This window comes from Streptomyces sp. NPDC052036, from assembly GCF_040680495.1.
In the GTDB taxonomy this organism is placed as follows: Bacteria; Actinomycetota; Actinomycetes; order Streptomycetales; family Streptomycetaceae; genus Streptomyces.
Map to the genome: position 1 here is coordinate 1 of NZ_JBFAWW010000022.1, position 115,343 is coordinate 115,343.

At 71.8% G+C, this 115,343-nt stretch carries 95 protein-coding genes, 2 pseudogenes and 1 riboswitch (1 of these 98 running past the window's edge); of the genes and pseudogenes, 72 read left to right on the plus strand and 25 right to left on the minus strand.

Translation table 11 applies throughout. The features are described 5' to 3' along the window. Positions 1–94: 94 nt before the first annotated feature. Complete coding sequence (bldD, locus tag AB0L95_RS26940; RefSeq protein ID WP_311696017.1) at positions 95–598, minus strand: transcriptional regulator BldD; 504 nt, start codon at positions 596–598, stop codon at positions 95–97. Between the two features lie 241 nt (positions 599–839). Here bldD and pyrR point away from each other — a divergent pair, with 241 nt between their 5' ends. The 14 genes from pyrR to AB0L95_RS27010 all read left to right on the plus strand — a co-directional run bounded on the left by pyrR (position 840) and on the right by AB0L95_RS27010 (position 17,545). Next, positions 840–1,412 (plus strand): bifunctional pyr operon transcriptional regulator/uracil phosphoribosyltransferase PyrR, encoded by a 573-nt coding sequence (gene pyrR, locus AB0L95_RS26945; RefSeq protein WP_365165484.1) that lies wholly within the window; start codon positions 840–842, stop codon positions 1,410–1,412. Positions 1,413–1,515: 103 nt separating this feature from the next. Further along, positions 1,516–2,511, plus strand: coding sequence for an aspartate carbamoyltransferase catalytic subunit (locus AB0L95_RS26950; protein ID WP_365165486.1), 996 nt, complete (start codon positions 1,516–1,518; stop codon positions 2,509–2,511). 5 nt (positions 2,512–2,516) lie between these two features. After that, on the plus strand, positions 2,517–3,803 hold the full coding sequence (locus tag AB0L95_RS26955; protein WP_365165488.1) for a dihydroorotase: 1,287 nt from the start codon (positions 2,517–2,519) through the stop codon (positions 3,801–3,803). Continuing rightward, entirely contained in the window at positions 3,800–4,417 is a 618-nt protein-coding gene (locus AB0L95_RS26960; RefSeq protein WP_365165490.1) for a hypothetical protein, read from the plus strand. The genes AB0L95_RS26955 and AB0L95_RS26960 overlap by 4 nt, the downstream gene beginning before the upstream one ends. Then, positions 4,414–5,556: a glutamine-hydrolyzing carbamoyl-phosphate synthase small subunit gene (gene carA, locus AB0L95_RS26965; RefSeq protein WP_365165492.1), complete on the plus strand. Its 1,143-nt coding sequence runs from the start codon at positions 4,414–4,416 to the stop codon at positions 5,554–5,556. Before AB0L95_RS26960 ends, carA begins: the two co-directional genes overlap by 4 nt. Then, entirely contained in the window at positions 5,549–8,857 is a 3,309-nt protein-coding gene (carB, locus tag AB0L95_RS26970; protein WP_365165494.1) for a carbamoyl-phosphate synthase large subunit, read from the plus strand. Before carA ends, carB begins: the two co-directional genes overlap by 8 nt. A 57-nt stretch (positions 8,858–8,914) precedes the next feature. Beyond that, complete coding sequence (locus tag AB0L95_RS26975) at positions 8,915–10,021, plus strand: quinone-dependent dihydroorotate dehydrogenase (RefSeq protein WP_365165496.1); 1,107 nt, start codon at positions 8,915–8,917, stop codon at positions 10,019–10,021. After that, positions 10,018–10,905, plus strand: coding sequence for an orotidine-5'-phosphate decarboxylase (gene pyrF, locus AB0L95_RS26980; protein WP_365165498.1), 888 nt, complete (start codon positions 10,018–10,020; stop codon positions 10,903–10,905). Before AB0L95_RS26975 ends, pyrF begins: the two co-directional genes overlap by 4 nt. A 275-nt stretch (positions 10,906–11,180) precedes the next feature. Further along, positions 11,181–11,504, plus strand: coding sequence for an integration host factor (locus AB0L95_RS26985; RefSeq protein WP_103844829.1), 324 nt, complete (start codon positions 11,181–11,183; stop codon positions 11,502–11,504). A 37-nt stretch (positions 11,505–11,541) separates the two neighbouring features. Beyond that, positions 11,542–12,099, plus strand: coding sequence for a guanylate kinase (gene gmk / locus AB0L95_RS26990; RefSeq protein ID WP_365165501.1), 558 nt, complete (start codon positions 11,542–11,544; stop codon positions 12,097–12,099). Positions 12,100–12,150: 51 nt separating this feature from the next. Then, positions 12,151–12,423: a DNA-directed RNA polymerase subunit omega gene (rpoZ, locus tag AB0L95_RS26995; RefSeq protein ID WP_003970369.1), complete on the plus strand. Its 273-nt coding sequence runs from the start codon at positions 12,151–12,153 to the stop codon at positions 12,421–12,423. Positions 12,424–12,584: 161 nt separating this feature from the next. After that, positions 12,585–13,787 (plus strand): bifunctional phosphopantothenoylcysteine decarboxylase/phosphopantothenate--cysteine ligase CoaBC, encoded by a 1,203-nt coding sequence (gene coaBC, locus AB0L95_RS27000; RefSeq protein WP_365165503.1) that lies wholly within the window; start codon positions 12,585–12,587, stop codon positions 13,785–13,787. 251 nt (positions 13,788–14,038) lie between these two features. Next, positions 14,039–15,247 (plus strand): methionine adenosyltransferase, encoded by a 1,209-nt coding sequence (metK, locus tag AB0L95_RS27005; protein WP_365165505.1) that lies wholly within the window; start codon positions 14,039–14,041, stop codon positions 15,245–15,247. 135 nt (positions 15,248–15,382) lie between these two features. Continuing rightward, the gene (locus AB0L95_RS27010; protein ID WP_365165507.1) at positions 15,383–17,545 is read left to right on the plus strand and encodes a primosomal protein N'; all 2,163 of its coding nucleotides are present in this window, start codon (positions 15,383–15,385) and stop codon (positions 17,543–17,545) included. Positions 17,546–17,863: 318 nt separating this feature from the next. Here AB0L95_RS27010 and AB0L95_RS27015 read toward each other — a convergent pair whose 3' ends face one another. Beyond that, a complete protein-coding gene (locus AB0L95_RS27015; protein WP_365165510.1) occupies positions 17,864–18,397 on the minus strand; it encodes a hypothetical protein in 534 nt (177 codons plus the stop codon). A gap of 299 nt (positions 18,398–18,696) precedes the next feature. On the opposite strand from AB0L95_RS27015, the gene fmt reads away from it, so the two are divergent. From fmt to AB0L95_RS27060, 9 genes are all read left to right on the plus strand, one after another. Then, positions 18,697–19,629, plus strand: a complete 933-nt coding sequence (gene fmt, locus AB0L95_RS27020) for a methionyl-tRNA formyltransferase (protein WP_365165513.1) — start codon at positions 18,697–18,699, stop codon at positions 19,627–19,629. A 75-nt stretch (positions 19,630–19,704) separates the two neighbouring features. Further along, a complete protein-coding gene (locus AB0L95_RS27025) occupies positions 19,705–21,123 on the plus strand; it encodes a transcription antitermination factor NusB (RefSeq protein ID WP_365165515.1) in 1,419 nt (472 codons plus the stop codon). 386 nt (positions 21,124–21,509) lie between these two features. Continuing rightward, complete coding sequence (gene car / locus AB0L95_RS27030; protein WP_365165517.1) at positions 21,510–25,010, plus strand: carboxylic acid reductase; 3,501 nt, start codon at positions 21,510–21,512, stop codon at positions 25,008–25,010. A 226-nt stretch (positions 25,011–25,236) separates the two neighbouring features. Then, positions 25,237–25,923, plus strand: coding sequence for a ribulose-phosphate 3-epimerase (rpe, locus tag AB0L95_RS27035; protein WP_365165519.1), 687 nt, complete (start codon positions 25,237–25,239; stop codon positions 25,921–25,923). Between the two features lie 78 nt (positions 25,924–26,001). Beyond that, positions 26,002–27,045, plus strand: a complete 1,044-nt coding sequence (locus AB0L95_RS27040; RefSeq protein WP_365165703.1) for a sugar-binding domain-containing protein — start codon at positions 26,002–26,004, stop codon at positions 27,043–27,045. Positions 27,046–27,245: 200 nt separating this feature from the next. Continuing rightward, the gene (locus AB0L95_RS27045) at positions 27,246–27,575 is read left to right on the plus strand and encodes a barstar family protein (protein WP_365165521.1); all 330 of its coding nucleotides are present in this window, start codon (positions 27,246–27,248) and stop codon (positions 27,573–27,575) included. A 130-nt stretch (positions 27,576–27,705) separates the two neighbouring features. Continuing rightward, positions 27,706–29,148 carry a GuaB1 family IMP dehydrogenase-related protein gene (locus AB0L95_RS27050; RefSeq protein ID WP_365165523.1) on the plus strand — a complete coding sequence of 481 codons (1,443 nt, stop codon included), beginning with the start codon at positions 27,706–27,708 and terminating at the stop codon, positions 29,146–29,148. Between the two features lie 338 nt (positions 29,149–29,486). After that, positions 29,487–30,980 (plus strand): amino acid permease, encoded by a 1,494-nt coding sequence (locus AB0L95_RS27055; RefSeq protein ID WP_365165525.1) that lies wholly within the window; start codon positions 29,487–29,489, stop codon positions 30,978–30,980. A 10-nt stretch (positions 30,981–30,990) separates the two neighbouring features. Then, entirely contained in the window at positions 30,991–31,443 is a 453-nt protein-coding gene (locus AB0L95_RS27060; protein ID WP_263228900.1) for an Lrp/AsnC family transcriptional regulator, read from the plus strand. A 41-nt stretch (positions 31,444–31,484) separates the two neighbouring features. On the opposite strand, the gene AB0L95_RS27065 is transcribed toward AB0L95_RS27060, so the two are convergent. Next, positions 31,485–32,225, minus strand: a complete 741-nt coding sequence (locus AB0L95_RS27065; RefSeq protein WP_365165528.1) for a GntR family transcriptional regulator — start codon at positions 32,223–32,225, stop codon at positions 31,485–31,487. A 224-nt stretch (positions 32,226–32,449) separates the two neighbouring features. Here AB0L95_RS27065 and AB0L95_RS27070 point away from each other — a divergent pair, with 224 nt between their 5' ends. The 10 genes from AB0L95_RS27070 (at position 32,450) to AB0L95_RS27115 (ending at position 44,053) form a co-directional block, all read left to right on the plus strand. Next, positions 32,450–33,607: an extracellular solute-binding protein gene (locus AB0L95_RS27070; protein WP_365165530.1), complete on the plus strand. Its 1,158-nt coding sequence runs from the start codon at positions 32,450–32,452 to the stop codon at positions 33,605–33,607. Further along, positions 33,604–34,503, plus strand: coding sequence for an ABC transporter permease subunit (locus AB0L95_RS27075; RefSeq protein WP_365165532.1), 900 nt, complete (start codon positions 33,604–33,606; stop codon positions 34,501–34,503). The genes AB0L95_RS27070 and AB0L95_RS27075 overlap by 4 nt, the downstream gene beginning before the upstream one ends. Then, entirely contained in the window at positions 34,491–35,303 is an 813-nt protein-coding gene (locus tag AB0L95_RS27080; RefSeq protein ID WP_365165534.1) for an ABC transporter permease subunit, read from the plus strand. Before AB0L95_RS27075 ends, AB0L95_RS27080 begins: the two co-directional genes overlap by 13 nt. Before the next feature lie 5 nt (positions 35,304–35,308). Beyond that, on the plus strand, positions 35,309–36,397 hold the full coding sequence (locus AB0L95_RS27085) for an ABC transporter ATP-binding protein (RefSeq protein WP_365165536.1): 1,089 nt from the start codon (positions 35,309–35,311) through the stop codon (positions 36,395–36,397). A 61-nt stretch (positions 36,398–36,458) separates the two neighbouring features. Further along, a complete protein-coding gene (locus tag AB0L95_RS27090; RefSeq protein WP_365165538.1) occupies positions 36,459–37,925 on the plus strand; it encodes an HAD-IA family hydrolase in 1,467 nt (488 codons plus the stop codon). A 137-nt stretch (positions 37,926–38,062) separates the two neighbouring features. After that, on the plus strand, positions 38,063–40,444 hold the full coding sequence (locus AB0L95_RS27095; protein ID WP_365165540.1) for a nitrate- and nitrite sensing domain-containing protein: 2,382 nt from the start codon (positions 38,063–38,065) through the stop codon (positions 40,442–40,444). Further along, the gene (locus tag AB0L95_RS27100) at positions 40,434–40,883 is read left to right on the plus strand and encodes a roadblock/LC7 domain-containing protein (RefSeq protein WP_355913736.1); all 450 of its coding nucleotides are present in this window, start codon (positions 40,434–40,436) and stop codon (positions 40,881–40,883) included. Before AB0L95_RS27095 ends, AB0L95_RS27100 begins: the two co-directional genes overlap by 11 nt. A gap of 6 nt (positions 40,884–40,889) precedes the next feature. After that, positions 40,890–41,273 (plus strand): DUF742 domain-containing protein, encoded by a 384-nt coding sequence (locus tag AB0L95_RS27105; RefSeq protein WP_365165542.1) that lies wholly within the window; start codon positions 40,890–40,892, stop codon positions 41,271–41,273. Positions 41,274–41,508: 235 nt separating this feature from the next. Beyond that, positions 41,509–42,297: a carbon-nitrogen hydrolase family protein gene (locus AB0L95_RS27110; RefSeq protein WP_365165545.1), complete on the plus strand. Its 789-nt coding sequence runs from the start codon at positions 41,509–41,511 to the stop codon at positions 42,295–42,297. A 58-nt stretch (positions 42,298–42,355) separates the two neighbouring features. After that, entirely contained in the window at positions 42,356–44,053 is a 1,698-nt protein-coding gene (locus AB0L95_RS27115; RefSeq protein WP_365165547.1) for an NAD(P)/FAD-dependent oxidoreductase, read from the plus strand. A 72-nt stretch (positions 44,054–44,125) separates the two neighbouring features. Here the strand turns inward: AB0L95_RS27115 and AB0L95_RS27120 are convergent, their stop codons facing one another. From AB0L95_RS27120 to AB0L95_RS27130, 3 genes are all read right to left on the minus strand, one after another. Beyond that, positions 44,126–45,055, minus strand: coding sequence for an LLM class F420-dependent oxidoreductase (locus tag AB0L95_RS27120; RefSeq protein WP_365165549.1), 930 nt, complete (start codon positions 45,053–45,055; stop codon positions 44,126–44,128). Between the two features lie 90 nt (positions 45,056–45,145). Beyond that, positions 45,146–45,820 carry a DUF5995 family protein gene (locus AB0L95_RS27125; protein ID WP_365165551.1) on the minus strand — a complete coding sequence of 225 codons (675 nt, stop codon included), beginning with the start codon at positions 45,818–45,820 and terminating at the stop codon, positions 45,146–45,148. A 134-nt stretch (positions 45,821–45,954) separates the two neighbouring features. Continuing rightward, positions 45,955–47,385 carry a solute carrier family 23 protein gene (locus AB0L95_RS27130; protein WP_365165553.1) on the minus strand — a complete coding sequence of 477 codons (1,431 nt, stop codon included), beginning with the start codon at positions 47,383–47,385 and terminating at the stop codon, positions 45,955–45,957. 122 nt (positions 47,386–47,507) lie between these two features. On the opposite strand from AB0L95_RS27130, the gene AB0L95_RS27135 reads away from it, so the two are divergent. The 4 genes and pseudogenes from AB0L95_RS27135 (at position 47,508) to AB0L95_RS27150 (ending at position 50,911) form a co-directional block, all read left to right on the plus strand. Beyond that, positions 47,508–48,782 carry an alginate lyase family protein gene (locus tag AB0L95_RS27135; RefSeq protein ID WP_365165555.1) on the plus strand — a complete coding sequence of 425 codons (1,275 nt, stop codon included), beginning with the start codon at positions 47,508–47,510 and terminating at the stop codon, positions 48,780–48,782. Between the two features lie 429 nt (positions 48,783–49,211). Further along, positions 49,212–49,367: pseudogene (locus tag AB0L95_RS27140) on the plus strand (trypsin-like serine protease); the annotation flags it as partial. Positions 49,368–49,518: 151 nt separating this feature from the next. Next, positions 49,519–50,262, plus strand: a complete 744-nt coding sequence (locus AB0L95_RS27145) for a hypothetical protein (protein WP_365165558.1) — start codon at positions 49,519–49,521, stop codon at positions 50,260–50,262. A gap of 190 nt (positions 50,263–50,452) precedes the next feature. Then, a complete protein-coding gene (locus tag AB0L95_RS27150) occupies positions 50,453–50,911 on the plus strand; it encodes an acyl-CoA thioesterase (RefSeq protein ID WP_365165560.1) in 459 nt (152 codons plus the stop codon). On the opposite strand, the gene AB0L95_RS27155 is transcribed toward AB0L95_RS27150, so the two are convergent. Then, the gene (locus tag AB0L95_RS27155; protein ID WP_365165563.1) at positions 50,871–52,082 is read right to left on the minus strand and encodes an MFS transporter; all 1,212 of its coding nucleotides are present in this window, start codon (positions 52,080–52,082) and stop codon (positions 50,871–50,873) included. The genes AB0L95_RS27150 and AB0L95_RS27155 overlap by 41 nt on opposite strands. A gap of 150 nt (positions 52,083–52,232) precedes the next feature. Here AB0L95_RS27155 and AB0L95_RS27160 point away from each other — a divergent pair, with 150 nt between their 5' ends. Further along, positions 52,233–53,477 (plus strand): ROK family transcriptional regulator, encoded by a 1,245-nt coding sequence (locus AB0L95_RS27160; protein ID WP_365165565.1) that lies wholly within the window; start codon positions 52,233–52,235, stop codon positions 53,475–53,477. A 65-nt stretch (positions 53,478–53,542) separates the two neighbouring features. Here the strand turns inward: AB0L95_RS27160 and AB0L95_RS27165 are convergent, their stop codons facing one another. Together AB0L95_RS27165 and AB0L95_RS27170 are read right to left on the minus strand one after the other, a co-directional pair. Continuing rightward, positions 53,543–54,301 (minus strand): NAD(P)H-binding protein, encoded by a 759-nt coding sequence (locus tag AB0L95_RS27165; RefSeq protein WP_365165567.1) that lies wholly within the window; start codon positions 54,299–54,301, stop codon positions 53,543–53,545. Between the two features lie 89 nt (positions 54,302–54,390). Further along, complete coding sequence (locus AB0L95_RS27170) at positions 54,391–55,275, minus strand: RNA polymerase sigma-70 factor (protein ID WP_365165569.1); 885 nt, start codon at positions 55,273–55,275, stop codon at positions 54,391–54,393. Positions 55,276–55,607: 332 nt separating this feature from the next. Further along, positions 55,608–55,738: riboswitch (FMN riboswitch) on the plus strand. A gap of 146 nt (positions 55,739–55,884) precedes the next feature. Between AB0L95_RS27170 and AB0L95_RS27175 the strand changes: the two genes are divergently transcribed. The 9 genes from AB0L95_RS27175 (at position 55,885) to AB0L95_RS27215 (ending at position 63,238) form a co-directional block, all read left to right on the plus strand. Beyond that, positions 55,885–56,484 carry a riboflavin synthase gene (locus tag AB0L95_RS27175; RefSeq protein WP_365165571.1) on the plus strand — a complete coding sequence of 200 codons (600 nt, stop codon included), beginning with the start codon at positions 55,885–55,887 and terminating at the stop codon, positions 56,482–56,484. Beyond that, entirely contained in the window at positions 56,481–57,125 is a 645-nt protein-coding gene (locus AB0L95_RS27180; RefSeq protein ID WP_365165573.1) for a nicotinamide mononucleotide transporter family protein, read from the plus strand. Before AB0L95_RS27175 ends, AB0L95_RS27180 begins: the two co-directional genes overlap by 4 nt. Beyond that, complete coding sequence (locus AB0L95_RS27185) at positions 57,122–58,411, plus strand: bifunctional 3,4-dihydroxy-2-butanone-4-phosphate synthase/GTP cyclohydrolase II (RefSeq protein ID WP_365165575.1); 1,290 nt, start codon at positions 57,122–57,124, stop codon at positions 58,409–58,411. Before AB0L95_RS27180 ends, AB0L95_RS27185 begins: the two co-directional genes overlap by 4 nt. Positions 58,412–58,431: 20 nt before the next feature. Then, positions 58,432–58,917: a 6,7-dimethyl-8-ribityllumazine synthase gene (ribH, locus tag AB0L95_RS27190; RefSeq protein WP_365165578.1), complete on the plus strand. Its 486-nt coding sequence runs from the start codon at positions 58,432–58,434 to the stop codon at positions 58,915–58,917. A 34-nt stretch (positions 58,918–58,951) separates the two neighbouring features. Continuing rightward, positions 58,952–59,224 carry a phosphoribosyl-ATP diphosphatase gene (locus AB0L95_RS27195; protein ID WP_311695937.1) on the plus strand — a complete coding sequence of 91 codons (273 nt, stop codon included), beginning with the start codon at positions 58,952–58,954 and terminating at the stop codon, positions 59,222–59,224. Positions 59,225–59,271: 47 nt separating this feature from the next. Continuing rightward, a complete protein-coding gene (hisG, locus tag AB0L95_RS27200) occupies positions 59,272–60,120 on the plus strand; it encodes an ATP phosphoribosyltransferase (RefSeq protein WP_365165580.1) in 849 nt (282 codons plus the stop codon). A gap of 14 nt (positions 60,121–60,134) precedes the next feature. Continuing rightward, complete coding sequence (locus AB0L95_RS27205; protein ID WP_365165582.1) at positions 60,135–60,599, plus strand: PH domain-containing protein; 465 nt, start codon at positions 60,135–60,137, stop codon at positions 60,597–60,599. Positions 60,600–60,833: 234 nt separating this feature from the next. Further along, positions 60,834–62,171: a hemolysin family protein gene (locus AB0L95_RS27210; RefSeq protein WP_365165585.1), complete on the plus strand. Its 1,338-nt coding sequence runs from the start codon at positions 60,834–60,836 to the stop codon at positions 62,169–62,171. Continuing rightward, positions 62,168–63,238, plus strand: coding sequence for a hemolysin family protein (locus tag AB0L95_RS27215; protein WP_365165587.1), 1,071 nt, complete (start codon positions 62,168–62,170; stop codon positions 63,236–63,238). Before AB0L95_RS27210 ends, AB0L95_RS27215 begins: the two co-directional genes overlap by 4 nt. A gap of 59 nt (positions 63,239–63,297) precedes the next feature. On the opposite strand, the gene AB0L95_RS27220 is transcribed toward AB0L95_RS27215, so the two are convergent. After that, positions 63,298–65,154 (minus strand): AAA family ATPase, encoded by a 1,857-nt coding sequence (locus tag AB0L95_RS27220; RefSeq protein ID WP_365165589.1) that lies wholly within the window; start codon positions 65,152–65,154, stop codon positions 63,298–63,300. 430 nt (positions 65,155–65,584) lie between these two features. Then, positions 65,585–66,202, minus strand: a complete 618-nt coding sequence (locus tag AB0L95_RS27225) for a hypothetical protein (protein WP_365165705.1) — start codon at positions 66,200–66,202, stop codon at positions 65,585–65,587. A gap of 238 nt (positions 66,203–66,440) precedes the next feature. Between AB0L95_RS27225 and AB0L95_RS27230 the strand changes: the two genes are divergently transcribed. From AB0L95_RS27230 to AB0L95_RS27250, 5 genes are all read left to right on the plus strand, one after another. Continuing rightward, positions 66,441–67,397, plus strand: coding sequence for a hypothetical protein (locus AB0L95_RS27230; protein WP_365165591.1), 957 nt, complete (start codon positions 66,441–66,443; stop codon positions 67,395–67,397). Between the two features lie 75 nt (positions 67,398–67,472). Then, positions 67,473–68,996 (plus strand): amino acid permease, encoded by a 1,524-nt coding sequence (locus AB0L95_RS27235; RefSeq protein WP_365165593.1) that lies wholly within the window; start codon positions 67,473–67,475, stop codon positions 68,994–68,996. Positions 68,997–69,248: 252 nt separating this feature from the next. Beyond that, on the plus strand, positions 69,249–70,619 hold the full coding sequence (locus tag AB0L95_RS27240) for a peptidase C39 family protein (RefSeq protein ID WP_365165595.1): 1,371 nt from the start codon (positions 69,249–69,251) through the stop codon (positions 70,617–70,619). Between the two features lie 211 nt (positions 70,620–70,830). Continuing rightward, complete coding sequence (locus tag AB0L95_RS27245; RefSeq protein WP_365165597.1) at positions 70,831–70,977, plus strand: SCO1431 family membrane protein; 147 nt, start codon at positions 70,831–70,833, stop codon at positions 70,975–70,977. Between the two features lie 144 nt (positions 70,978–71,121). Beyond that, a complete protein-coding gene (locus AB0L95_RS27250; RefSeq protein ID WP_365165599.1) occupies positions 71,122–71,781 on the plus strand; it encodes a TetR/AcrR family transcriptional regulator in 660 nt (219 codons plus the stop codon). Between the two features lie 69 nt (positions 71,782–71,850). Here AB0L95_RS27250 and AB0L95_RS27255 read toward each other — a convergent pair whose 3' ends face one another. Further along, positions 71,851–73,119, minus strand: coding sequence for a glycoside hydrolase family 18 protein (locus AB0L95_RS27255; RefSeq protein ID WP_365165602.1), 1,269 nt, complete (start codon positions 73,117–73,119; stop codon positions 71,851–71,853). Between the two features lie 340 nt (positions 73,120–73,459). On the opposite strand from AB0L95_RS27255, the gene AB0L95_RS27260 reads away from it, so the two are divergent. Then, the gene (locus AB0L95_RS27260; RefSeq protein WP_365165605.1) at positions 73,460–74,632 is read left to right on the plus strand and encodes an acyl-CoA dehydrogenase family protein; all 1,173 of its coding nucleotides are present in this window, start codon (positions 73,460–73,462) and stop codon (positions 74,630–74,632) included. A 515-nt stretch (positions 74,633–75,147) separates the two neighbouring features. Here the strand turns inward: AB0L95_RS27260 and AB0L95_RS27265 are convergent. Next, complete coding sequence (locus AB0L95_RS27265) at positions 75,148–75,579, minus strand: hypothetical protein (protein ID WP_365165608.1); 432 nt, start codon at positions 75,577–75,579, stop codon at positions 75,148–75,150. Positions 75,580–75,917: 338 nt separating this feature from the next. Between AB0L95_RS27265 and AB0L95_RS27270 the strand changes: the two genes are divergently transcribed. From AB0L95_RS27270 to fxsA, 4 genes are all read left to right on the plus strand, one after another. Continuing rightward, positions 75,918–76,358: an Lrp/AsnC family transcriptional regulator gene (locus tag AB0L95_RS27270; RefSeq protein WP_365165611.1), complete on the plus strand. Its 441-nt coding sequence runs from the start codon at positions 75,918–75,920 to the stop codon at positions 76,356–76,358. A 56-nt stretch (positions 76,359–76,414) separates the two neighbouring features. Continuing rightward, entirely contained in the window at positions 76,415–78,040 is a 1,626-nt protein-coding gene (locus AB0L95_RS27275; RefSeq protein WP_365165614.1) for an amidohydrolase, read from the plus strand. Positions 78,041–78,646: 606 nt separating this feature from the next. Beyond that, the gene (locus AB0L95_RS27280; protein ID WP_365165616.1) at positions 78,647–79,441 is read left to right on the plus strand and encodes a polyprenol monophosphomannose synthase; all 795 of its coding nucleotides are present in this window, start codon (positions 78,647–78,649) and stop codon (positions 79,439–79,441) included. 194 nt (positions 79,442–79,635) lie between these two features. Continuing rightward, positions 79,636–80,205 carry an FxsA family membrane protein gene (gene fxsA, locus AB0L95_RS27285; RefSeq protein ID WP_365165619.1) on the plus strand — a complete coding sequence of 190 codons (570 nt, stop codon included), beginning with the start codon at positions 79,636–79,638 and terminating at the stop codon, positions 80,203–80,205. A gap of 275 nt (positions 80,206–80,480) precedes the next feature. On the opposite strand, the gene AB0L95_RS27290 is transcribed toward fxsA, so the two are convergent. From AB0L95_RS27290 to AB0L95_RS27305, 4 genes are all read right to left on the minus strand, one after another. Beyond that, entirely contained in the window at positions 80,481–80,855 is a 375-nt protein-coding gene (locus tag AB0L95_RS27290; RefSeq protein ID WP_009187548.1) for an RNA polymerase-binding protein RbpA, read from the minus strand. A gap of 267 nt (positions 80,856–81,122) precedes the next feature. After that, a complete protein-coding gene (locus tag AB0L95_RS27295) occupies positions 81,123–82,493 on the minus strand; it encodes an MFS transporter (RefSeq protein WP_365165707.1) in 1,371 nt (456 codons plus the stop codon). 66 nt (positions 82,494–82,559) lie between these two features. Next, on the minus strand, positions 82,560–83,327 hold the full coding sequence (locus AB0L95_RS27300; protein ID WP_365165622.1) for a glycerophosphodiester phosphodiesterase: 768 nt from the start codon (positions 83,325–83,327) through the stop codon (positions 82,560–82,562). Continuing rightward, entirely contained in the window at positions 83,324–83,974 is a 651-nt protein-coding gene (locus AB0L95_RS27305) for a hypothetical protein (protein ID WP_365165625.1), read from the minus strand. The genes AB0L95_RS27300 and AB0L95_RS27305 overlap by 4 nt, the downstream gene beginning before the upstream one ends. Before the next feature lie 142 nt (positions 83,975–84,116). Between AB0L95_RS27305 and AB0L95_RS27310 the strand changes: the two genes are divergently transcribed. After that, positions 84,117–85,616: a PLP-dependent aminotransferase family protein gene (locus AB0L95_RS27310; protein WP_365165628.1), complete on the plus strand. Its 1,500-nt coding sequence runs from the start codon at positions 84,117–84,119 to the stop codon at positions 85,614–85,616. A 190-nt stretch (positions 85,617–85,806) separates the two neighbouring features. On the opposite strand, the gene AB0L95_RS27315 is transcribed toward AB0L95_RS27310, so the two are convergent. Further along, positions 85,807–87,360 (minus strand): ATP-binding protein, encoded by a 1,554-nt coding sequence (locus AB0L95_RS27315; protein WP_365165630.1) that lies wholly within the window; start codon positions 87,358–87,360, stop codon positions 85,807–85,809. A gap of 39 nt (positions 87,361–87,399) precedes the next feature. After that, entirely contained in the window at positions 87,400–87,594 is a 195-nt protein-coding gene (locus AB0L95_RS27320; RefSeq protein WP_311699096.1) for a hypothetical protein, read from the minus strand. Positions 87,595–87,928: 334 nt separating this feature from the next. Between AB0L95_RS27320 and AB0L95_RS27325 the strand changes: the two genes are divergently transcribed. The 5 genes from AB0L95_RS27325 to AB0L95_RS27345 all read left to right on the plus strand — a co-directional run bounded on the left by AB0L95_RS27325 (position 87,929) and on the right by AB0L95_RS27345 (position 93,469). Then, on the plus strand, positions 87,929–88,321 hold the full coding sequence (locus tag AB0L95_RS27325) for an ankyrin repeat domain-containing protein (RefSeq protein ID WP_365165633.1): 393 nt from the start codon (positions 87,929–87,931) through the stop codon (positions 88,319–88,321). 301 nt (positions 88,322–88,622) lie between these two features. Continuing rightward, the gene (locus AB0L95_RS27330) at positions 88,623–90,041 is read left to right on the plus strand and encodes a HEAT repeat domain-containing protein (protein ID WP_365165635.1); all 1,419 of its coding nucleotides are present in this window, start codon (positions 88,623–88,625) and stop codon (positions 90,039–90,041) included. Positions 90,042–90,201: 160 nt separating this feature from the next. Then, positions 90,202–91,365: a glycosyltransferase family 1 protein gene (locus AB0L95_RS27335; protein WP_365165638.1), complete on the plus strand. Its 1,164-nt coding sequence runs from the start codon at positions 90,202–90,204 to the stop codon at positions 91,363–91,365. Continuing rightward, on the plus strand, positions 91,362–92,615 hold the full coding sequence (locus tag AB0L95_RS27340) for a glycosyltransferase (protein ID WP_365165640.1): 1,254 nt from the start codon (positions 91,362–91,364) through the stop codon (positions 92,613–92,615). Before AB0L95_RS27335 ends, AB0L95_RS27340 begins: the two co-directional genes overlap by 4 nt. Continuing rightward, positions 92,612–93,469, plus strand: coding sequence for an SGNH/GDSL hydrolase family protein (locus tag AB0L95_RS27345; RefSeq protein WP_365165643.1), 858 nt, complete (start codon positions 92,612–92,614; stop codon positions 93,467–93,469). The genes AB0L95_RS27340 and AB0L95_RS27345 overlap by 4 nt, the downstream gene beginning before the upstream one ends. A 69-nt stretch (positions 93,470–93,538) precedes the next feature. Here AB0L95_RS27345 and AB0L95_RS27350 read toward each other — a convergent pair whose 3' ends face one another. From AB0L95_RS27350 to AB0L95_RS27370, 5 genes are read right to left on the minus strand one after another with little or no spacing between them, the layout of a single operon-like run. Continuing rightward, on the minus strand, positions 93,539–94,408 hold the full coding sequence (locus AB0L95_RS27350) for a biotin-dependent carboxyltransferase family protein (protein WP_365165645.1): 870 nt from the start codon (positions 94,406–94,408) through the stop codon (positions 93,539–93,541). Further along, a complete protein-coding gene (locus tag AB0L95_RS27355; protein WP_365165647.1) occupies positions 94,405–95,022 on the minus strand; it encodes an allophanate hydrolase subunit 1 in 618 nt (205 codons plus the stop codon). The genes AB0L95_RS27350 and AB0L95_RS27355 overlap by 4 nt, the downstream gene beginning before the upstream one ends. After that, the gene (locus AB0L95_RS27360) at positions 95,019–95,771 is read right to left on the minus strand and encodes a 5-oxoprolinase subunit PxpA (RefSeq protein WP_365165649.1); all 753 of its coding nucleotides are present in this window, start codon (positions 95,769–95,771) and stop codon (positions 95,019–95,021) included. The genes AB0L95_RS27355 and AB0L95_RS27360 overlap by 4 nt, the downstream gene beginning before the upstream one ends. 43 nt (positions 95,772–95,814) lie before the next feature. Next, positions 95,815–96,636 (minus strand): putative hydro-lyase, encoded by an 822-nt coding sequence (locus AB0L95_RS27365; RefSeq protein ID WP_365165651.1) that lies wholly within the window; start codon positions 96,634–96,636, stop codon positions 95,815–95,817. Next, complete coding sequence (locus AB0L95_RS27370) at positions 96,633–97,952, minus strand: MFS transporter (RefSeq protein ID WP_365165654.1); 1,320 nt, start codon at positions 97,950–97,952, stop codon at positions 96,633–96,635. Before AB0L95_RS27370 ends, AB0L95_RS27365 begins: the two co-directional genes overlap by 4 nt. Positions 97,953–98,125: 173 nt before the next feature. On the opposite strand from AB0L95_RS27370, the gene AB0L95_RS27375 reads away from it, so the two are divergent. The 4 genes from AB0L95_RS27375 (at position 98,126) to AB0L95_RS27390 (ending at position 106,277) form a co-directional block, all read left to right on the plus strand. Beyond that, complete coding sequence (locus tag AB0L95_RS27375; protein ID WP_365165656.1) at positions 98,126–98,833, plus strand: GntR family transcriptional regulator; 708 nt, start codon at positions 98,126–98,128, stop codon at positions 98,831–98,833. Between the two features lie 176 nt (positions 98,834–99,009). Then, positions 99,010–100,539 (plus strand): hypothetical protein, encoded by a 1,530-nt coding sequence (locus AB0L95_RS27380; protein ID WP_365165659.1) that lies wholly within the window; start codon positions 99,010–99,012, stop codon positions 100,537–100,539. Positions 100,540–100,576: 37 nt separating this feature from the next. Further along, a complete protein-coding gene (locus AB0L95_RS27385) occupies positions 100,577–101,455 on the plus strand; it encodes a hypothetical protein (protein WP_365165661.1) in 879 nt (292 codons plus the stop codon). A 178-nt stretch (positions 101,456–101,633) separates the two neighbouring features. Further along, positions 101,634–106,277 carry a hypothetical protein gene (locus AB0L95_RS27390; protein WP_365165663.1) on the plus strand — a complete coding sequence of 1,548 codons (4,644 nt, stop codon included), beginning with the start codon at positions 101,634–101,636 and terminating at the stop codon, positions 106,275–106,277. 238 nt (positions 106,278–106,515) lie between these two features. On the opposite strand, the gene AB0L95_RS27395 is transcribed toward AB0L95_RS27390, so the two are convergent. Next, entirely contained in the window at positions 106,516–107,100 is a 585-nt protein-coding gene (locus AB0L95_RS27395; protein ID WP_365165666.1) for a hypothetical protein, read from the minus strand. Positions 107,101–107,521: 421 nt separating this feature from the next. Here AB0L95_RS27395 and AB0L95_RS27400 point away from each other — a divergent pair, with 421 nt between their 5' ends. The 5 genes and pseudogenes from AB0L95_RS27400 to AB0L95_RS27420 form a co-directional block, all read left to right on the plus strand. Then, positions 107,522–110,314, plus strand: coding sequence for a nitrate- and nitrite sensing domain-containing protein (locus AB0L95_RS27400; RefSeq protein WP_365165668.1), 2,793 nt, complete (start codon positions 107,522–107,524; stop codon positions 110,312–110,314). After that, positions 110,311–110,751 (plus strand): roadblock/LC7 domain-containing protein, encoded by a 441-nt coding sequence (locus AB0L95_RS27405; RefSeq protein ID WP_365165671.1) that lies wholly within the window; start codon positions 110,311–110,313, stop codon positions 110,749–110,751. The genes AB0L95_RS27400 and AB0L95_RS27405 overlap by 4 nt, the downstream gene beginning before the upstream one ends. Before the next feature lie 9 nt (positions 110,752–110,760). After that, the gene (locus AB0L95_RS27410; RefSeq protein WP_365165674.1) at positions 110,761–111,156 is read left to right on the plus strand and encodes a DUF742 domain-containing protein; all 396 of its coding nucleotides are present in this window, start codon (positions 110,761–110,763) and stop codon (positions 111,154–111,156) included. Positions 111,157–111,517: 361 nt separating this feature from the next. Continuing rightward, a pseudogene (locus tag AB0L95_RS27415) lies at positions 111,518–115,133 on the plus strand (hydantoinase B/oxoprolinase family protein). After that, a protein-coding gene (locus AB0L95_RS27420; protein ID WP_365165677.1) for an ATP/GTP-binding protein crosses the window boundary here: on the plus strand, positions 115,114–115,343 show its beginning. The gene runs 376 nt beyond the window's last position; only the first 230 of its 606 coding nucleotides appear in the window; its start codon is at positions 115,114–115,116; its stop codon lies off the right edge, out of view. Before AB0L95_RS27415 ends, AB0L95_RS27420 begins: the two are co-directional and overlap by 20 nt.

Below are 115,343 nucleotides of genomic sequence, written 5' to 3' on the forward strand. Positions count from 1 at the left end.
GACGGGGGTGGCCACTTCGAGCAGTTGCAGGCGCTGTCGCTCGATGATGTCCTCGCCGGCGCTGAGGGCCGTCTCCATGGAGGCGGGAGGGAGGTCAGCTCTCCTCGTGGGACGCCACCGCACGGCGCGCGTCCGCGTCCAGGACGCCCCAGCTGATCAGCTGCTCGGTCAGCACCGAGGGCGACTGGTCGTAGATCACCGCGAGGGTGCGCAGGTCGTCCTGGCGGATCGACAGCACCTTGCCGTTGTAGTCACCGCGCTGGGACTGGATCGTCGCCGCATACCGCTGCAGCGGGCCCGCCTTCTCGGCCGGCACGCCGGCCAGGCGCTCCAGGTCCAGAACGAGCTTCGGCGGCGGCTCGGCGGCACCGCCCGGAGTGGTGCCGGGCAGCAGTTCCTGAACCGGAACCCCGTAGAAATCCGCCAGCTCGGCGAGGCGCTGCACGGTGACGGCGCGGTCTCCGCGCTCGTACGACCCGACCACGACCGCCTTCCAGCGTCCCTGGGACTTCTCCTCCACACCGTGGAGGGAAAGGCCCTGCTGGGTGCGGATGGCCCGGAGCTTGGCCCCGAGCTGTTTGGCGTATTCGCTGGACATATAGCTCCCCGGACGAAGGCTGGTGACTCACTGTGAGGTTACGCAGCGTGACTCTTCCCCGTCAAGCCGAACGGTCCGCACCGACCCGTCCGTGAGCGGCGACGTGCGGTGACGCCGGACGGGTGACACGCGGACGCCGGGGGGGTGATCGAACGCCCCCGGCGGCCTGGTAGCCTGTATGGCGCAATTCCGACGTCCTTTAAGGTCCGTCCCGTGAGGCGGAGAAGGAGGTCCGTTTCGTATGGACACCCAGCATTCCGATGCGCGACCCGTTCTCGAGGGTCCTGACATCGCGCGGGTACTGACCCGTATCGCCCACGAGATCGTCGAGCGCGCCAAGGGCGCCGAAGACGTGGTGCTCCTCGGCATCCCGACCCGGGGCGTCTTTCTCGCCCGTCGGCTCGCCGTCAAGCTCGAGCAGATCACCGGCCGTACGATCCCGGTCGGCTCCCTCGACATCACCATGTACCGCGACGATCTGCGGTTGCAGCCCCCGCGTGCCCTGGCCCGCACGGAGATCCCCGGGGACGGGCTCGACGACCGGCTCGTCGTGCTCGTCGACGACGTGCTCTTTTCCGGCCGCACCATCCGCGCCGCCCTCGACGCCCTGAACGACATCGGCCGCCCGCGCGCGGTCCAGCTCGCGGTCCTCGTCGACCGCGGCCACCGCGAGCTCCCGATCCGCGCCGACTACGTCGGCAAGAACCTCCCCACGTCGCTGCGGGAGACGGTCAAGGTCCAGCTCACCGAGGAGGACGGTCGGGACACCGTGCTGCTCGGGGTGAAGCAGACCGTGGCGGGCGCACAGCAGTAGCACTCCGGCGTACAGCCCTGCCGTACGTCCGCCAGTGCGTCTCCGCGCGCCCGCGCCTGCCCGAATCCTCCCGATTGATGAACTTCCTTACGGAGCCTGACAGATGCAGCGCCATCTCATCTCGGCCGCCGACCTCACCCGTGACGACGCCGTCCTGATCCTCGACACCGCCGAGGAGATGGCCCGGGTCGCGGACCGGCCGATCAAAAAACTGCCGACCCTGCGCGGCCGCACCGTCGTCAACCTCTTCTTCGAGGACTCCACCCGCACCCGGATCTCCTTCGAGGCCGCCGAGAAGCGGCTGTCCGCGGACGTGATCAACTTCTCCGCCAAGGGATCCAGCGTGTCCAAGGGCGAGTCCCTCAAGGACACCGCCCAGACCCTGGAGGCGATGGGTGTCGACGCCGTCGTCATCCGGCACGGCGCCTCCGGAGCCCCCTACCGCCTGGCCAACTCCGGCTGGATCGACGCCGCCGTGATCAACGCCGGGGACGGCACCCACCAGCACCCCACCCAGGCCCTGCTCGACGCCTTCACCATGCGCCGCCGCCTGGTGGGCCGGGACGCGGGACTGGGCCACGACCTGGCCGGCAAGCGCATCACCATCGTCGGAGACGTGCTGCACAGCCGGGTCGCCCGCTCCAACGTCGACCTGCTGCACACCCTGGGCGCCCAGGTCACCCTGGTCGCCCCGCCCACCCTGCTGCCCGTCGGTGTCGGCTCCTGGCCCTGCGAGATCTCCTACGACCTCGACAGCACGCTGCCCAAGTCGGACGCGGTGATGATGCTGCGCGTCCAGCGCGAGCGCATGAACGCCGCCTTCTTCCCCACCGAGCGCGAGTACGCCCGGCGCTACGGCCTGGACGGCGACCGGATGGCGAGGATGCCCGAACACGCCATCGTCATGCACCCCGGCCCGATGGTCCGCGGCATGGAGATCACCGCCGAGGTCGCCGACTCCGGGCGCTGCACCGCCGTCGAGCAGGTGGCCAACGGTGTCTCGATCCGGATGGCCGTCCTGTACCTGCTGCTCGGCGGGGCTGTATTCGATTCCCGGAACACCTCCGCCCAGCCCGACACCCGTACCGAGGAGAAGTAAGACAGATGAGCAAGATCCTGATCCGTGGTGCGAAGGTGCTCGGCGGTGAGCCGCAGGACGTCCTGATCGACGGCGAGATCATCGAGGCGGTCGGCACGGGACTGTCCGCCGAGGGCGCACAGGTCGTCGAGGCCGACGGCAAGGTGCTGCTGCCGGGCCTCGTCGATCTGCACACCCACCTCCGCGAGCCCGGCCGCGAGGACTCCGAGACCGTCCTGACCGGGACCCGGGCCGCCGCGAGCGGCGGTTACACGGCCGTGTTCGCCATGGCCAACACCTTCCCGGTCGCCGACACCGCCGGCGTCGTCGAGCAGGTGTGGCGCCTCGGCCGGGAACACGGCTACTGCGACGTCCACCCCATCGGTGCCGTCACCGTCGGCCTGGAGGGCAAGAAACTCGCCGAGCTGGGCGCCATGCACGAGTCGGCGGCCGGCGTCACCGTCTTCTCCGACGACGGCAAGTGCGTCGACGACGCGGTGATCATGCGCCGGGCGCTGGAGTACGTGAAGGCCTTCGGCGGGGTGGTCGCCCAGCACGCACAGGAGCCTCGGCTCACCGAGGGCGCACAGATGAACGAGGGCGTCGTGTCCGCGGAACTGGGGCTCGGCGGCTGGCCCGCGGTCGCCGAGGAGTCGATCATCGCCCGGGACGTGCTGCTCGCCGACCACGTCGGCTCGCGCGTGCACATCTGCCATCTGTCGACCGCCGGGTCCGTCGAGATCGTGCGCTGGGCCAAGTCCCGCGGCATCGACGTCACCGCCGAGGTCACCCCGCACCATCTGCTCCTCACCGACGAGCTGGTGCGCAGCTACAACCCGGTCTACAAGGTCAACCCGCCGCTGCGCACCGAGCGCGACGTCATGGCGCTGCGCGAGGCGCTCGCCGACGGCACGATCGACATCGTCGCCACCGACCACGCCCCCCATCCGCACGAGGACAAGGACTGCGAGTGGGCCGCCGCCGCCATGGGCATGGTGGGCCTGGAGACGGCGCTGTCCGTGGTGCAGGAGACGATGGTCGACACCGGGCTGCTCGACTGGGCCGGGGTCGCCGACCGTATGTCCGTCAAGCCCGCGACGATCGGCCGGGCCACGGGCCACGGCCGCCCCGTCTCGGCGGGTGAGCCCGCCAACCTCACCCTCGTCGACACCGCCTACCTTGGGCAGGTGGACCCCGCGGGCTTCGCCTCGCGCAGCCGCAACACCCCGTACGAGGGCCGTGAGCTGCCGGGCCGTGTCACCCACACCTGGCTCCGGGGCAAGGCCACCCTCGTGGACGGGAAGCTCGCGTGACTCTGGACATCCTGCTCGCCGCCGAGAAGAAATCGGCGGAAGTGACCGACTGGTCCGCTCGTATCGGCTGGCTCGTGGGGCTCGCCCTGTTCGTCGCGCTCGTCTACTGGCTGATGCGCGAGGGCTGGAAGTGGCGCGGCACTCTCCAGAGCGACCTGCCGGAGCTGCCCGCCCGCCCGTCGTCCACCGCCACCACCCTCGACGGAGGCGTCACGCCGGCGCAGCCCGGAATGCCCGAGGAGCCCGGCCCGGCGAGACTGAGCATGAGCGGCCGCTACCACGGCTCCACGACCGCCGGACAGTGGCTGGACCGCATCGTGGCCCACGGCCTGGGTACCCGCAGCCTGGTCGAGCTCACGCTGACGGACGCCGGACTCGACGTCGTACGCCCCGGCGCGACCGACTTCTTCGTCCCCGCCGAGCAGCTGCGCGGGGCCCGGCTCGACAAGGGCATCGCGGGCAAGGTGCTCACCGAGGGCGGACTGCTGGTCGTGACCTGGGAGCACGGCGGCAAGCTGCTCGACTCCGGGTTCCGCTCCGACCGCGCGGCCGAGCACAACGACTGGGTCGACGCCCTGAACCACATGATCGACAAGACGGAAGGCGCACGATGACGACCTCCACCAAGGGAGCCGCCAGGACTCCCGCCGTACTCGTCCTGGAGGACGGCCGGATCTTCCGCGGCCGTGCCTACGGGGCCGTGGGGGTGACCTTCGGCGAGGCCGTGTTCTCCACCGGCATGACCGGCTACCAGGAGACCCTCACCGACCCGTCCTACCACCGCCAGGTCGTCGTGATGACCGCCCCCCACATCGGCAACACGGGTGTCAACGACGAGGACCCCGAGTCCCAGCGGATCTGGGTCGCGGGCTACGTGGTGCGCGACCCCGCGCGCGTGCCCTCCAACTGGCGCGCCAAGCGCTCGCTGGACGAGGAGCTGCGCCACCAGGGCGTGGTCGGCATCTGCGGTATCGACACTCGCGCGCTCACCCGCCATCTGCGCGAGCGCGGCGCCATGCGTGTCGGCATCTTCTCCGGCCACGCGCTGCCCGACGAGGGCACGATGCTCGCCGAGGTCCGCCAGGCCCCCGAGATGGTGGGCGCGGACCTCTCCGCCGAGGTCGCCACCGAGGAGGCCTACGTCGTCCCCGCGATCGGCGAGAAGCGGTTCACCGTCGCCGCGATCGACCTCGGCATCAAGGGCATGACCCCGCACCGCATGGCCGAGCGCGGCATCGAGGTGCATGTGCTGCCCGCGACGGCGACCGCCGAGGACGTGTTCGCGGTGAACCCGGACGGCGTGTTCTTCTCCAACGGCCCCGGCGACCCCGCCACCGCCGACCGCCCCGTCGCCGTCATGCAGGCCGTCCTGGAGCGGAGGACGCCCCTGTTCGGGATCTGCTTCGGCAACCAGATCCTCGGCCGTGCGCTCGGCTTCGGCACCTACAAGCTGAAGTACGGCCACCGCGGCATCAACCAGCCGGTGCAGGACCGTACGACCGGCAAGGTCGAGGTCACCGCGCACAACCACGGCTTCGCCGTCGACGCCCCGCTCGACAAGGTGTCCGACACCCCCTACGGCCGCGCCGAGGTCTCCCACGTCTGCCTCAACGACAACGTGGTGGAGGGCCTCCAGCTGCTCGACCAGCCGGCCTTCAGCGTCCAGTACCACCCCGAAGCCGCCGCGGGACCGCACGATGCCGCCTACCTGTTCGACCGCTTCGTATCCCTGATGGAGGGCCAGCGTGCCTAAGCGCACCGATATCCAGTCCGTCCTGGTCATCGGCTCCGGCCCGATCGTCATCGGCCAGGCCGCCGAGTTCGACTACTCCGGCACCCAGGCGTGCCGGGTCCTGAAGTCCGAGGGCCTGCGGGTCATCCTGGTGAACTCGAACCCGGCGACGATCATGACCGACCCGGAGATCGCGGACGCCACCTACGTCGAGCCGATCACCCCGGACTTCGTCGAGAAGATCATCGCCAAGGAGCGCCCCGACGCCCTGCTGCCCACCCTGGGCGGTCAGACGGCCCTCAACACCGCCATCGCGCTGCACGAGAACGGTGTCCTGGACAAGTACGGCGTGGAACTGATCGGCGCCAACGTCGTGGCCATCCACAAGGGCGAGGACCGCGACCAGTTCAAGGAGGTCGTCGAGGCGGTCCGGCAGAAGATCGGGCACGGTGAGTCCGCCCGGTCGGTGATCTGCCACTCCATGGACGAGGTGCTGGCCGGCGTCGAGGAGCTCGGCGGCTACCCGGTCGTCGTCCGCCCCTCCTTCACCATGGGCGGCGCCGGGTCCGGCTTCGCCCACGACGAGGACGAGCTGCGCCGCATCGCGGGCCAGGGCCTCACCCTGTCGCCGACCACCGAGGTGCTCCTGGAGGAGTCCATCCTCGGCTGGAAGGAGTACGAGCTGGAGCTGATGCGCGACAAGAACGACAACGTCGTGGTCGTCTGCTCCATCGAGAACTTCGACCCGATGGGCGTGCACACCGGTGACTCGATCACCGTCGCCCCGGCGATGACCCTGACCGACCGCGAGTACCAGATCCTGCGCGACATCGGCATCGCCGTCATCCGCGAGGTCGGCGTGGACACGGGCGGCTGCAACATCCAGTTCGCGGTGAACCCCGAGGACGGTCGGGTGATCGTCATCGAGATGAACCCGCGCGTCTCGCGCTCGTCCGCCCTCGCCTCCAAGGCCACCGGCTTCCCCATCGCCAAGATCGCCGCCAGGCTCGCCGTCGGCTACACCCTCGACGAGATCCCGAACGACATCACGCAGGAGACCCCGGCCTCCTTCGAGCCGACCCTCGACTACGTGGTCGTCAAGGCGCCACGGTTCGCCTTCGAGAAGTTCCCCTCCGCCGACTCCACGCTCACCACGACCATGAAGTCGGTCGGCGAGGCGATGGCGATCGGCCGCAACTTCACCGAGGCGTTCCAGAAGGCGCTGCGCTCCCTGGAGAGGAAGGGCAGCCAGTTCGCCTTCACGGGCGAGACCGGCGACAAGGCGACCCTGCTGCGCGAGGCCGCCCGCCCCACGGACGGCCGCATCAACACCGTCATGGAGGCGATCCGCGCGGGCGCCACCCAGGAGGAGGTCTTCGAGGCGACCAGGATCGACCCCTGGTTCGTCGACCAGCTCTTCCTCATCAAGGAGCTCGCGGACGAGCTGGCCGCCGCCGAGCGACTGGACGCCGAGCTGCTGGCCGAGGCCAAGCGGCACGGCTTCTCCGACCAGCAGATCGCCGAGATCCGGGGCCTGCGCGAGGACGTCGTGCGCGAGGTCCGGCACGCGCTGGGCGTACGCCCGGTCTACAAGACGGTGGACACCTGCGCCGCCGAGTTCGCCGCGAAGACGCCGTACTTCTACTCCTCCTACGACGAGGAGAGCGAGGTCGCGCCGCGCGAGAAGCCGGCGGTCATCATCCTGGGCTCCGGTCCCAACCGCATCGGCCAGGGCATCGAGTTCGACTACTCCTGCGTCCACGCCTCCTTCGCGCTCAGCGACGCCGGGTACGAGACCGTGATGGTCAACTGCAACCCCGAGACGGTCTCCACGGACTACGACACCTCCGACCGCCTGTACTTCGAGCCGCTGACGCTCGAGGACGTGCTGGAGATCGTCCACGCCGAGCAGCAGGCCGGCCCGGTCGCGGGGGTCGTGGTCCAGCTCGGCGGCCAGACCCCGCTGGGCCTGGCCCAGGCGCTGAAGGACAACGGCGTGCCGATCGTGGGGACCTCGCCCGAGGCGATCCACGCCGCCGAGGACCGCGGCGCGTTCGGGCGCGTGCTCGCCGAGGCCGGGCTGCCGGCCCCCAAGCACGGCACGGCCACCACGTTCGGGGAGGCCAAGGCGATCGCGGACGAGATCGGCTACCCGGTCCTCGTCAGGCCCTCGTACGTCCTCGGCGGACGCGGCATGGAGATCGTCTACGACGAGACCCGGCTCGCGTCGTACATCGCCGAGTCGACCGAGATCAGCCCGTCCCGGCCGGTGCTCGTCGACCGCTTCCTCGACGACGCGATCGAGATCGACGTCGACGCCCTGTACGACGGCGAGGAGCTGTACCTCGGCGGTGTGATGGAGCACATCGAGGAGGCCGGCATCCACTCCGGCGACTCAGCGTGCGCGCTGCCGCCGATCACGCTGGGCGGCTTCGACATCAAGCGGCTGCGCGCCTCCACGGAGGCCATCGCGCGGGGCGTCGGGGTGCGCGGACTGATCAACATCCAGTTCGCGATGGCGGGTGACATCCTCTACGTCCTCGAGGCCAACCCGCGCGCCTCCCGCACCGTTCCCTTCACCTCGAAGGCGACCGCGGTGCCGCTGGCCAAGGCCGCCGCGCGCATCTCGCTGGGCGCCACCGTCGCGCAGCTGCGCGAGGAGGGCCTGCTGCCGAGGAACGGCGACGGCGGCGAGCTGCCGCTGGACGCGCCGATCTCGGTCAAGGAGGCCGTGCTGCCGTGGTCGCGGTTCCGCGACATCCACGGACGGGGCGTGGACACGGTCCTCGGTCCGGAGATGCGCTCCACCGGCGAGGTCATGGGCATCGACTCCGTCTTCGGCACGGCGTACGCCAAGTCGCAGGCGGGCGCCTACGGCCCGCTGCCGACCAAGGGCCGCGCCTTCATCTCGGTCGCCAACCGGGACAAGCGGTCGATGATCTTCCCGGCGCGGGAGCTGGTGGCCCACGGCTTCGAGCTGCTCGCCACCTCCGGCACGGCCGAGGTGCTCAAGCGCAACGGCATCAACGTCACCGTCGTGCGCAAGCAGTCCGAGGGCACCGGCCCGAACGGTGAGAAGACCATCGTCCAGCTCATCCACGACGGCGAGGTCGACCTCATCGTCAACACTCCCTACGGCACCGGTGGCCGCCTCGACGGCTACGAGATCCGCACGGCCGCGGTGGCCCGCTCCGTGCCCTGCCTGACGACGGTCCAGGCGCTCGCCGCCGCCGTCCAGGGCATCGACGCCCTCAACCGCGGAGACGTGAGTGTCCGCTCGCTCCAGGAACACGCGGAACACCTGACCGCGGCCCGCGACTAGCAGCCCTTGAGGGGGACATCGGAAACGGTGTCCCCCTCTTCGTGAGGACACAGGGACATGTACAAGTTTTTCTTCCGGCTGGTTTTCTCCCGGATGGACCCGGAACAGGCCCACCACCTGGCCTTCCGCTGGATCCGCCGCGCCGTGCGCATCCCGGTGCTGCGCACCTTCGCCGCCGCCGTTCTCGCTCCCCGGTACAAGGAGCTGCGCACCGAGGCGTTCGGGCTGCGCATGCACGGCCCGATCGGGCTCGCCGCCGGCTTCGACAAGAACGCCCTCGCTGTCGACGGCATGGCGATGATGGGCTTCGACCACGTCGAGATCGGCACGGTGACCGGGGAACCGCAGCCGGGCAACCCCAAGAAGCGGCTGTTCCGGCTCGTCGGTGACCGGGCACTGATCAACCGCATGGGCTTCAACAACGAGGGCTCGCTCGCCGTAGCCGCCCGCCTGGCCTCCCGTACGCCCGTCTTCCGGACCGTCGTGGGCGTCAACATCGGCAAGACCAAGGTCGTACCCGAGGCGGAGGCCGTCGCGGACTATGTGAAGTCGGCCGAGCGGCTCGCGCCGTACGCCGACTACCTGGTCGTCAACGTCTCCTCGCCGAACACCCCCGGTCTGCGCAATCTGCAGGCCACCGAGGCGCTGCGCCCGCTGCTGAGCGCGGTCCGCGAGGCCGCCGACCGTACGGTCACCACCCGGCGCGTCCCGCTGCTGGTGAAGATCGCCCCGGACCTCGCCGACGAGGACGTCGACGCCGTCGCCGACCTCGCGGTGGAACTGGGCCTGGACGGGATCATCGCCACCAACACCACCATCGCGCGTGAGGGGCTCGGACTGACCTCCGACCCCGCCCTGGTGAAGGAGACCGGCGGACTGTCCGGCGCGCCGCTGAGAACACGCTCTCTGGAGGTGCTGCGCCGCCTGTACGCGCGCGTGGGCGACCGCATCGCCCTGGTGGGCGTGGGCGGCATCGAGAGCGCCGAGGACGCCTGGCAGCGGATTCTGGCCGGTGCCACGCTGGTGCAGGGCTACAGCGCCTTCATCTACGAGGGGCCCTCCTGGGGCCGCGCCCTCCACAAGGGGCTCGCGGCACGTCTGCGCACCAGCCCGTACGCCACCCTCGCCGACGCGGTCGGCGCCGATGTGAGGAAGTCCGCATGACCGCCCACCCGTCACCCGACCACCCCTCCGGGCCGCCGCGACCTTCTGCGGAACCCTTCGGCACGCGTCTGCGCCGTGCCATGGACATGCGGGGCCCGCTGTGCGTCGGCATCGACCCGCACGCCTCGCTGCTGGCCCAGTGGGGCCTGAACGACGATGTGGCCGGTCTGGAGCGGTTCAGCCGCACGGTGGTGGAGGCGATGGCCGAGCGCGTCGCCGTCCTCAAGCCGCAGAGCGCCTTCTTCGAGCGTTTCGGGTCGCGCGGGGTCGCCGTCCTGGAGAAGGCGGTCGAGGAGGCGCGGGCGGCCGGGGCACTGGTCGTCATGGACGCCAAGCGCGGCGACATCGGTTCGACCATGGCCGCGTACGCCGAGTCCTTCCTCCGTGAGGACGCTCCGCTGTTCTCCGACGCGCTGACGGTCTCGCCCTATCTGGGCTACGGCTCGCTCAAGCCGGCCGTGGACCTCGCGCGGGAGAGCGGCACCGGGCTCTTCGTGCTGGCGCTGACCTCGAACCCCGAGGGCGGTGAGGTGCAGCACGCCGTGCGCTCCGACGGCCGGAACGTGGGCGCGACGATGCTCGCCCACCTAGCGGCCGAGAACGCGGGGGAGGAGCCCCTCGGCTCCTTCGGGGCCGTCGTGGGCGCCACGCTCGGCGATCTGTCGTCGTACGACCTCGACATGGGAGGCCCCCTCCTCGCGCCCGGCATCGGCGCCCAGGGAGCCGCCCCGGCCGACCTTCCCCGGGTCTTCGGCAAGGCCGTGCGCAACGTCGTGCCGAACGTGAGCCGGGGAGTGCTGCGGCACGGTCCCGACGTGGTCGCGCTCCGTGACGCCGCGGAACGCTTCGCGGAGGAGATCCGGGTCGCGGTGGCGGCCGGCTAGACCTTCCGGGGTGGTCGCGGGAGCCCTCCGGGACATGCTCGCGGAGCCGCCTGAGTCTGAATACATCCTCAAATCCCGGGCAGTATGTCCGAAAAGTCTGGCTCGACAGAGGCTGACCAGGACTTTTCCGCTGTTCTCGCTGACTCTGGCGGACTTGCCCGCTAGTCTCCGACGAGAGAACGGGCAAGCGTGTTGCTCGTGGCTCCCCAGGTGTGGGGCGACTAGGTTCCTCACCGGTCCGTATCCGACAGTTCGACATCCGAGGTGACGTAGGCGTGGCTCTTCCGCCCCTTACCCCTGAACAGCGCGCAGCCGCGCTCGAAAAGGCCGCCGCGGCTCGCCGGGAGCGGGCCGAGGTCAAGAATCGACTCAAGCACTCCGGCGCCTCCCTGCACGAGGTCATCAAGCAGGGCCAGGAAAACGACGTCATCGGCAAGATGAAGGTCTCCGCCCTCCTCGAGTCCCTGCCGGGCGTGGGCAAGGTCCGCGCCAAGCAGATCATGGAGCGTCTCGGGATCTCCGAGAGCCGCCGTGTGCGTGGCCTCGGTTCCAACCAGATCGCCTCCCTGGAGCGCGAGTTCGGCGGCACCGCCAGCTGAGTCCGGTGCACTCCGGGAATGCTGGAATAATCGCTGCATGAGTGAACGTCCGCGGCTGACCGTGCTCTCCGGCCCCTCGGGGGTCGGCAAGAGCACGGTCGTCGCTCATATGCGCAAGGAACACCCCGAGGTCTGGCTCTCGGTGTCGGCGACGACCCGCAAGCCTCGCCCCGGTGAGCGGCACGGTGTCCACTACTTCTTCGTCACCGACGACGAGATGGACAAGCTGATCGCCAACGGCGAGCTGCTGGAGTGGGCCGAGTTCGCCGGCAACCGCTACGGCACGCCGCGTGCGGCCGTGCTGGAGCATCTGGAGTCCGGCGTGCCGGTGCTGCTGGAGATCGACCTCCAGGGCGCCCGGCAGGTCCGTGAGTCCATGCCGGAGGCGCAGCTCGTGTTCCTGGCTCCGCCCTCCTGGGAGGAGCTGGTGCGCAGGCTCACCGGACGCGGTACGGAGCCGCCCGAGGTGATCGAGCGCCGTCTGGAGGCGGCCAAGATCGAACTGGCGGCCGAGCCCGAGTTCGACGAGACGCTGGTCAACACCTCGGTCGAGGATGTGGCGCGCGAGCTGCTAACCTTGATAAACGTTGTGTGATCAGGGTTGTGTGACCAGGTCTGATCTTTCCCATCTTTCGGAAGGTAGAGCGTGTCCTCTTCCATCACCACGCCCGAGGGCATCATCAACCCGCCGATCGACGAGCTCCTCGAGGCCACCGACTCGAAGTACAGCCTCGTGATCTATGCGGCCAAGCGGGCCCGCCAGATCAACGCGTACTACTCGCAGCTCGGTGAGGGCCTCCTCGAGTACGTCGGTCCCCTCGTCGACACCCACGTCCACGAGAAGCCGCTCTCGATCGCCCTGCGCGAGATCAACGCGGGTCTGCTGACCTCCGAGGCCATCGAGGGCCCGGCGCAGTAGCCAGCAGTGCGGTATGTCATATCGCCATACCGCGACAGGTTTTTTCCACAGGCCCGGCAGCACTCCTGCCGGGCCTGTGGTCTGCTCAAGGGGCAGCGCGGGGAACGCCCTCCGCGGTGAGGCAGCATGGGCATGTACGGATCCGAGTCCGGGGAGAGACGGTGGACAAGCCGAAGGTCGTTCTGGGGATCAGCGGCGGCATCGCCGCCTACAAGGCGTGCGAGCTGCTGCGCAGACTGACCGAGTCCGGGCATGACGTGCGCGTCGTACCGACGGCCTCCGCGCTGCATTTCGTCGGCGCGGCGACCTGGTCGGCGCTCTCCGGCCACCCGGTCTCCACCGAGGTCTGGGACGACGTCCACGAGGTGCCGCACGTCCGCATCGGCCAGCACGCCGATCTGGTCGTCGTGGCCCCCGCGACGGCCGACACGCTCGCCAAGGCGGCCCACGGCCTCGCAGACGACCTGCTGACCAACACCCTCCTCACCGCCCGCTGCCCGGTCGTCTTCGCCCCCGCGATGCACACCGAGATGTGGGAGCACCCGGCCACCCAGGAGAACGTGGCGACGCTGCGCCGCCGCGGCGCCGTCGTCATCGAACCGGCGGTCGGCCGGCTGACCGGCGTCGACACGGGCAAGGGTCGGCTGCCCGACCCGGCCGAGATCTTCGAGGTCTGCCGCCGGGTGCTGGCCCGGGGCGTGACCGAGCCGGACCTCAAGGACCGGCATGTCGTCGTCACCGCCGGCGGCACCCGCGAGCCCCTCGACCCCGTCCGTTTCCTGGGCAACCGCTCCTCCGGCAAGCAGGGCTACGCCCTGGCGCGCACGGCCGCCGCCCGAGGCGCCCGCGTCACCCTGATCGCCGCGAACACGAGTCTGCCCGATCCCGCCGGAGTGGACGTCGTACAGGTGGGCACGGCCGTGCAGCTGCGCGAGGCGGTGCTGAAGGCGGCCGCGGACGCGGACGCCGTGGTCATGGCGGCTGCGGTGGCGGACTTCCGGCCGGCGGTCTACGCCTCCGGGAAGATCAAGAAGAAGGACGGCCAGGATCCGGAGCCCGTCGTCCTGGTGCGGAATCCGGACATCCTCGCCGAGATCTCGGCGGATCGGGGCCGCCCCGGCCAGGTGGTCGTCGGTTTCGCCGCGGAGACGGACGACGTGCTGGTCAACGGCCGCGCCAAGCTGGAGCGCAAGGGATGCGACCTGCTCGTGGTCAACGAGGTGGGGGAGCGCAAGACCTTCGGCGCCGAGGAGAACGAGGCAGTGGTGCTGGGGGCCGACGGCAGCGAGACCCCGGTGCCGTACGGCCCGAAGGAAGCACTCGCCGAGACGGTGTGGGACCTCGTGGCGCCGCGCCTGTCCTGAGCCTGTCCTGAATCCCTCCTTCCTCTGGAGACCCGCTCGGGCCTCGGCACATTCGCGCGTGGCGACCCTGGAAAAGAGCGCGCGGCATTGGGCAGAATGCCCGTGCCGCAGGTCACAGGGCTCCCGAGAGGCGAGACAGGTGGGCCGGTGGTCGAGCGCGACCGATAAACTGTTCTCGGACGACGCCGGGCGCAGCCCCCGTCCCGTCCACCAATGATCAGCCAGCAGCCGCTGCAACCCCAGGGAGCGTTGTGTCCCGTCGCCTGTTCACCTCGGAGTCTGTGACCGAGGGCCACCCCGACAAGATCGCTGACCAGATCAGTGACACCATTCTCGATGCGCTTCTGCGTGAGGACCCGACGTCCCGGGTCGCCGTGGAGACGCTGATCACGACCGGTCTGGTGCACGTGGCCGGCGAGGTCACGACCAAGACGTACGCGGACATCGCGACGCTGGTGCGCAACAAGATCCTCGAGATCGGCTACGACTCGTCGAAGAAGGGCTTCGACGGCGCCTCCTGCGGTGTCTCGGTGTCGATCGGCGCGCAGTCCCCGGACATCGCGCAGGGTGTGGACACGGCCTACGAGTCCCGAGTCGAGGGCGACGACGACGAGCTGGACCGCCAGGGCGCGGGCGACCAGGGCCTGATGTTCGGCTACGCGACGGACGAGACACCGACGCTGATGCCGCTGCCCATCTTCCTGGCGCACCGGCTGTCCAAGCGGCTGTCCGACGTCCGCAAGAACGGCACCATCCCCTACCTGCGTCCGGACGGAAAGACCCAGGTCACCATCGAGTACGACGGTGACAAGGCGGTCCGCCTGGACACGGTGGTCATCTCCTCGCAGCACGCGAGCGACATCGACCTCGAGTCGCTGCTCGCCCCCGACATCCGCGAGTTCGTGGTCGAGCCGGAGCTGAAGGCCCTGCTGGACGAGGGCATCAAGCTGGAGACGGACGGCTACCGCCTGCTGGTCAACCCCACCGGCCGGTTCGAGATCGGCGGTCCGATGGGTGACGCGGGCCTGACCGGCCGGAAGATCATCATCGACACTTACGGCGGCATGGCGCGGCACGGCGGTGGCGCGTTCTCCGGCAAGGACCCGTCCAAGGTGGACCGCTCGGCGGCGTACGCGATGCGCTGGGTCGCCAAGAACGTCGTGGCGGCGGGCCTGGCCTCCCGCTGCGAGGTGCAGGTCGCGTACGCGATCGGCAAGGCCGAGCCGGTCGGTCTGTTCGTGGAGACCTTCGGCACGGCCAAGGTCGACGCCGAGAAGATCGAGCACGCGATCACCAAGGTCTTCGACCTCCGCCCGGCCGCGATCATCCGCGCCCTGGATCTGCTGCGTCCGATCTACGCGCAGACCGCCGCCTACGGCCACTTCGGCCGGGAGCTCCCCGACTTCACCTGGGAGCGCACCGACCGCGTGGAGGCCCTCCGCGAGGCCGCAGGGCTGTAGGCCCTCCCCGCTCCTGCACGAGGCCCGGCGCCCTTCGAGGGAGCCGGGCCTCGGCGTGTCACCGGTGGGCCCGGACGGCGAGCGCGTTCCGAGGCTCGTACGGCGATGTCAGTGGGGTTTGGTAAGAATGCAAGCGTGAGCAGCGGGAACGGGCAGCAGCACGGGGCGGGCGGGGACGAGGCCGGGCCGCCCGAGCAGCTTGCGCTGATCCGTGAGGCCGTGCGCCAGGCCAAGGCGCCCCGGGCCAAGCCGCGCACCTGGCGAGGGGCCGAGCTCGCCAAGGACCTGCCCGTCGCGCGCGTCCTGGTCGACAAGGGCGTGCTGCATCTGGACCGGTACTTCGACTATGCGGTGCCGCAGGAGCTGGACGCCGTGGCTCGGCCCGGGGTCCGGGTCCGGGTGCGGTTCGGGGCCGGGGCGCGGACGGTGCGCGACGGGCGGCGCGAGGGCGGAGGGCTCATCGACGGGTTCCTCGTCGAGCGGGTGGCCGAGTCCGACTACACCGGGCCCCTCGCGGCGCTGGCCCAGGTCGTGTCGCCCGAGCCCGTCCTCACGCCCGAGCTGCTGGATCTCGCCCGTGCCATCGCGGATCGGTACGCGGGCAGTCTCGCCGATGTGCTCCAGCTCGCCGTGCCGCCGCGGCACGCCCGGGCCGAGGCCACCGAGATGGGTCCGCCGCCCGCGCCGCCCGCCGAGCCGGACCCCGGGTCCTGGCGGCGCTACGCGCGAGGCCCTGGGTTTCTGCGGTCCCTGGCCTCCGGCGGTGCGCCGCGGGCCGTGTGGACCGCACTGCCCGGACCCTGGTGGGCGGAGGAGATCGCCCGAGCCGTGCAGGCCACGCTCGCCTCGGGCCGGGGCGCGTTGGTCGTCGTGCCCGCGGGGCGCCCCGCCGCGCGGGTCGATGCGGCGCTGAGGGCGCTGCTGGGGGACGGGCAGCATGCGTTGCTGACCGCCGACGCCGGGCAGGAGCGACGGTATCGGGAGTGGCTCGCGATACGGCGCGGCGCCGTGCGGGCCGTGGTCGGGACGCGGGCCGCCATGTTCGCGCCGGTCCGCGATCTCGGCCTCGTCGTCGTCTGGGACGACGGGGACCCCAGTCACAGCGACGACAACGCTCCCTTCCCGCATGTGCGCGAGGTCCTGGAGCTGCGGGCCTCGCGCGACAGGTGTGCTTTTCTGCTGGGGGGCTGGAGCTGCACCGTCGAGGCCGCGCAGCTCGTCGAGAGCGGCTGGGCGGTGCCGCTGGCCGCCGACCGAGAGCAGGTACGGGCCGCCGCGCCGCTCGTGCGGACCGTGGGGGACCAGGATCTCGCGCGGGACGAGGCGGCCAGGGCGGCCCGGCTGCCGACGCTCGCCTGGGAAGCCGTACGGGAGGGCCTGCGGCACGGCCCCGTGCTGGTACAGGTGCCACGGCGGGGGTATGTCCCCCGGCTGGCCTGTGCCCACTGTCGCGCGCCTGCCCGCTGCCGGCACTGCGCCGGGCCGCTGGCGGCCCAGGACGCCGGGGAGCTGCGGTGCGGCTGGTGCGGGCGCGAGGAGAGCGCCTGGCACTGTCCGGAGTGCGGCGGCTTCCGGCTGCGCGCCCAGGTGGTGGGCGCCCGGCGGACCGCCGAGGAGCTGGGGCGCGCGTTTCCGGCCGTTCCGGTGCGGACGTCGGGGCGTGAGCAGGTGCTCGACACGGTTCCGGACGCCCCCGCCCTGGTCGTCAGCACCCCGGGCGCCGAGCCGGTCGCCGAGGGCGGCTATGCGGCCGCGCTGCTGCTGGACGGATGGGCCATGCTCGGGCGGCCGGATCTGCGGGCGGGTGAGGAGGCGCTGCGGCGGTGGATCGGCGCGGGCGCGCTCGTCCGGCCCCAGTCGGCGGGCGGGACCGTGGTGATCGTCGCAGAGCCGACGCTGCGGCCGGTGCAGGCGCTGGTGCGGTGGGACCCCGTCGGGCACGCGGCGCGGGAGCTGGCCGAGCGGGCCGAGCTGGGCTTTCCGCCGGTGTCGCGGATGGCGGCGGTGTCGGGACCGGTCGGGGCGGTCATGGACTTCGTCGCCGGGGCCGGACTCCCGCCGGACGCCGAGGTGCTCGGGCCCGTACCCGTGCCGGTCACCGAGGCCGGACGCCCGCGGCGGACCGGGGGGCCGCCACCGGGGGAGCGGTGGGAGCGGGCCCTCATCCGGGTACCGCCGGGGAGTGGAGCGGCACTGGCCTCCGCGCTGAAGGCCGCGTCGGCGGCGCGGATGGCTCGTGGGGGGAGCGGTGGGGGCGAGACGGTGCGGATCCGGATCGACCCGCCGGAGATCGGCTGACCGGCTGCGGGCCGGAGTCCGGGCACGGCGCGTGAAGGACGGGACCGACGGACCTGCGACAGGGGGCGCCGGCCCCTCGGCCGGAGAGTGGGGGGCGGTGCGGTGCGCGCTGGCCGCAGCGGGGCGGCTTCGAGGGCCGACGCACGTCCGCCGGACGGCGGCCGGTGTGGGCTGCGGGGTATGTCGCCGCAAGGCGGCGGTAGTTGGGCAGCGGGACGTGCCCGGCGGCGTTCAGGAGCCGCCCTCGGATGCCGGAGTACGCGGCGCGCGGCTGCACGGCTGCCTCCCGGTGCGGCCGGGAGGCAGGCGGTAGGCCGCTCAGCCGTTGCGCGGTCCGGGGAAGGCCGTCGACCGCACCTCGTCGCGGAGGGTGGGGCTGCCTGCCGTGGGCTGCGTCGGCATCGAGCGGGCCGCGGGCACCGTGGGGATGCCGGCGCCCACGTTGAGCGTGCGGCTGCCGGTCGGCTCCGGCGCGTGTTCTGTCTCGGTCGCCGCCGGGGTGGCGGCCCGGCGGGCGCCGTAACGGCGGTGCACCGCCTGCTTGGTGACACCGAGTGCGGAGCCCACGGCGTCCCACGAGAAGCCGAGTGAGCGGTCGAAGTCCACGGCCGCCGTGACCAGGGTCTCGACACTGTCCCGCAGCTCCTGGGCGAGGCGGACGGTCGGGGCGGGGGCGCGTCCGTAGACGACGAAGCCCGTGGACGGGCCGGAGCGGCGCGGGCGGTAGACGTTGCCCAACTGGGCGGTGAGGGTGCGCAACGCGTCCACCTGTCGGCGGACCCGCTCGATGTCCCGCACCAGCAGGTGCAGGCTGGCCCGGGCCTGGGCGTCGTGGGTTGCGTGGTCGGCCATGAACAAGCCTCTCGAACCGGCGTTGAAAGGAATCGGGCCGCGATCGCGGCCCGTTGTGGTCAACTCTTTCTTGACCAACGCGCGTGAGGGGCTCTGGTCACGGTGCAGGGGCGTAAGGAGATGGATGTACGCCCCCTGCGGCGGTGTGCGCTGTGAGGGGCATTCGCCCTGGATCAGGGCGCCCTTCGCGCTTGCGGCGCCACAACCCGCCATAGACTGGTGCGCTATCCGTGCGCCTCGGCCCGCCGCAGTCGCCCGGGCCCCGTCCCGACTCCCGCCCGAGAGGCCGTCACCCACCCATGAGGCTTGTCTTCGCAGGTACCCCCGAGGTCGCCGTTCCCGCGCTGGACGCCCTGATCGCGTCCGGCCGGCACGAGGTGGCGGCCGTCGTCACGCGGCCCGACGCACCGGCGGGACGTGGGCGCAGGCTCGTCGCCAGCCCCGTCGCCGAGCGGGCGGAGGAGGCAGGGATCGAGGTCCTCAAGCCGAACCGGCCCCGCGACGAGGACTTCCTCGCGCGCCTGCGGGAGATCGCGCCCGACTGCTGTCCCGTCGTCGCCTACGGGGCGCTGCTGCCCCGGGTGGCCCTCGACATCCCCGCCCACGGCTGGGTCAATCTGCACTTCTCGCTGCTGCCGGCCTGGCGCGGCGCCGCGCCCGTGCAGCACTCGCTCATGGCGGGCGACGAGATCACGGGTGCCTCCACGTTCCTCATCGAGGAGGGGCTGGACTCGGGGCCCGTCTACGGCACCGTCACCGAGCGGATCCGCCTCACCGACACCAGCGGCGACCTGCTCACCCGTCTCGCCTTCGCCGGTTCCGGGCTGCTCGCCGCCACCATGGACGGCATCGAGGACGGCACCCTGAAGGCCGTACCGCAGCCCGCCGAGGGCGTCACGCTCGCACCCAAGATCACCGTCGAGGACGCGCACGTGGACTGGGCCGCGCCCGCGCTCCGGGTGGACCGCGTGGTGCGGGGCTGCACGCCCGCGCCCGGCGCCTGGACCGCCTTCCGCGGGGAGCGGCTCAAGCTGATCCAGGTCACGCCCGTGCCCGAGCGCACGGACCTGGCCCCGGGACAGCTGGCGGCCGGCAAGAACAACGTGTACGTCGGCACCGGTTCCTACGCCGTCGAGCTGGTGTGGGTGCAGGCCCAGGGCAAGAAGCCGATGAAGGCCGCGGACTGGGCGCGCGGAGTGCGCATCGGCGCCTCCGAGACCCTCGGCGGCTGACCTGCCCGCCTGCCCGCCACCCCCCGGACGTACGCTGGAAAGCGCATGTCGTCCCATACCCGGAGCACATTTTTCGTGAGTGACCAGTCCCGTCGGCCCCGTAAGCCCGGCAAGCCCTACCGTCGGCCCCAGAAGGACCCCGTCCGCATCCTCGCCTTCGACGCGCTGAGGGCCGTCGACGAGCGGGACGCGTACGCGAACCTGGTCCTGCCGCCGCTGCTGCGCAAGGCGCGCGAGGCGGGCGACCTGGACGGGCGGGACGCGGCGCTCGCCACCGAGCTGGTGTACGGGACACTGCGCCGGCAGGGGACGTACGACGCCGTCATCGCGGCCTGTGTCGACCGTCCGCTGCGCGAGGTCGACCCGCCCGTGCTCGATGTGCTGAGCCTCGGGGCGCACCAGCTGCTGGGGACGCGGATCCCCAGCCATGCCGCCGTGTCCGCCACCGTCGAGCTCGCCCGTGTCGTGCTCGGTGACGGACGGGCCAAGTTCGTGAACGCCGTGCTGCGCAAGGTCGCCCAGAGCGACCTCGACGGCTGGCTGGAACGGGTCGCGCCGCCCTACGACGAGGACCCCGAGGACCACCTCGCCGTCGTGCACTCGCATCCGCGCTGGGTCGTTTCCGCCCTGTGGGACTCCCTCGGCGGCGGGCGTGCCGGGATCGAGGACCTGCTGGAGGCCGACAACGAGCGGCCCGAGGTCACGCTCGTGGCCCGGCCCGGCCGCGCCACCACCGAGGAGCTGCTCGGCGAGGAGGCCGCGGTGCCCGGCCGCTGGTCGCCGTACGCCGTCCGGCTCACCGAGGGCGGCGATCCCGGGGCCGTGGAGGCCGTGCGGGAGGGCCGTGCGGGCGTCCAGGACGAGGGCAGCCAGCTCGTCGCCCTCGCCCTCGCGAACGCGCCCCTGGAGGGGGCCGACGAGCGGTGGCTGGACGGATGCGCCGGGCCCGGCGGCAAGGCCGCGCTGCTGGCCGCCCTCGCCGCCGAGCGGGGCGCCACGCTGCTCGCCTCCGAGAAGCAGCCGCACCGCGCCGGTCTGGTGGCCAGGGCGCTCGCCGGGAACCCGGGGCCCTACCAGGTCATCACCGCCGACGGAACCCGGCCGCCCTGGCGCCCCGGGGCGTTCGACCGGGTCCTGATGGACGTGCCCTGCACGGGGCTCGGTGCGCTGCGCCGCCGGCCTGAGGCCCGCTGGCGGCGCCGGCCCGAGGACCTCGACGGCTTCGCACCCCTCCAGCGCGCCCTGCTGCGGACGGCCCTGGAGTCGGTACGGGTCGGGGGCGTCGTGGGCTACGCCACCTGCTCGCCCCATCTCGCCGAGACCCGGGCCGTGGTCGACGACGTCCTCAAGCAGTACCGGAACGCCGAACTCATCGACGCCCGGCCGCTGTTGCCCGGCGTACCGGCCCTCGGCGACGGCCCCGACGTACAGCTGTGGCCGCATATGCACGGCACCGACGCGATGTACCTGGCCCTGATCCGCCGCACCGCCTGACACCCGGAGCTGCACGTTCCCCAAACAAGTGACCGGTTCTCACTTCGGTTGGCCGACGCCTGGCCGATCGGCCACCGAAGTGACACCGACAGTCCCTCGGGTCCTCGCCGACTCGTGCGGAATGTGAAGCTGCTTCTGTGCGGCGTCGAACTTGGCACCACCAGGGTCAAGTTCACTTCCGCGGACCGGGCCCTCCTGCGTCCCGCTCGGCCAACACGCTGTGATGTGGGGCACGCCCATCCGCTCAGCCCACGTCGGCCACCCGGGGCGAACGCGTTCTGCGAGAGAGCGGTTGGCCACGCCTGACCGATCCCCGGGACCGCTCGCCACCGCATTCGACGGCGGTACAGTGCATATAAGGGCAATGGGTACATTCCAATAGGAGAATGACCATGGTGCTTGGTTCGAGGGGTGCGAGCGGCGAGACACCGGACACCCGAGAAGAGCGTCGAGCTGCCGCGTTGTACGCGACCGACCGGCAGCTTCGCGAGGCCATGCCGCTCGAAGCGGTCGCCGAGGCCATCCGTCGGCCAGGACTGTCCCTCGCCGCGACAGTGGCCACGGTCATGGACGCCTACGCGGATCGGCCTGCCCTGGGGGAGCGTGCCCAGGAAGCGTTCAGGGACCCGGCGACCGGCCGTACGTCGCTACGGCTGCTCCGGAGGTTCGACACGATCAGCTACCGCGAGCTGTGGTCCCGCGTCCAGGCGATCGCGGCCGAATGGCACCACGACGAGCGACATCCTTTGAACGAGGGGGACTTCGTCTGCGTCCTCGGCTCCACCAGTGGCGGCTACGCGACGATCGACCTGGCGTGTGTCCGGCTGGGCGCGGTCATTGTGCCGCTCCACACCGGCGCCTCCAAGGCCAACCTCCTGCCGATCATCGCGGAGACCGAGCCGCGCCTGCTCGCCACCGGCATCGACCATCTGGACACCGCCGTAGACCTGGTCATCGACAGCCCGTCGGTCGGGCGGCTGGTCGTGTTCGACCACCACCCGGAGGCCGAGGAGGAGCGTACGAAGGTCGAGGCCGCGCGCCGGCGTCTTGCGGAGTCCGACCGCCGGATCGTACTGGACGTGCTGGACACCGTGGTCGAACGCGGACGAGATCTGCCTGCCCCGCCCATGCCGAAACCCGACCCGGACCGGCTGAGCACCCTCGTCTACACCTCGGGCAGCACCGGCACGCCGAAGGGCGCGGAGTACACCGATCGCCTGGTCGGCCGGCTGTGGCAGGGGTGGCACGGCGATGGCGGCAGGCCGAGCATCAACGTCAACTACATGCCCCTGAGTCACCTCTTCGGCCGATCGGAGCTGTTCGGCACGATGGCTCGCGGCGGTACGAACTACTTCGTGGCGCGCAGCGACTTGTCCACCCTGTTCGAGGACATCGGCCTGGCCCGCCCCACCGAGTTGCTGCTGGTGCCCCGCATTTGCGACATGCTGTTCCAGCGCTACCGGAGCGAGGTGGACAACGGCGCCGACGACGAGGAGGTCAGAGCACGACTGGGTGCGGAGTTCCTCGGCGGCCGGCTTCTGTGGGCCGCGGTCGGATCCGCGCCCCTGTCCGCCGAGATGAAGGCGTTCGTCGAGTCGGTCATCGGCCTTCCACTGCACGACAGCTACGGCTCCACCGAGGCGGGCGCGATCACGGTGGACCACAGACTGAGCCGGCCACCGGTGCTGGACTACAAGCTGGTGGACGTGCCCGAGTTGGGTTACCTGCGCACCGACACCCCACACCCGCGGGGTGAGCTGCTGATCAAGTCGGAAACGATCATCCCGGGCTACTACAGGCGTCCCGATACGACCGCCGAGATCTTCGACGAGGACGGCTACTACCGCACCGGTGACGTCATGGCCGAGATCGGGCCGGACGAGCTGGTCTATGTCGACCGCCGCAAGAACGTGCTCAAGCTGGCACAGGGCGAGTTCGTCGCGTTGTCCCGGGTGGAGGCCACCTTCGCGACCAGTCCACTGGTGCGGCAGATCTTCGTCTACGGCAACAGCGAGCGGGCCTTTCTGCTCGCGGTGATCGTGCCCACCGAGGAGGCGCTCCGCGGCGGCGGTGACCTCACGGCACAGCTGCATGAGTCGTTGCGGCAGACCGCCGCGGACGTCGGCCTCAACTCGTATGAGATCCCCCGCGACTTCCTGATCGAGGCCGAGCCGTTCACCACCGAGAACGGCCTGCTCTCCTCGACTCGCAAGCTGCTGCGTCCTCGGCTGGCGGACCAGTACGGCCCGCGGCTGGAGCAGTTGTACGCGGAGCTGGCCGACCGGGAGACCACCGCCCTGAGCACGTTGCGCCACGTGGGCGCGAAGCAGCCGGTGCTCGACACCGTGCTGCAGGCCGCTCAGGCGGTGCTGGGCGGCGCGACCGGCCTCGTGGACCCCGACGCGCACTTCACCGGCCTCGGCGGCGATTCCCTGTCCGCGCTCACCTTGTCGGACCTGCTGGAGCAGATCTTCGGCATCGACGTGTCGGTCGGTGTCATCATCAGCCCCGCCAACAACCTTCGGCGGCTGGCGCAGCATATCGAGACCGACCTGGCGGGGGTGAAGCGGCCGACGTTCACGGCCGTACACGGTGCGGGCAGCACAGAGGTGAAGGCAGCGGATCTGACCCTCGACAAGTTCGTCGACGAGCGGACTCTCACCGCCGCCACGAAGCTGCCGCTCCCCACCGGACCCGTGCGCACCGTACTGATGACCGGCGCCAACGGCTACCTGGGGCGATTCATGGCCCTTGAGTGGATGGAGCGGCTGGCGGCCACCGGCGGCACACTCATCTGCATCGTGCGAGGCGACAGTGCCGAGGCCGCGCGGCAGCGACTCGAATCCGTCTACGACAGCGGTGACCCCGAACTGCTCCGCCGTTTCCGCCAGTCGGCCGCCGGTCGCCTCGAAGTGCTGGCTGGTGACATCGGCGAACCGGACCTGGGACTGGACGAACCGACCTGGCAGCGGCTGGCCCGCACCGTCGACCAGATCGTGCACCCGGCCGCGCTGGTCAACCATGTGCTGCCGTACGAACAATTGTTCGGCCCTAATGTGGTCGGCACCGCCGAGCTGATCCGAATGGCGATCACCACCCGGATCAAGCCGGTCACCTACCTGTCGACGGTCGCGGCGATCTCCTCCCAGGTGTCGTCGGCCGACGAGTACGCCGACATCAGGGCGACCAGCCCGGTGCGCCGGCTGGACGACAGTTACGCCGGCGGGTACGGGACCAGCAAGTGGGCAGGCGAGGTGCTCCTGAGGGAGGCCCACGACCTGTGCGGCCTGCCGGTGGCCACCTTCCGCTCCGACATGATCCTCGCGCACAGCACGTACGCCGGGCAGCTGAACGTGCCCGATGTCTTCACCCGTTTGCTGTTCAGCCTGGTCGCCACCGGCATAGCGCCGGTCTCCTTCTACCGGCTCGACGCCGCGGGCAACCGCCAGGCCGCGCATTACAACGGGCTGCCGGTCGACTTCACCGCCGAGGCCATCACCGCCATCGGCGGGCAGGCCTCCCGGGGCTGCCAGACGTTCAATGTGCTCAACCCCCACGCCGACGGCATCTCACTGGATGTCTTCGTGGACTGGCTGAACGACGCCGGCTACCCCATCGCGCGGATCGACGACTACGACCAGTGGTTCACCCGGTTCGAAACCGCCATCCGGGCCATGCCGGACCAGCAGAAGCAGTACTCGTTGCTGCCCCTGTTGCACGCCTTCGCCCACCCCGAGGAGCCCATCGACGGCGCGGGCTTCCCCACCGACCGCTTCCACGCCGCGGTGCGCGCGGCCGGGGTGGGGCCGGACAAGGACATTCCGCACCTGTCGGCGGCACTGATCCGCAAGTACATCAGTGACCTGCAGCAGTTGCATGTGCTGTGAAGGCCGACCTCACGCGGATTCCGACGCGTGGCCGAGATCGTGAGTGAGGCGGATCAGCGCTGGTCACCGTGTGAGGCATCGGAAGAGCCGCAGGTGAGGCCTTCGCCGGTGGCCACGGTGCAGAAGATGCGGGAACCCGGCCCGGCGGGGCGCTGTGGTCCCGGGCGTGCAGCCCGTCATTCGGACCGGGGAGAGCAACCGATGGCGGGCATGGCAGGCTTGGGGCATGGCCGTGCAGATCAACCCCAGCATCCTGTCCGCCGACTTCGCCCGCCTCGCCGAGGAGGCGCAGGCCGTGCGAGGAGCCGACTGGCTCCACGTCGACGTCATGGACAACCACTTCGTCCCGAACCTCACGCTCGGCGTGCCGGTCGTAGAGGCTCTGGCGCGGGCGACGGACACTCCGCTGGACTGCCATCTGATGATCGAGGACGCCGATCGGTGGGCGCCGCAGTACGTCGAAGCGGGTGCCGGATCGGTCACGTTCCACGCCGAGGCGGCCGGCGCGCCGGTTCGGCTCGCCCGGGAGATCCGGGCCAAGGGGGCCCGGGCCTCCATGGCGCTCAAGCCCGCGACGCCCATCGAACCGTACGAGGACCTGCTGCCCGAGCTGGACATGGTGCTGATCATGACGGTGGAGCCGGGCTTCGGCGGACAGGCGTTCCTCGACATCATGCTGCCGAAGATCCGCCGCACCCGTGAGCTGATCAGCAAGCACGGCCTCGAACTGTGGCTGCAGGTCGACGGCGGTGTCTCCGCTTCCACCGTCGAGCGCTGCGCGGAGGCGGGAGCGGACGTCTTCGTGGCCGGCTCGGCGGTTTACGGCGCGGCCGACCCGGCCGCGGCGGTACGTGCGCTGCGCAGCCAGGCGGAGGCGGCGACGGCCCGGGCGTCCTGGGCGTGCGACGACTGAACCAACGGAACCTGAACGCCGACCGTCCGGGCTGATCGAATCCGCCGGATCTGCAAGGATGAACGGCGAATGCAGAGTGTGAACAGCAGTGAGGAGATGGCCGTGTCGGGTATGTCGGCGGGCCGGTCAGCCATGCGGATGGGACCCGCTGAGCTGGTGCAGGCGGCGGCCATGGCCCGTCGCTTCTATCTAGAGGGCAAGTCCAAGATCCAGATCGCTGAGGAGTTCGGCGTCAGCCGCTTCAAGGTGGCCCGGGTCCTGGAGACCGCCCTCGAACGGGATCTCGTACGGATCGAGATCAGGGTGCCGGCCGAGCTGGACGCGGAGCGCTCCGACGCGCTGCGCGCCCGCTACGGCCTCAGGCACGCCGTGGTCGTGGAGTCCCCTGCCGAGGCAGAGGACTCGCCCGACCCCGAGAACCTCGGGGAGGTGGCCGCGGATCTGCTCGGCGAACTGGTGACCGAGGGAGATGTGCTGGGGCTCGCCTGGGGCCGGTCGACCATCAATATGGCGGCTGCCCTGGACCGGCTGCCGCCGTGCACGGTGGTGCAGCTGACGGGCGTGTACGACGCGGGGACCGCCGAGCGCGGCTCGGTGGAGGCCGTCCGCCGCGCCGCCCAGGTCTCCGGCGGGGACGCGCACCCCATCTACGCGCCGATGCTGCTGCCGGACGCGGCGACGGCGGCCGCGCTGCGCAACCAGACGGGGATCGCCCGTGCCTTCGAGTACTTCGACAAGGTCACGGTCGCCTGTGTCTCCATCGGCTCATGGGAGGCGGGCATCTCGACGGTGCACGACATGCTGAGCGACGAGGAGCGGGCGCACTACGCGTCCCTCGGCGTCGCCGCCGAGATGTCCGCGCACCTCTTCGACACCGAGGGCCGCCGGGTCGGACGGGACCTGGGAGAGCGGTGCATCACCGTCAAGGCGGACCAGCTGCGCCGTATCCCCGAGGTCGTCGCGATCGCGGGCGGGCAGCGGAAGGCGGCCGCCATCGACGCGGTCCTGCGCTCCGGGCTGGTCACCAGCCTGGTCACGGACACCTCGGCGGCGGACTACCTGATGACCGCGGGGCCGACGCCGACCCCGGCCCTGCACCGCGCGGATCCCGACGGCCCCTGAGGGGGGTCGACGGCCGGATGCGAGGGGACGGCCGAGGCCGCGTCACGCCCCACCGACGCGGTACGCCCGTCCTCCCGCACGCATGCCCCCGGCGGGACACCACGTGTCGACCGGGGCCCTGCCGCCGGGCGGGGCGGCGCGGTCCGCCACACCGACGATCACCTGGAAGATCCCTACAACGCGCTCAGGGCGGTACCGATATGACCGAAGACCTGGCGGGCCGGCTCGTGGTGACGCTGGACCTCGACGGTGTCACCGACAAGGCCGCGTTCATGGAGCGGATCGGGCTCGCCCTGGAGCTCCCGGACTGGTTCGGCCGCAACTGGGACGCCCTCGCCGACTCGCTGACCGACCTCACCGTCTGGCCCGCCGGTGCCGTGGAGCGGGGGCTGGTGCTGGTGGTCCAGGACTGGCGGGCGTACGCCAAGGCGCGGCCCGAGGAGTGGCGGATCGCCGAGGAGGTGTTCTCCGAGGCCGTGGACGGCACCCCGGAGCTGACCGTGGCGCTCGCGCTTGGAGGATCCCACTAACCCCCTCTGGCCTGCCTGGACGATCTGTCCGGGGACCCTACGGTGCTCGGCATGGGACAATGAAGTACGTGCTCTTCCCCCTGGCTGTCCTGTCCGGGGGCCGCCTTTGATCGACTGGGATGTGCAGCACGTGCGTTTCCTGAATGACATCCAGCCTGCCTACGACCTGACGTACGACGATGTGTTCATGGTGCCGAGCCGCTCCGCGGTCGGCTCCCGGCAGGGTGTGGACCTCTCCTCCCCGGACGGCTCGGGCACGACCATTCCGCTGGTCGTCGCCAACATGACCGCGATCGCCGGCCGCCGCATGGCGGAGACGGTGGCCCGGCGCGGGGGACTGGTCGTCATTCCGCAGGACATCCCGATCGACGTGGTCACCGACGTCATCTCCTGGGTCAAGAGCCGCCACCTGGTGCTGGACACCCCGATCGTGCTCGCCCCGCACCAGACCGTCGCCGACGCCCTGGCGCTGCTGTCCAAGCGTGCGCACAACGCGGGCGTGGTCGTCGACGGGGAGCACCGGCCGATCGGTGTGGTCACCGACGCGGACCTCTCCGGTGTGGACCGCTTCACCCAGCTCGAAGTGGTCATGTCCAAGGACCTGTTGCTGCTCGACGCCGGTATCGACCCCCGTGAGGCGTTCAACATCCTCGACGGCGCCAACCGCCGTTACGCGCCCGCCGTGGACGAGGACGGCCGGCTCGTCGGCATCCTCACCCGCAAGGGCGCCCTGCGGGCCACGCTCTACACGCCGGCCACCGATGCGCAGGGCAGGCTGCGTATCGCCGCCGCCGTCGGCATCAACGGCGACGTGGCCGGCAAGGCCAAGCAGTTGCTCGACGCGGGCGTCGACACCCTCGTGATCGACACCGCGCACGGCCACCAGGAGTCGATGATCAGCGCCATCAGGACGGTGCGGGCGCTGGACCCGCAGGTGCCGCTGGCGGCGGGCAACATCGTCGCCGCCGAGGGCGTGCGCGATCTGATCGAGGCCGGCGCGGACATCGTCAAGGTCGGTGTGGGCCCCGGCGCCATGTGCACCACGCGGATGATGACCGGTGTCGGCCGGCCCCAGTTCTCGGCGGTGCTGGAGTGCGCGGCCGAGGCGCGGAAGTACGGCAAGCACGTGTGGGCCGACGGCGGTGTCCGCCACCCGCGTGACGTCGCCATGGCGCTGGCGGCCGGTGCCTCCAACGTGATGGTCGGCTCCTGGTTCGCGGGCACCTACGAGTCCCCGGGCGACCTGCAGCAGGACGCGGGCGGCCGGCTCTACAAGGAGTCGTTCGGCATGGCGTCGGCCCGCGCGGTCCGCAACCGTACGTCGGAGGAGTCGGCGTACGACCGGGCCCGCAAGGCGCTGTTCGAGGAGGGCATCTCGACCTCCCGCATGTTCCTCGACCCGGCCCGCCCGGGCGTCGAGGACCTGATCGACTCGATCATCGCGGGTGTCCGCTCCTCCTGCACCTACGCGGGCGCCGACTCCCTGGAGGAGTTCGCCGAGCGGGCCGTCGTGGGCATCCAGAGCGCGGCGGGCTACGCGGAGGGCAAGCCGCTGCACGCCAGCTGGAGCTGACGTCCGCCGTTGCGGCGGTACGACCCTGTCTCGGCCGTACGGCCCCTGTTCCCCCTCCGGGCGGAACGGGGGCCGTCGCCGTGTACGGGCGGCATCCGCGCAGGTCAGTCGTACACAGCGCAAACATCAAAAGGGCCTGCGCAACAAACGTCCATGACATGCCGATGAACGCAAGGATCTTGCGACAGTGCGCAAGGTTGCTGCATTACGCCCGTGAAGGGCGGACTCATAGGGTCATGCGCTGTACGCGGCGTGGCGAGGACCCCGCTCGGTGGTCCCTGTCCCTGGGTGCCGCCGGTCCCCGCCTGCCCCCGTGACCGGCAGCGAGAAGGAGACGCGTGCTCGACCAAGGCGCACCCCCGCAGTCCCCCAGTCGTCCAGCCCCGCCGTCCCCCGGCCTCGGCGCGCGGCTGATGCGCCGCAAGCCCGTGGAACACCTGGTCGCCGAGGGCGGCCAGGGCGAGGGAGGAACGCTGCGGCGTTCGCTCGGGCTGTGGCAGCTCACCATGATCAGCATCGGGGCCACCCTCGGCACCGGCATCTTCGTGGTCCTCGGCGAGGCCGTCCCGAAGGCCGGTCCGGCCGTGACGCTGTCCTTCGTGATCGCCGGTCTCACCGCGCTGTTCTCCGCGCTGTCCTACGCCGAGCTGGCGGGCACGATCCCGGTCGCCGGATCCTCGTACTCCTATGCGTACGCAACGATGGGCGAGCTGATCGCCTGGATCTGCGGCTGGTGTCTGGTCCTGGAGTACGGCGTGTCGGTCGCAGCCGTCGCGGTGGGCTGGGGCCAGTACCTCAACGAGCTGCTGGACGGCACCATCGGCGTCACCATCCCGGCCGCACTGTCCGCGCCGCCCGGTGACGGCGGCATCTTCAATCTGCCCGCACTGATCGTCGTGCTGCTGGCCATGGCGTTCCTGCTCGGCGGTGCCCGGGAGTCGGCGCGCGCCAACACGATCATGGTCTGTGTGAAGATCGCCGCGCTGCTGCTGTTCTGCCTCATCGGCATCCAGGGCTTCCGCTCCGGCAACTACGCGAACTTCATGCCGCTCGGCATGGCCGGGGTCAGCGCCGCCGGGGCCACGCTGTTCTTCTCGTACATCGGCTTCGACGCCGCCTCCACGGCCGGCGAGGAGGCGAAGAACGCGCAGCGCGACCTGCCCCGCGCGATCATGTTGTCGCTGGTCATCGTGACGGCGCTGTACGTCGTCGTCGCGGCCGTCGCCGTGGGCGCCAAGCCCTGGAGGCGGTTCAACGACTCCGAGGCGGCGCTCGCCCAGATCATGAAGGACGTCACGGGGCAGACCTTCTGGGGCACGCTGCTGGCGGCCTGCGCGGTCATCGCCATCGCGAGCGTCGTCCTGACCGTGCTCTACGGCCAGACGCGCATCCTCTTCGCGATGTCCCGCGACGGCCTGGTGCCCAAGGTGTTCTCGCGGGTGCACCCCCGGACCGGTACGCCGCGCGCCAACACTGTCATCGTCTCCGTCTTCTGCGGTGTCCTCGCCGCCGCGATCCCGCTCGGGCAGCTGGCCGACGCCACCAGCATCGGCACGCTGTTCGCCTTCGCGCTGGTCAATGTCGCGGTCGTGGTGCTGCGCCGGATCCGTCCGCAGATGCCCCGTACCTTCCGGGTGCCGCTGTCGCCGGTGCTGCCCGCCCTGGGCTTCGCCCTCTGCGTGTGGATGATGGGCAGTCTCTCGGCCGTCACCTGGGTGGTGTTCGGAGTCTGGATGGCCGTCGGGCTCGTGTTCTACTTCGTGTATGGCCACCGGCGATCCCGGCTGGCCGCCGCGGAGCCCGCGGCACCCGCAGCCACCGTAGAGAAGTGAACCACCCGCCTTGCTGAACGATCTCGACGAACGCATCGTCCACGCCCTCGCCGAGGACGCCCGCCGCTCCTACGCGGACATCGGGCAACTGGTCGGCCTGTCCGCGCCCGCCGTGAAGCGGCGGGTGGACCGGCTGCGCGCGACCGGGGCCATCACCGGGTTCACCGTCCGGGTCGACCCCGGGGCGCTCGGCTGGGAGACCGAGGGGTTCGTCGAGATCTACTGCCGGCGCAACACGTCGCCGGAGACCATCCAGCGGGGCCTGGAGCGCTACCAGGAGGTCGTGGCCGCCTCCACCGTCACCGGTGAGGCGGACGCGATCGCCCAGGTCTTCGCCTCCGACATGCGCCACTTCGAGCGGGTGCTGGAGCGGATCGCCGGGGAGCCGTTCGTGGAGCGCACGAAGTCCGTGCTCGTGCTGTCGCCGCTGCTGCGCCGGTTCTCGTCGGGGTCGCCCACCTGAGCCGTCTCGTCGGAGGCGCCGGACGACCGCGCCCTCGCGCCCTACCCCGCGGTCTTCCGGGCGAGCGCGTTGTTCCCGATCGAGTTGTGCACGCTGAAGCTCACGGCGTCCGAGCGGTAGCGGTCGTCCGACCACTCCACCGGGCGCCCGTCGCGGGTGGTGGTGACCCGGCGGACCCGCAGCAGCGGACCGGCGCGGCGGACACCGAGCAGCTCGGCGTCCTGGGCGCCCGCGGCGACGGCGTCGATGATGTGCTCGCCGTACGCGAACACCAGGCTCGTGTCCTCGTAGAGCCGCTGGGTGACGGAAGGGCAGTCCGGCTCGATGGACTGCACCGCGGGGGAGATCCAGTCGGCGTACACCGTGCGCTCCAGGAGCACAGGCTCGCCGTCCAGCCCTCGCACCCGCAGGACGTGCAACACCGGTGTGCGCTCCGGCAGATGAAGTCGTACCGCGTCCTCGGCGGTCGCCGGCCGGTACTCCTGCGTCACGACGTGCCCGGTCGCCTCCCGGCCCATGGCGCGGGCCCACTGCGCGAAGCTGCGCAGCTCCGCGAAGCTCTGGCTGCGCCTGCTGGCCAGCACCACCCGGCGGGCGCCCTGCCGGGACCCGATGAGCCCCTCGGCGGTCAGGGCCGCGACCGCCTGGCGGACCGTGCCGCGGGAGACGCCGTAGTGGGCCGCGAGGTCCGACTCGGTGGGCAGCAGACTGCCCACTGTGTACTCCTCGCGGTCGATCGCCCGCCGCAGCTCGTCGGCGATCTCCTCGTGTCGCGCCGCCATGCTTCCCCTCTGAGTCGACTGCTGTTCACAGCATGGCCAGCCTAATCGAGACCTGGGCGTGATCTTCCCTCGTCGGGAATGTGCAGGCAAGAAGGGCCCAGGGTTTCTCCTGCGTTTACGAAAAGGACACCAGTGACGGGCGTACTAAGGGCGACTTGTTCAGACAAGTTGAACAAGCCCTCCCGCCCTCAGCTTCACCGCTCGCGCGTACTCCTGGAGAGACAGTGACCGTGTTCCTGCCGAGAACCGCCGTCCTCACCGGCGGCCTCGCCGTCGCCGCAGCACTCGCCCTCAGTGCCTGTGGCGCAGCCCCCGACAACGCGTCGACCGCATCAGACGGCAAGAGCGCGGCCACCGCGACCTCCGCCGCGGACCTCGGCGGCCTCGACGCCCTCGTGAAGGCCGCCAAGAAGGAGGGCACGCTGCACGCGATCGCCCTGCCCCGCGACTGGGCCAACTACGGTGCCCTGATCGACGGCTTCCAGAAGAAGTACGGCATCAAGGTGCAGGTCGAGAACCCGGACGGCGCCAGCCAGGACGAGATCAACGCCGTCACCTCCCGCAAGGGCCAGGACCGCGCCCCGGACGTCCTCGACCTCGGCAGCTCCTTCGCGCTGAGCGCCGCCCAGCAGGGCCTGCTCGCGTCGTACAAGGTCACGGCGTACAACGACATCCCCGCCGTGCAGAAGGACCCGCAGGCCCGCTGGTACAACGACTACGGCGGCTACATCTCCATCGGCTGCGACGCCAAGCGCGTCAAGGAGTGCCCCACCACCTTCAAGGACCTCCTCAAGCCGCAGTACAAGGGCCAGGTCGCCCTCAACGGCAACCCCACCAAGTCCGGTTCCGCCTTCGGCGGCGTCTACGCGGCCGCGCTCGCCAACGGCGGCTCCTTCGACAACATCCAGCCCGGCCTCGACTTCTTCGCCAAGCTGAAGAAGAGCGGCAACTACACGCCCGTCGAGTCGACCCCGGCCACCGTCGAGAAGGGCGAGACCCCGATCAGCATCGACTGGGACTACCTGAACGCCGGGTACGCCAGCGAGTTCAAGTCCAAGGGCCTGGACTGGAAGGTCGCCGTCCCGAGCGACGGCGCGTACGCCCAGTACTACTCGCAGGCCATCAACAAGGAGGCCCCGCACCCGGCGGCCGCCCGCCTGTGGCAGGAGTACCTCTACAGCGCCGAAGGCCAGAACCTCTGGCTCAAGGGCTACGCCCGCCCCGCGCTGATGCCCGCCATGGAGGCGGCCGGCACGCTCGACAAGGCCGCCGCGGCCAAGCTTCCGCAGGTCTCCGGCACGCCGTCCTTCCCGTCGGAGGCCCAGCAGAGCAAGGCCAAGACGGTCATCGCGCAGGGCTGGGGCAAGGCCGTCTCCGGATGACCGCCGTTCTCACCGAGACCGAGGTGGCGCCCGCCGCTGCTCCGCAGCAGCGGCGGCGCCGCGTCTCCGGCTCGCTCGCCGTCCTGCCGCTGCTCGTCTTCACGGCCGTCGCCTTCGGCGTGCCCGCGCTGGCCATGCTCAACGGCGCCTTCAGCGTCAAGGACCCGACGACGGGCGCCACGTCCTACGGCACGGCCAACCTGACCCTGTCCCTGCACGGCGCCTACCTCACGGCCCTGCTCGGCAGTGTGAAGCTGTCCGCCGTCTGCGCCGCCCTCGGCACCGTCCTCGGGCTGCTGCTCGCCCAGGCCGTGGTGACCTCCCGCTTCCGTGCCCTGCGCGAGGCCGTGCTCACCGCGTCCGGCGTCCTCGCCAACTTCGGCGGCGTCCCGCTGGCCTTCGCCTTCGTCGCCACCCTCGGCAACTCCGGTGTGGTGACCCAGCATCTGGGGCTCTCCGACCACGGCTGGAGCCTCTACAGCTTCTGGGGCCTGGTCATCGTCTACCTGTACTTCCTGATCCCGTTGATGGTCCTCACCATCACCCCGGCGCTGGAAGGCCTGCGCACGCAGTGGCGGGAGGCCGCGCAGAACAACGGCGCCGGCACCGTCCGGTACTGGCGCCATGTGGCCCTGCCCGTGCTGCTGCCCTCGCTGCTCGGCGGATTCGTGCTGCTGTTCGGCAGCGCCTTCTCCGCGTACGCCACGGCGGCGGCCATGGTGGGCAGCGCGGTGCCCCTGGTCACCCTGCAGATCGCCGACGCCCTCTCCGGCAACGTCCTGGTCGGCCAGGAGAACGTGGCGCTCGCCCTCAGCCTCGACATGGTCCTGGTCGCGGGCCTGGTCATGGCCGTGTACCTGCCCCTGCAACGACGGAGCGCACGATGGCTCGCCTGAACCTGTGGCGCTGGGGCGTCCTCGCCCTGGCCGGTCTGTACTTCCTGGTCCCGCTCGCCGCCTCCGTGGTCTTCACGGTGGACGTGCCCGGCCAGGGGCTCAACGTCGACGCCTACCGCCAGATCCTCTCCACCCCCGGCTTCGGCTCCGGCCTGCTGCTGTCGCTGGAGCTGGCCGCCGCCACCATCGTCGTGGTGCTGCTGCTGATGGTGCCCGCCACCGTCGCCCTGCGGCTCGACGCGTCCCGGCTGCGGCCGGTCGTCGAGGTGGTCTGCTCGCTGCCGCTGGTCGTCCCGCCGATCGCGTTCGTCGCGGGCATCGCCACGGTCCTGAAGTGGGGGCCCGACTATCTGTCCCGCACGCCGCTGTTCGAGACGTTCGTGGTGATCCAGAACCAGGACTTCCCCATCGTGCTGGTCCTCGCCTACGTCGTGATGGCCCTGCCGTTCGTGTACCGGTCCCTGGACGCAGGCCTGCGGGCCATCGATGTGCGCACCCTGACGGAGGCCGCGCGCAGCTGCGGGGCGAGCCGGACCCAGGCGCTGGTCCAGGCGGTGCTGCCGAATCTGCGCGGGGCCCTGCTGAACGCCTCCTTCCTCACGCTGGCGCTCGTCCTCGGCGAGTTCACCGTCGCCCAGCTGCTGGGCTTCACCCCCTTCGCCGTGTGGATCTACAGCGTCGGCGGCTCCCAGGCCCAGCTGTCCGTCGCCGTCTCCGTGCTCAGCCTGCTCGTCACCTGGGCCCTGCTCCTCTCGCTCGCCGTCTTCGGCGGGCGCTCCCGATCCGCCGCCAAGGGATGAACCACATGACCCTCGACCAGGCCGCCCCGAGCGCTGCGGCCGTATCCCGCGACAACGCCGCGACCGTCGAATTCCGCTCCCTGCGACGGGAGTTCGGCCCCACCGTGGCTCTCGACGGACTCGACCTGACGGTCCGGCCCGGCGAACTCCTCGCCCTGCTGGGCCCCTCCGGCTGCGGCAAGACCACCGCACTGCGCATGCTCGCCGGATTCGAGCACCCCGACTCCGGGGCGGTGCTCGTGGACGGCGAGGACGTCACCCGCGTCCCGGCGCACCGCCGCGACGCCGGGATGGTCTTCCAGTCGTACAGCCTCTTCCCGCATCTGACCGTGCTCGACAACGTGGCGTTCGGGCTGCGCATGCGCAAGGTGCGCACCGCGCAGCGGCGCGCCCGCGCCGCCGAACTGCTCGATCTGGTCGGCCTCGGCGACAAGGGCGAGCGCTTCCCGCACCAGCTCTCCGGCGGACAGCAGCAGCGCGTCGCCCTGGCCCGGGCGCTCGCCCTGCGCCCGCGCGTCCTGCTGCTCGACGAGCCGCTCTCCGCGCTCGACGCCAAGGTGCGGCTCACCCTGCGCGAGGAGATCCGCCGCCTCCAGCAGGAACTCGGCATCACCACCTTGTTCGTCACCCACGACCAGGAGGAGGCCCTGTCCATGGCGGACCGGGTCGCGGTGATGCGCGCCGGCCGCCTCGAACAGTGCGCCGTCCCCGCCGAGTTGTACGGGCGCCCGGCCACGTCCTTCGTCGCGGAGTTCGTCGGCACGATGAGCCGGATCCCGGGACGGCTGAACTCGGACACCGTCGAGGTGCTCGGGCAGCGGCTCCCCGTCGACGGGGACGCGCCCGCCGCGACCGAGGTGGATGTGCTGGTGCGTCCCGAGTCGGTCCGGGTGACCGCGGACGACAAGGGAGAGGCGCGCGTGGTCGCCACCGCGTTCCTCGGCGCCACGGTCCGGCTGACCGTGCGCCTCGCCGACGCCACCGAGGTGAAGGCGGACCTGCCGGCGCACGACGCGGCCGCACTCGGCGCCGGTGCCGCCGTGACGGTGACGCTGCCGGAGCGCCCGGTGCTGGTCGCCGAACGCACCCGCTGAGGCCCGCCGTCCCCGTATGCATGCCTTGCATGCCTTACCCCCCCACAGGAAAGAGAGAACCGTGACGCGACTCCCGCTCCAGGCCGTCCTGTTCGACATGGACGGCACCCTCGTCGACACCGAGCGACTGTGGTGGGAGGCGGTGGAGCGGGTCGCGGCCGGACTCGGGCGCACACTGGACGCCGCCGATCAGCCGGAGGTGCTCGGCCGTGCCGTCGAGCACACGGCCGACTGGCTGGCCTCGCTCACCGGCGCCCCGGCCGCCGATGTCGCCGCCGAGCTGCACGGTGAGTTCGCCGACCGGGTCCGGGACGGGGTCGTGCCCCGGCCGGGCGCGCTCGGCCTGCTGGACGCCCTCGCCCGCGACGGCATCCCCACCGCGCTGGTGACCGCCTCCCCCAGGGCCGTCGCCGACACCGTCCTCCAGGCGCTGGGCGCCGAACGCTTCGCGGTGTCCGTCACCGCCGACGACACCGAGCACACCAAGCCCGCGCCCGACCCGTACCTTGCCGCGTGCCGCGCGCTCGGCGTGGACCCGGCCGGCTGTGTGGCCGTGGAGGACACCCCGACCGGGGTCGCCTCCGCCGAGGCGGCGGGCTGCGCGGTGCTCGCCGTACCGTCGCTCGCGCCGATCGACGCGGCCCCCGGGCGCACCGTGCTGGCCAGCCTGGAGGAGGTCACGCCCGAGCGGCTGCGGTCCCTGCTGTCGTACGAACTGCGGGTGATGAGCTGGAACCTGTGGCTCGGCGGCAGCATGGTCGACGACCACCGGGCCAAGCAGCTCAAGACCGTCCTGGAGACGGGGGCCGATGTGGTGGGCCTCCAGGAGACGGCCGGCACGGCGGCCCAGGAGCTGGCCGAGGCGCTCGGCTGGTACCACCACCGGGCCGGGGAGAACCTCGGCGTCATCAGCCGGTACCCCATCACCGGCCGCTTCGGCGACCCGGACACGGGCTTCTACGGCGCGGCGGGCGTCAGGGTGCGCGTCGCTGCGGGCTGCGAGGTCGACGTCTGGACGGCCCACCTGGACTACACGCCGTACGGGCCCTACGAGTCCCTCTTCGACGGACTGCCCGCAACCGAGCTGATCGCCCATGAGGAAGTGCGGCTCGCACAGATGCGGGACACCCTGTGGCGGATCGACGAGTCGGCCGACGAGGGTGTTCCGGTCGTGCTGACCGGTGACTTCAACTGCCCCTCGCACCTGGACTGGCCGGACGTCGCCTGGCCGGTGACCCGGGCCGCCGAGGAGGCGGGCCTGCGCGACTCCTACCGTGAGGCGCACCCGGACCCGGTCCGCGACCCGGGCCACACCTGGTCCCCGATCCACCCTCTGCACGAGGACGGCAGCGGGCGCCCCGAGCCGCAGGACCGCATCGACTTCGTGCTGCACCGGGGCCTCGCGGTGCTCGACTCGCGCACCGTGGTCACCGGCACCCCCAGCGCATGGCCCGAAGTCGCCGGCAACGACTGGCCCTCGGACCATGCGGCGGTCGTCACCACCTTCGCCGTCCCTGGGAGGCCCTGACTCCGGGTTACCCAGGGCAACCATTGCGGTGGCGTGATCCTTCCCGTAGGTTTGGCGCGTTCACTACCGGCGGGTAATACCTGCAGGTCACCCGAGTCCCGCCAGGCACCCGACCGTCCTGTCCCCCGGGGGAGACCATGCGCTGGCCCTTCGGCCGCCCCACCACGGTTCGCGCGCGTATCGTGGCGCTCTCGCTGGCTCCGGCGATCGCCCTGCTGATCCTGTGGAGTTTCGCCATGGTGTCGGTCACCGGCGAACTCCGGTCGCTGGTCCGGCTCCAGGGCGTCTACGAGGACTTCGGCACACCCGTCGACACGGCGACCGGCCAGATCCAGATCGAGCGGCGGCTCGCGGCCGCGTATCTGGGCGGGGGCCACCGCAACGGGGCGGCCCTCGATCTGCTGGAGCAGCAACGCCGCACCGACCGGGCCGTGAACGCCATGCGCACGGCGATCCAGGGCGCGGACCGCAGCAGGCTGTCCGCCGGGCAGCAGCGGGCACTCGACTCCGCGCTCGCCGCCGCGGACAAGCTGGAGGGGCTGCGGGAGCGAGTGCTGTCGGGCCGTATCTCCTGGGACGGCGCGGTGACCGAGTACAGCGCCCTCGTGGAGCCCGACTTCGACGTGCAGTCCGCCCTCACCGCGCTGCAGGCCGGCCGCCTCGCGCGGGAGGCGCAGACCGTCTCCGAGCTGGTGCGGGTACGGGAGTTCGTCTCCCGGGAGGACGCGCTCGTCGCCGGGGCACGCGCCGCGGGGCGGCTGACCGGCGGTCAGTACGACATGCTCGCGGCCACCATCGAGGACCGCCGGGTGTTCGAGCGGACCTATGTCCCCGCCCTGCCGTCCGACTCGCGGACCCTCTTCGAGCGGTTCCAGAGCGACGATGTGCACCGGGCCCTGACCGCGGGCGAGGACGCCCTGCTGCGGGCGGGCGCCGACGGCGCGGGCCGGGCGGTCGCGGCCGACTCCTGGCGGACGACCACCGACCGGGCCGTACAGCGCTACATGCTGCTGTGCACCCAGGCCGCCGAGAACTCGGCCACGCGCGGGAAGGCGTTCGCCTACCGGGAGCTGGCCAAGGCCGCCGTCGTGGCGGTGGTGGGACTGGCGGCCATGGGTCTGTCGCTCTGGCTGGCGGTGCGCGGCGCCCGGCGGATCTCACGCCGTCTGGAGACCCTGCGGGACGCCGCCGACCTGCTGACGACACGCCAACTGCCTGACGTCATGGCGCGGTTGAGTGCCGGCGAGGAGGTGGACGCCCAGGTGGCGGCACCACCGCTGGCCGAGGGCGAGGCGAGCTCCGACGAGATCGGACAGGTCGGCCGGGCCTTCAACAGCGCCCGCCGCGCGGCCGTCGAGGCGGCCGTGAAGCAGGCCATGCTCAGGAGCGGGCTCTTCGCCGTGCTGCTCAACATCGCACGGCGCAACCAGGCGCTCGTCCACCGCCAGTTGAAGCTCGTCGACACGCTGGAGAGGCGTACGGACGACCCGGACGCCCTGGAGGAGCTGTTCCGGATCGACCATCTGACCACCCGTATGCGGCGGAACGCGGAGAGCCTGATCATCCTCTCCGGTGCGGCGCCCGGCCGCCGCTGGCGACGTCCCGTGCCCGTCGCCGACGTGGTGTCCTCCGCGGTGAGCGAGATCGAGGACTACGCGCGTGTCGTGGTCCCGCCGATGCCGGAGGTCGGGATCGCGGCGGACGCCGTCGCCGACGTCGTGCATCTGCTCGCCGAGCTCCTCGAGAACGCCACCGTGTTCTCGCCGCCCCACACCCGGGTCACCCTGCGCACCGACCATGTCCGCGGCGACTTCGTCCTGGAGATCGACGACCGCGGTCTCGGCCTGGGCCCCGACCAGATCGACGCGGCCCACCGCACGCTCACCCGGCCCGACGACTTCGACCCGACCCGCCATGACCGGCTGGGCCTGTATGTGGTGGGCCGGCTCGCCGCCCGGCACGGTATCGAGGTCACCCTGACCCGGTCGCCGTACGGCGGTACGACGGCCGTGGTCCTGCTGCCCGCGGCGGTTCTGGCGGAGGCGGAGCCCGGGACTCCGGCCGAGCGGGCCGAGGAACCCGTGCCGCCCGGGACTCCGCCGCGGCGGGAGGACGCGCCCGGGCTGACGCTGCCCGTACGGGGGAGGACGGCGGTCCTCACCCGCGAGCGGGCACCGGAGCCGGAGCAGCGGCCCACGCGCGAGGCCCCCGACGGTACGGGCGGGGATGCCCCGGCCCCCGACGGCGCGGCCCCCGGCCGTCCCGCCCCTGCTGCCCCCGCCCTGCCCACCCGGGTCCGTCAGACCTCCCTCGCCCCCGGACTGCGCACCGAGGCCCCGGCCGCCGAGGAGGCCCCGGGGCGTGAGGTGAGCGCCGAGGAGGTACGGGCGATCTTCGGCGCCTACCAGCGCGGCCTGGACCGCGGCCGGAAGGGCGTCCCCACGGACACCGGCCCCCACGAGCCCCCCACGGAGCGAACCGACACCGAGGAAGGGACGGACGCCGACGATGCGCCGTGACCAGAGCCCCGAGCACTCCGACGAGGCCGAGCAGCAGCCCGGCACCGATCTCGGCTGGCTGCTCGACGATCTCGTGGCCAGAACCGACCATGTGCGCCAGGCCGTGCTGCTGACCGCGGACGGCCTGCCGCTGAGCCGCTCGGAGGGCATGCCCCGACGGGACATCGAGCACCTCGCCGCCGTCTCCTCCGGCTTCCACAGCCTGGCCGCCTCGGCGGGGGAGCGGTTCGGCGGCGGGAACGTCCGGCAGACCATGGTGATGCTCGACGACGCGTACCTGTTCATCACCCCGGCCGGGGCCGGCACCCGGCTGGCCGTACTGAGCGAGGCCCGCACCGACGTCGGGCAGCTGGCGCACGAGATGGCGCTGCTCGTCCGCCGGGTCGGCCGCCATATGGACGCCGCCGTGCGGACGGCCACGGGCCCGGCCGGCTCCTGACCCACCGTGCCCGACGACGACCACTGGTACGAGGACGAGACCGGGCCGATGGTGCGCCCGTACATGGTGACGCGGGGGCGCACCCGCCCCTCGCACCAGCACACCATCGACCTGATGTCGCGGGTCACCGCCCTGGACACGGAGGACGCGCGCGGGGACGTCGACCATGCCCGGGCGTCCCTGCTCGATTTGGTCCGCCGTGGCTCCCGGCCGGTCGTGGAACTCGCCGCGGACGCCGATCTGCCGCTGACCGTCGTCCGGGTCCTGCTCGGCGACCTCGCGGAGGCCGGACTGGTACGCATCGACGAGCCGCGCCCCGCGCCCGCGGGCGCCCCGGCGGCCGACCCCGAGCTGCTGCGCGAGATCGTGGACCGGCTGCGCGAGCTGTGAGCCCCGGCGCCCCGGGGCCGGGCACCGGCGTGAACGCCCCGCGGGGCACCCGGGCCCCCGGCACCTCGGCGGTCACGAGGCACGCCCGGCGGCACGCAACGAATCGCCGGGCGGTCCCCTGTGCACGCAACGATTCGCGCACCGGCGCGCAACGGGTCCTTCTTGTCCGGCCGAGGGCGCCGACCGTACGGTCTAAGCGGCCCCCCAAACCCTTCCGCACCGGTGGAGAACACGCATGCGTACCGCCCTGCTCCAGAGCTCCGGCCGCCCCGGCTCGGTCGTCGAGAACCTCAAGGTGCTCGACGAGGCCGCGGGCCGCGCCGCCGCCGCGGGGGCCCGGCTGCTGATCGCTCCGGAGATGTTCCTCACCGGGTACGCGATCGGCGACGCCATCGCCCCGCTCGCCGAGCCCGCCGACGGTGACTCCGCCGACGCGATCGCGGACATCGCCTCCCGGCACGGCCTGGCCGTCGCCTACGGCTACCCGGAGCGGGACGGCGAGACCGTCTTCAACGCCGTCCAGCTCATCTCCGCCGACGGCATCCGGCTCGCGAACTACCGCAAGACCCACCTCTTCGGCTGCTTCGAGCGCGACCACTTCACCCCCGGCGACCAGCCGGTCGTCCAGGCCGAGCTGGACGGCGTCCGCATCGGCCTGATGATCTGCTACGACGTCGAGTTCCCGGAGAACGTCCGCGCCCACGCCCTGGCCGGCACCGACCTCCTCGTGGTCCCCACGGCCCAGATGCATCCCTTCCAGTTCGTCGCCGAGTCCCTCGTACCGGTGCGGGCCTTCGAGAACCAGATGTACATCGCCTACGTCAACCGGGTCGGCCAGGAGGGGGAGTTCGAGTTCGTCGGGCTGTCCACCCTCGCCGGACCCGACGGGGTCGCCCGCGCCCGGGCCGCCCGCGTCGAGGAACTCGTCCTCGCCGATGTCGACCTGGCTCACCTCGCCGCCTCCCGCGAGGCCAACCCGTACCTCAAGGACCGCCGTCCCGGCCTGTACGGGTCCCTCGTCTGACCCCGCAGCCTCCTCTCCTCTCCCCCCGAGTTCTTTCCGCGCAAGGAGTCCGTACCCCATGACGTCCACGGTGCCCAACGCCGTCGAGCACGCAGACGAGCAGCAGCCGCCGATCACCATGTTCGGCCCGGACTTCCCGTACGCCTACGACGACTTCCTCGCCCACCCGGCGGGCCTCGGCCAGATACCCGCGACCGAGCACGGCACCGAGGTCGCCGTCATCGGCGGCGGCCTCTCCGGCATCGTGGCCGCCTACGAGCTGATGAAGATGGGCCTCAAGCCCGTCGTCTACGAGGCCGACAAGATCGGCGGCCGGCTGCGCACCGTGGGCTTCGAGGGCTGCGACCCGTCGCTGACCGCCGAGATGGGCGCCATGCGCTTCCCGCCCTCCTCCACGGCACTCCAGCACTACATCGACCTGGTCGACCTCCGGACCAGCCCGTTCCCCAACCCGCTCGCCGAGGCCACCCCCTCGACCGTGGTGGACCTCAAGGGCGAGAGTCACTACGCCGAGACCCTCGACGACCTGCCGCAGGTCTACCGTGACGTGGCGAAGGCGTGGAACGCCTGCCTGGAGGAGGGCGCCGACTTCTCCGACATGAACCGTGCGATGCGCGAGCGCGATGTGCCGCGCATCCGCGAGATCTGGGCGAAGCTCGTCGAGAAGCTCGACAACCAGACCTTCTACGGCTTCCTGTGCGACTCCGAGGCCTTCAAGTCCTTCCGGCACCGTGAGATCTTCGGCCAGGTGGGCTTCGGCACCGGCGGCTGGGACACCGACTTCCCGAACTCCATCCTGGAGATCCTGCGGGTCGTGTACACGGAGGCCGACGACCACCACCGGGGCATCGTCGGCGGCTCCCAGCAGCTGCCGCTGCGCCTGTGGGAGCGCGAGCCCCAGAAGATCGTGCACTGGTCCCACGGGACGTCCCTGAAGTCCCTGCACGAGGGCGGCGAGCCCCGCCCGGCGGTCACCCGGCTGCACCGCTCCGCCGGCAACCGGATCACCGTCACCGACGCGCAGGGCGACATCCGCACCTACCAGGCGGCGATCTTCACCGCCCAGTCCTGGATGCTGCTCTCCAAGATCGCCTGTGACGACGCGCTGTTCCCGATCGACCACTGGACGGCCATCGAGCGCACCCACTACATGGAGTCCAGCAAGCTCTTCGTGCCGGTGGACCGGCCGTTCTGGCTGGACAAGGACGAGCAGACGGGCCGGGACGTCATGTCGATGACGCTGACCGACCGGATGACCCGCGGCACCTATCTGCTGGACGACGGCCCGGACAAGCCGGCCGTCATCTGCCTGTCCTACACCTGGTGCGACGACAGCCTGAAGTGGCTGCCGCTGTCCGCCGGCGAGCGGATGGAGGTCATGCTGAAGTCGCTCGGCGAGATCTACCCGAAGGTCGACATCAGGAAGCACATCATCGGCAACCCGGTGACGGTCTCCTGGGAGAACGAGCCCTACTTCATGGGCGCGTTCAAGGCGAACCTGCCCGGCCACTACCGCTACCAGCGGCGCCTGTTCACGCACTTCATGCAGGACCGGCTGCCCGCCGACAAGCGGGGCATCTTCCTCGCCGGCGACGACATCTCCTGGACGGCCGGCTGGGCCGAGGGCGCCGTGCAGACCGCGCTCAACGCCGTGTGGGGCGTGATGCACCACTTCGGCGGCACGACCGACCCGACCAACCCCGGTCCGGGCGACGTCTACGACGAGATCGCGCCGGTGGAGCTGCCGGAGGACTGAGCCGGGCCGGCGTACCGACGGAGCGAGGAACCGTCGGACCGGGGGACCGGGGGACCGACGAGGGGCGGCCGGTCAGACGCCGGCCGCCCGTACGGAGGTGTACACCTGCGCGGCCACGTCCTTCAGCTCCTCCGCGTCCCGGACCGAGCCCTGAAGGTCGATGAGGATCTCTTCGAGGCCGACCTCGGCGTGCGCCACCAGGTCCTCCACGATCTGGTCGACGCTTCCCTGGAAGGGGCCCCGGTCCTGGCCGGAGTACGCCTTCGCCGTGTACACGGCGTTCGCGCGCAGCACCGTCTGCAGCGGCTCGACGCGCCCCTGCTGGGCGGCCAGGTCCTGCAGGACGCGCCACTGCCGCGCCAGCACCTCGGCGCCGAGGGCCACCGGGATCCAGCCGTCGGCCTTGTCGACCAGCCGCTGCTGCGCCCTCTGGTTGGTCGCCGCCAGCAGGATCGGGATCGGCCGGGCCGGCTTGGGCGCGACCACCGCCGAGGAGATCGTCGTGAGCCGGCCCTCGTAGGAGACCGGGTCCGGACCCCAGACGGCACGGCAGACATCGATGATCTCGTCCATGACCCGGCCGCGCTCCTCGAACGGGCGCACCCCGGCCGCCGCGTACTCGTCGAGGGACCAGCCCGTGCCCAGGCCCGCCACGACCCGGCCGCCGCTCGCCGCGTCCAGCGAGGCCAGTGTCTTGGCGAGCTGGAAGGGGCCGTGCAGGGGCGCCACCAGCACGCTCGTGCCGAGCCGGACGCGCTGGGTGGCGGTGGCGGCGAGGGCGAGCGTGACCAAGGGTTCGGCCACCCCGCGGTAGCTGTCCGGCCAGGGCAGGCCCTCGACGCCGTAGAGCCCCTGGGTGGTGGACTCGGGGAACAGCGCCCGCTCGTACACCCACAGGCTGTCGTAGCCCATCGCCTCGGCGGCGCGTGCGACGTCCGGCACGTCCCGCCCGATGTCGTACTGCTTGTTCTGGGGGAGGCCGAGGCCGAGCCGGGTCGTCATATCTGTCGCTCCTTCGCCTGGGAGGGGCCGCCTCATCAACGTACAGCGGTCACAGGGCACGTCCCGGCACGACAGGCGCGGTCGGCCGGATCAGTGCGGCAGGGGTGTGAGCAGCATCCGGCTCGCGAAGCCCACCGCCGCGTCGAGCCGATGCGCGAACTCCTGCGCCACGTCCGGCAGATGCCGCAGTGCCCACAGTGCGCGGGCCGCCGACCAGGCGGCCTCCCGGGCCCGCTCCAGGCTCCACGCGCCGAGCAGATGCGTCAGCGGGTCGGCGAGCTGGAGCAGATCGGGCCCGGGCATCAGGTCTTCGCGGATGTGCTCCTCCAGCGAGCCGAGGAGATCGCCCACTCGCTCGAACTCGTCCTCCAGAACGGCCGGTTCGCAGCCCAGCGCGCGGCAGGTGTCGACGACGGCGAGCGCCAGGTCATGGCCGATGTGGGCGTTGATCCCGGCCAGCGCGAACTGCAACGGCCGTACGCCCGGATGGCGCCGCATCTGGAACAACGGCCGCCAGCAGGCGGGCAGCGGCCCCTCCTCGGCCACGGCCAGATACCGCTCGGCGAACCGTACGTCCAGCGCGATCGCCCCGCGGCGGTCCCGGAAGTACCCCGCGTCCAGACGGCGGTCGACCTCCTGGGTGACGGCGAGGTAGACGCGGTTGAAGACCGCGACGCCGTCGTGCTCCGGCCAGGATCCGTCGAGCGCGCGCATCCGTGAGACGACCGTGTCCACCTCGGTCGTGAACTGCTCCAACCGCACCATGGGGGCAGGGTGACAGCCCTGAGCCGACCGGAGCAGCCGCGGCCTGCGGGCTTCCCCGGAACGGGGGACGCCCTCCGTCGGCCGTCAGGGGGACGGAGGGCATCCACGAACAGGCGTGCCCGCGCGCGCCGCGGCTACGAGCCCGTCTGCCCGCGGGTGTCCCCGGAGGCCGCGGCGCCGTCGCCCTCGTCGCTCTCCTCGTCGTACGAGGAGGTGCCCGAGTCCAGCAGCGGTTCCTGCGTCTTCAGATGCGCGGGGGCCAGCGCCCGCAGCGCGTGGTAGCCGGTGATGACGACCAGTGTGCCCAGAGCGATGCCGCTCAGCGAGAAGTGGTCGGTGAACTTCAGGCTGACGTTGCCGACGCCGATGATGATGCCCGCGGCGGCCGGCACCAGGTTCAGCGGGTTGCGCAGGTCGACCTTGGAGTTGAGCCAGATCTGTGCGCCGAGCAGTCCGATCATGCCGTACAGGATGACGGTGATACCGCCGAGCACTCCGCCGGGGATCGCGGCCACGATCGCGCCGAACTTGGGGCAGACGCCGAAGAGCAGGGCGAAGCCGGCCGCGGCCCAGTAGGCGGCGGTCGAGTAGACACGGGTGGCCGCCATCACACCGATGTTCTCGGAGTACGTCGTGTTGGGCGGGCCGCCGACCGCGGTGGAGAGCATGGAGGCGACGCCGTCCGCGGAGATCGCGGTGCCCAGCTTGTCGTCCAGCGGGTCGCCGGTCATCTCACCGACCGCCTTGACGTGCCCGGCGTTCTCCGCGACCAGCGCGATCACCACGGGCAGGGCGACCAGGACGGCGGACCACTGGAAGGACGGTCCGTGGAAGTGGGGCAGGCCGATCCAGTCCGCCTTGGCGACCCCGGACAGGTCCAGACGCCAGTGGTCGGTGAGCTTGCCGCTCGCGTCCACCGAGTGGATCTTTCCGAGGACCCGGTCGAAGGCCCACGAGATCCCGTAGCCGAAGAGCAGGCCCAGGAAGATCGCGACCCGGGACCAGAAGCCGCGCAGGCACACCACGGCGAGTCCGGTGAACAGCATCACCAACAGCGCGGTCCACTGGTCCTGAGGCCAGTACGTCGACGCGGTCACCGGCGCGAGGTTGAACCCGATCAGCATGACGACCGCGCCGGTCACGATCGGCGGCATCGCCGCGTGGATGATCCGCGCCCCGAACCGCTGGACCGCGAGGCCCACCAGGAACAGCACGATGCCCACGACGAACACGGCGCCGGTCACGGTGGCGCTGGTGCCGCCCTGCGCCCGGATCACCGCGGCGACCCCCACGAAGGACAGGGAGCAGCCGAGGTAGCTCGGCACCCGGCCGCGGGTGGCCAGCAGGAAGATCACGGTCGCGACGCCCGACATCATGATCGCGAGGTTGGGGTCGAGCCCCATGAGCACGGGCGCGACGAAACTCGCGCCGAACATGGCCACGACATGCTGGGCTCCGAGCCCGATCGTGCGGGGCCAGGAAAGCCGTTCGTCGGGGCGGACGACCGCTCCGGGTGCGGGTGTACGCCCGTCACCGTGCAGCTTCCAGCGCACGCCGAGATCCATGGTGAAGCTTCTCTTTCTCTGTACCTGAAGAACTGTCCGACCCATTGTCAGGGGCACCAGCGGGTCCTACGCTCACACGGTCCCACTCATGAACTGCGTTCACGTATATGATCGGAGCTTTGATGAGTGCTCGATCCCGGCTGGCCGCCCTGCTCGCCGCGGCGACCGCCTTCGCGGCCGTGGCGATCGCGGGCGTACCCATCGCCTCGGCCCACGCGGTCCCGAAAGTCCCCGCGACCGCCGTACTCGACGGCACCCGGCTGCAGCAGACCAGAGTCCGGCTCGACCACGGGGACACCCGGCTGCGCGGTGTGCTCAAGGAGCTGACCACGCGCGCCGACGCCTGGCTGGGCCAGGGGCCGTGGACGGTCGTCGACAAGCCGAGGCCGGCGCCCGGCGGCGACGTCCACGAGTACCTCAGTCAGGCCCCCTACTGGTGGCCCACGCAGCCGAAGACCGCGGACAACCCCTGGGGCTGCCCCTACGTGCAGCGTGACGGGCAGCGCAACCCCGAGGTCGACAGCGGGACGGACCGCCAGGACGTGGAGAAGGTCTTCGACTCGTCCTACGACCTCTCGCTGGCCTGGTACTACACCGGGAAGAAGCAGTACGCCCAGAAGGCCGCCCAGGTCCTGCGCACCTGGTTCCTCGACCCGGCGACCCGGATGAACCCCGATCTGGACCACGGACAGTTCATCCCGTGCAAGTACGACGGCCGTGCCATCGGCATCATCGACTTCTCGCAGTCCTACACCAGCGTCCTCGACGCGATCGCCTTGCTGGACACCGGCGCTCCCGGCTGGTCCAAGGGGGACCGGACCGCGATGCACGACTGGAACGTCGCCTTCCGGAACTGGCTGACGGACAGTGCCTTCGGCAAGGAGGAGGGTGCCGCCCAGAACAACCACGGCACCTTCTACGACATGCAGCTCGCCGCCCTCGCCTACGCGACCGGCGACAAGGACCTCGCCCGGCGGACCGTCCTCGCCGCGCGCGCCGCGCGTATCGACGCGCAGATAGCGGGGGACGGCAGCCAGCCGCAGGAACTGGCCCGCACGCGCAGCTGGCACTACTCGACCTTCGACCTGGTCGCCTACACCCGGCTCGCGGCCATCGGCCGGCATGTCGGCGTGGATCTGTGGTCCTACCGGGGCCCGGACGGACAGAGCCTGTTCAAGGCGGTCGACTACCTGCTGCCCGCCGCCACCGGCGCCGCCTCCTGGACGCATCCGGAGCTGGAGTTCCACCAGTACGCGGCGACCGACGTGGTGCACGCGGCCGCGGACGCGGGCGACAGGCAAGCCCGTCAGGCCGTGCGCCTGCTCCAGGCCCCGCCCGGCGGCGATCTGTGGGCCCTGCGCCCCGCCGCCGAGCAACTGGACTCGATCGCGGGCTGAACCCATGGGGGAGCGATCGCGGGCGGACCGTTCCACGTCGCGGGCACGTGCCGGACGGGTCCCTGAAGGCCGCGAACCGCCAGGCGGCGGTCTACTGCGCCCGTAGCCACTCTGCCTTGAATCCGGCCGCCCGGTTCAGCAGGTCGCCCTGTTGAACCGGGCGGGAGCCGCTGGCTGGAGGGTGCCCGACTTCCGGCGCACGGAGGACGAGACCGCCTACGCCTGCCAGATCCTGGCGGACCTCGGCGGCTCCGCGGGTCTGGGTCCGATCACCGGCACCAGCGCCCGGCAGATTTCGAGAAGGGCATCAGTGGCGGTGACCGACACCGCGCCCGGCGTGGGGGACGAGGTCCAGGCCGCCGGATACGGGCGCACACACGACGAGTGGGTGCCTGACCGCGTACACGCGCCGCGTTCACCGTCCAGAACGTGGGCACCACCACCCTGGGCCTGGCGGCCAAGTCCGACGGCGCCGCGATCTGCAAGGGCGACACCGGCGGCCCCGCGCTGAGCACGGCGAACGGACACGCTGTGGCCGTAGGTGTCAACAGCCTGTCCTGGCAGGGAGGTTGCCTGGGCACCGACCCGGCGGAGACCCGCACAGGAGCGAGTGCCGCCCGCGTCGACGCCTTGGCCGACTGGGTCCGGCAGGTCGCCTACGGCCCCGCCTTCGCCGGCGCCCCGTGGAAGCACGCCGAGCAGATGACCGCGGGCTACTACACCGGCGGCTCGGCGGGTGGCAGGCGGCACATGGGACGACGGCGAGGTCACCGTCTACCAGGGCGGCAACGGCAACGACCCCGCCCACCCCTTCGCCGCCGAATACCGGCTGGCCGCTCCCAAGAGCATCTGGGCCAAGGCCCTCTCGCTCAGCAGCATCAACGCCGGCACCGGCACGGACGGACTCGTCGTGCGCTGGATCGACGGCGAGATGACCCAGTACTCGACGGTCGACGCCAAGGGATTCCACGGCGAGAAGCAGCTCGCCCCGCCGAAGACCTCCACCTGGCAGGACGACGCCCGGGTGCTGGCCACCGGCCGCTACAGGCCCGGCGGACATCGCGACGACCTGCTGGTGGCCGTCAAGGACGGCCACGTCTCCCTCTTCAGCGACCTGGCGGCCAACGGGCTGAAGAAGCAGACCCAGATCGTGGCCAAGAACGCCACCTGGCCCTGTGCCGAGCAGCTCACCACCGGCTCCTTCACCGGCAAGAGCACCGACGGCCTTCTGGTGCGCTGGACTGAGGGCGAGACCACCATCTATCCGGGCCTGACCGTCACGGGTCTGTCCGGCGAGATCAAGATCCGGCCCGCGAAGTCGAACTGGAAGGATGCCACCGTGGTCGCCGCCGGTGCCTTCACCACCGATACCACCGCCGACGACCTCATCGTCCGCTGGAACGACGGCCACCTCTCCCTCTTCTCGGGCGTCGACGCCAAGGGCCTGCACGACGGGGTCCAGCTCGCACCGGCCGGCTGACGCAGCCGACACGGCTCCCCAGGGGCGGCATCCGACCAGTGACGCACCGCCCCTCGGCCCGCCTCCGAGCAGCCTGACACGACCGCACGGACCCGCGGAGGGAGTCGGCTGAGCGACCGCTTACCATGGGGGTGTACCAGCGCCGCACTGTCGCGAGCGCCTCTCCAGACCCTGTCGAGGAGCCCCGCCCGTGACCGCCGAAGTCCAGCCCGCGCCCGCCCTGTCGTACGGCCGGCTGATCCCCGTCACCGTCCACTTCGACGACCTGGACGCGCTCGGACTGCTCCACAACGCCCGCTATCCGGTCATGGTCGAGCGGGCGTGGTCGGCGCTGTGGCACGAGCAGGGCTGGGGCTTCGACGGGGACTGGGAGGCCGCGGGCGACTTCTGCAACGCCGTCAAGGAATTGCGGATCAGCTACGAGGCCCCGGTGACCAAGCCGGGCGCGTACGCCGTGCACCTGTGGCTGGAGCGGCTCGGGAACACCGGCCTGACCTACGGGTTCCGGTTCTGCTCGGCCGACGGAACGACGACGTACGCGCACGGCACCCGGGTCCTCGTCCGGCTCGACGCGGCGACGCTGCGCCCCACGTCGTGGAGCGAGCAGTTCAGGGCCGTGGGCCGGGAACTGCTGCGTCCGGCCGACTGATCCTCGGACGGTCCCGCTCGCCCGCGCGCAGCACCCCGGCGAACGCGGCGAGCCCGCAGGCCAGCACCGTCACCAGGCCGAAGGACACCAGGAGGCTGGTCGCCTGGGCCAGTCCGCCGATCGCGCTCGGGGCCACCAGCCCCGAGGTGTAGGTGATGGTCGCGACGCCGGCGATGGCCTGGCTGGGGTTCGACCCGCTGCGGCCCGCCGCCGCGAAGCACAGGGGTACGACGACCGCGATACCGAGGCCCATCAGCGCGAACCCGGCCATCGCCACCGCCGGATGGCCCGCGCCGACGATCAGCAGACCGCCGAGGACGGCCAGGACACCGCTCGCGCGGACCGTGCGCACCGAGCCGAAGCGGTCCACCACCTTGTCGCCCGCGAGCCGGGCGACGGCCATGGTGAGGGTGAAGCCCGTCGTGCACGCGGCCGCGAGCCCGGCGGAGGTGTCCAGCTGGTGCCGCAGATACACGGCGGACCAGTCCAGGCTGGCTCCCTCCGCGAACACCGCGCAGAACCCGATGGCACCGATCAGCAGCGCCGACTTCGGCGGCAGCGCGAACCGGGGCGGCGGCTCCTCGTCCGCGGCGGGGTGCAGGTCGAGCACCCAGGTGCAGGCGACCAGCCCGAGCACAGTCAGCGCGGCGGCCGCCAGGGCGTGATGCACCCGGGCGTCCGAGCCGAGGTGCGCGGCGAGGGTGCCGGCGGCCGAGCCCAGCAGGGCGCCCCCGCTCCACATGCCGTGCAGACCGGACATGATCGACCGGCCGAGCCGGTTCTCGACCTCCACACCGAGGGCGTTCATCGCGACGTCCGCCATGCCCGCCGAGGCGCCGTAGACGAACAGTGCCGGGCACAGGGTGAGCAGGTTCGGGGCGAGGGACGGCAGGACCAGGGAGAGCGTCCACAGGGCGAGCAGCCCGCGCAGGGCGTTGCGGGCGCCGAAGCGATGGGTGATGCGGCCCGCGAGCGGCATGGCGAGGGACGCGCCGAGCGCCGGGAACGCGAGCGCCAGTCCCAGCTGGCCGGCGCTGACCGAGGCATGGTCCTGGATCCAGGGGACCCGGGTCGCGAAGGAGCCGGTGACGGCGCCGTGCACGGCGAACACGGCGGCCACGGCGTACCGGGCGCGCCTCACCTCGCGCTGGTCGTAGCCCCTGTCGGTCATCACGCTCATTCTCGGGCCCCTCCCCAGGTGTCCGCCTCCGTCGCGCGCCGTAAACTATCAGGAACCCTGCCTGATAGATAGGGTGAGGAAAGAGCCTCCCCTCGAACGGCCCCGTCGCCCACCGCCCCGTCGATCTGGAAGGATCCCGGCATGCCCGCAACCCCGAGCACCGCCCGGGCCATCAACGACCGGCTCGCCCTGCGCCTCCTCCAGCAGGAAGGCCCCTTGACGGCAGGGCAGTTGAAGCAGCTCACCGGACTGTCCCGGCCCACGGTCGCCGACCTCGTCGAACGGCTGGCCGCGGCGGGGCTGATCACCGTGGTGGGGGAGTCGGGGGAGCAGCGGCGCGGCCCGAACGCGCGGCTGTATGGGATCGTCGCCGACCGCGCCCATCTCGCGGCCCTCGACGTGCGCACCGGAGGCGTTTCCGTCCTCGTGTCCGATCTGCTCGGCGGGGTGCTCGCCGAGGCGTCGGTGCCCATCGGCGGCGACACCGGTACAGGGCCCGCGGTGGAGCAGGCGGTGACGCTGGTGGAGCGCGCCGCGAAGGAGGCCGGTGCCGCGTCGCTGCACACGGTCGGGATCGGGGCGCCCGGACTGATCGACCCCGCCACCGGGGAACTGCGCGACTCCAGCGGGCTGCCGGAATGGCACCGCCGGCTGGTCACCGCGCTCCAGGAACGGCTGCCCGCGCGCGTGATCGTGGAGAACGAGACCAACCTCGCCGCGCTGGCCGAGCAGCGCGAGGGCGCCGCGCGCGACCGTGACACCTTTGTGCTGCTGTGGCTGGGACACGGCACGGGCGCGGCCGTGGTGCTGGACGGCACCCTGCGCCGCGGTGCCTCGGGCGGCACCGGCGAGATCGGCTTCCTGCCGGTGCCGGGCACCGCGACACTGCCGTCGGCGACGGACTGCGAGGGGGGCTTCCACTCCTTGGCGGCAGCGGCCGCCATCGCCGAACTGGCCGGCCTCTACGGGCTGTCGACCGACGGTCAGGCGGACGGCCCGGCCGCTGCCACGCTGGTCCACCGGGCCGTACGGGCGGTGGAGGGCCGAGGGACCGCGGCGGGCCGGGACGTCGCTGAAGGCGGGTACGCCGTCCCGGACGAGCACACCGCCTCCGGCTTCCTCGACGCCCTCGCCGACCGTCTCACCATCGGCGCCGCGTCCGTGACCGCCGTCCTCGACCCCGGCTGTGTGGTGCTCGGTGGCGAGGTCGGTCAGGCGGGCGGCCGGGAGCTCGCCGGGCGCGTCCAGGAGCGGCTCCTGCGGATGTCGCCGCTGCCGACCGAGGTGCGGGCGAGTGCGCTGGGCGGCGGCGCGGTTCTGCGCGGTGCGCTGCTGACCGCGCGGGAGGGCGCGCAGGACGACCTCTTCACGCCCCCGGCCCGCTGACCGAAGGCCGCGGCCCCCGGGACGCCCCCGCCGGGTCAACGCGCCGTCCACCCGGCCCCACCCGGTCAGCGCCCCGTCGCCCCGCCCCCGTACAGCGCCGCCAGGTGCTCCTCGAACGTGCCCTTGCCCGCCGCGGTCCCGGGGGTCAGATGGCCGCCGGCGCGCAGCGCGCGGAACGCCCTGCCCGGGACCGGCACCGTCAGGACCGGCCGACGCCGCCCCGTCGCCCGTAGCCAGGCGCGGGCGAGGTCCGCGAACGTCCGCACCTCGGGGCCGCCCATGTCCGCCACCCGTCCGGCCGGACCGCCTTCCGCCAGTTCCGCCAACCGGTCCGCCACCTCCGCCACGACGATCGGCTGGTCGCTCACCCCTGCCGGGAGCATCAAGACCGGCAGTCGGCCCATGGTCTCGAACACCCGCACCAGCAGATCGTGGAACTGGGTCGTCCGCAGGATCGTCCAGTTCAGGCCCGACTCCTGGATCTGCCGCTCCACGGCGTGCTTGGCCCTGTAGTAGCCGATCGGCACCGCGTCCACCCCGACGATCGAGATGTACACGAGATGGGCCACGCCCGCCCGGCGCGCGGCCTCGATCAGATGGGCGGCGGCCCGCTCGTCGCCGCCGCGGGGCGTACTCGCGCAGTGCACCACCGTGTCGACGCCCGCGACGGCCGCCTCCAGAGCGCTGCCGCCCCGGATCAGATCGACGGCGTAGGGCTGCGTGTGCCGGGCGAGAACACGCACCTCGTGGCCGTCCGCCCGCAGTCGCTCGGTGACGAGCCGGCCGAGGGTTCCGGTACCGCCGGTCACCAGGATCGTGCTCATGCCGCTGTGTCCCCTCGCCTTGGGGGCGCTCCCTTCCGGAACGCCCCTTCGACGCCCTGACCGGACGGCACCCGTCGAATGTGACATGTTCAGACGCGGCGGAGCTGGCGCTCCACGAACGCCAGCTTGTCCGGGTTCACCACCGACCGCATCTGAGTGACCAGCCCCGCGCGGACCTCGAACGCGAGGACCGCGACGATCCGGTCGCCGTCCCGGGCCACCAGCCCCGGAGCGCCGTTGACCTCCTCGACCGTGAGGCCGAGATGCGCGACGAAGCGCCGGAACCCGATCGCCACGAAGCGCAGGACCCTCTCCCGCCCCTCGACCGGCCGCCGTGCCGCGCTGACCTTGCCACCGCCGTCGCCCCACCAGGTGACGTCCGCCGCGAGCAGCTGCTCCAGCTCGGCCACGTCGCCGTCGCGGGCCGCCGTCAGGAACGACTCCACGAGCCGGGCCTGACGCTCGGGTTCCGCCTCGAACCGCGTGCCCTCGGCGGACAGCCGCTGTGTCGCCCTGCGGTACAGCTGGCGGCAGTTGGCCTCCCCGAGGTCCAGCACCTCCGCGATCTCCCGGTAGCCGTACGCGAACGCCTCGCGCAGCACGTACACCGCCCGCTCGGCGGGGGTGAGGCGCTCCAGCAGGACCAGGAGGGCGTACGAGACGGCATCGCGCTGTTCGGCCGACTCCAGCGGTCCGAGCGTGCCGTCCGAGGTGACCACGGGCTCCGGCAGCCAGGGGCCGGGGTAGACCTCGCGCTGGGCGCGCGCCGAGGTGAGCCGGGTGAGGCAGAGATTCGTGACGACCTTGGCGAGCCAGGCCCCGGGCCGCTCCACGTCCTGCCGGCCGGCCGAACTCCAGCGCAGATACGCGTCCTGGACCGTGTCCTCCGCCTCCTCGGCGGATCCCAGCATCCGGTAGGCGAGGCCGAACAGGCGGGAACGGTGGATCTCGAACTCGTCGGCGGGTGTGGTCACGCCGCCAGCCTCCCAGAGGTCCCGATGACAGCCCGGCGGCGGGGCAAGGGCCTCCGTCACCGCCGCCGGGCCGCTCAGGGGCGGTGCACCGCACCGGGACCGCCGACCCTAAAAGGACTAGACCAACACCGTCAAGAGGTATGGACCACTTGTCAATCGCCGTTCATGGGGCGGGTGTTGCCGTGATGCGGGGCGTGCCGGTGTCGCCCCGTCATGCGAGGCGGAGCCGCTCGACGAGCCGGAGGGAGAGCAGCTGAACGTGTGAGGCACCGCACACAGGTTCACCCGCATGGCTGCGGATCGAGCGTGGCAGACTGGGCCTGTACCAAAAGCAGCGCACTCCGGGGTCGGTGAAAGTCCGAACCGGCGGTTACAGTCCGCGACCCGGTCGCTTCCAGCGATCGGTTGACCAGGTGAAATTCCTGGACCGACGGTTAAAGTCCGGATGGGAGGCAGTGCGCGGCGGGCGGGCATTCATGCGCGCCGCCGTACCAGCTCGTCTTCGCGACGGGCTCTGTCCGGCGTCGCCCCGGTGTCCTCGCTCGTGTCTGCTGTCGTCATCGACAGGCCCCGGAGTCCGTGCCCTACTGAGGCAGGAGGACCCGGGAAGTGTTCACCGGAATCGTCGAAGAGCTGGGTGAGGTCACCGCCGTCGAGAATCTCGGCGACTCCTCCCGCTTCCGTCTGCGTGGACCCGTCGTCACCGAGGGGGCCCGGCACGGCGACTCCATCGCCGTCAACGGTGTCTGTCTCACGGTCGTCGAGCACGAGGGTGACGAGTTCACCGCCGACGTCATGGCGGAGACCCTGGAGCGTTCCAGCCTCGGCGCCCTCACGGCCGGCTCCCGCGTCAACCTCGAACGCCCCACCGCCGTCGGCGCGCGTCTCGGCGGGCACATCGTGCAGGGCCACGTCGACGGCACCGGAACGGTGCTGGCGCGCACGCCCTCGGAGAACTGGGAGATCGTCAAGGTCGCGCTGCCCGCGGAGCTTTCGCGTTATGTCGTCGAGAAGGGCTCCGTCACCGTCGACGGCATCAGCCTCACCGTCGTCGAGGCGGGTCCTGACTACTTCACCGTCAGCCTCATTCCCACCACCCTCGCGCTGACCACGCTCGGCCTCAAGCAGCCCGGCGACCCGGTCAACCTGGAGGTCGACATCGTCGCCAAGTACGTCGAGCGACTGCTGGCGAACGGGGCCGGCCGGTGAACTGGCTCAACTCCGAGGCCTTCGTCCTGTTCGGCCAGCACATCAAATGGTCGGACATGATCGGCAACGTGATCGGCCTGGTCGCCCTGGCGTTCGGCTGGCGGCGTTCCCTCTGGACCTGGCCGACCCAGTTCCTGTCCGGCCTCATCCTCTTCGCGGCCTTCGCGACCGCCCATCTGTCCGGCAGCGCGGGCAAGCAGATCGTGGTCATGGTCGTCGCCGGCTACGGCTGGTGGCAGTGGAACCGCGGCAAGGACCAGGCGGAGGACGGTCACGTCGCCGTGCGGTTCGCCACCTGGCGGGAGCGCGCCGTCCTGGCCGTCGCCGCGGCCGTGGGCACGCTCGCCGTGGCGGGCCTGTTCACCGCCTTCCCGTCGCTGTCGTGGGACCCCTGGCCCGACGCCTACATCTTCGTCGGCACCGTCGTCGCCATGTACGCCCAGGCCCGCGGCATGGTCGAGTTCTGGTTCGCCTGGCTGCTCGTCGACGCCGTAGGCGTCCCGCTCAACTTCGCCAACGGCTTCGCCTTCTCCGGATTCGTCTACGTCATCTACGGCGCGCTCGTCCTGTGGGGCATGCGCGACTGGTGGCTGCGCTCCCGCAACGCCGCCCGGCCCGTTCTGGAAGGAGCCCACGCATGACGACCGCGCCCGTCCTGTACAGCATGGACAACATCGAGGACTTCACGCTCGACCCGGTCGAGCAGGCCATCGCCGACATCGCGGCCGGCCGCCCGGTCGTGGTCGTCGACGACGAGGACCGCGAGAACGAGGGCGACCTCGTCATCGCCGCCGAGAAGGCCACCCCCGAGATCATCGCCTTCATGATGAGCGAGTGCCGCGGCCTGATCTGCGCCCCCATGGAGGGCGACGAGCTGGACCGCCTCGAACTCCCCCAGATGGTCGACCACAACACCGAGTCGATGCGCACCGCGTTCACCGTGTCCGTCGACGCGAGCGGCGCCCACGGCGTGACCACCGGGATCTCCGCCGCCGACCGCGCCACCACCCTGCGGCTGCTCGCCGGGGGAGAGGCGGGCCCCGGCGACTTCGTCCGGCCCGGCCACATCTTCCCGCTGCGCGCCAAGCCCGGCGGCGTCCTCGTCCGCAACGGGCACACGGAGGCCGCTGTCGACCTCGCCCGGCTCGCGGGCCTGCGTCCGGCCGGCACGATCGTGGAGATCGCCGGTGAGGACGGCCATATGCTGCGCCTGCCGGAACTCCTCCCGTTCGCCCGCAAGCACGGCCTGACGATCATCTCGATCGAGGACCTGATCGCCTACCGCCGTACCTCCGAGCCGACGGTCCGCCGCGAGGCCGAGGTTCATCTGCCCACCGCCTTCGGCGCCTTCACGGCGTACGGCTACCGGTCGACCGTCGACGGCATCGAGCACATCGCCCTCGTGCACGGCGAGATCGGCGACGGCGAGGATGTCCTGGTCCGCGTGCACTCCGAGTGCCTCACCGGCGATGTCTTCCACTCCCTGCGCTGCGACTGCGGCCCCCAGCTGGAGGCGTCTCTGGAGCGCATCCAGGCCGAGGGCCGGGGCGTGGTGGTCTATCTGCGCGGCCACGAGGGACGCGGCATCGGGCTGATGTCCAAGCTGCGCGCCTACGAACTCCAGGAGCGCGGGCGCGACACGCTGGACGCCAACCTGGAGCTGGGCCTGCCCGCCGACGCCCGTGACTACGCCGCCGGCGCCCAGATCCTGGCGGACCTCGGTGTCCACAGCCTGCGTCTGATGACCAACAACCCCGACAAGACCGAGGCGTTGACCCGGCACGGGCTCAAGGTCACCGAGCGGGAGCCGATGCCCGTGCAGGCGGGCGAACACAATCTCCGCTACCTGCGCACCAAGCGGGACCGGATGGGGCACGACCTGCCCTGGCTGGACACGACCGCCGTGTCCGCCTGCGGCAACCAGTAACAAGAGCACTGAGGAGAGACGTGAGCGGCAAGGGTGCACCGGAGCTGTCCGTACGCAACGTGAGCGACCTGCGGGTCGGCGTGATCGCGGCACAGTGGCACGACAAGGTGATGGACGGTCTGGTCGACGGGGCCCTGCGTGCCCTGCGCGAGCTGGGGATCGACGAGCCGACACTGCTGCGGGTCCCCGGCTGCTTCGAGCTGCCGGTCGCCGCCAAGGTGCTGGCGGGCCGGGGCTACGACGCCATCGTGGCCCTCGGGGTCGTCATCCGCGGCGGCACGCCCCACTTCGACTATGTGTGTCAGGGCGTCACCCAGGGCCTCACCCAGGTGTCCGTGGAGACCGGCGTCCCCGTCGGCTTCGGCGTACTGACCTGTGACACCGAGGAGCAGGCCCTGGACCGCGCCGGACTGGAGGGTTCCAACGAGGACAAGGGCCACGAAGCCGTGACGGCGGCGGTGGCGACCGCCGCGACGCTTCGCTCCGTGTCCGAGCCCTGGCACTGAGACAGCGCCCGGAGCGCGTAGGGTTAGCACCACCATGTCCAAGAAGACGTTCGAGGAGCTGTTCACCGAGCTCCAGCACAAGGCCGTCCACGGCGACCCCGCCAGCTCCCGCACCGCCGAGCTGGTCGGCAAGGGTGTCCATGCCATCGGCAAGAAGGTCGTCGAGGAGGCCGCCGAGGTCTGGATGGCCGCCGAGTACGAGGGCAAGGAGGCGGCCGCCGAGGAGATCTCCCAGTTGCTCTACCACGTCCAGGTGATGATGGTGGCGCGCGGGATCTCCCTGGACGACGTCTACGCCCACCTCTGAGCAAGTCCTCACCCAGTTCCCACGAACGAGCAAAGGAAGCCGACCTCATGCTGCGCATCGCCGTCCCCAACAAGGGTTCACTGTCCGGCCCTGCGGCGGAGATGCTGCATGAGGCCGGCTACCAGCAACGCCGGGAGTCCAAGGAACTGAGGATCGTCGACCCGGAGAACGAGGTCGAGTTCTTCTACCTCCGCCCCCGCGACATCGCGATCTACGTCTCCTCCGGCCGCCTCGACATCGGCATCACCGGGCGGGACCTGCTCATCGACTCCGGCGCCAACGCCGAGGAGATCCTTCCGCTCGGCTTCGCCCGCTCGACCTTCCGCTTCGCGAGCAAGCCCGGCACCGCGCGCAGCATCGAGGACCTCGCGGGCACGACGGTCGCCACCTCCTACGAGGGCATCGTCGCCAAGCACCTTGCGGACCAGGGCGTCGACGCCTCCGTCGTCCACCTGGACGGCGCCGTGGAGACCGCCATCGAACTCGGTGTCGCCGAGGTCATCGCGGACGTCGTCGAGACCGGCACCTCGCTGCGCAACGCGGGTCTGGAGGTCTTCGGCGAGCCGATCATGAAGTCCGAGGCGATCGTCGTCCGCCGCACCGGCGCCGACACCGAGGAAGCCAAGGTCCAGCAGTTCCTGCGCCGTCTCCAGGGCGTCCTGGTGGCCCGCACGTACGTGATGATGGACTACGACTGCCGCGTCGAGCAGCTCGAGAAGGCCGTCGCCCTCACCCCGGGCCTGGAGTCCCCGACCGTGTCCCCGCTGCACAACGAGGGCTGGGTCGCCGTCCGCGCCATGGTCCCGGCCAAGGAGGCCCAGCGGATCATGGACGACCTGTACGCGATCGGTGCCCGTGCCATCCTGACCACGGCGATCCACGCCTGCCGTCTGTGAGGGATCGCACACCGATGTCGGATCTGCCGGACCTGCCCGCTCTCCCCGTGACCTTCCGCCCCGCCCGCACCCGGGCCGTGCTGGTCACCGCGGGGATCGCCATATTCGCCGTGATCACCGCGGTCGCCCTGCTGCTGGAGACGCTCACCGCCGGGGAACGCGTCAGCTTCGTGTTCACGGCGGCCCTTCTCGGCGGCGTCCTGCTGCTGCTCTCCCGGCCCAAGGTCGTCGCCGACGAATCCGGGGTCACCGTCGTCAACATCGCCAGCCGGCGCCGCCTGGACTGGGCGGAGATCCTCCAGGTCAACCTGCGTCCGGGTGACCCTTGGGTGTTCCTCAACCTGAGTGACGGCACCAGCCTGCCCGCGCTCGGCATCCAGCCGGGCATCGCCAAGCAGCGGGCCATCGAGGACGCGCGCACCCTGCGCGCGCTCGCCGAGACCCGCTCCACGGCCGGTGTCGAGCGACATCAGGGCTGACTCCGGACCGTCCTCCCCGACACATACGACGGAATCTTGATTAATCTGGTGGGAGAGGCGTTCGTGTTGCGTCTCCGCCCCTGAGGTTCCGCCCGGTGCTCAGGGGTTCCTGCTACCCGAGGAGTGACTCCCTCCGGCGATGGACGGATCGTCCTGTAGTACCTGCGCCGCCCCCTGCCGACATAGCGCGTACCGCTCTCATGCGGTACGCGTCGACGCGGAGGCGGCGGCATCATGACCCTCGCTCTGCTGCTCCTCGGGGCGGCCCTTCTGCTCATCCTGGCCAACGGATTCTTCGTCGCGGCCGAATTCGGACTGGTCACGGTCGAACGGGCCGACGCCGAGAAGGCCGCGGCCGAAGGCGACGGACGGGCCCGTACGGTCGTCGAGTCCCTCAAGGAGCTGTCCTTCCAGCTCTCCGGCACCCAGCTCGGCATCACCATCACCTCGCTCCTCGTCGGCATGCTCGCCGAACCAGCGCTCACTCGGGTGCTGCACGGCCCCCTGGGCCTCATCGGCATCCCCGAGGGCGCGGCGGACGGGATCGCCGTGGTCGTCGGCATGCTGCTGGCGTCCGCCGCCCAGATGGTGATCGGTGAGCTGGTTCCCAAGAACTGGGCGGTGTCCCGCCCGCTCCAGGTCGCCCGCTTCGTAGCGGGCCCCCAGCATCTGTTCTCCCGGCTGTTCCGGCCCGTCATCGCGGCCCTCAACACGGTCGCCAACCGGCTGGTGCGCGCGCTCGGCGTCGAGCCCGCCGCGGAGCTGGCCTCCGCCCGTACGCCCGGGGAGCTGGTCTCCCTGGCCCGCCACTCGGCGCAGGCCGGAGCCCTCGAACAGGACACGGCCGACCTGTTCGTGCGGACGCTGTCCCTCGGCGAGCTGACCGCGCAGCATGTGATGACCCCCCGGGTCAAGGTCAGCGCGCTGCAGTCGACCGCGACGGCCCAGGACGTGGTCAATCTGACCCGAGCCACCGGACTGTCCCGTTTCCCCGTCTACCGAGAGAAGATCGACGAGGTCGTCGGCATGGTCCACCTCAAGGACGCCCTCGCGGTGTCGGCGCACGAACGGCTGCGCACCCCTGTGGTCCGCATCGCCCAGACGCCGCTGCTCGTCCCCGAGACCCTGCCGGTGCAGCCCCTCCTGGAGCTGCTGCGCAGCCAGCAGCCCATCGCGATCGTCGTCGACGAGTACGGCGGTACGGCGGGTGTCGTCACCCTGGAGGACATCGTCGAGGAACTCGTCGGCGAGGTGCGCGACGAGCACGACGTGCAGGACCTGCCGGAACTCGCCGTGGCGCCGCCCGAGGACGGGCGCCCCGCCTGGGAGGCCGACGGCAGCTGCCGGGTCGACATCCTCAAGCGCATAGGCCTGGACGTCCCGGAGGGGCCCTACGAGACCGTCGCCGGACTCGTCGCGGATCTCCTCGGCCGGATCCCGGCGCCCGGCGACCGGGCCGAGCTGCCCGGCTGGCGGCTCACGGTGCGCCAGGTGGAGCACTACCGCGCCGAGCGGGTCAGGCTCGTGAAGCTCGCGGACGCCCTCGCACCGGCCGCGGAGGCGGTGCGATGAGCCTGCTCCAACTCCTGCTCGCCACACTGCTGGTACTGGTGAACGGGTTCTTCGTCGGCGCAGAGTTCGCGCTCGTGTCCGTGCGGCGCAGCCAGATCGAGCCGCTCGGCACCGCACGGGCCCGTCAGGTGCTCTACGGCCTCGAACGGCTTCCGCAGATGATGGCCGCGGCCCAGTTCGGCATCACCGTCTGCTCGCTGACGCTCGGCGCGGTCGCCGAGCCGACCGTGGCCCATCTGCTCGAACCGATATTCGAGGCGGCGCATCTGCCCGACGGGATGGTCCATCCGCTCGGCTATGTGATCGCGCTCGCCGCCGTCGTCTTCTTCCACCTGGTGATCGGCGAGATGCTGCCGAAGAACCTGGCGATGGCGGCCCCGGAGAAGGTCGCGCTCTGGCTCAGCCCGGGACTGGTCGCGTTCGCGCGGCTGTGCCGGCCCGTGACGGTCACGCTGAGCGCCTGCGCCCGGCTGATCCTGAAGCTGTTCCGGGTGGAGCCGAAGGACGAGGTGGAGGCCGTCTTCACCAGCGAGCAGCTCAACCAGCTGGTGGAGGACGCCGGTCAGGCCGGACTGCTCGACCCCGAGGAGCAGGAGCGACTGGAGGACGCGCTGGAGCTGGGCTCACGCCCGGTGACCGATGTCCTCCTCGACCCGGCGCTGCTGGTGACCGTGGCGCCCACGGTGACCCCGGGCCAGGTGGTGGCGCTCACGGCGCGCACCGGGTACTCCCGCTTCCCGGTGGTCGCCCAGAACGGCGCCTTCATGGGCTATCTGCACGTCAAGGACGTCCTCGACCTGGAGGAGTCCGAGCGGGCGGTGCCGCAGCAGCTGTGGCGGCCGATGATCACGCTCGCGGCGGAGCTGCCGCTCGACGACGCGCTCACGGTGATGCGGCGGGCCGCCACCCACCTCGCCGCGGTCGCCGACGGCTCCGGCCGGGTGCTCGGTCTGGTCGCCCTGGAGGACGTCCTGGAACTCCTGGTGGGCGAGGTCAGGGACCCGGCCCACCGGGAGGCCCCGCCCCAGCCGCGCATGCCGGAGGAGCGGGAAGCCGTACCCAGCTGACACCGCGCTCCCGACCACCGGGGCCGGCGTCCGCGATCGCGGACGCCGGCCCTCGCCGTTCAGGGACCCGACGGATCATGCGGCCCGCGCCCGGACAGGACCTCCCCGTAGGCCTGCATCAGATCCGGCAGCCGCAAGGTCGACAAGTCGTCCCGCGTGGGGAGCCCGGGGTATCCGCTCAGCCGGAGGTCCCGGTACGCACAGCTCTTCTCGTACAGCGTCCGCAGGAACCGTCCGTTGCCGAGTTCGTCGATCCAGCCCTGGTCCACGACATGACCGGCGATGGAGCGCAGCTCGTCCAGCGCCTCCTCGTCCCAGACGTCCCCGTTCTCGCCCGCCAGGACCTCGCCGATCGAGGTCAGTTCCAGGGGCCGGTAGGAGGGGAAGTCGACGCGGGTGGTGAAGCGGGAGGACAGGCCCGGGTTGGCGGCCAGCAGGCGGTCCATGCCCTCGGGGTAGCCGGCGAGGATCACCACCAGGTGGTCCCGGTTGTCCTCCGCGCGCTTCAGCAGTACCTGCAGGGCCTCGTCGCCGTACGCGTCGCCCTTGCCGTAGCCCGAGTTGGACAGCGAGTACGCCTCGTCCACGAACAGCACGCCGCCGATCGCCGAGTCGATCAGCTCATTGGCCTTCACCGCGGTCTGGCCCAGGTACTCGCCGACCAGGTCCGCCCGCTGCGCCTCCACCAGATGGTCGCCGCCGAGCAGACCGAGCGCGTAGAAGACCCGGCCCAGGATGCGCGCCACCGTGGTCTTGCCGGTGCCCGAGGGGCCCGAGAAGACGAAGTGGCGCTTGGGCGGCTGTACGGGTAACCCCTGGGCCGCCCGCAGCCGTGCCATGTTCAGCTGTGCCGACAGGGCCTTCACCTGGCGCTTGACGGGCTCCAGGCCGACCATCCGCTCCAGCTCGGTCAGTGCCTCCTCCAGCAGCGCCGGATCCGTGGGGCCTGTCGGCAGCGGCGGCGCCGGGGGCGTGGCCTTCTCCCGTACGAGATCGTTCTGCGCCGGCAGCGGGCCCGTCGGCGGCTCGGGCTCGGACAGCTTCACCTCCCGGCTCTCGGCACCGAAGAGCGGATCGAGGCAGTCCGGCCCGTCCAGCACATCGCCGCCCCCGGCGAGCGCCACCGCCGTGAAGTCGGCCGCATCGTCGTACCCGTCGCCCTCGGCGATCGCGGCGAGTCGTGCGGAGGTGTCCATGAACGCCGGGTCGACCCGGTGCACCGCCCGGTACAGGGGCAGTGCGGCCGCAGAACGGCCGGTGCCCTCGTGCGCCCGGGCCAGCCAGTACCGCAGCTCCTTGCGCTGCGGCTGCTCGCTGCGGCAGCGCATCAGCGCGGCGGACAGCAGCGGCTCGGCCTGGCCGTACGTCTCCAGGCGAACCCGGGCCATCCCGCCGAACAGTCCGGCCTCGATACCCAGCATCGGGTCGTCGATCAGCGGATCGGTGTGCCGGACCAGTTGCTCCCAGTCCTTGACGAGATAGGCGCGGCAGGCGTGCAGAAAGCGGACCTGGGCGTCGGTGTCGACGGGCGGCAGCCCGGCCAGCGCCCGGTCCAGCTCCGGGACATGGCGGCCGTCCAGCCAATGCGAGGCGTGCGCGAGCAGCAGGTCGCGCGGGCTCTCCAGCACCGGCTGCACCCACCAGCCCAGCCAGTACCAGGAGTTGATCGTCCGCCGGTGCCGCGCCCGCTGCTCCCCGAAGCGGTCGCGATGGCGGAACATCCGGAGCAGCGCGGTCGTCGTGTCCACGCGCAGCGCGTGCAGCCCGAGCCAGCCGTCGGCCATCCCGGGATCCATCCGGACCGCCGCGCGGAACTCCTCCTCCGCCTGCGGATAGGCGCCCATGGTGTAGGCGTCGACGCCTCGCACCCAGGCGAGGTCGGCCGGGGCCTCGGGGCCCCGCGTGCCGAAGTCCATCACGTCCCCCACAAACCGTGCCCCCGTTGGTTCACCGCCGGGCCCGTGCCCGTCGGCCGTTGTGCTCGAACCGCTGTACCGCGGACCGGAGTTGGAACAGTGCGCGAAGCGGCTGTCCGATGGTCGCACCGAGAGGCATCGTACCTGCGGGGGAGTGGCGCACCGAAGGGTGCCGCACGAGCCGTTCGACGAGGCGGGAGTCCACGGGCGCACTACGGATGGTGACCGAGGGTGAGCGGATCACGCCTCGCGGGGCCCGAAAAGAGTGTTCAGGGCAGAACGAAGCCCCCGATCACGGGGGAACAACCGGGGGCTTCGCGTCTGATGGCGGCTTCGAAACCGCACATTGAGAACGTAAGTCCTGGCCCGCCCCCGGGTCAAGCCGACCTGAAGCGCTCAAGGAAGTTCGTCCGCAAGGGCCTTCACGAGGTCAGCACAACGGCGTGGATCCGTCACTGTCGGTGATCTCCTGGTCCGGACCAGAGTTCCCGGCGGGTCCGCGCACCACGTGATAGCCCATCGGCCTCTGGTGCACCAGGAGATCGGCGAACGGTCGCGAGGGGTCCTCGGCGAAGTGCCGTTGCTCCGCCGCCGTCCATCCGGCCCAGAACGCGGTCTGCTCCTCGCCGTCCCGCGTCCGTCCGCGCTCCCAGGCCTCCTCGCGCGGCAGCTCCATCCACAGCAGCCGTGCCAGATGGGGGCGCAGCGCGCGGCGTCCGACGCCGACCCCCTCGACGAGGACCACCGGAGCGGGCGGCAGTGTGCGGGCGGGGGCGAAGGCCCGGGTGCGCCAGTCGTAGGGCTGGTAGTGCGCGGTCTCGCCGCGGCCGAGTGGGGTGATCACCTCGCCCAGGAGCCGGTCCGTCCAGGCGAAGAGCTCCTCGTGGGTGGCGATGTCGTCGAGGTGCAGCACGGGCGCACCGAGCGCGGCCGCCAAGTGTCCGGTGAACGTGGACTTCCCGGAGCCGGCGTGCCCGTCGACGCCGACGAGGCGGACGGGGCCGCAGGACGGCGGCAGCCGCCGCAGACGGGAGGCGAGCGCGTGAATGGTGATTCCTGGGAGGGAAGGGACAGGGGCATTTTCCGCGGGGACATTTTACGCGAGGACATTTTACGCGACCGCGTCAGGGACCCCGGGCCGGAAAATCGGTCTCGCATTGAACTGTTCATTGATCAACCACCGGGCGCGGTCCAGGAGGCGGGAATGAGCATTCCGGTTGTGCCGCATGGTGAGTAAGGTGCAGATGCGCAACCGCCGGTGTCGTTACGGGGACGGACAGGGGAGCATGGCCGCGGGGTTATTCGCAGGGCAGTACGTGTGGCATCCGGCGGCCGACGACCGTGAGCTGGCGAGCGTGTGCCTGGAAGTACGGGCCGGCCGCTATCTGGGCGCCCACGGACTGCTCGCCGAGACGCGTGACGACCCCGGGCTGCGCGCCCATCGCTCCCTGGTGCTCGCCTCCGAGGCCGCCGACTCCGACCTGGCCGAACGCTGGCTCGCCGAGGAGCCCGGCCCCGAGGCCGCGTTGTTATGGGCACGCGTGGCCGTGCTGCGGGCGCTGCGGGCCGCGGACGCACGCGACGAGCGGGCCCGTCCACTGGAGCACATCGCGCTGAAGGCATGTGCGCGCGCCACCGTCATGGCGCCGCACGACCCCACTCCCTGGGTGGCCAGAATGTCCCTCGCGCGGCTGCACGAGATCCGTGAACCCGCCCCGCACGGACTGCTCACCGCGCCGCCGGGCCCCTGGGAGCTGTTCTCGCACATCCTGCGGCTCGACCCCTTCCACCGCGAGGGCCACCACCGCTTCCTCGCCTACTTCTTCGCCCGCCACCGGGGCTCGGTGAACGCCGCCTGGGACGTCGCGGCCTTCCTCAGCCAGCGGGCGCCCGTCACCTCTGCGCTGCGGCTGCTTCCCCTGGTCGCGCTCGTGGAGAGCTACAACCCGGCGCAGTCGCTCGCCGACCGCGTCTGGGAGCAGCCCCAGTGGCGCTCCACCGCGCTCGCGGTCTACCAGAACTGGCTGCCCGAGGTCGCCGGTTACCGCTTCACACCGGTGCTCGATCTGGCGTATCTCGCGCACGCGCTGGTCATGGCCCAGTGCGTGTTCGAGGCACGCGCCGTCCTGACGACCATGGGGCCCTACGCCTCCCGTATGCCGTGGAGCGTCTTCGGGGACCCCGAGGAACAGCTCTCGCGCGCTCGTCGCGCCTGTGGACTGCCCGTGCCGGGAGCGCCCTGATCGGTCCCTCCGTCCCTCCGTCCATCGGTCCACTCCCCACACAGAAAGGGTCCGGTTGTGTCAGAACGGACGTCGATGCCCCGTACGAGACGCCGTGCGGGCCGGGATCCCGTCGCGATCGACGACGATGCCACCCTGCACGCGATGGGATATCCGCGGAAACTCACCCGAAGGTTCCAGGCCTTCGACAATTTCGCCATATCCTTCACCATCATCAACATCCTCTCCGGAATTTTCTCCTCGTTCGGCTTCGGTATGAACGCGGGCGGACCTCGCATTCTCGTCTTCGGCTGGATCGGGGTCTCCGTCATGGTGCTTTTCGTCGGCGCCGCGATGGCGGAGGTGGCATCCGCCTATCCGACCAGCGGGGCCCTGTATTTCTCCGCCGGGAAACTCGCCCGGCGGCACAAGGGCGCATGGTCCTGGTACACCGGCTGGCTGAACTTCGTGGGCCAGGTGGGCGGTACCGCGGCCACCGGATACGCGGCCGCCACCTTCATCCAGGCGTTCGTCGCCCTGCAGTGGACCTCCTACCGGCCCACCGCCCACCAGACCGTGCTGATCACGGTGCTGATCATCGTGTTCCAGGGGTTGGCCAACACCTACACCGTGCGTCTGGTCGCGCTCCTCAACCGGATCTCCGTCTGGTGGCTGCTGATCGGGCTCGTGGTGATCGTGGGCGCCCTGGTCGTCGGCCCCGAGGAGCACCGCCCGGCCTCGTTCGTGACGCACTTCGCGAACAACACCGGCTTCACCAACGGGATCTACGGCGGCATGCTCGGCCTGCTCGTCACCAGCTGGACCTTCACCGGCTTCGACGGCAGCTTCCACATGTCCGAGGAGACGGTCCGGGCGACGGTCAACGCGCCCCGGGGCATCACCCGCTCCATCGCCTGGTCAGCGGCCACCGGACTCGTCCTCATGCTGGCTTTGGTGTACAGCATCGGCAACTATGCCAAGGTGGCCGGCTCCTCGGCGCCGCCCGTACAGATCCTCATCGACGGGCTGGGCACGAGCGTGGCGAAGGTGCTGCTGCTGATCGTCATCGGCGCCATGCTCTTCTGCGGCCTGGCCAACCTGACCAGCAACACCCGGCAGATCTTCGCCTTCTCCCGGGACGGCGCGATGCCCGGTTCCCGCTGGTGGCACTCGGTCTCGCCGCGCACCCGTACCCCGGTCAAGGCGGTGTGGCTCGCGGTCGTCTGCTCGCTCGCCCTGGTGCTGCCCGGCTGGTGGTCCCACACCGCCTTCACCGCGATCGTCAGCGTCAACGTGGTGGGGCTCTTCCTCGCCTACGCCGTGCCGATCTTCCTGCGGCTCCGGCTCGGCGCCGACTTCCGTCCCGGGCCCTGGCAGCTCGGGCGCTGGAGCCGGCCCGTCGGGGTGGTGGCGGTCGCCTGGATCCTGCTGAGCAGCGTGCTGTTCATGCTGCCCCAGGCCTCGCCGATCACCGTCGACTCCTTCAACTACGCCCCGATCGCCCTCGGCGTCGTGCTGGTCGTCGCCACGGTCTGGTGGTTCGCCACCGCGCGCCGCCGTTTCCAGGGGCCGGTCAGCTACGGCCGCCCGGACGAGGTGGCGGCGATGGACCTCGTCTGAGGGACACCGCGGCCCGGCGCCGCGTCCGGCGGGATGCGCACAACTCGTGCTCACCCGCCGGGCGCGCCGGGGCGTGCGGCCTCCGCGTGCATCCGCCGGGCTCGGAAGCCCCAGGTCCCGCCAGTGGTCGGGACCAATAGTGGTGGACACGCCGAGGGCCGAAGCGGTGGCGTACTCCCCGTACGGCCGCCATAGTTGGCGCACACCGTGCGTCCGGACCACCGCTTCAGGACACCTGGGGGTCATCGACCGATGAGCAGAGCTTCAGAGCCGTCCCGCAGAACCGTCCTCGCCGCCGCGATCGCCGTGGCCGCGGCGACCGGGGCGGTCACGGGTCCGCCGGCCGCGGCCGCCCCGGCCGATCCGGCCACCGGGCCGGCGGAGGAATCCCCGCGCCCCGTGGACTACCGCGCCTGGACCACCTACTCCGACTGGCGCAGCGGCGCCGGCCAGGGGGTCCGGGCCCTCGCCGGCACCCGCCCCGGGGTGGTGATCGCCACTCCGGCAGGCCGCACCGACTACACGGACCCGCACACCGGGAAGACCGCGAGCTGGGAGTACGCCACCTGGACCTCGCCGGTGCACCGCCTGTCCGTCCCGTCCACCGAGGCCGTCGCCTCCTGGAACGCGAGCGCCCCCGCGGGCACCTGGCTCCAGGTCGAGCTGCGGGGCACCTACTCCGACGGCACGGACACCCCCTGGTATGTGATGGGCCGCTGGGCGGCCGGCGACCAGGACATCCGGCGGACCTCCGTCGACGACCAGACCGACGGCAAGAGCACCATCTCGACGGACACCTTCGCCGTCGCGAACGCGGCCTCGGGCCTCCGCCTGGTGTCGTACCGCCTGCGTCTGACCCTCTACCGCACGCCGGGCACCCGGCTCACCCCGACCGTGTGGCGCCTCGGCGTCATGGGCTCCGACGTCCCCGACCGCTTCACCGTCCCGGCCTCCGCCCCGGGCCTCACCCGGGAGCTGGCCGTCCCGCGTTACTCGCAGGAGATCCACAAGGGCCAGTACCCCGAGTACGACAACGGCGGCGAGGCGTGGTGCAGCCCCACCTCCTCGCAGATGATCATCGAGTACCGGGGTGGGCGGCTCACCCCCGAGCAGCTGTCCTGGGTCGACCCCTCGTACGCCGACCCGCAGGTCTGCCACGCGGCCCGTTCCACCTACGACTACCAGTACGAGGGCTGCGGCAACTGGCCGTTCAACGCGGCCTACGCGGCCACGTTCAAGGACCTTCAGGCCGTGGTCACCCGGCTCTCCTCGCTCACCGATCTGGAGCGGCTGATCGCGGCGGGCATCCCCGTGATCACGTCCCAGTCGTTCCTGAAGGAGGAGCTGACGGGGGCCGGGTACGGCACCTCAGGCCATCTGATGACCGTGATCGGCTTCACCGCCGCAGGCGATGTGATCGCCAATGACCCGGCCTCGCCCGACGACAACGCGGTACGGCGCGTCTACCGCAGGCGGGAGTTCGAGAACATCTGGCTCAGGACCAAGCGGTACAACGCCTCCGGCCAGGTCGTCTCCGGCACCGGCGGGGTCTGCTATCTGTACTTCCCGGCACACCCGACCGCCCGGCAGAGCAAGGCGCTGGCGGCGGTGGGCGTGCGCTGACCCGGAAGCGGGGAAGCACGGAAGCACCCCCACCACCCGTCCCCGAGGCCCCCGTCACGGCGGGGGCCTTCGTGTGCGCCGCGCCGCCGCCCGCCCCCGGCCGACCCGGGGCCACGGCCTGTGACCAAGGTCTCCGCCGCACCGGCTCATTCCGGTGGCAAGGTGGACAGAAGGGGGAGTCCACCGCACGAGCCAAGACCAGCGAGCCGCCATGACCGCCATCTCTGCCGCCGCCGCCCGACTCCGCGCCCGCACGGGCGGTCCCCGGGACGACGGCCCGAAGATCCTCGAACACCTCGTGGGCTGGGTCCTCGTGGTGGTCCTCGCGATGCTCGTCACCCAGCTCGGCTGGCTGTGACCCGGGCCTCCCGCCCCTTCCTGAACAAATAGGCCCGCGAATTCCGAACACTGTCCCACCAAGTCGATCAGGGTCGAACATGCTGGGGATGTCGTTCTGCAATACTGCGGATGTCCCGCCGGCAGTTGGAGGCTTGGGCCGAAATTGAATAACAGTCAACAGCGAGACGGCGTACGCCCGCGGGTGCGCGGCACCGATCGCTCTCTGGCACGCCGCGCCGAACTCATCGCCATCGGGCGGAAGTTATTCTCCGACACCTCGTACGACGCGTTGTCGATGGACGACATCGCACGTCACGCCCATGTGGCCAAAGGGCTGATCTACTACTACTTCAAATCGAAGCGCGGCTATTACCTCGCGATTGTCGAGGATTCGGTGGCCAGTCTCGTGACCCTGGCGGCCGGCAGCCTCGGACTGCCGCCCCTGGAGCGGGTGCACCGGACCATGGACAGCTATCTGCGCTACGCGGAGCACAACCAGGCCGCGTACCGCACGATCGTGAGCGGCGGGGTGGGCTTCGACGCCCAGGTCCACGCCATCCGGGAGGGCGTGCGCGAGGCGATCGTCACCACCATCGCCGAAGGGGCGTACGGCAGGCGGGAGATCGGCCCGCTGGCGCGCATGGGTCTGCTCGGCTGGGTGTGCAGCGTGGAGGGCGCGACCCTCGACTGGATCGACCGCCCGGTGCTGTCCCGCGACACCATGCGCGAACTGCTCGTGAAGACCCTCGGCGGCACCCTGCGCGCCATCGAGGAACTGGAGCCCGCCTATGTCGCCCCGCCGCCCGCGCGTCGGGACACCTGACGGCTCCCTCGGACCGCACGCCTGGGCGGGAGCCGCCGCGACTCCCGCCCAGGTTCCCTGCCGGGTGCGTCAGTTGATGGCCTTGATCAGCTCTCCGTTCGCGGTGTCACCGCTCAGCTCCCAGAAGAAGGTGCCGCCCAGGCCCTGCTGGTTCTTGTAGGTCATCTTCGTCGCGACGGTCGACGGGGTGTCGTAGCTCCACCAGTTGTTCCCGCACTTGGCGTATGCGGTGCCGCCCACCGTGCCGGTCGCCGGACACTTGGTCTTCAGTACCTTGTAGTCCTCGATGCCCTGCTCGTACGTGCCCGCCGCCGGGCCGGTGGCCGTCCCGCCCGGCGCCGCCTGGGTGACACCGGTCCAGCCGCGCCCGTAGAAGCCGATGCCGAGCAGCAGCTTCGAGGCCGGGATGCCGAGGCCCTTGAGCTTGGCGATGGTGGCGGAGGTGTCGTAGCCGGCCTTCGGGATGCCGGAGTAGGAGTTCAGCGGCGAGTGCGGGGCCGTCGGGCCGGTCGCGTCCCAGGCGCCGAAGTAGTCGTACGTCATCGGGTTGTACCAGTCGACGTACGCCGCCGCTCCCGCGTAGTCCGCCGCGTCGATCTTGCCGCCGCTGGTGGCGTCGGCGGTGATCGCCGCCGTGACCAGCGAGCCCGAGCCGAACTTCGACCGCAGGGCCGCCAGCAGATTCCTGAAGGCCGCCCGGCCGCTGGTGTCGCAGGTGTTGCCGCAGGCGTTCGGGTACTCCCAGTCGATGTCGATGCCGTCGAAGACGCCCGCCCACTTGGAGTTCTTCACCAGGTCGTAGCAGGACTGGGCGAAGGCGGCGGGGTTCTTCGCGGCCTCGCCGAAGCCGTTCGACCAGGTCCAGCCGCCGAAGGACCACAGGATCTTGAGGTTCGGGTGCTTCTTCTTCAGCTTCAGCAACTGGTTGAAGTTGCCGCGCAACGGCTGGTCCCAGGTGTCGGCGACGCCGTCCACCGACTCGGCCGCGGTGTAGGCGCGGTCGGTGGCGGCGTAGGAGTCACCCATCGCGCACTTGCCGCCGGTGACATTGCCGAAGGCGTAGTTGACGTGGGTGAGCTTGGCCGCCGACCCGGAGGTCTCGATGTTTTTGACGAGGTACTTGCGGTCGTAGGTGCCCCATTCGGTGAAGTAGCCGACCACCTTGGAGCCCGCCGCGGCGGCCCGGGCGGACCCGGCCTCGGCGGCCCGGGCGGACCCGGCCTCGGCGGCGGTCGCGGTGCCCGCGCCGGCGAGCGGTCCCGCCCCGAGGACGGCGCTGCACGCGACGGACAGGAGCGCCCGCAGGGGGAGGGCGCGGAAGCGGTGAGATGTGAGCATCGTGTCTCCTCCGTGGGGGAGAGGGGAACGCGCGCTGACGGAACGCGTGCCTATTGGCATGGACGCGGTGAAGTGATGGGCCGCAAGATTAGGAGGACTAGACCAGTGGGGTCAATGGTTCGGACCAATTTCGGTGAGGGAATGTTTCTTGAAGTAAGCGGTCGTTAACTGGTGACTCCATGCCTCCGATCGGGCATACTCCAACCGCCACAACCGCTGGTCAGCCGCCTCCGAGACCCGGAGCCGCGAGCATCGGCCAGGCCCAGTGAGACCCGGCGGAGCCGCCCCCACCCAAGGCGCGCGTCCGCCGATGATCCCGAAAAGGGAGAGGAGCGTCGCCATGCCCGACCACGCCCCGCAGCCGGTGGACCGTGTACTGCCCACGGACGAGGCCAGGGACCTGATCTCGCTCGTCCGCGACATCGCGCAGCGTGAGATCGCACCGAAGGCGGCCGAGGAGGAGTACGCCGGACGCTTCCCGCGCGAGGTCTTCCGCCTGCTCTCCGAGTCCGGGCTCCTCGGCCTGCCCTACGCCTCCGAGTACGGCGGCGGTGACCAGCCCTACGAGGTCTACCTCCAGGTCCTGGAGGAACTGGCGGCGGTCCGCCTCACCGTCGGCCTCGGCGTCAGCGTCCACACCCTCGCCTGCCACGCCCTCGCGCACTACGGCACCAAGGAACAGCAGGTCGAGCATCTGCCGGCGATGCTCGGCGGCGGACTGCTGGGCGCCTACTGCCTCTCCGAGGCATCCTCCGGATCGGACGCGGCGTCCCTGCGCACCAAGGCCCGCCGCGAGGGCGACGACTGGGTGATCAACGGCACGAAGGCATGGATCACGCACGGCGGGATCGCCGACTTCTACACCGTGATGGCGCGCACCGGCGCGGAGGGGTCGCGCGGGATCACGGCCTTCCTCGTCCCTGGCGACGCCGAGGGGCTGAGCGGTGTGACGCCCGAGAAGAAGATGGGCATGACGGGCTCGCCGACCGCACAGGTCCACCTGGACGGAGTGCGGGTGCCCGACGAGCGGCGCCTCGGCGAGGAAGGTCAGGGCTTCGCCATCGCCCTGTCCGCACTCGACTCCGGGCGGCTCGGCATCGCCGCCTGCGCGATCGGGCTGGCCCAGGCAGCCCTGGACGAGGCGGTCGGGTACGCGACCGAGCGTCTGCAGTTCGGGCGGCCGATCTCGGACTTCGAGGGGCTGCGTTTCATGCTCGCCGACATGGCGACGCAGATCGAGGCGGGCCGGGCGCTGTATCTGGCGGCGGCGCGGCTGCGGGACGCCGGGCGGCCGTTCGCCAAGCAGGCGGCCATGGCCAAGCTGCACTGCACGGACACGGCGATGAAGGTCACCACCGACGCCGTGCAGGTGCTCGGCGGATACGGCTACACCGCCGACTTCCCGGTCGAGCGCTATATGCGCGAGGCCAAGGCGCTGCAGATCGTCGAGGGGACCAATCAGATCCAGCGGATGGTCATCGCCCGTCACCTCGTGGGTCCCGAGTCGCGCTGAACGGATCCTGGCCCGCCGTGCGCCGCCCCGAGCCGGCCGGGGGTGCGGCGAGCCGTACCCACTCCGGGTCGTGACGCCCCGGCAGCGTACGGCCGCGGTCGGCCCAGGTCCGCATCAGCGCACGGTAGATGGGCGGATCCTGGGGCTGGGGCGGCGGCGGAAGCACTGCTGCCGACACCGGGACGAACACCCGTCGCCGAGGACCGGTCGCCGATTGTGTGGCGGTCATGCATGAGGAACGCCGGGGCGTGTGCGCAGGTCACCGGCCCCCGTATTCGAGCGTGAGTTCCGGGAGGGCTCGTACGGGGGCACGGTGCGCCTTCCTCCGCCCCGGGGTCCGCTGACGCGGTATCGGACGGCGAGGGCCCGGCGGCGACGCACCTGATGCGAGGTCAAGTCCCTCAGGCGGGCGGGGACCTCACTGCGACGGGCAGCGGGGTGCCGCGGTGTCCCGGCGGCGAGGCCGGCCGGGACGGTGTCCGGGGCCGTGCGGCGGCGGACGAGCGGGGTGTGGCTCAGGCCGCCTGAGAGGGCATCACCGTCACCCGCATCGGGCGCGAGCCCGGGCCGCCGACGTGCGAGAACGGCTGCATCCGCCAGTCGAGACCCTGAGGGAGCGTCAGCAGCAGGGCGGTGTCCTGCTCCTGGGGCGCCGCGGACTCGTCCGCGGGCCGGGCCTCGGCCGCCGCGCGGCCCGTGCCCGAACAGACCGTGAGCCCGAACGGGTTCCACGGCGAGGCGCACAGCGCGTGCTCGGGCAGGACCTCCTCGTCCGCCAGAAGTGCGATGGGCTGCGCGCAGTCCGGGCAGAACACCCGGTACATCTCGAAGGTGTCGTACGCGTCGAACTCGTCGTCGACAGCGGGTTCGACGCCCTCCGGCTCGGGCTCGACGACCGGCTGCTGCCGCTTGGACGCGCTGCGATCAGGGCGCTTCAGACTCTGCATGGGATTCTCCCCCTCGGGCTGGGCCGACCAGGCACCGCGGCCTCGACCACAGCAAGCACTTCCCGTCCGGTCTCGGCGGTAATCACGAGGACATCACGAAGCCTGTTCGGGTGCTGTGGCGTTCGTCACATGCCACTCGCAGGTGCCGGGTGCGCCCGCCGTCGGCCGCGGCGCACGGTACCTGCGCGCGGCACCCGCACGGCGCTCCCCTGTCTGCCGCGGAGGGATCTCGTGTCTGCCGCGGAGGCTCCCGTGCCGTTTCCGCCAAGATCACAAACCGGGTATGACCTGCGCCTGAGGTATCCGTGGGGATCGGCCGCCCTGTAGGTTCTAGCGCCATGGAGGAGCTGGACCGACAGATCGTGCAGCTGCTCGTCAAGGACGGGCGGATGAGCTACACCGACCTGGGCAAGGCCACGGGCCTGTCCACGTCGGCCGTGCACCAGCGGGTGCGTCGGCTGGAGCAGCGTGGCGTCATCCGCGGGTACGCGGCCGTCGTCGACCCGGAGGCCGTCGGTCTGCCGATGACCGCCTTCATCTCGGTGAAGCCGTTCGACCCCAGTGCCCCCGACGACATCGCGGACCGGCTGGCCGGCGTCCCCGAGATCGAGGCGTGTCACAGCGTCGCGGGCGACGAGAACTACATCCTCAAGGTCCGCGTGGCCACGCCCCACGAGCTGGAGGAGCTGCTCGCGCGGCTGCGGACGCTCGCGGGGGTCTCGACGCGCACGACGGTGGTCCTCTCCACCCCCTACGAGGCACGGCCGCCCCGGGTCTGACACCTGGGGCGGGACCTGCGTGCCGGTCCGCCCCGGTGAGGCGCGAGACTGTCCCCATGAACGAGCGCACCGCCCCGCCGCAGACCGTCCTGCTGCGCCGAGGAGAAGTCCACAGCCCCGCAGACCCCTTCGCGACGGCCATGGTCGTCGAGCACGGGCAGATCGCCTGGGTCGGCTCCGAAGGCGCCGCAGACGCCTTCGCGGACGGCGTGGACGAGGTCGTGGACCTGGATGGCGCGCTCGTCACCCCGGCCTTCACCGACGCACATGTGCACACCACCTCCACGGGTCTCGCGCTCACGGGTCTCGACCTGTCCGGCGCGCCCTCCCTGGCGGCCGCCCTCGCCCGCGTCCGCGAGTTCGCCGCCGACCGCCCCCAGGACCGCGTTCTGCTCGGTCACGGCTGGGACGCGGCCCGCTGGCCCGAGCGGCGGGCACCGCGCCGGGACGAACTCGACGAGGCCACCGGCGGCCGTCCGCTCTACCTCAGCCGCATCGACGTCCACTCCGCCGTCGTCAGCACCGCGCTGCTGGACCTGACGCCCGGCGTACGCGAGCGCGACGGCTTCAGCGACGGCGAAGCGCTCATCCGGGACGCCCACCACGCCGTGCGCGCCGCGGCGTTCGCGGCGGTGACCCCCGCGCAGCGCACCGAGGCCCAGCGGACCGCCCTCGCGCACGCCGCCTCCCTCGGCATCGGCTCGGTCCACGAGTGCGCCGGCCCGGAGATCTCCTCCGAGGAGGACCTCACCGGACTGCTCCGTCTGGCCGCCGAGGAGAGCGGCCCCAGGGTCGTCGGCTACTGGGCCGAGCAGGCCGACGAAGGCGTCGCCAGGGCACGGGAGCTGGGCGCGCTCGGCGCGGCGGGCGATCTGTTCGTCGACGGATCCCTCGGCTCGCACACGGCGTGCCTGCACGAGCCGTACGCCGACACGGGCCACGCCGGCACCGCCCACCTGGACGCTGTCGCCGTCGCCGCACATGTCGTGGCCTGCACCGAGAGCGGGCTGCAGGCGGGCTTCCACGCCATCGGCGACGCCGCCGTCACCGCCGTGGTCGAGGGAGTGCGCGCCGCCGCCAAGAAGGTCGGCCTCGCCCGCGTCCGCGCCGGCCGGCATCGCGTCGAACACGCCGAGATGCTCACCCCCGAGACCATCGCGGCCTTCGCCGAACTCGGTCTCACCGCCTCCGTGCAGCCTGCCTTCGACGCCCTGTGGGGCGGCGCGGACGGTATGTACGCGGAGCGTCTCGGCGCCGAGCGGGCCGGCACGCTCAACCCCTTCGCGGCCCTGCTGCGCAGCGGCGTCCCCCTGGCCTTCGGCTCCGACAGCCCCGTCACCCCCCTGGACCCGTGGGGCACGGTGCGGGCGGCGGCCTTCCATCGCACCCCCGAGCACCGGATCTCCGTACGCGCCGCGTTCACGGCACACACCCGCGGCGGCTGGCGGGCGATCGGACGCGACGACGCCGGGGTGCTGGTGCCGGGCGCGCCCGCGGACTACGCCGTCTGGCGCACCGACGCCCTCGTCGTCCAGGCGCCCGACGACCGGGTGGCCCGCTGGTCCACCGACCCCCGTTCCGGCACTCCCGGACTGCCCGATCTGACCCCCGGCACCGACCTCCCCGTGTGTCTGCGCACGGTGGTGGGCGGCCGGACGGTGTTCGTAGGGCCGGGCGAGTGATCTGCCGGGGCGGCGGGCCCGTCCCCGTCCCCCGGGACCCCGTCGTGCGACCTGCGCATCCTCCCCTCTGACCAGGGAACGTACAAAGAAACCGCAGGTCGCACGGCTGTTGACAGTGAGGCGCAGGGGGCCGGTAGGTTCGGCCGCGTCCACCGTCGGACGTCCGACCGGGGAACCTCCGCGCAGTCGCCGGAGCGCCGCTGGGTCAGGGATGGTGTGCCGCACCGGCGCACCACCACTGGGAGCCAGGCTCAGCGCCCCCGCCACGGCACGGGAACGTTCCGGCCGGTCGGCAGGGTGCGACCCGGGTGGGGCCCGGACGTCCAGTAGACAACGGCTCTCGGTCGACCCGCAGCCAGCGGGTCCCAGGTCGGCCCGAAGGGCGCCGGGCCCCCATCCGCAGCAACGTCCCTGCCGGGTCCGGTGAGGCACCCCACGGCGTCCGGCGGAGCGCGGGGGCGCGCCCCCCGACGTCCGCAGAATGCGCAAACCCGTCCTCTTACCCGACTCTTGCGGAATCGACACCCCCATACGAACCTGCTGTCACGTCCGTCCAGGCGACGGCCACTATGGTGGTTGCCTGAGTACGGACACGAAGGGGCAGTAGTGAACGACGGCGACGGGACCCTCGCGGCAGAAGCCCGAGGGAGGCAGTTCGGTCCGCTCGGCACCGCCTTGGTGATCATCCCGACCTACAACGAGGCCGAGAACATCAAGACGATCGTCGGCCGGGTGCGGTCGGCCGTGCCCGAGGCGCACGTCCTCGTGGCCGACGACAACAGCCCCGACGGGACGGGCAAGCTCGCGGACGAACTGGCGGCCGAGGACGACCACGTCCACGTCCTGCACCGCACGGGCAAGCAGGGACTGGGCGCCGCGTACCTCGCCGGCTTCCGCTGGGGCCTGGAGCGCGGCTACGGCGTCCTGGTCGAGATGGACGCCGACGGCTCCCACCAGCCGGAGGAGCTGCCGCGTCTGCTGACCGCGCTCAAGGGCGCCGACCTCGTGCTCGGTTCCCGCTGGGTGCCGGGCGGCCGGGTCGTGAACTGGCCCAAGAGCCGGGAGTTCATCTCCCGCGGCGGCAGCCTCTACTCGCGTCTCGCCCTCGATCTGCCGCTGCGCGACATCACCGGCGGCTACCGAGCCTTCCGCCGCGAGACCCTGGAGGGCCTGGGCCTCGACGAGGTCTCCTCGCAGGGCTACTGCTTCCAGGTCGACCTGGCCCGCCGCGCCGTCAAGGCCGGCTACCACGTCGTCGAGGTGCCCATCACCTTCGTCGAGCGGGAACTGGGCGACTCCAAGATGAGCAAGGACATCCTCGTCGAGGCGCTGTGGCGCGTCACGGCATGGGGCGTCGGGGACCGCGTGGCCAAGGTCAAGGGCCGCGGCACCGACTCCTGAACGTCCGGAGCCCTGCGCCCGGATCCGTACGGGCCGCGCGTCAACCGCAAGCCGCTTCCGGCGGTCGCCCGTACGGGTCTCCTCCAGCCCTCCGGGGTCGCGGCCCGAGGGCCGAGCGCCCTCGTGTCGGCCCTCCGCCTGTCCCGGTCATCCCGCTTATCCCGCACTGAGCCTGCTCCAGGCACACTGGGAGCATGACGACTGGCGCACCGACTTCCTCGTACCAGGCCGGGCCGGCCCGACCGCAGCGCTCCCGCAGGCGCAGGTACCTGCCGCTGGGCATCGCCGCCTGGCTGGTCCTGGAGATCTGGCTACTGACGCTGGTGGGGCGCGCGGCCGGAGGGCTGACGGTGTTCCTGCTGCTGGTCGCCGGTGTCGTGTTCGGCTCCATGGTCGTCAAGCGGGCCGGACGCCGCGCCTTCCGCAATCTCAGCGAGACGCTGGGGGCCCGCTCCTCGGAGCCCGAGCCCGCGAGTGGCGGCAACGGTCTGATGATGCTCGGCGGCCTGCTCCTGATACTGCCGGGTCTGATCTCCGACGCGCTGGGCCTGCTGCTCCTGCTCCCGCCGGTCCAGCGGACGGTGGGCCGGCGTGCCGAGCGCACCCTCGACCGCAAGCTCCGCGAGGCACCGTACGGCAGCCTCGGTGACGCCTTCCGGCAGGCCCGTATGCACCGTCCGGACGGAAAAGTCGTTCAGGGGGAGGTCATCAGGGACGAGCCCGGGGACGCCCCGCGCGAGCCGCGCCCGCCGCTGACCTCCTGAGACGCGCGAGCGCTGCACCGGGTCCCGAACACCCATTGAGAGCGGGACACCGGGCCCTGAACCCACTGAGGCCGGGGTACCGGGCCCCGAACCCGCTGAGGCCGCCGGGCCCGCTGAGACTTCCAGGGTCAGGCCGCGCCCTCGGACCGCCGAGTCGTCAACCCGCCGGGTCCGTCTGTGTCGCGAAAACGGCAGCGGGCGTCGCACGTCTGTGTGACGTGCGACGCCCGCTGAACCGGCGTGCGTTGCTTTTTCTGCCGCCCAGCCCCTGGGGACTACGCGGACTTGCGGCTGTCCCGCGGATGAACGGCGATGTTCATCGCGCCGGAACGGAGAACGGCCAGCCGCTCTTCGAGGACCTCTTCGAGTTCCTCGCGGGTGCGCCGCTCCATCAGCATGTCCCAGTGCGTACGCGCGGGCTTGGCCTTCTTCTCTTCCGGGCCGTCGCCGTCCACCAGGAGTGCCGGGGCCCCGCAGACCTTGCACTCCCACTCCGGCGGGATCTCCGCCTCGACCGAGAAGGGCATCTCGAACCGGTGCCCCTTCTCGCATGCGTACTCCACGGCCTGGCGTGGAGCCAGGTCGATGCCGCGGTCCGTCTCGTAGCTGGTCACCACGAGGCGCGTGCCGCGAAGAGCTCGCTCACTCATGAATCGTGCCTCCCGGGCTTGTCGCCCACAGGACAGGTGTCGCTGTCGTCGTCATCCGGTCAACGTCCGGTCGGCGGTAAAGATTCCCGTTCCGAGTCCCGTTCCGGGTCATGCGTCGCCGTCGTAGCCGCCCCTTGTTGTACCCACCGGCGCCCGGTTTGTCACATCTGCTAGCAGATGTCACCCAGCGTTTCGGCTCCTTTGACGCGCAGTAACGGTACGCCTGGCAGGCCAAACGCGTACACTACCGCCCTTTGCCATCAGGTGCTAAATCCTTTCGGGTACCGGATTTCCCGCGTCGCGCACCGCCTGCCGCACCGGAACGCGTGCCAGGAGGACAAAGCCGAGGGCGAAGAAGACCACCAGCGAGATGATCGCGTCCCGGTAGCTTCCGGTCACCTGATAGGTGATCCCGAACAGCAGCGGGCCCAGCCAGCTCATGCCGCGGTCGCTCAGCTCGTACGCCGAGAAGTACTCCGCCTCCTTGCCGGGCGGCACGAGATGCGAGAACAGGGACCGGGACAGCGCCTGGCTGCCGCCGAGCACCAGTCCGATGCACGCCGCGAGGAGGAAGAACCCCACCGGCGCGCCCGCGGGCAGGAAGTAGCCGGCGCCGAGCGTGAGGGTCCAGGCGACGAGCGAGCCGAGGATGGTCCGTTTGGCGCCGTGGGTGCGCGCGAGCCGCCCCATGCCCAGGGCCCCGCCCACCGCCAGCACCTGCACCAGCAGTACAGCGGTGATCAGCGTGGACTGGCTCAGCCCCAGCTCCTGGGAGCCGTACACCGATGCCTGCGAGATCACCGTCTGGATGCCGTCGTTGTAGATGAGGTAGGCGAGCAGGAAGGACAGGGTGAGCGGTCTGCCCCGCATGTCCCGTACGGTGGCGGCCAGCTGCCGCCAGCCGTGCACCGCGGGCGCCGAGGAGGCGGAGGACGGCGTACGGCGGTCCCGCAGCCGCCGAAGCGGTACGAGGGTGAAGGCGCCCCACCACAGGCCCGCCGAGGCCAGGCAGATGCGGACCGCCATGGACTCCGACAGGCCGAAGGAGTCGTGCGCCGTGAACAGGACCAGGTTCGCGATCAGGACCACGGAGCCGGCCGCGTAGCCGAAGGCCCAGCCGCGGGAGGAGACCGCGTCGCGCTCCGCGGGCGGGGCGATCTGCGGCAGATAGGAGTTGTAGACGACCATCGAGACGGCCATCGACGCGTTGGCGACGATCAGCAGCAGACCGCCGAGCAGATAACGGTGACCGTCGAGGAAGAACAGGCCCGTGGTGGCCGCGGCACCCAGGTACGCGCACAGGGCGAGCAGGGGCTTCTTGCGGCCGGTGCGGTCGGCCGCCGCACCCGCGAGCGGCATCACCAGGATCGCCACGACGACGGAGGCGGAGACCGTGTACGCGAAGAACGAGCCGGCCCGCACCGGGACGCCCAGCGGGTGCACATAGCCGTCCGCGTCCGCCGCCGCCTTGGCCACCGCCGTGAGATAGGGCCCGAGGAACACGGTCAGTACGCTCGTCGAGTAGACCGAGCACGCCCAGTCGTAGAAGTACCAGCCGTGCTGTTCGCGCCGCCGCTGGGCGGCCCCGCCGTTCTCCTCCGGTGGTGGTGGCTCGCTCCGTCCTGGGGGCACCCCCATCGCCCGCTCGGTGTCGGTGTCCACCCGTGCCCTCGCTTCCCCGCGGTACATGATCGTGCGCGGGCGTCAGACCCAGATGCCCCGGTCCTGAAAGACCTTGCGCAGAGTGTCGATGTGATCGGTCATGATGCCATCCACGCCCAGGTCCAGGAGCCGGTGCATGTCCTCGGGTTCGTTGATGGTCCACACGTGCACCTGAAGCCCGAGCGCGTGAGCGGTGCGCACGAAACGGCGGTCGACCACGGGCACGCCCGACTGGGACCAGGGCACCTGGGCGGCGACCGCCGAGCCGCGCACCGGCGCGGGCAGCCCCCACGAGCGCAGCCGGAGACCCAGCACCCCGCGGGTGCCGTAGGACGTCGCCAGGCGCGGCCCGGCCAGCCGCTGGGCCCGTGTCACGCGCGCCTCGGAGAACGAGCCGACGCAGATCCGGTCCCAGGAGTTCGTGCGTCCGATCAGATCGAGCAGGGGGAGCAGGCCGGGCTCCGCCTTGACGTCCACGTTCCAGCGCACGTCGGGGAACTCCTCGAGCAGGTCCTCGAACAGCGGCACCGGCTCGCTGCCCGCAACCCGGGCCTGGCACACCTCGCTCCAGGGCAGGTCGGCGATCCGGCCCGCCCCGTCGGTCACCCGGTCCAGGGTCGCGTCGTGGAACGCCGCCAGCTTCCCGTCGGCCGTGGCGTGCACATCCGTCTCGATGTACCGGTAGCCCGCGGCGACCGCGCGCCGGAACTGGGCCGCGGTGTTCTCCAGGCCGTCCGCCGCCCCGCCCCGGTGGGCGAAGGCGATCGGGCCGGGATGGTCGAGATAGGGGTGGCGTATGAGGGTGGTCACCGAGGCAGTATCGCCCGTTCCGGTTGCCCCGTGGCAACGACCGTGCTGCGGCCCGATGCCCGGGGGACGGCGAACACGCGCAGGAAGAACTGGGCGAGCGGGCCGATGCACAGCGCGTACAGGACCGTGCCCACGCCCACGGTGCCGCCGAGGGCGAAACCGGTCGCGACGACGGCGACCTCGACGGCCGTGCGGATCAGCCGGATCGACCGGCCGGTACGCCGGTGCAGTCCGGTCATCAGGCCGTCGCGCGGCCCGGGTCCGAAGTCCGCGGCAATGTAGAGGCCGGTCGCCATGCCGTTGAGCACGATGCCCGCGAGGAGAAGGGGTACCCGCACGGCCAGGGAGCGGACCTCGGGGAGCACCGCGAGGGTGGCGTCCATGGCGAAACCGATGACGAGCACGTTGGAGACGGTGCCGAGGCCCGGGCGCTGGCGCAGCGGGACCCACAGCAGCAGCACCATCGCGCCGACGATCGTGAGGACCACGCCCATGTTGAGGCCGGTCAGTTCCGAAAGGCCCTGGTGGAGGACGTTCCAGGGTTCCAGGCCGAGGCCCGCCTGCACGAGAAGCGCGGAACTCGCGCCGTAGAGCACCAGACCCGCGTACAGCTGGACCAGCCGACGCCCGAGCCGCCGGCCCTTCATGAACGTGTCAATGGACGGATCGAGAGACGGCTCGGCGGACAAAAGGTACCCCCCTGTGGTGGCAGTGGCCTGGCGCATGTCACTCTGTGGCTTGGAAAGAGAAGCCATCCATGGCCAATTCCGGGAAGGTGGACTGGTAAGCATGGCGCAGTGGACCTCGGCAGTGGGTGCGGCACAACTGGCCCGGCTGCTCACCTCCCAGCAGGACCGCCCCGGGGGCCCCGGCAGCCGCCGCCCGCCCGCCTACCGCTCGCTGGCCGACGGCATCCGGCTGCTCGTCCTGGAGGGCCGCGTGCCCGTCGCGGCCCGGCTGCCCGCCGAACGGGAACTGGCGCTCGCCCTGTCCGTGAGCCGGACCACCGTCGCCGCCGCGTACGAGGCGCTGCGCACCGAAGGCTTCCTGGAGTCCCGACGCGGCGCGGGCAGCTGGACCGCCGTGCCGGCCGGGAACCCGCTGCCCGCCCGCGGCCTCGAGCCCCTTCCGCCGGAGGCCCTGGGCTCCATGATCGACCTGGGCTGCGCCGCGCTGCCCGCGCCCGAGCCCTGGCTCACCCGCGCCGTGCAGGGCGCCCTGGAGGAGCTGCCGCCCTACGCGCACACGCACGGCGACTACCCGGCGGGGCTGCCCGCCCTTCGCGCCATGATCGCCGAGCGCTACACGGCACGCGGCATCCCCACGATGCCGGAGCAGATCATGGTGACCACGGGCGCCATGGGCGCGATGGACGCGATCTGCCACCTGTTCGCCGGGCGCGGCGAACGCATCGCCGTCGAGTCGCCGTCGTACGCCAACATCCTGCAACTGATGCGCGAGGCGGGTGCCCGGCTGGTGCCGGTGGCCATGGCCGAGGGACTCGGCGGCTGGGAGCTGGACCGCTGGCGCCAGGTGCTGCGCGAGGCCGCGCCCCGTCTGGCCTACGTCGTCGCCGACTTCCACAATCCGACGGGCGCCCTGGCCGACGAGGACCAGCGCCGCCGCCTGGTGGAGGCGGCCCGGTCCGCGGGCACGGTCCTGGTCGTCGACGAGACCATGAGCGAGCTGTATCTGGAAGACGGCCTGGAGATGCCGCGCCCGGTGAGCGGCTTCGACCCGGCGGGCTCCACCGTCATCACCGTGGGCTCGGCGAGCAAGGCGTTCTGGGCGGGCATGCGCATCGGCTGGGTGCGGGCCGCCCCCGATGTGATCCGCAGCCTGGTCGCGGCCCGCGCCTACGCGGACCTGGGGACGCCGGTGCTGGAGCAGCTGGCCGTGAACTGGCTGCTGAGCACGGGCGGCTGGGAACAGGCGGTGGCCCTGCGGCGCGAGCAAGCCCTGGAGAACCGCGACGCCCTGGTCGCCGCGGTGCGCAGGGAGCTGCCGTCATGGGAGTTCTCGGTGCCGCAGGGCGGTCTGACGCTGTGGGTGCGCACCGGCGGCCTGTCGGGCTCCCGGCTCGCCGAGGCGGGGGAGCGGGTCGGCGTCCGGGTGCCCTCCGGGCCCCGCTTCGGAGTGGACGGCGCCTTCGAGGGTTACGTCCGGCTGCCGTTCACGGTGGGCGGCGCGGTGGCCGAGGAGGCGGCGGTACGTCTGGCCGCCGCCGCGCGTCTGGTGGAGACGGGGGTCTCGGGGCCGACGGAGGCGCCGCGCACCTTTGTCGCCTGACAGTTGAGCGCCGTCGTGGTCCGACAGTCGCGTGCCGTCGTCGTCTGACAGTCGCGCACCTTCGTCGCCCGACCTCGGGCAGCGCGCCGGGGCTCGGGCGGCCGGGCGCGTTCGCCGTGCGGGCGGCCGGACGGGTGACGGTCCGTTGTGCGGGCGGACGCCGGCCGGTGCCGGTGCCGGTGCCGGTGCGTCAGCCCTCCGTGGCCATCGCCTCGATCCCCACCGCCGCGGCCGGTGTGCTGTGCTGGGGCAACAGTCCGAGGACCGCCTGCCGGTGGCTCTCGCTGGTCGCGTCGTCGTACGGGTCCGGGGTGGCCGGCACCTGGAGACGGTGGACCGGACCCGAGCCCAGGCGGGCGTAGCCCCGGCCCGGCGGGACGTCCCGGACGGGCGTGGTGTGCGGGGGCACACCGAGCACCGTCTGCAGCTCGTCCGGGGCCGCGGGGCCGAGCACCACGCGCGCGCGGGTGTACTGCCGCACGGCGTCCGACAGTCCGTCCAGAGCGTCGAGCTGCTCGGCCACCACGACCGTGACGTTCGCCGCCCGCCCGTGCCGCAGGGGCACCTGGAGCAGGGCCTGCGGAGCCTCACGGCCGTCGGCGGCGGCGAGGTGACCGAGGGCACCGGGCCGGTCCAGCAGGATCCACAACGGACGCCTGACGTCGTCCGGCGACGGGTGCCCGGCCTGCCTCGCGCGGTTCGCGGCGATCAGCCGCCGCTCCGTCTCATGGGTCGCCCACTCCAGGCTCGACACCGCGCCGACGAGGCCCGACTCCACGGACAGCACCCCGTCCCGGCCCGTCAGGCACGCGTACTCGCCGGTGTCGCCGCCCTCGATGATCACGACGTCGCCGTGCTGCAGCGCCTGAAGGGCGATGGAGCGCACCAGCGTCGTCGTCCCGCTGCCGGGCGCGCCCGCGATCAGCAGATGCGGTTCGGTGGAGCGGGAACCCGTGCGCCACACCACCGGGGGCACATCGCGCCGCTCCTCGCCGTACGTGAGCGGAAGGGTGCGCTGGACGCCGGTGGGGTCGGTGAAGCCGAGAACCGTCTCGCCCGGTGCGGTCACGAAGCGCTGGGCGGCGATGTTGGTGGGCAGAGGCGGCAGCACGGTCACCGTCAGCTCGTTGGCCTCCTCGTCCCAGGCGAAGTGGTACTCGCGGCCCCGGCCGGACTTGGCGTGCAGAAGCTGCTCGATCCGGGCCCGTGAGGCGGCCTCGCCGTCCGTGAAGTAGGCGGGGTAGCGAACGCGGAGCCGCGAGATCCGGCCGGTGTCGTCGAAGTCGTACGAGGACAGGGCCCGGGACCAGTCACCGCCGTGCGCGTAGAGCGGATCGGGGTCCTGGGCGGTCGAGAAGTACGGCACCAGCGCCTCGTACAGGGTCCGCAGGCGCTTGGTCTGCGCGTCGTCAGGCCCCGAGGGCTTCGGCGTTCTGCGGTCGCGCCCCTTCCAGGCCGCGGCCGCCATGACCGTGAGTCCGGCGAGCAGGGGCCCGTACGGCACCAGGGCCACGACCAGGATCACCGAGGTGACCAGGAAGAGGAGCGGTCCCCGCCGGTCCTTCGGTGTGGCCGTCCACCTGCGCCGCCCGGCTCCGGCCAGCCGGTGCAGACCGCGGGTGAGAAGGAACAGCGGCTGGAGGACGTCGCCCGCGCCGCCGGCCGCTGTCCGGGCCAGCTGCCGGCTGCGGGCGATCTGGGCGCTGCCGTTGCGCAGGATGCTCGGGAGGGGGCGCCGGGCCACGTCGTTCTCCTGGGGGTGCGTGCGGGGGCGGGAGCGGGGTCAGAAATTGATCCCCCCGAGCAGGCTCGCGAGGCTCTGGCCGCCGGCCTTGATGCCTGGAGCGATGCCGGTGCTGGCGAGGTAGAAGCCGAAGAGGGAGCAGACTGTGGCGTGCGAGCCCTTGAGGCCGTCCTTCCTGGAGAAGAGGAAGACGCAGGTGCCGAGCAGCAGCACACCGGAGACGTTGAGGACCATGGGATCTCCTGGATCGCGGGGACTGTCACCATGAGTACTTCCAGGCTCACAGCATGTATCCATACGATAAAAGGTGCAAACGGGTGAAACCGCGCGAATTTCCCTCGGCTGGCGGAGCCGCCCCGTATGGACGGAGCCCGTGCGCGCGCCGCGACCGACCCTGTCGTGATCTTTGCCTGGCGGGGTGCCGGTCTTGTGCCGTGGAAGCCAGTACGCTGGCGATTCACCCGTACGGCGGCACCGCTCGCCGCCGTACGCGCCCTTGTGCGACGGCACCGCTCGCTGTCGTACGCTCCCGCAGTCCCCAACAGCCGTAGTGAGAGGCGGTCCGCCGATGAGTGAAGCCCCCGACCCCGAGGTCGTGGAGCTGGCGACCAAGATCTTCGATCTGGCGCGCCGAGGCGAGACCGAGGCGCTCGTGGCGTACGTCGACGCGGGCGTTCCGGCCAACCTCACCAACGACCGCGGCGACTCCCTGGTGATGCTCGCCGCCTACCACGGGCACGCCGACGCGGTACGGGCCCTGCTGGCGCGGGGCGCGGAGGCGGACCGGGTCAACGACCGAGGCCAGACCCCGCTCGCCGGGGCGGTCTTCAAGGGCGAGCTGGAGGTCATCCAGGCGCTCCTGGACGGCGGCGCCGACCCGGCCGTCGGAACGCCCTCGGCCGTCGACACCGCCCGTATGTTCGGCAAGAGCGATCTGCTCGAACTGTTCGGCGCACACTGATCCGAGTGCTCTGACCAGCGAAGACAACGAAAACGGGGGAGGCGGTACGGGGCCGCCCGAAATAAGGTCGCGGCAGTGTCAGACGCCGGGTCATCATGACGTCGTGATTCACGGACGCGATGGCTGGGCAGGTGTTGCCGCACCGCGCGGGCCGTGATGCGGCCCGCACGGGCCACCGACGAGAGGCAGAGGAAGATGGTCTACAGCAAGCAAGAGACGGCGGGCGCTCCGACGTGTTGTCACGCGGCCAGGTAGTGCGTGTTCCCCGGTTGCGTCGACGCTTGATGTGAGGCTGTTTCCCATGTTCGAACCGGTCATAGCGCCCAGTGGAACGCTGCTCGGCCTCCTGCAGAGGGGCCGCGGCGACGGCACGCTGCACGCGCTCACCGCACCGCGAGCCGAGGCGCTCGCGACTCTCAACCACTGTGTACTGCGCGACCCCCGCCACGACTGGCAGGTGGAGAACCGCTCCCTCTACTACGCCCGGCTCTATCTCGATCTGAACGGCGAGCTGGACGAGATCGAGGCCCACCTCTTCGGCGCCGAGGACGTCTTCGACACCGAGGAGTCCCGTACCGGGCTCGCCCTCGCGGTCCTCGGGCACCTCGCCTCGTACGGCAGGCGCGACGCGCTCGCACTGCTGCGCAGGTACGCGGCCTCGGGCAGCAACTGGGCCTGGGCGCTGGACGAACTGGCACTGCGGGACGACGACGCGGGGCTGCGCGCCCTCGCCGCTCCCGTGCTGGCCCGTTTCCCGACCGACGCCGAGGGCGAGGCCGAACTCGCCGCCGCCGTCCGGGACGCCTTCGAACCCCGGCCCTGGCGGCTGTGGGCCGACGACGCCCGAGAGTCCGTCGCCACGCGGGTGCGTGCCGCGCAGGAGGCCGGCTGTTTCGACCGGTGGCAGCGGCAGCTGCGGCCCCAGGGCCCCCGGCCGGGCTGGAGCGTCCAGGCGGTCTTCGACTGGGCCCAGCAGGGCATCGAGCGCGGCGCCGTCCTCCATGTGCCCGCTGCCCGCTGTCTCACCGCTGTCGCGGGTCCCGAGGACCGGCCCGAGATCGTCCAGGCCGCTCGCTCCGGGAGCGACGGGGCGCGCTGCACCGCCCTGCGCTACCTCGCCGACAGCAGTGACCCCGAAGCACTCGATCTCGTCGAGGACGCCGTGGCCACCGGGTCCGCGCTCGTCGTGGACGCCGCCGTGGACGCCTTCGAACGCATGCGCAGTGTGTCCGCCGTCGACCGGGCGCGCGGCTGGGCCCGCCGGCCCGACGCCCTGGGGGCCGCCGCCGGCCGCGTGCTCGCCTGCCGGGGCGGCGGCCAGGACCGCGACCTGGTCCTCGCGGCGCTGCGGGAGGCGGTGCGGGGCGAGGGCCCCGACGCCCCGACCCTGTGGACCCTCGTCGACGGCGCCGGACGGCTCGGCATCGCCTGCGCCGCGCCGGTGCTGCGCCACATCTACCGGGAGACCGCCTCCTCCCACCTACGGGGCCGCGCCGCCCGCGCGCTGGCCGCCACCGACCCCTCCTTCCCCGCCGGATTCGCCGTCGAGTGCCTGTGGGACTGCGAGGAGTCCACCCGGGAGATCGCCGCACGACACGCCGAGACCGGGGACATCCGCGTCGTCGAGCAGCTGCGCCGACTCGCCTCGGATCCGGCCGAGGAGGCCGAGGTCCAGACAGCCGTACGCAGCCGGATCGGACCCGACATGCCGACCGTGTGAACACTCATGCTCACCGTATGAACGTTCGGTGACCCGGGGGTCAGGGCCGTATGGACAGGGGCTGGCCTGCCCGGCTGCGCAGCCCAACGCTCATGGGACGTTCCCCGGCCGGAAAGATCGACGTTGACGCGGCCACGTCCGGCGCGGCGAGAACACGGGTATGCGTGTCGTCATCGTGACCGAATCCTTTCCCCCCGATGTGAACGGCGTGGCCCACTGCGCGCTCCAGACCGTCCGGCACCTCGTCGATCGCGGTCACGCTCCCCTCGTCGTCGCTCCCGCCACCTCCAGGTCCTCGGCCTCGTCCGAGCCGGGAGGTGCCGCTGCCGGGACCGCGGCCGACGCTCTCGCGCCGTGCCCCGTGGTCCGTGTCCCCTCTCTTCCGCTCCCCGGCTATCCCCAGGTGCGCGTGGCACTCCCCAGCCGACGCGTCGCCGCGGCGATCACCGCTCACCGCGCCGACATCGTGCACCTGGCCAGCCCCTTCGTACTCGGCGTCCGCGGTATGGCCGCCGCCGCCCGGCTCGGCATCCCCGCCGTGGCCATCTACCAGACCGACCTGGCCGGATACGCCCGCACCTACATGGGCGCCGGCGAGGCCGCGGCCTGGCGGCGCATCCGCTCCGTGCACGCCGCCGCCGACCGCACCCTCGCGCCCTCCAGCGCGGCCCGCAACGACCTGGAGGCGCACGGCGTGCCCCGGGTGCAGCTGTGGCCGCGCGGCGTCGACACCGTCCGTTTCCGGCCGGACCTGCGCGACGAGACGATCCGGCGGGAACTCGCCCCCAACGGCGAGCTGATCGTCGGCTATGTCGGCCGGCTCGCCCCCGAGAAGCACGTCGAACTCCTCTCCGGGGTCTGTGGCCTTCCGGGGGTCCGCGTCGTCGTGGTGGGCGACGGGCCCAGCGAGACGACCCTGCGGGGCGCCCTGCCCGGCGCCGTGTTCCTGGGCCGCCGCACGGGTGACGAACTCGCCCGGATCTTCGCCTCCCTGGACGTGTTCGCGCACACTGGCCCGTTCGAGACCTTCTGCCAGACCGTGCAGGAGGCCATGGCGAGCGGAGTGCCGGTCGTCGCACCCGCCGCGGGGGGGCCGCTCGACCTGGTCGCCCACGGCCGCACCGGGCTGCTCGTCCCGCCCGGCGACGCGACCGCCGTGCGGGACGCCGTGGCGGCCTTGGCGGCCGATCCGGCGCTGCGGACCGGGTACGGAGCCGTCGGCCGCGCCACCGTCGAAGGCCGCACCTGGGCGGCCGTCGTCGACCAGCTCATCGGGCACTACGAGGACGTGCTCGCCGCTCGCAGGACGGTGGTGGCGGCATGAGCTTCGCCACCGAGCGTTTCGGCGACGGGCTGCGGATCGTACGGCTCGCCAATTTCGTGGCGCCCTCCTCCGGCGGACTGCGCACCGCCCTGAGGGAACTGGGCAAGGGCTTCAAGGAAGCCGGGCACGACCCGGTGCTCATCGTGCCGGGCGAGCACCACACCGACCGCATGACCGAGCAGGGCCGGGTCATCACCCTGCCCGGGCCGCCGCTGCCCGGCACCGGCGGCTACCGGGTCCTTACGGACAAGCGGCGCGTCGCCGCCCTCCTGGAGGACCTGGTCCCCGACCGCCTGGAGGTCTCCGACCGCACCACGCTGCGCTGGACCGGCAAATGGGCACGGCGGGCGCGGATCCCCGCCGTGATGGTCTCCCACGAGACCGCCGACGGTGTCCTGCGCACCTGGGGTCTGTCCGAGAACCTCTCCCGGCGTGCCGCCGACGCCCTCAACACCCGTACGGCCCACACGTACGCGCGCGTGGTGTGCACCACCGAGTTCGCCGAGCGGGAGTTCGTGCGGATCGGCGCCCGCAATGTCGTACGCGCCCCGCTGGGCGTCGATCTGGAGCAGCGCCACCCCGCGCTGCGGGACCCGGGGCTGCGCGACCAGTACGCGCGCGGGGACGAGACGCTGCTCGTCATGTGCTCCCGCCTGTCCGTCGAGAAGCGGCCCAGTACGGCCCTGGACGCGCTGGAGGCACTGCTGCGGCGCGGGCGGCGCGTGGTGCTGGTGGTCGCCGGGGACGGACCGCTGCGCGCCCGGCTGGAACAACGGGCTCGGGAACGGGGGCTGCCCGTGACCTTCCTGGGCCACGTCCGCGACCGGGAACTACTCGGATCGCTCCAGGCCACGGCGGACGTCTGCCTGGCCCCGGGACCCGCCGAGACCTTCGGGCTGGCCGCCCTGGAGGCGATGGCCTGCGGCACGCCCGTGGTGGCCAGCGCCCTCTCCGCGCTGCCCGAGGTGATCGGTTCCGCCGGAGCCACCGCCGTGAACAGCGGCGACGCCTTCGCGGACGCGATCGACCTGCTGTTGGAACGGCCGGAGTCCGGGCGCCGGGAGGCGGCACGCGCGCGTGCTGAGTGTTTCGGCTGGAAGACCGCGGTGGACTCGTTCCTCGCCGCGCACGACGCCCAGCCGGAGAACGCCCGGGCGCTCGACCCGTCGTCGCGCGACGTGCGGCAGCGTGTCACGCCTCCGGCGGCCGAGCCCCGGGTACGGGACGCCGCTCGGGAGGGCGTCGCATGAGACCCCTGCGGTTCGTGGCACTCGGTGACTCACTGACGGAGGGGGTGGGCGACCGCGTCGGGGAGACCTGGCGGGGATGGGCCCCCCTGCTCGCCGGCGGGCTCGCCCCCGTGGACGCGGCGGCGGAGTTCACCAACCTGGCCGTCAGCGGCGCCCAGACGCGGGACGTCCTGGAACGGCAGACCCCGCAGGCGCTCGCCCTGCGCCCGGACGTCGTCTCCGTCGTCATCGGCGTCAACGACACCCTGCGCTACACCTTCGACATCCACGCCGTCGCCGCCCGGCTCGACCAGGCGTACGCGGCGTTCCGGGCCCAGAACGCCGTACTGCTCACGGCCTGTCTGCCCGACCCCGGGTCGATGCTGCGACTGCCCGGGGCGCTGGCGCGTCCGCTCGCCAGGCGGCAGCGGGCCGTGAACACGGTCGTGCACGCGCTGTCCGAGCGCTACGGCGCCGTTCATCTGCACGCCGCGGACGGGGAGTGGATCAGCGACCGCGCGATGTGGAGCGCGGACCGGCTGCACCCGGGGGAACGCGGACACCGGCAGCTCGCCCGGCGGTTTCACGCCCTGCTCGCCGAGGCGGGCGTCGCCACAGGTCCCGCGCCCTCGCCCGAACCGGAGTTTCCCGCGCCCACCCGCTCGGCGAACCTCCTGTGGCTCGCCACCGCCGGGACGGGCTGGGTGGTCCGGCGGTGCACGGACCTGCTGCCCCAACTGCTCACCCTGGCGGCGGCCGAGGTGCGCCACAAAGCCAGGGGGACCAGCGCCCGGCTCGATCTGAGCGCCTCGCACGCGGTGGCGTCCGCGCTGGCCGCGCTGTCGGTGGCCGACCAGCAGCCGGACGCCGCCTGATCGGGCCGCCCAGGGCGTGTTGCGAAGGTCCCGTCGTTCGCTCGAAGGGCGGGACCTTCGCAACACGCCCTAACGGCGGCCCACGACCGCGAACCGCAGGGGGGTGCCCGGGGTCGCCTGCGCGGCCGCAGCGAGATCGGCGGCGCGCACGACCGCGATCACCGGGTACCCGCCGGTCGTCGGATGGTCGGCCAGGAACACCACGGGCCTGCCGTCGGGCGGGACCTGGACCGCCCCCAGCACCACGCCCTCACTGGGCAGTTCCTCCGCCCGGGCGCGCTCCAGGGCGGGACCTTCCGTGCGCAGGCCGATGCGGTTGCTCGCGGCGGACACCCGGTACGCGCGCGTGACGAGGGTGCGGACCGCGTCCGCCGTGAACCAGTCGTCACGCGGGCCCGGCGTCACCCGTAGCACCAGCTCGGCCGGCGGAGCGGGATGGGGAACCGTGTCCACGCGCGCGGGGGGACCGGCCGGCCTTCCGAGCGGGAGCACGGCACCGTCCGCGAGCGGCGACGGCCCGAGCCCGGAGAGCAGATCCGTGGAGCGGCTGCCGAGCACCGGCTCGACGGCCACCCCGCCCGCGACGCCGAGGTAGCTGCGCACCCCGGACCGGGCGGGCCCGAGGTCGAGCAGCGCACCGCCCGGGACGCGTACCGGTGCTCCCCAGGGCGCCGGGCGGCCGTCCACGGTGACCGCGCAGGGCGCTCCGCCGACGGCCACGGTGACCGCCGAACGCGGCCGCACGGAACAGCCGTCGAGCGTCGTCTCCAGCACCGCCGCCTCCGGAGGATTGCCGACCAGCCGGTTCACCAGCTCCGCCGCGGGCGCGTCCAGCGCGCCGGAGCGCGGCACCCCGAGGTGGGCGTGGCCGGGCCGCCCCCGGTCCTGAACGGTGGTCAGCGCCCCGGCCCGTACGACCGAGAGCGCACGGTCCGTCATCCTGCCTCCACCGGCACGAAGCGGACCCGGGCCCCCGGAGCGAGCAATGCGGCCGGTACGCGCGCGTGGTCCCACAACACCGTGTCGGTCGAGCCGATGAGCTGCCAGCCGCCCGGCGACGAGCGCGGATACACTCCCGTGTACGGGCCCGCGAGGGCCACCGAGCCCGCGGGTACGGCCGTGCGCGGGGTGGCGCGGCGCGGCACGCCGTAGCGGTCCGGCAGACCGGTCAGATAGCCGAAGCCGGGCGCGAACCCGCAGAAGGCGACGCGGAACTCGGCCGCCGCGTGGATCCGCCTCACCTCCTCGGGCGGCACACCCCACAGCGCCGCCACCTCCGGCAGATCGGGGCCGTCGTATCGTACGGGGATCTCGATGGCCTCCCGCGCGCGCGGGACGACCCGCGGGATGTCCCAGCCGGCGAGCCGGACCGCGACCCGGGAGGGATCGGACACCCCGTCCAGAAGGACCGAGCGGGCCGCGGGGACGATCTCCTCCGCCGTCAGCTCCCCGGCGGCCCGGCGGCGCAGCAGCTCGGCGTGCAGGGCCTGGGCCTCCTCCCCGGAGGAGACCTCGACCAGCAGGGCCTCGTCGCCGACCGCCAGCACCCTCATGCGAAGGCCTCCACGCGCACGCCCGCCGCCTCCAGCTCGGCGCGCACCCGGCGGGCCAGGTCGACCGCTCCGGGCGTGTCGCCGTGCAGGCACAGGGAGCGTGCCCGTACGGGGATCGCACGTCCGGAGCGGGCGGTGACGGTGCCGGAGCGGGCGAGGCCCACCGAGCGTCCGACGACCGTGTCGGGCTCCGTGATCACCGCGCCGTCCTCGCCGCGCGGTACGAGGGTGCCCTCGTCCGTGTACGCGCGGTCCGCGAACGCCTCGGTGACGACCGGGAGTCCGGCCTTCTCGGCGACCTTCAGGAAGCGCGATCCGGGCAGCCCGAGGACGGGCAGTGCCGCGTCGGCGAGCAGCACGCCGTCGACGACCGCCTCGGCCTGTCGCTCGTCGTGGACCACCCGGTTGTAGAGCGCGCCATGCGGCTTCACATACGCCACACGGGAGCCCGCCGCGCGTGCGAACACCTCCAACGCGCCGATCTGGTAGGCGACTTCGGCCGCGAGTTCGGCGGGCGGCACGTCCATCGCGCGCCGCCCGAAACCGGCCAGGTCGCGGTAGGAGACCTGGGCGCCGATCCGTACACCGCGCTCGGCCGCCAGCTCGCACACCCGCCGCATGGTGGCCGCGTCCCCGGCGTGGAAGCCGCAGGCCACATTGGCGCTCGTGACGACCGACAGCAGCCGCTCGTCGTCGGTCAGCCGCCAGCGGCCGAAGCCCTCGCCGAGGTCGGCGTTCAGATCGATCATGATCCCTCCTGGTCACCGGCGTCACCCGGCGCGGTCCTGGTCCTCACCCGACGCGGTACTGGTCGTCGCGGGCGTCGGTGACGAACATCTGCCCCGGTGCATGGGTGATGGCGAACGGCGGCCGCGAGGCCATCACCGCCGCCTGCGGGGTCACTCCGCAGGCCCAGAACACCGGGATGTCGTCCGGTTCGGCGGCCACCGGGTCGCCGAAGTCCGGCCGGCCGAGGTCCTCGATCCCGAGGCCCGACGGATCGCCGCAGTGTACGGGGCTGCCGTGCACCGCCGGGAGCAGTCCGCTCTCCCGGATCGCGGCGGCCAGGTGCTGCGGCGGAACCGGACGCATGGACACCACCATGGGGCCGCGCAGCCGCCCGGCCGGCCGGCACTGGCGGGCGGTCACATACATCGGGACGTTGCGGCCCTGTTCAATGTGGCGCAGGGGGACACCCGCGTCGCTGAGCGCCCACTCGAAGGTGAAACTGCACCCGATGAGGAAGGACACCAGGTCGTCGCGCCAGTGGCCGAGCACATCGGTGGGCTCGTCCACCAGTTCGCCGTCCCGCCACACCCGGTAGCGCGGCAGATCGGTGCGCAGGTCGGCACCGTCCGCGAGAACCGTGCCGTAGGCCCCGGCGTCGGTGACGTCCAGAACCGGGCAGGGCTTCGGATTGCGCTGGCAGAACAGCAGCATGTCGTAGGCCCAGGCGGCCGGGACCGAGATCAGGTTGACCTGGGTGTGGCCCGCGGCGGCCCCGGCCGTGGCGCCGGTCAGCCCCTTGCGGAAGCGGGCCCGGGCCTGCCGCGGGCTCCACGCGTGCGCGTGCTCGTCGACGGCGGTCACGAGGCGGTCCTCCGTGCGGTTCACAGCAGCTCCTTCCCGCGGGTCTCCGGCAGCCCCAGCAGTGCCAGCGCCGCGAGGCCGTATCCCACCGCGCCGAAGACCAGCGCTCCGCCCACGCCCCAGCTGTCGGCGAGGAAGCCCACCAGGGTGGGGAAGACGGCGCCCACGGCGCGACCGGTGTTGTACGTGAAGCCCTGGCCCGTGCCCCGTACGGCCGTCGGGTACAGCTCGCTCAGATAGGAGCCGAAGCCGCTGAAGATCGCCGACATGCAGAACCCGAGCGGGAAGCCGAGCACCAGCAGCAGGGTGTCGGCGCCGCTCGGGATGTTCGCGTACACCAGGACGCAGACCGCCGAGAGCAGTGCGAACAGCCAGATGTTGCGCCTGCGGCCCAGCCGGTCGGTGAGATGGCCGCCCGTCAGATAGCCGATGAAGGCCCCGGAGATCAGGAAGGTCAGATAGGAGCCGGTCCCGACGACGGACAGTCCCCGCTCCGTCTTCAGATAGGTCGGCACCCAGGTCGCCAGGGTGTAGTACCCGCCCTGGACGCCGGTGGACAGCAGGCTCGCGAAGATTGTGGTGCGCAGCAGCCCCGGTGTCCCGTCCGTCCCCGGCCTGAAGATCGCCGCGAAGGAGCCCTTCTCCGCGCTGCGTTCGCGCCGGGCCTGCGCCTGCGGGGCGTCGTGGACCCGACGCCGTATCCACAGGACCAGCAGCGCGGGCAGCGCGCCGGTCCAGAACATCACCCGCCAGGCCAGGCCGTCGTCCACGAAGGAGAAGACCAGGGTGTAGACGCCGGCGGCCAGCGCCCAGCCCACGGCCCAGGAACTCTGGACCGCGCCGAGCGTGCGGCCCCGGTGCCGCGCGCTCGCGTACTCGGCGACCAGGATCGCGCCGACCGCCCACTCGCCGCCGAAGCCGAGGCCCTGCAGGGCCCGGAAGACCAGCAGGGTCTCGTAGGTGGGCGCGAAGCCGCAGGCGACGGTGAAGACGGCGTACGTGACCACGGTGATCATCAGGGCCCTGACCCGTCCGATGCGGTCGGCGACCACACCCGCCACGGCACCGCCGACCGCGGAGACGACCAGGGTGACCGTGGTGAACAGGCCGGTCTGGCCGCTGTCCAGGCCGAAGTACGCGGCCAGCGCGACCATGCTCAGCGGCAGGGTGAAGTAGTCGTACGCGTCCAGGGCGTAGCCGCCGAAGGCGCCCGCGAAGGCGCGCCGGCCGCGCGGGCCGAGAGCCCGCAGCCAGCCCGGCGCGCCGTCGGCCGAAGTGGGTTCGGCCGTGTCCGGCCGGGCGTCGGAGGTCGGGGCCTCGGGTGGTGGGGTCGAGCTCATGGGCACCTCGCAGATGAGGGACGGAGGGTGCTGGGAACCGAGCCGTGCCGGGGGGAAGCCACGGCACCGCGGGGAGAAGCGGGCGGCGCCGTGCGCAGCAAGGTAGAGGATCGTTGAACGATCCTTCAATACCTGTGTTGTTTCGCTCTCGTGTCTGCGCTTGAATTCCGGGCATGGCAGAGCAGCTGACGGGACTGGCCGACGACCGCGCTCTCCTCGGGCGTACGAGCACCGCCGAGCGGGTGGCGGACATCCTCAGGAGCCGGATCGCCGAGGGCTACTTCCCGCCCGGCACCCGGCTGTCGGAGGACAGCATCGGCGGCGCGCTCGGCGTCTCCCGCAACACGCTGCGCGAGGCGTTCCGGCTGCTCACGCACGAACGGCTGCTGGTCCACGAGTTGAACCGCGGGGTCTTCGTACGTGTGCTGGCCGTCGAGGACGTCGAGGACATCTACCGCGTCCGGGGACTCGTGGAGTGCGCCGTCGTACACAGCCTCGGGAAGCCGCCGTACGCCGTGGACGGGCTCGGCGAGGCGGTCGCCGAAGGGCAGCGGGCGGCCCGCGAAGGTGACTGGAAAGGGGTGTCCACGGCGAACATCCACTTCCATCGGGAGCTGGTCGCCCTCGCGGGCAGCGAACGCACCGACGAGCTGATGCGCAGCGTCTTCGCCGAACTGCGGCTCGCCTTCCATGTGGTGGACGACCCGCGCCGGCTGCACGAGCCGTACCTCGCGCGCAATCTGCAGATCCTTCAGGCCCTGCGGGCCGGGGAGCGCGACCGGGCCGAGGAACTGCTCGCGGTCTACCTCGACGACTCGCGGGCGGGCCTCGTCGAGGTCTACGGGCGCCGGGTGGCCGACGGGGGCCGGACCGGCGGCTGACCGCTGCCCTTCGGCGGTGGCTGAGCGGCGTGCTCCGGTGCCGTCCGAGCGGCGCCCGCCGGTGCCGCCGAGCCGTCCGTGGGCCGGCCCCGCCTCGCGTGTCGCCCGGCCCGTCCCTGCGGAGCGGTCCCGCGCCGTTTGGGCTGTTGTCAGACCGAGGACCTAATCTGTGCACCGTGACTTCGCCTGCATCGACGGACCGTGTTCCGCCCCAGCTGAGCGCGGGGCCGCGGCCTGCTCCGGGCCCGGCCGCCGACGAGGGGCTGGCGCGACGGCTGCGCGCGCTCGCCTGCACGGCGCCGCTGCACGACCTGGACACGCGCAAGGCCAACCTCGCGGGTGAGTACTCGGTCTACGGGATGGCGGAGGTCGCCCTCGCCGCCATCGACCTGGTCACGCTGAACATGGACTTCGACACGGGCGCCGACCACGACCAGATAGTCGCCCGGCTCATCCCGCGCATCGCCGCCCAGGCCCCGCGGCGCCCCGTCGCCGAGCACGAGCGCGTGGCCCGCTGGGTGCTGGAGAACCTGATCAACGTCGGCAGCGTCGACCGCGGTTTCCGCGCCGTCTACGGCACCTTCGAGCCGGACGGCACCTATGTCCGCCGTGACTACGACTTCAAGCTGATCGAAGAGGTGCCCGGATACGGCGGCACCGTCTACCTCCGGACCACCGACGAAGCGGTCAACGTTCTCGTCGGCGCACTCGACACGGACGTCACCAGCGCTCAGATCGCCGCCGAGGTCAAGCTGGAGGTGCTGATCAGCCGCGGGCGCCTCGCCGACGCCCAGCTCGCCGCCGAACAGGCGCGCTACCGCACCGTGCAGTACTCGGAGTCGCTGCGCAGGGCCCTGGAGGCCACCCGGCGCAACGTCCGCGCGGTGGACTGGCTGAACGCGGTGCCGGACATGATCGCCGAGGCCCTCGACCACGTCGCCGACCGCTACCGCCACGAGAACGCGATCCTCACCAACATTCGCAAGGCCCGCGACGAGTCCGAGGACCCCGAGCAGAAGCGACGCGCCGCCGAACTCGTCGACATCGTCAAGGACTGCATCCGGCGGCACACCCAGCTGCAGTCGCGGCTCCTGGAGGCGGGCCCGCTGTTCCGCGCCGAACAGGACCGGCAGGCGTTCGCCACGCCGGCGGCGATGTCCGGCACGGACCTCTACGGGCACCTCCTCGCCCCGCTGCTGCCGCTCCCCCTGGAGCAGGCGGTGCGCGTCACCGACGCCTTCTTCGCCCACGGCACGGGGCTGCGCACGCCCGCTTCCGTACGGGTCGTGGACCTCGTCGACCTGCTGCTGACGCCGCCGGTGGAGCGTGAGCACCTCGGGGCGGAGATGCCCGAGCCGGATCTGGTCGCGACGCCGGACGACAGCCGGTTCAGCGAGGAGCAGCTCGCCGTCGCGACCGAGTTGCTCGACCTGCCGGCGGACGCCCCGCGGCGGCTGTCCGGACTGCTGGCCGAGGCGCGTGGCACAGGAGATCCCGAGCTGCCCTACCTGGTGGCCCTGCTGGCCGTGCACGCGGCCAGCCCGCCGGTGGGCACGGCCTACCGGCAGGGCGAGGAGAAGCTGCTCTTCGCCGTCGACGACGGAACGGAGCTGGACGACCCCGAGTTCGGCGGTGCGGATCTGATCGTGGGGACGGCTCAGCTGGACGCGGCCGGAATGGCGGCGGACCGGGCGGAGGCGGCATGAACGGCAACCAGTACCAGCACGACAAGGAGTCCCGACCGTGACCGAGCACGTCGAGTGGAGCGATCCGGAGACCGCCGCCGCTCCGGCGAGCGCCGCCGTCACCCCCGCCGACGCCGCCGACGCGGCGCGGCTCGTCGCCTTCGGGCTGCAGCCCAAGCTGCAGCCCGCACGCGACCAGGAGTACGCGGACCTGCTGCGCCGCTACCGCGAGGACCCGCCGTTCGGGCGCCTCGCCGACGCCGTCGCCACCGGACTCGGTCTGGTCGTCCTGGAGGTGTCCCCGCGCGCCGGCATGGCCGTGACCGCCGCCGAGGACTCCGTGTTCGCCGTCCGCATGGGCGACTACGCGCGCCGTACGTCGGCCGACTCCGGCGACCGTTTCCTGCACGGGCTCGCCCATCTCGCCGTCGCCGCCCTCGCCTTTCCGCGCCCCGAGGACCTGGCGGACGACGGCTACATCGGCCGGGTCACGGTCAACGGCGTCGACGCGTTCGTACGCCAGGCCTGCCGCCGACTCGAGGAGCGGGCGGAGGAGCAGGGGGAGAACACCGACCCGGCGACGGACGCCCCCGGCCTGGAGGCGGCCTGGCGTATCTGGGCCAGGCGCAGCGCGACCGGGGCCACCAAGGACGCACGCAGACTCGCGGGTTCGACGACCGGCATCGTCGCCAAGGCCGTCGCGTTCCTCACCGACTCCGGCTTCCTGCAGCGTACGGGCGACGACAACGGCGGCACCTACCGCACAACGGCCCGCTACCAGCTCCAGGTGCGCGACATGGCGGGCAGCGCGGCCATGGCCGAACTGCTCGAACTGGGCGTCGTGCCGGTGACCGACGGCTCGGCCACCCTGCTGCCCGCCGAGGACGCCGACGACCTGGAGCTGGTGGCCGACGCCGGACTGCCGTTCCACTCCTGAGACTCCGGAGCAGGCGTCCGAGGCACCACAGGCCTCGGACGCTCCCAGGCGCGAGGGACCTTCACCGCCCTCCGAGCGCCACAGGCCCCCGAAGCCACCGAAGCGCCAGGGGTCTGCGAGCTCCCCGAACCTCCCCCCGTTTCCGACCACTCAGCACGACCGACGACGAGAGCCCCCCATGTACGAGCTGTCCCGGGTCCGCCTCTACTCCATCGGGCCGGCCGGTGCGCGCTATGCCGACACCGTGCTGGACCTGCGGGGTGTGGGTGATCTGGTGCCCGACCCCGCGCCGATGCAGGCGGAGTTCTTCGAGGAGGAGCCCGCCGGGCCGCCGCGCCGCCCCGCGCCCGCCGGCGTGCTCTTCCTGGAGAACGGCGGCGGCAAGTCCGTCCTGCTGAAGCTGATCTTCTCGGTGATGCTGCCGGGTCACCGCAACACCCTCGGCGGCGCCAGCTCGGGTGTGCTGCGCAAGTTCCTGCTCGCCGACGACTGCGGCCATGTGGCGCTGGAGTGGCAGCACACGCTGACCGGTGAGTGCGTCGTGGTCGGCAAGGTCAGCGAATGGCGCGGCCGGCAGGTCTCCAACGACCCCCGCAAGTTCGCGGAGGCCTGGTACTCCTTCCGGCCGGGGCCCGGCCTCAGCCTCGACAACCTGCCGGTCGCCGAGTCCACCGCCGTACGGCCGCCCGTCGAGGGCGCGTCCGGCGCACAGGGGCGGCGCCGCACGATGAAGGGCTTCCGGGACGCCCTCACGGAGGCCGGCAAGGCGTACCCGCACCTCGAAGTGCACTGGGAAGAGATCCACGACCGCTGGAACGAGCATCTGACCGACCTCGGTCTCGACCCCGAACTCTTCCGCTACCAGCGGGAGATGAACGCCGACGAGGGTGAGGCCGCCGGCCTCTTCGCGGTCAAGAAGGACTCCGACTTCACCGACCTGCTGCTGCGCGCCGTCACCGACACCCGGGACACCGACGGACTCGCCGACCTGGTCAGCGGGTTCGGCAACAAGCTGGGACGACGCTCGGAGCTGATCGCCGAACGGGACTTCACCGCCGGGTCGGTGGACCTCCTCGGGCGCATCGTCGACGCCGCCGAGGGGCGGTCACGGGCCCGCGACATCCATGCGGGCGCCGAGCGGCGCACGCGCGCCCTGGCGCGGCGACTGTCCGCGCGCGGAGTGCGGGAACGGGTCCGGGCCGCCGATCTGGCCCAGCGGGTGACCGCCGCCGCGTACGCCGTCACCCACGCCGAGGGCGCCCGGGAGCGCAGTGCGCTGGTCGCAGCCGAACTGGCATACCGCCACGCCTCGTTGGCACTCGCCGGCGCCGAGAAGGCCGCCGCCGCGCAGAAGCGTGAACTGGCCGACGCCCGCCAGCTGTACTCCGCGTGGCAGGCCGCCGAGGTCGTTCTGCGGCACCGCGCCGCCGCCGACCGCTCCGCGCGCGTGGCCGCCGCGATCCGCGAGGCCGAGCGGGACGCCGCACCGGCGCTCGCCGCCCGGGCCAAGGCCGCCGTCGATCTCGTACGGGCGCTGCACGCGGCCGCCGAGAGCGCCGAGACCCTCGCCAACGAGGAGGAGGAGCGCTCCGCCGCCCTCCAGGAGGTCGGCGAGTCCGCCTACCGGGACTCCACCGCCGCCGCCACGGAGGCGCAGCGGGCCCGCAGCGAGGCCGGGCATCTGCGCCAGCGGCTCGACGAGGTCGAGCAGGAGACCGCTCAGGCCGTCCGGGCGGGCTGGCTGGACGACAGCGCTCCCGACGCCGACCCGGCCCGGGCCGCGCTGGCCGCGAGCGACGCGGAGAAGGAGGCCGTCGCGGCCTGGGACACCGCCCGGGAGGCCTCCCGCCGCGCGTCCGAGCACGCGCGCGAGGCCGCCTCGGCCGAGTCCCGGGCGGAACTGACGGCGGCCCGCTCGGCGGACGCGGCCACGGCCGCCGAGCGCACGTACCAGGCCGAGCGCCGGACCGCCGAGGCGCTGGCCGCGGAGGAGCGGCTGGCGGAACTGCTCAGCCTGTCGGGCGCGGACCAGGCTGCCCGGAAGCGGGTCCCCGGCCCCCGGCGTGACACGGACACGGACCCGGCCGACGTCCCGGCCACCGGCGAGGGCCCCCTCACACCCGAGGAGCTGGACGGCTTCGCCGACGAACTGCGCGCGCTGCTGGAGGACTCCGTCGTCTCCGCCGAACGACAGCTGTTCGAACTGCGCACGGCGGCGGCCGACGACGCACGCATCCTCGGCGCGCTCGGTGACGGCGGGCTGCTGCCGCCGGGCCCCGATGTGCTGGCGACCGTCGAGTTCCTCGGTGAGCACGGTATTCCCGCGCTGCCCGGCTGGCGCTATCTCGCCCAGGCCGTCGACCCCGCCGACCACGCACGTGTGCTGGCAGCCCGCCCCGAACTCGTCGACGGTGTGATCATCACCGATCCGGATTCGCACGCTCGGGCCCGCCAGACGTTGAGCGACGCCGCGCTGCTGCCGCGTTCGGCCGTCGCGGTCGGCACCGCCGCCGCGCTGCTCGCCCCGACCCCGACTCTCGATGAGAGCGACAGCGGCGCCGGCGGTGTCTTCCTGGTACCGCCGAACCCGGCCATGCACGACGAGCACGCCGCCGATGAGGAGCGGCAGGCGCTGCGCGCCCGGGCCACCGCGCGCGACGAGGAGATCCGGGCGTTCGCGGCCCGGCTCGGCAAGGAGCGCGAGCTGGCGGCCCGGCTGGCCTCTTGGCGCACCGGATGCCCCGCCGGACGGCTCACCGAACTCGCCACGGCCGCCCGGGACGCCCGCGCGTTCGCCCAGGAGGCGGAGGCCGAGCTGGGCGAGGCGCGCACCGCCCGCGCCGAGACCGACGAGGCCGCGGCCGAGGCCGCCCAGATGCGGGACGAGCGGCAGGAGGCCGCCCAGAAGGCCCGCCGCGCCGCCGACGCCCTCGCCGGGCTTGCCTTCCGGCTGCGCGAGCGAGCGGGCTGGCAGGTCAAGCTGCGGGAACTCGCCGACGAGGCGGTCGAGGCGGAGGCCCGCGCCCAGACCTGTCTGGAGCGCGCCCGGGCCGCCGACGAGGACCGCCGCGCCGCACAGCGCGCCGCCGACGACGCCCGTCGCACGGCGCGTGCGCTGCGCGCCGAGCGCGCGGAGATCGCGGGCGCCCCCGACGACGTACCGGAGGACGACGCGAACGCGCCCAGGACGTCCCTGCCCGCCCTCCGCGAGGCCTACCGGGCCGCCTCCCAGGTGTATGAGAAGGTCGGCGTCGGCGCCGATCTGCGGGCGGAGCAGGCGCGGGCCGAGAGCGACGAGTCCGCCGCCCTCGCCGAACTGGACCGGCTCAGCAACAAGGTGCGCACACGTGCCGAGCAGCTCCTTGAGTCACCCGACGGCTCCGACGGCCCGTCCCGGCAGGCCGCCGCCGCGCGCGCCGAGGAGCTGGTACAGCTGCTGGAGACCCGGATGTCCACGGCCAGCGAACAGCTCGGGCGGCTGCGCGGCGAGGCCGAGCGGCACGCGCCCGAGAACGGCGAGGCCCACACCGAGCTGTCCGAGGAACTGGCGCCCCGGGACGCCGAGCACGCACAGGCTCTGCTGCGTACGGCGACCGCCGAACTCGCCTCCCGGGTCGAGGCGCTCGGCCAGGCCCGCGAGGCCCACGCCGAACTCCTCGAGGCCCACCGGGCCGCCGAGGACGGGGCCGGCGGCTTCGACGAGGTCGCGGCGATGCTCCGCGATCTGCTGCGCGAGCACGCGTCCGAGGAGGAACAGGAGGAGCCGGAGCCCTATCCCGGCACGCTGGAGGAGGCCCGCCGGGCCGCTGCGGAGACCCGCAGATCGCTGCGTGGCTGCGCCGCCGATCTGTCTGCCGCCGAGAGCTCCGTGCGCGAGGCCTGCGACGTGCTGGTCCGGCACGCCAACTTCACCCGCTACGAGCAGGTCCGCACCCCCGCTCGGCAGCAGATCCGCGAACTCCCGGCGTCCGCGCTGCCGGAACACGCACAGCGATGGGCGGACGCCTTCGCACCCCGGTTGCGCGTCCTCACCGACGAACTGGCGCAGCTGGAGCGCAACCGGGACTCCATCGTGGACCGTCTGCGGGGCCTGGTGGAGTCGGCGCTGACGACCCTGCGGTCCGCGCAGCGGCTGTCCCGGCTGCCCGAGGGCCTCGGGGAGTGGTCCGGGCAGGAGTTCCTGCGGATCCGCTTCGAGGAACCCGACCAGTCCACGCTGATCGAACGCCTGGGCGAGGTCATCGACGAGGCGACCCGCGCAGCCGTGAAGAAGAACTCCGACCTGCGGCGCGACGGCATGTCGCTGCTGTTGAGGGGGGTCAGCGCGGCGCTCCAGCCCAAGGGCGTGGCGGTCGAGATCCTCAAGCCGGACGCCGTGCTGCGTGCCGAGCGGGTCCCGGTCGGGCAGATGGGAGACGTGTTCTCGGGCGGCCAGCTGCTCACCGCGGCCATCGCCCTGTACTGCACGATGGCCGCGCTGCGCTCCAACGACCGAGGCCGGGACAAGCACCGCCACGCGGGCACGCTGTTCCTGGACAACCCCATCGGACGCGCCAACGCCACCTACCTGCTGGAGCTGCAGCGGGCCGTCTCGGACGCGCTCGGCGTCCAGCTCCTGTACACCACGGGGCTGTTCGACACCACCGCGCTCGCCGAGTTCCCGCTGGTCATCCGGTTGCGCAACGACGCCGACCTACGGGCCGGGCTGAAGTACATCCGCGTCGAGGAGCACCTCCGGCCGGGACTGCCGCAGCAGCCGATGTCCGGAGAAGCGGTACACAGCGAGATCACCGCGACTCGGATGTTCAAACGACCCGCGTGACCTCACGCTTCCTCCCCGAGGCCGATCCGCGCACTTCTTGCCGAGCACCGTCGTGGTGATACATGGATCGACGCGGACCGGATCCGGTAGGGCGGAGCCGCCCACGACCTCGCGGCCCCTCGACCCCGCGTGACCCGCAGCCGCGCGGTCGAGCGGGGCCGAGGGGTCGTCGTCCCCGCCCGTCCACGCAGGGAAGGGGGCCGCCTCGACGGCGGCACCGTGACTCCGCCCCCTGTGGCTACGGGTGCGACAACTGGCCGGCGCCGCCCTGCCCGGGTATCCGACGCTGAGCCCGCTCCGCGGCCCGCGCCCGCCGACGCTCGCGGCGCAGCTGGCGAGCGGTGCTGCTGGGGGCCGACACCACTCCATGGCGCTGATGCCACATCTGGCGCGTCACCCAGACGTCGAGCACGCCCCACGTCGCCACCACCGTGCTGGCCACGCTCGAGAGGAGCATCGGGAACGCCAGCCAGGAGTCGGCCATCGTGCACAGGAAGGCGACGACCGCCTGGATCAGGGTCACCGAGATGATGAGCACGGCCCGCACCGCCGCCGTACGCACCGGATCCGGGAGCCGCCGCCTGCGCGCGGGCTCCTCCACCCACAACGGCCGGTAGCGCGGCGTCTCGTACCGCTCCTCGTCCCTCGACGCGCCCTGCCGGGCCGCCGGAACAGCCCCTGCGCGCGCCGCGCCCCGCTCCCGCGTCGCCACTCGGGAGGCGCGCACCGGGGCGGCGCGATCCGCCCTCCGTGCATCCCGTTGCGCCGTGGTGGGCGTAGCACCGCCCGGCCCGGGCGTCCCACGCCGCTCCGCAGTGCCCATCAACTCGTCACTCCCCACCGCCCGCAGGCCCCTTGTCCCGGTGTCATACGACTCCGGCTCCTCAGTGGCGGCCCGGCTTGCGTCGCTTTACGCCGCCTGAGCGCGGCTTGCGGCGCCTGTGGCCGAATCCGCCCCCGATTCCCGTACAGAAGGACGATCGACGTTCTGCGAAGATTCCCGACGAACGAAAATTTCCGGCCAACCGCCCCGGATGCCCGATCCGTTGTCCTCCTGCACCGCATGCCGGTTCCGGGGAGCAAATTCCCCGTAATGGCGGGACAACTCCCCATGTCCTGTTCGCTGTCCATGGGTGGTGCGCCCGGTCGACCCTTCGAGATACCTGTGTGTCGGTAGTAGGCTCACGCCGTTTGTTGACGCACACGCGTACCCCCGGCCGGAGGGGGTCGAGCTGGGGGAGGCCATGCGCTTTCGCGGGAAGTCCATCCGCCGGAAGATCGTGGCGCTCCTTCTCGTGCCGCTCCTGTCCCTGACTGCCATCTGGGCTTTTGCGACCGTGCTCACCGGCCGCGCGGCCCAGTCCGTGTTCCACGCCTCGTACGTCGTCGAAAAGGTCGGCTACCCCACCGAGGACACTGTCCGCCTCCTTCAGGAGGAACGCCGCCAGACCCTCGTCTACCTCGCGGACCCGCGCGTCTCCGACTCCCTCGCCACGCTCCACCGCAGCCGCGCCGCCACCGACGCGGTCGTGGCCGAGCTCCGTCGCAACAGCAAGGACGAGGACCTGCACCAGGAGATGGGGCCGGGCACCGCCGACCGGCTCACCTCGATCCTTGACGCCCTGGACGGCATGAAGTCGCTGCGCCGCAGCGTCGAGGACGGCACCGTCAAACGCACCCAGGCCTTCGACCTCTACAACCGTCTGATCGACCCCTGCTTCACGCTCCTGGCCAACCTTCAGCTCCTCGACAACGTCGACATGGACAAGCAAGGCCGTGCGCTCGCCGGTGTCTCGCGCGCCCGTGAACTGCTCTCCCGCGAGGACGCCCTCCTCGGCTCGGCGCTCGTCGCCGGACGGATCACCCGCGACGACATCCACCAGGTCTCCGGCCTCGTCGCGCAGCGCACCGTGATGTACGACGTCAGCCTGGCCCTGCTGCCGGGCGCGGAGAGTGAACGCTTCCGGCGCTACTGGAGGAACGCCGACACCGCACCCCTGCGCCTGGCCGAGCAGTCGGTCGTCGACGCCGCGCCCGGCACCGCGCACGGCGTCACCGCGAAGAGCTGGGACGAGGCCGCGGGGCCGGTCCTCGACCGGCTCGACACGATGGGCAGCCAGGCCGACGACCGCTATCACGACCGGGTACGCCCCCTGGCCGTCGACGTCATCGTCAAAGCGGCCGTCGCGGGCGTCCTGGGTCTCGTCGCCCTGCTGGTCTCCCTGATCATGTCCGTCCGCATCGGCCGTGGCCTCATCCGCGATCTGCGCCGGCTGCGTCTGGACGCCCACGAGGCGTCCGGGGTGCGGCTGCCCAGCGTGATGCGGCGTCTCTCGGCGGGCGAACAGGTCGACATCGAGACCGAGGTGCCGACCCTTGAGTACGACCAGAACGAGATCGGCGAGGTCGGTCAGGCCCTCAACACCCTCCAGCGCGCCGCGGTCGAGGCGGCCGTCAAACAGGCTGAGCTGCGCGCCGGGGTCTCCGAGGTCTTCGTCAACCTCGCCCGCCGCAGTCAGGTCCTTCTGCACAAACAGCTCACCCTCCTCGACACCATGGAGCGCAGGACCGAGGACACCGAGGAACTCGCCGACCTCTTCCGGCTCGACCACCTCACCACCCGCATGCGCCGCCACGCCGAGGGCCTGGTCATCCTCTCCGGCGCCGCCCCCTCCCGGCAGTGGCGCAAACCGGTGCAGCTCATGGACATCGTGCGCGCCGCTGTCGCCGAGGTCGAGGACTACGAGCGCATCGAGGTACGACGGCTGCCCCGCGTCGCCGTCACCGGCTCCGCGGTCGCCGACCTCACCCACCTGGTCGCCGAACTCCTGGAGAACGCCACGGTGTTCTCGCCGCCGCACACCGCCGTGCAGGTCATCGGCGAACGCGTCGCCAACGGCTTCACCCTGGAGATCCACGACCGCGGCCTGGGCATGGGGGCCGAGGCGCTCCTGGACGCCAACCTCCGACTCGCCGAAACTCCCGAGTTCGAACTGTCCGACACCGACCGGCTCGGCCTCTTCGTGGTCAGCAGACTCGCCCGGCGCCAGAACGTCCGCGTCTCCCTCCAGCCCTCCCCCTACGGCGGGACCACGGCCGTCGTCCTCATCCCCGACGTGCTGCTCACCGACGACGCCCCGGACACCCACGGAATCGGCTTCCGCCTCGACCGCCCGCTGCCCGACACCAAGGAGACCGGGGCCGAGGAACACACGCCGGGGCTCTCCGCCAAGCCCGCCCAGCTTCCTGGCATCCCGGCCCCGATCCTGGACGGTCCGGTGGAGCTGGAGGCCCCCGTCGACCTGGACGCGATCGACGACTTCCCCGGCGCCCTCGGCGACGAGGACAGCGAACGCGGAGGTCTCTTCCGCCCCCGCCGCTCGCTCGCCGACGCCCCGGGAGTCCATCGCCCCTCGACACGCGACTCCCGGCGCGAACCGGACCGAGCCGGCGACACCGACCACCCGGGCGGCCCCGTTCCGTTGCCGCGTCACCACGCCCCCAAGCTCGTCAGCTCCCACGGTCGTCCGGTGACGGGATCGGGGCCGCGGCGCGGACGTGCCGACGGCGAGGCGGAGCCGCTGGAACGGCGGGTGACAGATCTGCAGGAGGCCAGACGGCCGTCCGGTCGCCTGACGGAACCCACGGGAGGCGCTCCACGTTCCTACGGGGAACGGTCCGAGGCCCCTGCCCTGCCGCAGCGGCGTCGCACCCGGCCCCCGGCAGGAGCGGAGGGGGCCGCCCCGCAGCAGGACACGGAGAAGGGACAGACGGAATCGGACACGGGCGCGCTGCCCCGCCGGGTTCGACAGGCCAGCCTGGCACCGCAGTTGAAGGAAGACCCCGACCGGCTCGCCGAGCGGGACCGGTCCCGCACCCCGAACGGGGCAGGTCCGGCCGAGCGCGACGCCGACGAGGTCCGCAGCCGATTCGCCTCGCTCCAGCGAGGCTGGCAGCGCGGCCGCGAGGAGAACGCCGCGGGCGACGAGGCCCATGACGGCTCAGCACGAGGAACGACAAAGGGAGACGGTCGATGACGGCACCGAAGGCCGCAGGGCCCACCGCGACGAACGAGGCGTCGGGGGAGCTGAACTGGCTCCTCGACGACCTGGTGGAGCGCGTAGCCAGCATCCGCCAGGCGCTCGTGCTCTCCAGTGACGGCCTGCCGACAGGGGTCTCCAAGGAGCTGAGCCGCGAGGACAGCGAACACCTCGCCGCGGTCGCCTCCGGATTCCACAGCCTCGCCAAGGGGGTCGGACGGCACTTCGACGCCGGCGGCGTCCGGCAGACCATCGTGGAACTCGACGAGGCGTTCCTGTTCGTCACCGCCGCCGGTGACGGCAGCTGCCTCGCCGTCCTGTCGGACGCGGACTCCGACGTCGGGCAGGTGGCCTACGAGATGACCCTCCTGGTCAAGCGCGTCGGCGCACATCTCGCCTCCGCTCCGCGCACCGATCTGCCCTCGGGCGGGTAGTGAGATGGTATGAGCGGAGACGGTCAGGGAAGCAGCCACTGGTTCGATGACGAGGCCGGGCCCGTGGTCCGCCCGTACGCCGTGACGCGGGGCCGCACCAGCCACGGTGTCCAGCACCGCCTCGATCTGATCGCGGTGGTCGTCACCGAACCGCAGGTGGACCACCCCGAGGCGGACCCGTCGCTGTCCCCGGAACACGTGGACATCGTCGAGCTGTGCCGTGACGCCCCCCAGTCGGTCGCCGAACTCGCCGTCGAACTCGACCTGCCTGTGGGAGTGGTCCGCGTTCTCGTGGGAGACCTCGTGGACGAGGACCTGGTGCATGTGTCGCGTCCCGTGCCGCCCGCCGAGCTGGTGGACGAGAGCATCCTGCGCGATGTGATCAACGGCCTGCGGGCCCTGTGAGCCGGGGGTGTCCGCGCGGCCCCGGAAGGGGCGCGGACACCCGGAAGCGGCAAGCGTCCGGCTGCGGGATGCCCCGGGAGCAGGGGGCATCGGGGCGCAGGACATCCAGGGAGAAAGAACTGCCCGGGCGCGAGGGCCCGGAAGCGAGACCCGTCCGGGCGCGAGAGGGCCCGGAAGCGAGACCCGTCCGGGCCAGGGAGAGCCCAGTGGCTTGAGTGCGCGCCGGTGCGGTCTCCCGCGCGTGGACCGGCGCCGGCAGGCACCGACGGTTATGATCTGCTCGATCGTCGACCACCGGCTGCGGCGAGCCGATCAGTCTCCCGCGGACACGGTTCCGAGCTGCGCGATCGGAGACACGGACGTGACCACGGGCTGGCAGTTCTGGGTCGACCGCGGCGGCACCTTCACCGACGTCGTCGCGCGCCGCCCGGACGGCCACCTGCTCACCCACAAGCTCCTGTCGGACAACCCCCACCACTACGCGGACGCGGCCGTCGCGGGCGTGCGTGAACTCTTCGACCACGACGGGTCGATCGACAGTGTCCGGATGGGCACGACCGTCGCCACGAACGCCCTCCTGGAACGCAGTGGCGAACGCACCCTCCTCGTCATCACCCGCGGCTTCCGCGACGCCCTGCGCATCGCCTACCAGAACCGCCCGAGCATCTTCGCCCGCGCGATCGAGCTTCCGGAGCCGCTCTACGAGCGGGTCGTCGAGGTCGACGAACGCATCGCCGCCGACGGCACCGTCCTGCGTGCCCCCGACCTTGAGGCCCTCGCCGGAGCGCTCCAGGAGGCGTACGACGACGGGATCCGCGCCGTCGCCGTGGTCTGTATGCACAGCCATCTGCACCCGGCCCACGAGCGGGCCGTCGGGGAGCTGGCCGCCCGGACGGGGTTTCCGCAGATCTCGCTCTCCAGCGAGGTCAGCCCCCTGATGAAACTGGTCCCGCGCGGTGACACGGCCGTCGTCGATGCCTACCTCTCGCCTGTCCTGCGGCGCTACGTCCAGCACGTCGCCGACGAACTCGAAGGCGTGCGGCTGATGTTCATGCAGTCCAACGGGGGACTGGCCGAGGCCGGACAGTTCCGCGGCAAGGACGCCGTTCTCTCCGGGCCCGCAGGCGGCATCGTCGGCATGGCCCGGATGTCGCAGCTCGCCGGCTTCGACCGCGTCATCGGCTTCGACATGGGCGGCACGTCCACCGATGTCTCCCACTTCGCCGGTGAGTACGAGCGGGTTTTCACCACGCAGATCGGAGGTGTCCGGCTGCGCGCACCCATGCTCGACATCCACACGGTTGCGGCCGGCGGCGGCTCGGTCCTCCACTTCGACGGCTCTCGTTACCGCGTAGGGCCGGACTCGGCCGGCGCGGTCCCGGGGCCGGCCTGCTACCGGGGCGGCGGCCCGCTCACCGTCACGGACGCCAACGTCATGCTCGGCCGGATCCAGCCCGCCCACTTCCCCAGGGTGTTCGGCCCCGACGGAGACCAGCCGCTGGACGACGTCCTGGTCCGCGAACGGTTCGCCGCCCTCGCACAGGAGATCCGCGCGCGGACCGGCGACGACCGGACCTGCGAGCAGGTCGCCGAGGGCTACCTCCAGATCGCGGTCGCCGACATCGCCAACGCCGTCAAGCGGATCTCGGTCCAGAAGGGCCACGACGTCACCCGCTACGCGCTCACCACCTTCGGCGGAGCCGGCGGCCAGCACGCGTGCAAGGTCGCGGACTCCCTGGGCATCCGCACCGTCCTCGTACCCCCCATGGCCGGTGTCCTCTCCGCGCTCGGCATCGGGCTCGCCGACACCACGGCCATGCGCGAGCAGTCCGTCGAGGCACCCCTGGACCCCGCCTCGATGCCACGGGTCTGTGAGACCGCCGACGACCTGGAAGCCGCCGCCCGCGCCGAACTCCTCGCCGAGGACGTGCCCGAGGACCGCATCCGTATCGCCCGCAGGGCCCAGCTGCGCTACGACGGCACGGACACCACCCTCACCGTCGAGCTGACCGAGCCCGACACGATGAAACGCGCCTTCGAAGATCGTCATCGCGCCACATACTCCTTCACGCTCGACCGCCCGATCGTCGTCGAAGCCCTCTCCGTGGAAGCCACCGGCATCACTCAACCCCCCGATCTGTCGGCCCTCGCCCCGTACGAAGGCCGCTCCGCCGCCCCCGAGACCGTCCGTCTTCATACGGGCGGTGCTTGGCGCGACGTACCTCTCCACCGCCGGGAGCATCTGCCTCCCGGCGAGACCGTCATCGGCCCCGCGATCATCACGGAGACGAGTGCCACGACCGTCGTCGACGACGGCTGGCAGGCCGTGGCGACCGATGACGGGCATCTGGTCATGGAACGCCTGGCGATTACGGAGAGTTCCGACCTCGACACGAAAGTCGACCCCGTCCTGCTTGAGGTGTTCAACAACCTCTTCATGTCCATCGCCGAACAGATGGGCGCCCGCCTGGAGTCCACGGCCCAGTCCGTCAACATCAAGGAACGCCTGGACTTCTCCTGCGCCCTCTTCGACCCCGACGGCAACCTGATCGCCAACGCCCCCCACATCCCCGTCCACCTGGGCTCCATGGGCACCAGCGTCAAAGAGGTCATCCGACGGCGCGCGGGCGCCATCCGCCCCGGAGACACCTACGCCGTCAACGACCCCTACCACGGCGGCACCCATCTGCCCGACGTCACCGTCATCACCCCGGTCTTCGACACGGAGGGTGAGCGAATCCTGTTCCATGTCGCCTCCCGCGGCCACCACGCGGAGATCGGCGGCATCGCCCCGGGCTCCATGCCCGCGCACAGCCGCACCATCGAGCAGGAGGGCATCCTCTTCGACAACTGGCTGCTCGCCGAGAACGGCCGCTTCCGTGAGGAGGAGACCCTCCGGCTCCTGACCGAGGCGCCCCACCCGTCACGCAACCCCAAGACCAACCTCGCCGATCTGCGCGCCCAGATCGCCGCCAACCGCAAGGGCGTGGACGAAGTCGGCCGGATGATCGAGAACCTCGGCCTGGACGTCGTACAGGCGTACATGAAGCACGTCCAGGACAATGCCGAGGAAGCGGTCCGCCGTGTCATCGACGCCCTGGACGACGGCGAGTGCGCCTACGAGACGGATTCCGGAGCGGTCATCCGCGTCCGTGTGCGCGTACACCGCGACAGCCGCTCCGCGACCATCGACTTCACCGGTACGTCCCCCCAGCTGACCACCAACTTCAACGCACCCTTCTCGGTCGTCAACGCCGCGGTCCTGTACGTCTTTCGCACTCTGGTCGCCGACGACATCCCGCTGAACGACGGTTGTCTGCGCCCCCTCGACATCGTCGTACCGCCCGGCTCCATGCTTGCGCCCGAACCCCCGGCCGCCGTCGTCGCCGGCAACGTCGAGACCTCTCAGTCCCTCACCGGCGCGCTGTACGCGGCGCTCGCTGTGCAGGCGGAGGGATCCGGCACCATGAACAACGTCACCTTCGGCAACGACCGGTACCAGTACTACGAGACCGTGGCCTCCGGCTCCGGCGCGGGCGACGGTTTCCCCGGCGCACCCGTCGTCCAGACCCACATGACCAACTCGCGACTGACCGATCCCGAGATCCTCGAATGGCGACTGCCCGTCCTGCTCGACGAGTTCGCGGTACGGTACGGCAGTGGCGGCGCCGGCCGCTGGTGCGGCGGGGACGGGGCGGTCCGCCGGATCCGCTTCCAGGAACCCATGACCGTCTCCACGCTCTCCCAGCACCGCAGAGTCCCTCCCTACGGCATGGCGGGCGGCGAGCCGGGCGCGCTCGGAGCCAACCGCGTGGAGCGCGCGGACGGAACGGTGCTGCACCTCGAGGGCAGTGATTCGGCAGACGTGGGCCCCGGCGACGTGCTGGTCGTCGAAACCCCCGGCGGCGGAGGCTACGGACCGCCGCCGACCGACCCCCAGAGCAGGAGAAGAGAACGATGATCTTCGGGCGCAGTGAGCGCGGCAAGCCTCCCGTCGAGCCCGTCACGCTCAAGATCCTCGTGGCCGGCGGTTTCGGCGTGGGCAAGACCACCCTTGTCGGCGCGGTCAGCGAGATCCGGCCGCTGCGCACCGAGGAGGTACTCACCGAGGCCGGTCGCCCGGTCGACGACACCAGCGGTGTGGAGGGCAAGCACACCACCACCGTCGCGATGGACTTCGGCCGCAT

Excerpts from the sequence above, each read along its gene's own strand:
- bldD (WP_311696017.1), bottom strand. The coding sequence starts at position 598 with ATGTCCAGCGAATACGCCAAACAGCTCGGGGCCAAGCTCCGGGCCATC.
- pyrR (WP_365165484.1), top strand. The coding sequence starts at position 840 with ATGGACACCCAGCATTCCGATGCGCGACCCGTTCTCGAGGGTCCTGAC.
- AB0L95_RS26950 (WP_365165486.1), top strand. The coding sequence starts at position 1,516 with ATGCAGCGCCATCTCATCTCGGCCGCCGACCTCACCCGTGACGACGCC.
- AB0L95_RS26955 (WP_365165488.1), top strand. The coding sequence starts at position 2,517 with ATGAGCAAGATCCTGATCCGTGGTGCGAAGGTGCTCGGCGGTGAGCCG.
- carA (WP_365165492.1), top strand. The coding sequence starts at position 4,414 with ATGACGACCTCCACCAAGGGAGCCGCCAGGACTCCCGCCGTACTCGTC.
- AB0L95_RS26975 (WP_365165496.1), top strand. The coding sequence starts at position 8,915 with ATGTACAAGTTTTTCTTCCGGCTGGTTTTCTCCCGGATGGACCCGGAA.
- pyrF (WP_365165498.1), top strand. The coding sequence starts at position 10,018 with ATGACCGCCCACCCGTCACCCGACCACCCCTCCGGGCCGCCGCGACCT.
- gmk (WP_365165501.1), top strand. The coding sequence starts at position 11,542 with ATGAGTGAACGTCCGCGGCTGACCGTGCTCTCCGGCCCCTCGGGGGTC.
- AB0L95_RS27015 (WP_365165510.1), bottom strand. The coding sequence starts at position 18,397 with ATGGCCGACCACGCAACCCACGACGCCCAGGCCCGGGCCAGCCTGCAC.
- fmt (WP_365165513.1), top strand. The coding sequence starts at position 18,697 with ATGAGGCTTGTCTTCGCAGGTACCCCCGAGGTCGCCGTTCCCGCGCTG.
- car (WP_365165517.1), top strand. The coding sequence starts at position 21,510 with ATGACCATGGTGCTTGGTTCGAGGGGTGCGAGCGGCGAGACACCGGAC.
- rpe (WP_365165519.1), top strand. The coding sequence starts at position 25,237 with ATGGCCGTGCAGATCAACCCCAGCATCCTGTCCGCCGACTTCGCCCGC.
- AB0L95_RS27045 (WP_365165521.1), top strand. The coding sequence starts at position 27,246 with ATGACCGAAGACCTGGCGGGCCGGCTCGTGGTGACGCTGGACCTCGAC.
- AB0L95_RS27065 (WP_365165528.1), bottom strand. The coding sequence starts at position 32,225 with ATGGCGGCGCGACACGAGGAGATCGCCGACGAGCTGCGGCGGGCGATC.
- AB0L95_RS27075 (WP_365165532.1), top strand. The coding sequence starts at position 33,604 with ATGACCGCCGTTCTCACCGAGACCGAGGTGGCGCCCGCCGCTGCTCCG.
- AB0L95_RS27080 (WP_365165534.1), top strand. The coding sequence starts at position 34,491 with ATGGCTCGCCTGAACCTGTGGCGCTGGGGCGTCCTCGCCCTGGCCGGT.
- AB0L95_RS27085 (WP_365165536.1), top strand. The coding sequence starts at position 35,309 with ATGACCCTCGACCAGGCCGCCCCGAGCGCTGCGGCCGTATCCCGCGAC.
- AB0L95_RS27095 (WP_365165540.1), top strand. The coding sequence starts at position 38,063 with ATGCGCTGGCCCTTCGGCCGCCCCACCACGGTTCGCGCGCGTATCGTG.
- AB0L95_RS27100 (WP_355913736.1), top strand. The coding sequence starts at position 40,434 with ATGCGCCGTGACCAGAGCCCCGAGCACTCCGACGAGGCCGAGCAGCAG.
- AB0L95_RS27110 (WP_365165545.1), top strand. The coding sequence starts at position 41,509 with ATGCGTACCGCCCTGCTCCAGAGCTCCGGCCGCCCCGGCTCGGTCGTC.
- AB0L95_RS27115 (WP_365165547.1), top strand. The coding sequence starts at position 42,356 with ATGACGTCCACGGTGCCCAACGCCGTCGAGCACGCAGACGAGCAGCAG.
- AB0L95_RS27120 (WP_365165549.1), bottom strand. The coding sequence starts at position 45,055 with ATGACGACCCGGCTCGGCCTCGGCCTCCCCCAGAACAAGCAGTACGAC.
- AB0L95_RS27125 (WP_365165551.1), bottom strand. The coding sequence starts at position 45,820 with ATGGTGCGGTTGGAGCAGTTCACGACCGAGGTGGACACGGTCGTCTCA.
- AB0L95_RS27130 (WP_365165553.1), bottom strand. The coding sequence starts at position 47,385 with ATGGATCTCGGCGTGCGCTGGAAGCTGCACGGTGACGGGCGTACACCC.
- AB0L95_RS27135 (WP_365165555.1), top strand. The coding sequence starts at position 47,508 with ATGAGTGCTCGATCCCGGCTGGCCGCCCTGCTCGCCGCGGCGACCGCC.
- AB0L95_RS27155 (WP_365165563.1), bottom strand. The coding sequence starts at position 52,082 with ATGACCGACAGGGGCTACGACCAGCGCGAGGTGAGGCGCGCCCGGTAC.
- AB0L95_RS27160 (WP_365165565.1), top strand. The coding sequence starts at position 52,233 with ATGCCCGCAACCCCGAGCACCGCCCGGGCCATCAACGACCGGCTCGCC.
- AB0L95_RS27165 (WP_365165567.1), bottom strand. The coding sequence starts at position 54,301 with ATGAGCACGATCCTGGTGACCGGCGGTACCGGAACCCTCGGCCGGCTC.
- AB0L95_RS27185 (WP_365165575.1), top strand. The coding sequence starts at position 57,122 with ATGACGACCGCGCCCGTCCTGTACAGCATGGACAACATCGAGGACTTC.
- AB0L95_RS27195 (WP_311695937.1), top strand. The coding sequence starts at position 58,952 with ATGTCCAAGAAGACGTTCGAGGAGCTGTTCACCGAGCTCCAGCACAAG.
- hisG (WP_365165580.1), top strand. The coding sequence starts at position 59,272 with ATGCTGCGCATCGCCGTCCCCAACAAGGGTTCACTGTCCGGCCCTGCG.
- AB0L95_RS27205 (WP_365165582.1), top strand. The coding sequence starts at position 60,135 with ATGTCGGATCTGCCGGACCTGCCCGCTCTCCCCGTGACCTTCCGCCCC.
- AB0L95_RS27210 (WP_365165585.1), top strand. The coding sequence starts at position 60,834 with ATGACCCTCGCTCTGCTGCTCCTCGGGGCGGCCCTTCTGCTCATCCTG.
- AB0L95_RS27215 (WP_365165587.1), top strand. The coding sequence starts at position 62,168 with ATGAGCCTGCTCCAACTCCTGCTCGCCACACTGCTGGTACTGGTGAAC.
- AB0L95_RS27220 (WP_365165589.1), bottom strand. The coding sequence starts at position 65,154 with ATGGACTTCGGCACGCGGGGCCCCGAGGCCCCGGCCGACCTCGCCTGG.
- AB0L95_RS27230 (WP_365165591.1), top strand. The coding sequence starts at position 66,441 with ATGGCCGCGGGGTTATTCGCAGGGCAGTACGTGTGGCATCCGGCGGCC.
- AB0L95_RS27235 (WP_365165593.1), top strand. The coding sequence starts at position 67,473 with ATGCCCCGTACGAGACGCCGTGCGGGCCGGGATCCCGTCGCGATCGAC.
- AB0L95_RS27240 (WP_365165595.1), top strand. The coding sequence starts at position 69,249 with ATGAGCAGAGCTTCAGAGCCGTCCCGCAGAACCGTCCTCGCCGCCGCG.
- AB0L95_RS27245 (WP_365165597.1), top strand. The coding sequence starts at position 70,831 with ATGACCGCCATCTCTGCCGCCGCCGCCCGACTCCGCGCCCGCACGGGC.
- AB0L95_RS27255 (WP_365165602.1), bottom strand. The coding sequence starts at position 73,119 with ATGCTCACATCTCACCGCTTCCGCGCCCTCCCCCTGCGGGCGCTCCTG.
- AB0L95_RS27260 (WP_365165605.1), top strand. The coding sequence starts at position 73,460 with ATGCCCGACCACGCCCCGCAGCCGGTGGACCGTGTACTGCCCACGGAC.
- AB0L95_RS27265 (WP_365165608.1), bottom strand. The coding sequence starts at position 75,579 with ATGCAGAGTCTGAAGCGCCCTGATCGCAGCGCGTCCAAGCGGCAGCAG.
- AB0L95_RS27270 (WP_365165611.1), top strand. The coding sequence starts at position 75,918 with ATGGAGGAGCTGGACCGACAGATCGTGCAGCTGCTCGTCAAGGACGGG.
- AB0L95_RS27275 (WP_365165614.1), top strand. The coding sequence starts at position 76,415 with ATGAACGAGCGCACCGCCCCGCCGCAGACCGTCCTGCTGCGCCGAGGA.
- fxsA (WP_365165619.1), top strand. The coding sequence starts at position 79,636 with ATGACGACTGGCGCACCGACTTCCTCGTACCAGGCCGGGCCGGCCCGA.
- AB0L95_RS27290 (WP_009187548.1), bottom strand. The coding sequence starts at position 80,855 with ATGAGTGAGCGAGCTCTTCGCGGCACGCGCCTCGTGGTGACCAGCTAC.
- AB0L95_RS27295 (WP_365165707.1), bottom strand. The coding sequence starts at position 82,493 with ATGGGGGTGCCCCCAGGACGGAGCGAGCCACCACCACCGGAGGAGAAC.
- AB0L95_RS27305 (WP_365165625.1), bottom strand. The coding sequence starts at position 83,974 with ATGAAGGGCCGGCGGCTCGGGCGTCGGCTGGTCCAGCTGTACGCGGGT.
- AB0L95_RS27310 (WP_365165628.1), top strand. The coding sequence starts at position 84,117 with ATGGCGCAGTGGACCTCGGCAGTGGGTGCGGCACAACTGGCCCGGCTG.
- AB0L95_RS27320 (WP_311699096.1), bottom strand. The coding sequence starts at position 87,594 with ATGGTCCTCAACGTCTCCGGTGTGCTGCTGCTCGGCACCTGCGTCTTC.
- AB0L95_RS27325 (WP_365165633.1), top strand. The coding sequence starts at position 87,929 with ATGAGTGAAGCCCCCGACCCCGAGGTCGTGGAGCTGGCGACCAAGATC.
- AB0L95_RS27330 (WP_365165635.1), top strand. The coding sequence starts at position 88,623 with ATGTTCGAACCGGTCATAGCGCCCAGTGGAACGCTGCTCGGCCTCCTG.
- AB0L95_RS27335 (WP_365165638.1), top strand. The coding sequence starts at position 90,202 with ATGCGTGTCGTCATCGTGACCGAATCCTTTCCCCCCGATGTGAACGGC.
- AB0L95_RS27340 (WP_365165640.1), top strand. The coding sequence starts at position 91,362 with ATGAGCTTCGCCACCGAGCGTTTCGGCGACGGGCTGCGGATCGTACGG.
- AB0L95_RS27345 (WP_365165643.1), top strand. The coding sequence starts at position 92,612 with ATGAGACCCCTGCGGTTCGTGGCACTCGGTGACTCACTGACGGAGGGG.
- AB0L95_RS27350 (WP_365165645.1), bottom strand. The coding sequence starts at position 94,408 with ATGACGGACCGTGCGCTCTCGGTCGTACGGGCCGGGGCGCTGACCACC.
- AB0L95_RS27355 (WP_365165647.1), bottom strand. The coding sequence starts at position 95,022 with ATGAGGGTGCTGGCGGTCGGCGACGAGGCCCTGCTGGTCGAGGTCTCC.
- AB0L95_RS27360 (WP_365165649.1), bottom strand. The coding sequence starts at position 95,771 with ATGATCGATCTGAACGCCGACCTCGGCGAGGGCTTCGGCCGCTGGCGG.
- AB0L95_RS27370 (WP_365165654.1), bottom strand. The coding sequence starts at position 97,952 with ATGAGCTCGACCCCACCACCCGAGGCCCCGACCTCCGACGCCCGGCCG.
- AB0L95_RS27375 (WP_365165656.1), top strand. The coding sequence starts at position 98,126 with ATGGCAGAGCAGCTGACGGGACTGGCCGACGACCGCGCTCTCCTCGGG.
- AB0L95_RS27390 (WP_365165663.1), top strand. The coding sequence starts at position 101,634 with ATGTACGAGCTGTCCCGGGTCCGCCTCTACTCCATCGGGCCGGCCGGT.
- AB0L95_RS27395 (WP_365165666.1), bottom strand. The coding sequence starts at position 107,100 with ATGGGCACTGCGGAGCGGCGTGGGACGCCCGGGCCGGGCGGTGCTACG.
- AB0L95_RS27400 (WP_365165668.1), top strand. The coding sequence starts at position 107,522 with ATGCGCTTTCGCGGGAAGTCCATCCGCCGGAAGATCGTGGCGCTCCTT.
- AB0L95_RS27405 (WP_365165671.1), top strand. The coding sequence starts at position 110,311 with ATGACGGCACCGAAGGCCGCAGGGCCCACCGCGACGAACGAGGCGTCG.
- AB0L95_RS27410 (WP_365165674.1), top strand. The coding sequence starts at position 110,761 with ATGAGCGGAGACGGTCAGGGAAGCAGCCACTGGTTCGATGACGAGGCC.